The sequence below is a fragment of the Methylobacterium sp. C1 genome (genome assembly GCF_001854385.1).
GTDB classification, from domain to species: domain Bacteria; phylum Pseudomonadota; class Alphaproteobacteria; order Rhizobiales; family Beijerinckiaceae; genus Methylobacterium; species Methylobacterium radiotolerans.
This window is the reverse complement of the sequence record NZ_CP017640.1, coordinates 3,201,320-3,314,409: the sequence shown is the minus strand read 5'-3', so window position 1 is coordinate 3,314,409 and position 113,090 is coordinate 3,201,320. Positions and strand designations below refer to the sequence as shown.

At 71.3% G+C, this 113,090-nt stretch carries 102 protein-coding genes and 1 tRNA gene (1 of these 103 cut by a window edge); 58 read left to right on the top strand and 45 right to left on the bottom strand.

Translation table 11 applies throughout. The features are described from left to right. Window positions 1–51, top strand: the end of a protein-coding gene (locus BKE41_RS15430; RefSeq protein WP_083374364.1) for a 3-hydroxyacyl-CoA dehydrogenase. Its footprint begins 873 nt before the window's first position; 51 of the gene's 924 nt are visible here — the last part of the coding sequence; its start codon lies off the left edge, out of view; the stop codon is at window positions 49–51. 2 nt (window positions 52–53) lie between these two features. Next, window positions 54–983 (top strand): 3-keto-5-aminohexanoate cleavage protein, encoded by a 930-nt coding sequence (locus tag BKE41_RS15425; RefSeq protein WP_012319850.1) that lies wholly within the window; start codon window positions 54–56, stop codon window positions 981–983. Window positions 984–1,156: 173 nt separating this feature from the next. On the opposite strand, the gene BKE41_RS15420 is transcribed toward BKE41_RS15425, so the two are convergent. From BKE41_RS15420 to BKE41_RS15410, 3 genes are read right to left on the bottom strand one after another with little or no spacing between them, the layout of a single operon-like run. Further along, window positions 1,157–1,438, bottom strand: coding sequence for a DUF167 family protein (locus tag BKE41_RS15420; RefSeq protein ID WP_024829646.1), 282 nt, complete (start codon window positions 1,436–1,438; stop codon window positions 1,157–1,159). A 10-nt stretch (window positions 1,439–1,448) separates the two neighbouring features. Further along, on the bottom strand, window positions 1,449–2,816 hold the full coding sequence (locus BKE41_RS15415) for an FAD-binding oxidoreductase (protein ID WP_245295786.1): 1,368 nt from the start codon (window positions 2,814–2,816) through the stop codon (window positions 1,449–1,451). 37 nt (window positions 2,817–2,853) lie between these two features. Further along, on the bottom strand, window positions 2,854–4,047 hold the full coding sequence (locus tag BKE41_RS15410) for a fumarylacetoacetate hydrolase family protein (protein WP_070999773.1): 1,194 nt from the start codon (window positions 4,045–4,047) through the stop codon (window positions 2,854–2,856). 276 nt (window positions 4,048–4,323) lie between these two features. Here BKE41_RS15410 and ugpC point away from each other — a divergent pair, with 276 nt between their 5' ends. The 6 genes from ugpC (at window position 4,324) to BKE41_RS15380 (ending at window position 11,539) form a co-directional block, all read left to right on the top strand. Next, window positions 4,324–5,385: a sn-glycerol-3-phosphate ABC transporter ATP-binding protein UgpC gene (gene ugpC / locus BKE41_RS15405; RefSeq protein WP_029357517.1), complete on the top strand. Its 1,062-nt coding sequence runs from the start codon at window positions 4,324–4,326 to the stop codon at window positions 5,383–5,385. Between the two features lie 73 nt (window positions 5,386–5,458). Beyond that, window positions 5,459–6,769, top strand: coding sequence for an extracellular solute-binding protein (locus BKE41_RS15400; protein ID WP_053620930.1), 1,311 nt, complete (start codon window positions 5,459–5,461; stop codon window positions 6,767–6,769). Between the two features lie 23 nt (window positions 6,770–6,792). After that, on the top strand, window positions 6,793–7,749 hold the full coding sequence (locus tag BKE41_RS15395) for a sugar ABC transporter permease (protein WP_012319844.1): 957 nt from the start codon (window positions 6,793–6,795) through the stop codon (window positions 7,747–7,749). Between the two features lie 89 nt (window positions 7,750–7,838). Then, window positions 7,839–8,684, top strand: a complete 846-nt coding sequence (locus BKE41_RS15390; protein WP_245295976.1) for a carbohydrate ABC transporter permease — start codon at window positions 7,839–7,841, stop codon at window positions 8,682–8,684. Between the two features lie 200 nt (window positions 8,685–8,884). Then, window positions 8,885–10,513, top strand: a complete 1,629-nt coding sequence (locus BKE41_RS15385; RefSeq protein WP_070999770.1) for a dihydroxyacetone kinase subunit DhaK — start codon at window positions 8,885–8,887, stop codon at window positions 10,511–10,513. Between the two features lie 69 nt (window positions 10,514–10,582). Beyond that, window positions 10,583–11,539, top strand: coding sequence for a D-2-hydroxyacid dehydrogenase family protein (locus BKE41_RS15380; protein ID WP_024829650.1), 957 nt, complete (start codon window positions 10,583–10,585; stop codon window positions 11,537–11,539). Window positions 11,540–11,565: 26 nt separating this feature from the next. Here the strand turns inward: BKE41_RS15380 and BKE41_RS15375 are convergent, their stop codons facing one another. Genes BKE41_RS15375 through BKE41_RS15360 form a run of 4 tightly spaced genes read right to left on the bottom strand, consistent with a single transcriptional unit; the run spans window position 11,566 to window position 15,618 of the window. Next, window positions 11,566–12,675: an ABC transporter permease gene (locus BKE41_RS15375; RefSeq protein ID WP_083374363.1), complete on the bottom strand. Its 1,110-nt coding sequence runs from the start codon at window positions 12,673–12,675 to the stop codon at window positions 11,566–11,568. Further along, the gene (locus tag BKE41_RS15370) at window positions 12,672–13,595 is read right to left on the bottom strand and encodes an ABC transporter permease subunit (protein WP_043073947.1); all 924 of its coding nucleotides are present in this window, start codon (window positions 13,593–13,595) and stop codon (window positions 12,672–12,674) included. Before BKE41_RS15370 ends, BKE41_RS15375 begins: the two co-directional genes overlap by 4 nt. Further along, the gene (locus tag BKE41_RS15365) at window positions 13,592–15,178 is read right to left on the bottom strand and encodes a peptide ABC transporter substrate-binding protein (protein ID WP_070999768.1); all 1,587 of its coding nucleotides are present in this window, start codon (window positions 15,176–15,178) and stop codon (window positions 13,592–13,594) included. Before BKE41_RS15365 ends, BKE41_RS15370 begins: the two co-directional genes overlap by 4 nt. 2 nt (window positions 15,179–15,180) lie before the next feature. Beyond that, on the bottom strand, window positions 15,181–15,618 hold the full coding sequence (locus BKE41_RS15360) for a heme-binding protein (protein WP_012319837.1): 438 nt from the start codon (window positions 15,616–15,618) through the stop codon (window positions 15,181–15,183). Between the two features lie 175 nt (window positions 15,619–15,793). Between BKE41_RS15360 and BKE41_RS15355 the strand changes: the two genes are divergently transcribed. After that, a complete protein-coding gene (locus BKE41_RS15355; protein WP_012319836.1) occupies window positions 15,794–16,528 on the top strand; it encodes a RibD family protein in 735 nt (244 codons plus the stop codon). Here the strand turns inward: BKE41_RS15355 and BKE41_RS15350 are convergent. Both BKE41_RS15350 and BKE41_RS15345 read right to left on the bottom strand, forming a co-directional pair. Then, on the bottom strand, window positions 16,497–17,525 hold the full coding sequence (locus BKE41_RS15350; RefSeq protein WP_043073946.1) for an alpha/beta hydrolase: 1,029 nt from the start codon (window positions 17,523–17,525) through the stop codon (window positions 16,497–16,499). The genes BKE41_RS15355 and BKE41_RS15350 overlap by 32 nt on opposite strands. A gap of 80 nt (window positions 17,526–17,605) precedes the next feature. Continuing rightward, window positions 17,606–18,670, bottom strand: coding sequence for a WcbI family polysaccharide biosynthesis putative acetyltransferase (locus tag BKE41_RS15345; protein WP_012319834.1), 1,065 nt, complete (start codon window positions 18,668–18,670; stop codon window positions 17,606–17,608). Between the two features lie 721 nt (window positions 18,671–19,391). On the opposite strand from BKE41_RS15345, the gene BKE41_RS15340 reads away from it, so the two are divergent. Beyond that, window positions 19,392–20,057, top strand: coding sequence for a hypothetical protein (locus tag BKE41_RS15340; protein WP_043073944.1), 666 nt, complete (start codon window positions 19,392–19,394; stop codon window positions 20,055–20,057). 67 nt (window positions 20,058–20,124) lie between these two features. On the opposite strand, the gene BKE41_RS15335 is transcribed toward BKE41_RS15340, so the two are convergent. Beyond that, window positions 20,125–20,979 (bottom strand): LysR substrate-binding domain-containing protein, encoded by an 855-nt coding sequence (locus BKE41_RS15335; RefSeq protein ID WP_070999766.1) that lies wholly within the window; start codon window positions 20,977–20,979, stop codon window positions 20,125–20,127. A gap of 92 nt (window positions 20,980–21,071) precedes the next feature. Between BKE41_RS15335 and BKE41_RS15330 the strand changes: the two genes are divergently transcribed. Further along, complete coding sequence (locus tag BKE41_RS15330; protein WP_012319831.1) at window positions 21,072–22,376, top strand: aspartate aminotransferase family protein; 1,305 nt, start codon at window positions 21,072–21,074, stop codon at window positions 22,374–22,376. Window positions 22,377–22,445: 69 nt separating this feature from the next. Here BKE41_RS15330 and BKE41_RS15325 read toward each other — a convergent pair whose 3' ends face one another. Continuing rightward, window positions 22,446–24,311: an ABC-F family ATP-binding cassette domain-containing protein gene (locus BKE41_RS15325; RefSeq protein ID WP_059409185.1), complete on the bottom strand. Its 1,866-nt coding sequence runs from the start codon at window positions 24,309–24,311 to the stop codon at window positions 22,446–22,448. 269 nt (window positions 24,312–24,580) lie between these two features. On the opposite strand from BKE41_RS15325, the gene BKE41_RS15320 reads away from it, so the two are divergent. Next, the gene (locus BKE41_RS15320; protein WP_053620940.1) at window positions 24,581–25,645 is read left to right on the top strand and encodes an HD domain-containing phosphohydrolase; all 1,065 of its coding nucleotides are present in this window, start codon (window positions 24,581–24,583) and stop codon (window positions 25,643–25,645) included. Window positions 25,646–25,672: 27 nt separating this feature from the next. Here the strand turns inward: BKE41_RS15320 and BKE41_RS15315 are convergent, their stop codons facing one another. Beyond that, entirely contained in the window at window positions 25,673–26,575 is a 903-nt protein-coding gene (locus BKE41_RS15315) for a UDP-3-O-acyl N-acetylglycosamine deacetylase (RefSeq protein ID WP_070999764.1), read from the bottom strand. A 245-nt stretch (window positions 26,576–26,820) separates the two neighbouring features. Between BKE41_RS15315 and BKE41_RS15310 the strand changes: the two genes are divergently transcribed. From BKE41_RS15310 to BKE41_RS15295, 4 genes are read left to right on the top strand one after another with little or no spacing between them, the layout of a single operon-like run. Then, entirely contained in the window at window positions 26,821–27,507 is a 687-nt protein-coding gene (locus BKE41_RS15310; RefSeq protein ID WP_012319827.1) for a Crp/Fnr family transcriptional regulator, read from the top strand. Between the two features lie 4 nt (window positions 27,508–27,511). Continuing rightward, a complete protein-coding gene (locus BKE41_RS15305; RefSeq protein ID WP_179240028.1) occupies window positions 27,512–28,573 on the top strand; it encodes an ABC transporter ATP-binding protein in 1,062 nt (353 codons plus the stop codon). After that, window positions 28,570–29,541 (top strand): ABC transporter permease subunit, encoded by a 972-nt coding sequence (locus BKE41_RS15300; RefSeq protein WP_059409182.1) that lies wholly within the window; start codon window positions 28,570–28,572, stop codon window positions 29,539–29,541. The genes BKE41_RS15305 and BKE41_RS15300 overlap by 4 nt, the downstream gene beginning before the upstream one ends. Continuing rightward, the gene (locus BKE41_RS15295) at window positions 29,538–30,311 is read left to right on the top strand and encodes an ABC transporter permease subunit (protein ID WP_029357495.1); all 774 of its coding nucleotides are present in this window, start codon (window positions 29,538–29,540) and stop codon (window positions 30,309–30,311) included. Before BKE41_RS15300 ends, BKE41_RS15295 begins: the two co-directional genes overlap by 4 nt. Before the next feature lie 6 nt (window positions 30,312–30,317). Here BKE41_RS15295 and BKE41_RS15290 read toward each other — a convergent pair whose 3' ends face one another. Both BKE41_RS15290 and BKE41_RS15285 read right to left on the bottom strand, forming a co-directional pair. Further along, entirely contained in the window at window positions 30,318–31,778 is a 1,461-nt protein-coding gene (locus tag BKE41_RS15290) for a sodium:solute symporter (protein ID WP_070999761.1), read from the bottom strand. Next, the gene (locus BKE41_RS15285; protein ID WP_012319822.1) at window positions 31,775–31,978 is read right to left on the bottom strand and encodes a DUF3311 domain-containing protein; all 204 of its coding nucleotides are present in this window, start codon (window positions 31,976–31,978) and stop codon (window positions 31,775–31,777) included. Before BKE41_RS15285 ends, BKE41_RS15290 begins: the two co-directional genes overlap by 4 nt. A gap of 197 nt (window positions 31,979–32,175) precedes the next feature. Here BKE41_RS15285 and BKE41_RS15280 point away from each other — a divergent pair, with 197 nt between their 5' ends. Then, window positions 32,176–32,406: a hypothetical protein gene (locus BKE41_RS15280; RefSeq protein ID WP_070999759.1), complete on the top strand. Its 231-nt coding sequence runs from the start codon at window positions 32,176–32,178 to the stop codon at window positions 32,404–32,406. A 50-nt stretch (window positions 32,407–32,456) separates the two neighbouring features. On the opposite strand, the gene ureG is transcribed toward BKE41_RS15280, so the two are convergent. From ureG to BKE41_RS15250, 6 genes are all read right to left on the bottom strand, one after another. Then, window positions 32,457–33,074, bottom strand: a complete 618-nt coding sequence (ureG, locus tag BKE41_RS15275) for an urease accessory protein UreG (RefSeq protein ID WP_070999757.1) — start codon at window positions 33,072–33,074, stop codon at window positions 32,457–32,459. A 9-nt stretch (window positions 33,075–33,083) separates the two neighbouring features. Continuing rightward, entirely contained in the window at window positions 33,084–33,794 is a 711-nt protein-coding gene (locus BKE41_RS15270; RefSeq protein WP_234740626.1) for an urease accessory UreF family protein, read from the bottom strand. Next, a complete protein-coding gene (locus tag BKE41_RS15265) occupies window positions 33,760–34,254 on the bottom strand; it encodes an urease accessory protein UreE (RefSeq protein ID WP_070999755.1) in 495 nt (164 codons plus the stop codon). Before BKE41_RS15265 ends, BKE41_RS15270 begins: the two co-directional genes overlap by 35 nt. Window positions 34,255–34,266: 12 nt before the next feature. Further along, complete coding sequence (ureC, locus tag BKE41_RS15260; protein WP_070999754.1) at window positions 34,267–35,994, bottom strand: urease subunit alpha; 1,728 nt, start codon at window positions 35,992–35,994, stop codon at window positions 34,267–34,269. Between the two features lie 2 nt (window positions 35,995–35,996). Continuing rightward, entirely contained in the window at window positions 35,997–36,617 is a 621-nt protein-coding gene (locus BKE41_RS15255) for an urease subunit gamma (protein WP_042673510.1), read from the bottom strand. A gap of 148 nt (window positions 36,618–36,765) precedes the next feature. Then, the gene (locus BKE41_RS15250; RefSeq protein ID WP_070999753.1) at window positions 36,766–37,779 is read right to left on the bottom strand and encodes a LysR family transcriptional regulator; all 1,014 of its coding nucleotides are present in this window, start codon (window positions 37,777–37,779) and stop codon (window positions 36,766–36,768) included. A 97-nt stretch (window positions 37,780–37,876) separates the two neighbouring features. Here BKE41_RS15250 and BKE41_RS32605 point away from each other — a divergent pair, with 97 nt between their 5' ends. The 3 genes from BKE41_RS32605 to BKE41_RS15235 are packed head-to-tail and all read left to right on the top strand — an operon-like array spanning window position 37,877 to window position 39,949. After that, window positions 37,877–39,130 (top strand): GNAT family N-acetyltransferase, encoded by a 1,254-nt coding sequence (locus BKE41_RS32605; RefSeq protein WP_012319814.1) that lies wholly within the window; start codon window positions 37,877–37,879, stop codon window positions 39,128–39,130. Further along, entirely contained in the window at window positions 39,127–39,741 is a 615-nt protein-coding gene (locus tag BKE41_RS15240) for a cysteine hydrolase (protein ID WP_024829671.1), read from the top strand. The genes BKE41_RS32605 and BKE41_RS15240 overlap by 4 nt, the downstream gene beginning before the upstream one ends. Next, complete coding sequence (locus tag BKE41_RS15235) at window positions 39,734–39,949, top strand: hypothetical protein (RefSeq protein ID WP_012319812.1); 216 nt, start codon at window positions 39,734–39,736, stop codon at window positions 39,947–39,949. The genes BKE41_RS15240 and BKE41_RS15235 overlap by 8 nt, the downstream gene beginning before the upstream one ends. Here the strand turns inward: BKE41_RS15235 and BKE41_RS15230 are convergent, their stop codons facing one another. The 3 genes from BKE41_RS15230 to BKE41_RS15225 all read right to left on the bottom strand — a co-directional run bounded on the left by BKE41_RS15230 (window position 39,950) and on the right by BKE41_RS15225 (window position 40,807). After that, entirely contained in the window at window positions 39,950–40,129 is a 180-nt protein-coding gene (locus BKE41_RS15230; RefSeq protein ID WP_012319811.1) for a hypothetical protein, read from the bottom strand. 232 nt (window positions 40,130–40,361) lie between these two features. Continuing rightward, a complete protein-coding gene (locus BKE41_RS31220) occupies window positions 40,362–40,514 on the bottom strand; it encodes a hypothetical protein (protein WP_159392758.1) in 153 nt (50 codons plus the stop codon). A gap of 65 nt (window positions 40,515–40,579) precedes the next feature. Then, window positions 40,580–40,807, bottom strand: coding sequence for a hypothetical protein (locus tag BKE41_RS15225; RefSeq protein ID WP_029357482.1), 228 nt, complete (start codon window positions 40,805–40,807; stop codon window positions 40,580–40,582). Between the two features lie 254 nt (window positions 40,808–41,061). Between BKE41_RS15225 and BKE41_RS15220 the strand changes: the two genes are divergently transcribed. The 6 genes from BKE41_RS15220 (at window position 41,062) to BKE41_RS15195 (ending at window position 49,611) form a co-directional block, all read left to right on the top strand. After that, entirely contained in the window at window positions 41,062–42,315 is a 1,254-nt protein-coding gene (locus tag BKE41_RS15220) for an efflux RND transporter periplasmic adaptor subunit (protein ID WP_070999751.1), read from the top strand. Window positions 42,316–42,364: 49 nt separating this feature from the next. Beyond that, the gene (locus BKE41_RS15215; RefSeq protein WP_070999749.1) at window positions 42,365–45,529 is read left to right on the top strand and encodes an efflux RND transporter permease subunit; all 3,165 of its coding nucleotides are present in this window, start codon (window positions 42,365–42,367) and stop codon (window positions 45,527–45,529) included. Between the two features lie 158 nt (window positions 45,530–45,687). After that, the gene (locus tag BKE41_RS15210; RefSeq protein WP_070999747.1) at window positions 45,688–46,824 is read left to right on the top strand and encodes a CaiB/BaiF CoA-transferase family protein; all 1,137 of its coding nucleotides are present in this window, start codon (window positions 45,688–45,690) and stop codon (window positions 46,822–46,824) included. A 43-nt stretch (window positions 46,825–46,867) separates the two neighbouring features. Then, the gene (locus tag BKE41_RS15205; protein ID WP_070999745.1) at window positions 46,868–47,617 is read left to right on the top strand and encodes an SDR family oxidoreductase; all 750 of its coding nucleotides are present in this window, start codon (window positions 46,868–46,870) and stop codon (window positions 47,615–47,617) included. A gap of 10 nt (window positions 47,618–47,627) precedes the next feature. Continuing rightward, entirely contained in the window at window positions 47,628–48,776 is a 1,149-nt protein-coding gene (locus BKE41_RS15200) for an acyl-CoA dehydrogenase family protein (protein ID WP_012319805.1), read from the top strand. Window position 48,777: 1 nt separating this feature from the next. Continuing rightward, the gene (locus BKE41_RS15195) at window positions 48,778–49,611 is read left to right on the top strand and encodes a MaoC family dehydratase N-terminal domain-containing protein (protein WP_070999742.1); all 834 of its coding nucleotides are present in this window, start codon (window positions 48,778–48,780) and stop codon (window positions 49,609–49,611) included. A 154-nt stretch (window positions 49,612–49,765) separates the two neighbouring features. Here the strand turns inward: BKE41_RS15195 and BKE41_RS15190 are convergent, their stop codons facing one another. Both BKE41_RS15190 and ade read right to left on the bottom strand, forming a co-directional pair. Next, window positions 49,766–50,191, bottom strand: a complete 426-nt coding sequence (locus BKE41_RS15190; protein ID WP_070999740.1) for an organic hydroperoxide resistance protein — start codon at window positions 50,189–50,191, stop codon at window positions 49,766–49,768. 86 nt (window positions 50,192–50,277) lie between these two features. Then, window positions 50,278–51,999 (bottom strand): adenine deaminase, encoded by a 1,722-nt coding sequence (gene ade, locus BKE41_RS15185; protein WP_070999738.1) that lies wholly within the window; start codon window positions 51,997–51,999, stop codon window positions 50,278–50,280. A gap of 127 nt (window positions 52,000–52,126) precedes the next feature. On the opposite strand from ade, the gene ilvD reads away from it, so the two are divergent. Further along, entirely contained in the window at window positions 52,127–53,956 is a 1,830-nt protein-coding gene (gene ilvD, locus BKE41_RS15180) for a dihydroxy-acid dehydratase (RefSeq protein ID WP_012319801.1), read from the top strand. Here the strand turns inward: ilvD and BKE41_RS15175 are convergent, their stop codons facing one another. From BKE41_RS15175 to BKE41_RS15165, 3 genes are all read right to left on the bottom strand, one after another. Next, window positions 53,957–54,649, bottom strand: a complete 693-nt coding sequence (locus tag BKE41_RS15175; RefSeq protein ID WP_012319800.1) for a GDSL-type esterase/lipase family protein — start codon at window positions 54,647–54,649, stop codon at window positions 53,957–53,959. A gap of 3 nt (window positions 54,650–54,652) precedes the next feature. Next, entirely contained in the window at window positions 54,653–55,675 is a 1,023-nt protein-coding gene (locus BKE41_RS15170) for a lipase (protein WP_012319799.1), read from the bottom strand. Between the two features lie 77 nt (window positions 55,676–55,752). Then, the gene (locus BKE41_RS15165) at window positions 55,753–56,724 is read right to left on the bottom strand and encodes a GDP-L-fucose synthase (RefSeq protein ID WP_041372342.1); all 972 of its coding nucleotides are present in this window, start codon (window positions 56,722–56,724) and stop codon (window positions 55,753–55,755) included. 320 nt (window positions 56,725–57,044) lie between these two features. On the opposite strand from BKE41_RS15165, the gene BKE41_RS15160 reads away from it, so the two are divergent. The 4 genes from BKE41_RS15160 to BKE41_RS15145 all read left to right on the top strand — a co-directional run bounded on the left by BKE41_RS15160 (window position 57,045) and on the right by BKE41_RS15145 (window position 61,461). Further along, window positions 57,045–58,529 (top strand): hypothetical protein, encoded by a 1,485-nt coding sequence (locus tag BKE41_RS15160; RefSeq protein WP_244633119.1) that lies wholly within the window; start codon window positions 57,045–57,047, stop codon window positions 58,527–58,529. 74 nt (window positions 58,530–58,603) lie between these two features. Then, on the top strand, window positions 58,604–60,127 hold the full coding sequence (locus BKE41_RS15155) for a phytoene desaturase (RefSeq protein WP_070999735.1): 1,524 nt from the start codon (window positions 58,604–58,606) through the stop codon (window positions 60,125–60,127). After that, window positions 60,108–61,178 (top strand): phytoene/squalene synthase family protein, encoded by a 1,071-nt coding sequence (locus tag BKE41_RS15150; protein ID WP_053622167.1) that lies wholly within the window; start codon window positions 60,108–60,110, stop codon window positions 61,176–61,178. The genes BKE41_RS15155 and BKE41_RS15150 overlap by 20 nt, the downstream gene beginning before the upstream one ends. A gap of 22 nt (window positions 61,179–61,200) precedes the next feature. Beyond that, window positions 61,201–61,461, top strand: a complete 261-nt coding sequence (locus BKE41_RS15145; RefSeq protein ID WP_070999733.1) for a hypothetical protein — start codon at window positions 61,201–61,203, stop codon at window positions 61,459–61,461. 145 nt (window positions 61,462–61,606) lie between these two features. Here BKE41_RS15145 and BKE41_RS15140 read toward each other — a convergent pair whose 3' ends face one another. Continuing rightward, a complete protein-coding gene (locus BKE41_RS15140) occupies window positions 61,607–62,479 on the bottom strand; it encodes a PhzF family phenazine biosynthesis isomerase (protein ID WP_070999731.1) in 873 nt (290 codons plus the stop codon). A gap of 10 nt (window positions 62,480–62,489) precedes the next feature. Then, a complete protein-coding gene (gene hemC, locus BKE41_RS15135) occupies window positions 62,490–63,413 on the bottom strand; it encodes a hydroxymethylbilane synthase (protein ID WP_053622164.1) in 924 nt (307 codons plus the stop codon). Between the two features lie 184 nt (window positions 63,414–63,597). On the opposite strand from hemC, the gene BKE41_RS15130 reads away from it, so the two are divergent. The 3 genes from BKE41_RS15130 to BKE41_RS15120 all read left to right on the top strand — a co-directional run bounded on the left by BKE41_RS15130 (window position 63,598) and on the right by BKE41_RS15120 (window position 65,801). Beyond that, a complete protein-coding gene (locus BKE41_RS15130; RefSeq protein ID WP_024829683.1) occupies window positions 63,598–64,518 on the top strand; it encodes a metallophosphoesterase in 921 nt (306 codons plus the stop codon). A 189-nt stretch (window positions 64,519–64,707) separates the two neighbouring features. Continuing rightward, window positions 64,708–65,262 (top strand): TerB family tellurite resistance protein, encoded by a 555-nt coding sequence (locus BKE41_RS15125; protein ID WP_024829684.1) that lies wholly within the window; start codon window positions 64,708–64,710, stop codon window positions 65,260–65,262. A gap of 77 nt (window positions 65,263–65,339) precedes the next feature. Further along, a complete protein-coding gene (locus tag BKE41_RS15120; RefSeq protein ID WP_024829685.1) occupies window positions 65,340–65,801 on the top strand; it encodes a hypothetical protein in 462 nt (153 codons plus the stop codon). A 36-nt stretch (window positions 65,802–65,837) separates the two neighbouring features. Here the strand turns inward: BKE41_RS15120 and BKE41_RS15115 are convergent, their stop codons facing one another. Next, window positions 65,838–67,370 (bottom strand): acyl-CoA carboxylase subunit beta, encoded by a 1,533-nt coding sequence (locus BKE41_RS15115; RefSeq protein ID WP_012319788.1) that lies wholly within the window; start codon window positions 67,368–67,370, stop codon window positions 65,838–65,840. A 157-nt stretch (window positions 67,371–67,527) separates the two neighbouring features. Beyond that, a tRNA-Val gene (locus BKE41_RS15110) sits at window positions 67,528–67,602 on the bottom strand. A 258-nt stretch (window positions 67,603–67,860) separates the two neighbouring features. Here BKE41_RS15110 and BKE41_RS15105 point away from each other — a divergent pair. Together BKE41_RS15105 and BKE41_RS15100 are read left to right on the top strand one after the other, a co-directional pair. Beyond that, entirely contained in the window at window positions 67,861–68,202 is a 342-nt protein-coding gene (locus BKE41_RS15105; protein ID WP_245295785.1) for a SelT/SelW/SelH family protein, read from the top strand. 55 nt (window positions 68,203–68,257) lie between these two features. After that, window positions 68,258–70,474 carry an HWE histidine kinase domain-containing protein gene (locus tag BKE41_RS15100; RefSeq protein ID WP_012319786.1) on the top strand — a complete coding sequence of 739 codons (2,217 nt, stop codon included), beginning with the start codon at window positions 68,258–68,260 and terminating at the stop codon, window positions 70,472–70,474. Window positions 70,475–70,498: 24 nt separating this feature from the next. Here the strand turns inward: BKE41_RS15100 and BKE41_RS15095 are convergent, their stop codons facing one another. From BKE41_RS15095 to BKE41_RS15060, 8 genes are read right to left on the bottom strand one after another with little or no spacing between them, the layout of a single operon-like run. Then, window positions 70,499–71,647, bottom strand: a complete 1,149-nt coding sequence (locus BKE41_RS15095; RefSeq protein WP_024829687.1) for an ABC transporter permease — start codon at window positions 71,645–71,647, stop codon at window positions 70,499–70,501. Between the two features lie 11 nt (window positions 71,648–71,658). Continuing rightward, window positions 71,659–72,675, bottom strand: a complete 1,017-nt coding sequence (locus tag BKE41_RS15090; protein ID WP_012319784.1) for an ABC transporter permease — start codon at window positions 72,673–72,675, stop codon at window positions 71,659–71,661. Beyond that, entirely contained in the window at window positions 72,672–74,639 is a 1,968-nt protein-coding gene (locus BKE41_RS15085) for an ABC transporter substrate-binding protein (RefSeq protein WP_070999729.1), read from the bottom strand. Before BKE41_RS15085 ends, BKE41_RS15090 begins: the two co-directional genes overlap by 4 nt. Continuing rightward, window positions 74,636–75,502, bottom strand: a complete 867-nt coding sequence (locus BKE41_RS15080) for a hypothetical protein (protein WP_070999728.1) — start codon at window positions 75,500–75,502, stop codon at window positions 74,636–74,638. The genes BKE41_RS15085 and BKE41_RS15080 overlap by 4 nt, the downstream gene beginning before the upstream one ends. Beyond that, window positions 75,502–77,343 carry an ABC transporter ATP-binding protein gene (locus BKE41_RS15075; protein ID WP_070999727.1) on the bottom strand — a complete coding sequence of 614 codons (1,842 nt, stop codon included), beginning with the start codon at window positions 77,341–77,343 and terminating at the stop codon, window positions 75,502–75,504. The genes BKE41_RS15080 and BKE41_RS15075 overlap by 1 nt, the downstream gene beginning before the upstream one ends. Further along, a complete protein-coding gene (locus tag BKE41_RS15070; RefSeq protein WP_070999725.1) occupies window positions 77,340–79,292 on the bottom strand; it encodes a glycosyltransferase in 1,953 nt (650 codons plus the stop codon). Before BKE41_RS15070 ends, BKE41_RS15075 begins: the two co-directional genes overlap by 4 nt. Continuing rightward, window positions 79,280–80,557 (bottom strand): glycosyltransferase family 4 protein, encoded by a 1,278-nt coding sequence (locus tag BKE41_RS15065; RefSeq protein ID WP_070999723.1) that lies wholly within the window; start codon window positions 80,555–80,557, stop codon window positions 79,280–79,282. Before BKE41_RS15065 ends, BKE41_RS15070 begins: the two co-directional genes overlap by 13 nt. Beyond that, window positions 80,554–81,804: a glycosyltransferase gene (locus BKE41_RS15060; RefSeq protein WP_012319778.1), complete on the bottom strand. Its 1,251-nt coding sequence runs from the start codon at window positions 81,802–81,804 to the stop codon at window positions 80,554–80,556. The genes BKE41_RS15065 and BKE41_RS15060 overlap by 4 nt, the downstream gene beginning before the upstream one ends. A gap of 147 nt (window positions 81,805–81,951) precedes the next feature. Between BKE41_RS15060 and BKE41_RS15055 the strand changes: the two genes are divergently transcribed. Then, the gene (locus BKE41_RS15055; protein WP_070999721.1) at window positions 81,952–83,286 is read left to right on the top strand and encodes a glycosyltransferase family 87 protein; all 1,335 of its coding nucleotides are present in this window, start codon (window positions 81,952–81,954) and stop codon (window positions 83,284–83,286) included. Here the strand turns inward: BKE41_RS15055 and BKE41_RS15050 are convergent. After that, window positions 83,246–84,106 (bottom strand): carotenoid 1,2-hydratase, encoded by an 861-nt coding sequence (locus BKE41_RS15050; RefSeq protein WP_029357447.1) that lies wholly within the window; start codon window positions 84,104–84,106, stop codon window positions 83,246–83,248. The two genes, BKE41_RS15055 and BKE41_RS15050, sit on opposite strands and share 41 nt — an antisense overlap. Then, window positions 84,103–85,638 carry a 1-hydroxycarotenoid 3,4-desaturase CrtD gene (gene crtD, locus BKE41_RS15045; RefSeq protein ID WP_070999716.1) on the bottom strand — a complete coding sequence of 512 codons (1,536 nt, stop codon included), beginning with the start codon at window positions 85,636–85,638 and terminating at the stop codon, window positions 84,103–84,105. Before crtD ends, BKE41_RS15050 begins: the two co-directional genes overlap by 4 nt. A gap of 107 nt (window positions 85,639–85,745) precedes the next feature. Here crtD and BKE41_RS15040 point away from each other — a divergent pair, with 107 nt between their 5' ends. From BKE41_RS15040 to BKE41_RS14975, 15 genes are all read left to right on the top strand, one after another. Further along, the gene (locus BKE41_RS15040; RefSeq protein ID WP_012319774.1) at window positions 85,746–86,615 is read left to right on the top strand and encodes a polyprenyl synthetase family protein; all 870 of its coding nucleotides are present in this window, start codon (window positions 85,746–85,748) and stop codon (window positions 86,613–86,615) included. A 29-nt stretch (window positions 86,616–86,644) separates the two neighbouring features. Beyond that, window positions 86,645–87,772 carry a methyltransferase gene (locus tag BKE41_RS15035; protein WP_083374362.1) on the top strand — a complete coding sequence of 376 codons (1,128 nt, stop codon included), beginning with the start codon at window positions 86,645–86,647 and terminating at the stop codon, window positions 87,770–87,772. 94 nt (window positions 87,773–87,866) lie between these two features. Beyond that, window positions 87,867–88,805, top strand: a complete 939-nt coding sequence (bchC, locus tag BKE41_RS15030; RefSeq protein WP_070999714.1) for a chlorophyll synthesis pathway protein BchC — start codon at window positions 87,867–87,869, stop codon at window positions 88,803–88,805. Further along, window positions 88,802–89,806 (top strand): chlorophyllide a reductase iron protein subunit X, encoded by a 1,005-nt coding sequence (locus BKE41_RS15025; protein ID WP_024829698.1) that lies wholly within the window; start codon window positions 88,802–88,804, stop codon window positions 89,804–89,806. Before bchC ends, BKE41_RS15025 begins: the two co-directional genes overlap by 4 nt. A 5-nt stretch (window positions 89,807–89,811) precedes the next feature. Continuing rightward, a complete protein-coding gene (gene bchY / locus BKE41_RS15020; protein ID WP_012319770.1) occupies window positions 89,812–91,341 on the top strand; it encodes a chlorophyllide a reductase subunit Y in 1,530 nt (509 codons plus the stop codon). After that, on the top strand, window positions 91,341–92,807 hold the full coding sequence (gene bchZ, locus BKE41_RS15015; protein ID WP_024829699.1) for a chlorophyllide a reductase subunit Z: 1,467 nt from the start codon (window positions 91,341–91,343) through the stop codon (window positions 92,805–92,807). Before bchY ends, bchZ begins: the two co-directional genes overlap by 1 nt. Window positions 92,808–92,842: 35 nt before the next feature. Then, window positions 92,843–93,064, top strand: coding sequence for a hypothetical protein (locus BKE41_RS15010; protein ID WP_012319768.1), 222 nt, complete (start codon window positions 92,843–92,845; stop codon window positions 93,062–93,064). Window positions 93,065–93,191: 127 nt separating this feature from the next. Beyond that, window positions 93,192–93,428, top strand: a complete 237-nt coding sequence (gene pufB / locus BKE41_RS15005; RefSeq protein WP_012319767.1) for a light-harvesting antenna LH1, beta subunit — start codon at window positions 93,192–93,194, stop codon at window positions 93,426–93,428. Window positions 93,429–93,438: 10 nt separating this feature from the next. Further along, entirely contained in the window at window positions 93,439–93,630 is a 192-nt protein-coding gene (gene pufA / locus BKE41_RS15000) for a light-harvesting antenna LH1, alpha subunit (protein ID WP_012319766.1), read from the top strand. An 80-nt stretch (window positions 93,631–93,710) separates the two neighbouring features. Then, on the top strand, window positions 93,711–94,535 hold the full coding sequence (gene pufL / locus BKE41_RS14995) for a photosynthetic reaction center subunit L (RefSeq protein WP_012319765.1): 825 nt from the start codon (window positions 93,711–93,713) through the stop codon (window positions 94,533–94,535). 80 nt (window positions 94,536–94,615) lie between these two features. After that, window positions 94,616–95,596, top strand: a complete 981-nt coding sequence (gene pufM / locus BKE41_RS14990; protein WP_012319764.1) for a photosynthetic reaction center subunit M — start codon at window positions 94,616–94,618, stop codon at window positions 95,594–95,596. A 10-nt stretch (window positions 95,597–95,606) separates the two neighbouring features. After that, window positions 95,607–96,710 carry a photosynthetic reaction center cytochrome PufC gene (gene pufC, locus BKE41_RS14985; RefSeq protein ID WP_043073917.1) on the top strand — a complete coding sequence of 368 codons (1,104 nt, stop codon included), beginning with the start codon at window positions 95,607–95,609 and terminating at the stop codon, window positions 96,708–96,710. A gap of 110 nt (window positions 96,711–96,820) precedes the next feature. Beyond that, window positions 96,821–96,964, top strand: coding sequence for a DUF3096 domain-containing protein (locus tag BKE41_RS30335; RefSeq protein ID WP_012319762.1), 144 nt, complete (start codon window positions 96,821–96,823; stop codon window positions 96,962–96,964). 165 nt (window positions 96,965–97,129) lie between these two features. Continuing rightward, on the top strand, window positions 97,130–99,820 hold the full coding sequence (gene ppdK / locus BKE41_RS14980; RefSeq protein ID WP_070999711.1) for a pyruvate, phosphate dikinase: 2,691 nt from the start codon (window positions 97,130–97,132) through the stop codon (window positions 99,818–99,820). Window positions 99,821–100,009: 189 nt separating this feature from the next. Beyond that, window positions 100,010–100,261: a hypothetical protein gene (locus BKE41_RS14975; RefSeq protein WP_012319760.1), complete on the top strand. Its 252-nt coding sequence runs from the start codon at window positions 100,010–100,012 to the stop codon at window positions 100,259–100,261. Window positions 100,262–100,351: 90 nt separating this feature from the next. On the opposite strand, the gene BKE41_RS14970 is transcribed toward BKE41_RS14975, so the two are convergent. The 3 genes from BKE41_RS14970 to BKE41_RS14960 all read right to left on the bottom strand — a co-directional run bounded on the left by BKE41_RS14970 (window position 100,352) and on the right by BKE41_RS14960 (window position 105,749). Further along, window positions 100,352–101,851: a DUF882 domain-containing protein gene (locus tag BKE41_RS14970; protein ID WP_070999709.1), complete on the bottom strand. Its 1,500-nt coding sequence runs from the start codon at window positions 101,849–101,851 to the stop codon at window positions 100,352–100,354. 142 nt (window positions 101,852–101,993) lie between these two features. Beyond that, window positions 101,994–104,018 (bottom strand): L,D-transpeptidase family protein, encoded by a 2,025-nt coding sequence (locus BKE41_RS14965; RefSeq protein WP_058606810.1) that lies wholly within the window; start codon window positions 104,016–104,018, stop codon window positions 101,994–101,996. Between the two features lie 246 nt (window positions 104,019–104,264). After that, complete coding sequence (locus tag BKE41_RS14960) at window positions 104,265–105,749, bottom strand: sigma-54 dependent transcriptional regulator (protein ID WP_012319757.1); 1,485 nt, start codon at window positions 105,747–105,749, stop codon at window positions 104,265–104,267. Window positions 105,750–105,998: 249 nt separating this feature from the next. Here BKE41_RS14960 and BKE41_RS14955 point away from each other — a divergent pair, with 249 nt between their 5' ends. From BKE41_RS14955 to BKE41_RS14930, 6 genes are all read left to right on the top strand, one after another. Next, on the top strand, window positions 105,999–107,870 hold the full coding sequence (locus BKE41_RS14955; RefSeq protein ID WP_012319756.1) for a M3 family oligoendopeptidase: 1,872 nt from the start codon (window positions 105,999–106,001) through the stop codon (window positions 107,868–107,870). Window positions 107,871–107,979: 109 nt separating this feature from the next. Beyond that, complete coding sequence (locus BKE41_RS14950) at window positions 107,980–109,341, top strand: AarF/ABC1/UbiB kinase family protein (protein WP_070999707.1); 1,362 nt, start codon at window positions 107,980–107,982, stop codon at window positions 109,339–109,341. A gap of 122 nt (window positions 109,342–109,463) precedes the next feature. Further along, complete coding sequence (locus tag BKE41_RS14945; RefSeq protein ID WP_012319754.1) at window positions 109,464–109,757, top strand: aa3-type cytochrome c oxidase subunit IV; 294 nt, start codon at window positions 109,464–109,466, stop codon at window positions 109,755–109,757. A gap of 206 nt (window positions 109,758–109,963) precedes the next feature. Then, the gene (locus tag BKE41_RS14940; RefSeq protein ID WP_070999705.1) at window positions 109,964–111,193 is read left to right on the top strand and encodes a Re/Si-specific NAD(P)(+) transhydrogenase subunit alpha; all 1,230 of its coding nucleotides are present in this window, start codon (window positions 109,964–109,966) and stop codon (window positions 111,191–111,193) included. A gap of 24 nt (window positions 111,194–111,217) precedes the next feature. Then, on the top strand, window positions 111,218–111,673 hold the full coding sequence (locus tag BKE41_RS14935) for a proton-translocating transhydrogenase family protein (protein WP_012319752.1): 456 nt from the start codon (window positions 111,218–111,220) through the stop codon (window positions 111,671–111,673). Between the two features lie 4 nt (window positions 111,674–111,677). Continuing rightward, window positions 111,678–113,075, top strand: a complete 1,398-nt coding sequence (locus BKE41_RS14930) for an NAD(P)(+) transhydrogenase (Re/Si-specific) subunit beta (protein WP_012319751.1) — start codon at window positions 111,678–111,680, stop codon at window positions 113,073–113,075. Window positions 113,076–113,090 lie beyond the last annotated feature (15 nt).

The window sequence follows — 113,090 nt, the reverse complement described above, 5'->3', positions numbered from 1 at the left end:
GATTCGCGGCTGGCGGCGCTCCGCGCCCACAAGGCTTCACGGAAGGACTGAGCATGGCCTCACAGCGGAAAGTCATCATCACCTGCGCGGTGACGGGCGCGATCCACACGCCGAGCATGTCGCCGCACCTGCCGGTGACGCCCGAGGAGATCGCCGACGCCGCCATCGGCGCCGCCGAGGCGGGCGCGGCCATCGTGCACCTGCACGCCCGCAACCCGGAGAACGGCCAGCCCGATCAGACACCGGAGGCCTTCGCCAAGTTCCTGCCCGTGATCAAGCAGCGCTCGAACTGCGTGGTGAACATCACCACGGGCGGCGCGCCGACCATGTCGATCGAGGAGCGGGTGCGCCCGGCCGCGACCTTCCAGCCGGAGGTCGCTTCGCTGAACCTCGGCTCGATGAATTTCGGCCTGTTCGGCATGCTCGACCGGTTCAAGGACCTGAAGCACCAGTGGGAGCGGGACTATCTCGGCAACAAGGACATCATCTTCCGCAACACCTTCGGCCAGATCGAGCACATCCTGACGACCTGCGGCCCCAACGGGACGAAGTTCGAGTTCGAGTGTTACGACACGGCGCATCTCTACAATCTGAAATACTTCTTCGACCGCGGTCTCGTGCAGGCGCCGCTGTTCATCCAGACGGTGTTCGGCCTCCAGGGCGGCATCGGCGCGCATCCGGACGACGTCATGCACATGAAGCGCACCGCCGACCGTCTCTTCGGTGACCAGTACCGCTGGTCGGTGCTCGGGGCGGGCCGCAACCAGATGAACATCGCCGCCATGGCGGCCGCGATGGGCGGCAACGTCCGCGTCGGACTGGAGGACAGCCTCTGGGACGGTCCGGGCAAGCTCGCCGAGACCAACGCCGCGCAGGTCCGGCGCGTGCGCGCGATCATCGAGGGGCTGGGCCTCGCGGTCGCCTCGCCCGACGAGGCGCGGGAGATCCTGGCGCTGAAGGGCGGCGACAAGGTCGCGTTCTGACCGATCAGTCGATGGATGATGCGTCCTGGAAGGTGGGACGCATCGTCCAGGACCAGCTGACGTTCAGGCTCTTCCGTCCTTGCGAGCGCAGCGAAGCAATCCAGTGTAGCGCGCCATCTGAGGCCTGGGCGCTTCTAGATTGCTTCGCTGCCTCGCAAAGACGTCGAGAAGCCTCAGGGAGACCCGAACACGCGGTCCAGATCCGCCTGCGCGACGCCGTCGATCTCCAGGATCTTCAGCCGGCTCTGATCGCCGGTGACGATGCGGACCGAGCCGCGACTGACCTTCAGCGCCTTGGCGATCAGCGCGACCAGCGCCCCGTTGGCCGCGCCCTCGACCGGCGGTGCGGCGACGCGGGCCTTCAGGTAGGGCTGCCCCTTCTCGTCGCGGGCCCAGCCCTCCGCGGCGTCGCGCCCCCCGCGCGGCGTGAGGCGCACCGCCAGGCGGATCGCCACGGCGGAGCCCTCAGAAGATCTTGCCCGGATTCAGCAGGTTGTCCGGATCGAGCGCCCGCTTCACGAGCCGCATGACGGCGATCTCCTCGGGCGAGCGCGACAGCTTCAGCTTGGCCCGCTTCTCGAGCCCGATCCCGTGCTCCGCCGAGACGGAGCCGTTCAGCTCCGCCAGCGGCTCGTAGATCGCCGCGTCGATCGCCGCGTTGCCGGCGGCGTCGAGGCGGGTGGTGTTCCAGTGCAGGTTGTTGTCGCCGATATGGCCGTAGACGACCGCCCGGCAGCCCGGGATCGCCGCGAGCCGGTCGAGCGCGCCGCGGACGTAGCCGTCCATCCGCGCGAGCGGCACGCTCACGTCGAAGGCCCGGTCGATCCCGTCGGCGTTCAGGTGCTCGACGCGGTCGCGGATCCGCCACATGCCGCGGCGCTGCTCCTCCGAGGCGGCGACCACGGCGTCGAGGATCGTGCCGTCGCCCATCAGACCTTCCAGCAGGCCCAGGAACCGGTCCGATTCCTCGGGGACGCACTCGACCTCGATGATCGCGTAGAACGGGTAGTCCGGACCGAGCGGCGGGGTCGCGCGCCCGGGCGCGGTCATCAGCCGGTAGAAGTCGGGCCACAGGCCCTCGAACGAGGAGACACGCCCCTGGAAGGCGCTCTGCGCCGCCCGCAGCACCCGCGCGCCGTCGTCGACTCCGGGGCACGCGATCAGCGCCGTCGCGTAGCCGGCGGGCTCCGGCCGCAGGCGGATGACCGCCCGCGTGACGATGCCCAGCGTGCCCTCGGTGCCGAGGAAGAGCTGCTTGAGGTCGAGCCCGGTGTTGTTCTTGATGAGCGGCCGCATCGACGACACCACCGTGCCGTCGGCGAGCACCGCCTCCAGGCCGAGCACCATCTCGCGCATCATGCCGTAGCGCAGCACCCGCAGGCCGCCGGCGTTGGTGGAGATCGCGCCGCCGACCGTGGCCGAGCCGCGGGCCCCGAGATCGAGGGGGAAGAACAGGCCCGCCGCGGACGCGGCGTCCTGCACGCTCTCGAGGGTGGCGCCGGTGCCGACCACCACCGTCATGCCGAGCGGATCCACCGGCTCGATGCCGGTCATGCGCTCGGTCGACAGGGTGATCTCGTCGGGCTGGCAGAGCGTGCCGTCGACGAGGCCGGTGGCGCCGCCGCGCGGGACCACGGCGACGCCGGCCGCGCGGCAGGTGGCCATGACGGCGCTGGTCTCCTCCGTGCTGCGCGGGCGCACCAGCGCCAGGGCGGCGCACGGCTCGGTCGGGCGCGTCCAGTTGGCCGAGCGCCCGCGCAGCTCCGCGTCGGTGACGAGACCGGACGGTCCGACGATCGCGGCGAGGCGGTCGAGGAAGGCGGTGTCGGTCATCGGCATGCTCTCAGGGCTCGGTCCGGTCGCCGCTCTGTCACAGAATCCCGCGCGCGGCGAGATTCCGCATCAGCGCGCGGGCGCCGAAGGTCCAGGGTTCGCAGGCGTCGCACGGGCGCATGCGGTTGACGAGGCTGCCGAGCTCCGGGCTCGCCACCACGACGCGGTCGCCGTCGGCGTGGGTGAAGCCGAGCCCCGGGCCGTGCCGATCCTGGATCGGCGCGAACATGGTGCCGAGGAGGAGGAGGGCGCCGTCGGGATAATTGTGCGTCCGCCCCATCAGCGCCTCCGCCAGTTCCTCCGGATCGCGGCTGATCTCGGAGAGCGGCGAGGTGCCCTCCAGCCGGAAGCCGTCCGTGCCGGTGACCTCGAGGGTCACGGTGGTGCGGCGGACGTGGTCGAGACCGAAGGTCCCGTCGAACAGGCGCAGGAACGGCCCCAGGGCGCAGGAGGCGTTGTTGTCCTTGGCCTTCCCGAGGAGCAGCGCCGACCGCCCCTCGAAGTCGCGCAGGTTCACGTCGTTGGCCAGCGTCGCGCCGACGATCCGCTGGTCGGAGGCGACCGCCAGCGCCACCTCGGGCTCGGGGTTGTTCCAGTGCGAGTCCGGGTGCAGGCCCGCGTCCGCGCCGCAGCCGACGGCCGAGAGCGGCTGCGCCTTGGTGAAGATCTCGGCGTCCGGGCCGATGCCGACTTCCAGGTACTGGCTCCAGGCGCCCTGCGCGACCAGCACCTCCTTGAGGGCCATGGCCTCGGGCGAGCCGGGCTTGAGTCGGCGCAGGTCGCGGCCGACCAGGCGCTCGACCTCGGCGCGGATCGCCGCCGCGGCAGCGAGATCGCCGCGGGCGCGCTCCTCGATCACTCGCTCCAGCATCGAGGTGGCGAAGGTCACGCCCGCCGCCTTCAGGGCCTGCAGGTCGACCGGCGCCAAGAGCCACGGCCGGCTGGTGTCGCGCGCGTCGGGCGGCGTGTTGGCCAGGGTCGCGTCGAGGCTGCCGAGGTCCTCGCCCTCGGCGCCGCGCAGGGCGGCGGCGGGATCCGGGGCCTCGCACAGGTCGCTGACCGTCGGGAAGGCGGCGGTGACGTCGAGGATTCGGGCCGCGCCGTCCGCGTCGGCGCGGATCGCCACGACGCTCGGACCGGCCACGTCCGGCCGCCACACCCGGCCCACGAGGGCGCCCCGGCATCCGTCGGCGGGCAGGATCTCCCGCGCGGTCAGGCCCGATAACGACATGTGCTCACGTCCCCTGGATGTCCGCCCGCGCGACGGCCGCGTGACGGGCCCGGTGCCGGCTCCGCGGCCGGCGCGCGATCCCATAGCATTCCGGGTGGCCCGTCATCCCGCCGTATGTTTCACCGGGCCCCGCTCGTCACGGGCGCCGGGCGGGTCCGCCTGACAGATCCAAGATTATCTGTAGCTTTGCCCGGGCGCCCGCTTGCTTTCCCCCGGCCGCTCCTTTGTACTGCCGACTTAGAGCCGCCGATAGAGTGGCCTTGACCGGGAGGAAGCATGGCCTCGGTGGGAATCCGCGAGGTTCGCAAGGCTTTCGGATCGACGAATGTCCTGCACGGCGTGTCCGTGGATATCCGGGACGGTGAATTCGTGATCCTGGTCGGCCCGTCCGGATGCGGGAAATCAACGCTCCTGCGGATGATCGCCGGGCTCGAGAATATCTCCGGCGGCGAGATCCGCATCGGCGAGCGCGTGGTGAACGATGTGCCGCCCAAGGAGCGGGACATCGCCATGGTGTTCCAGAACTACGCCCTCTACCCGCATCTCACGGTTCGCGAGAACATGGCGTTCTCGATGCGGATCCGGAAGGCGCCCGCCTCCGAGATCGACCTCCGGGTCAACAAGGCCGCGCAGATTCTCGGGCTCACCCACCTGCTGGACCGCTACCCGCGCCAGCTCTCCGGCGGCCAGCGCCAGCGCGTCGCCATGGGCCGGGCGATCGTGCGCGACCCGCAGGTTTTCCTGTTCGACGAGCCGCTCTCCAACCTCGACGCCAAGCTGCGCGTGGCGATGCGCACCGAGATCAAGGAGCTGCACCAGCGCCTGAAGACCACGACCATCTACGTCACCCACGACCAGATCGAGGCCATGACCATGGCCGACCGGATCGTCGTGATGCACGACGGGGTCGTGGAGCAGATCGGGCCGCCCCTCGAACTCTACGACCGGCCCGACAACCTGTTCGTCGCGGGTTTCATCGGCTCGCCGGCCATGAACTTCGTGCCCGGCCGGGTCCGGGCGAACGGGCGCCTCACCTTCAGCACCGAGACCGGCCTGTCGATCCCGCTCGCCGACGCGCCTGCCGGCGTCGACGGGCGGCCGCTCATCCTCGGCGTCCGCCCCGAGCATTTCGACCTCGCGCCCGACGGGATCGCCGCGGAGGTCGTCGTCGTGGAGCCGACCGGCTCCGAGACCATGCTGGCGGTGCGGGCCGGAGGCCAGGATCTCACCTGCGTGCTGCGGGAGCGCGTGCGCGAGCGGCCGGGCGAGACCGTCTCCCTGCGGCCGAACCGCGTGCACTTCTTCGACGCCGAGACCGGCCGTCGCCTGCCGAGCTGACCCGCGTCGGATCCGGCGCGGGATCGGGGCGCGCGGCGCCCTCAGAAACAGGATCACCGAGGGAGAAGAAACGATGTCCGTTCTCGATCGCCGGTCCCTCCTCGCGGGCGCCGCCGCGGCCGGCCTCGCCGCCGGCGGCGACCTCCTCGGCTTCGCCAGGGCCTGGGCGCAGACCGCGGAATGGAAGCCCGAGCCGGGAGCGAGCCTGTCGCTCCTGCGCTGGAAGCGCTTCGTTCCGGCCGAGGACGAGGCCTTCATGAAGCTGGTCGACGCCTTCACCAAGGCGACGGGCGTCAAGGTCACGGTGAGCAACGAGTCCTTCGACGACATCCAGCCCAAGGCGTCGGTCGCCGCCAATACCGGGCAGGGGCCCGACATGGTCTGGGGCCTGTTCTCGTTCCCGGCGCTCTTCCCCGACAAGTGCCTGCCGCTCGAGGACGTGGCCGAGTCCCTGGCCAAGAAGTACGGCCCCTGGTTCCCGTCCGCGGAGGCCTACGGCAAGGTCAAGGGCAAGTGGATCGCGATCCCCGTGGCGTTCAACGGCGGCTACCCGAACTACCGCATCTCGGCGATGAAGAAGGCCGGGTTCGACAAGTTCCCCACCGACACCGCGGGCTTCCTCGAGCTCTGTCGCGGCCTGAAGAAGAACAACACGCCGGCCGGCTTCGCCCTCGGCCACGCCACCGGCGACGGCAACACGTGGTGCCACTGGGCGCTCTGGTCCCACGGCGGCAATCTCGTCGACGCCAACGAGAAGATCGTCATCAACTCGCCCGAGACCGCCAAGGCGCTCGAGTACGTCAAGTCCCTGTACGAGACCTTCGTGCCCGGCACGGTGTCGTGGAACGACTCGTCGAACAACAAGGCCTTCCTGGCCGGCGACCTCTACCTGACCAACAACGGCATCTCGATCTACGCGGCGGCCAAGAAGGACAACCCGAAGCTCGCCGAGGACATGGACCACGCGGTCTGGCCGATCGGACCCGTCGGCAAGCCCACCGAGTTCCAGCTCGCCTTCCCGATCCTGGCCTTCAAGTACTCGAAGGCGCCGAACGCCTGTAAGGCCTTCATCGCCTTCATGATGGAGGCGGCGAACTACAATCCCTGGCTGGAGGCGGCGCAGGGCTACCTCTGCGAGCCCCTGTCGAACTACCCGAAGAACCCGATCTGGACGAGCGACCCGAAGAACGCGGTCTTCGCCGAGGCGGGCCGGCGCTCCCTGGCGGCGGGCGGCCTCGCGCCGGTGAGCGAGCGCATCGCCGCGGTGCTCGCCGACTTCGTCATCGTCGACATGTTCGCCAGCCACTGCACCGGCCGCGAGGACGTGAAGGGCGCCATCAAGAACGCCGAGCGCGCCGCCACCCGCATCTTCCGGAACACCTGACCCCACCCGCCGGAGGCGAGACCATGGCGCACACGGCCCTGACGCAGCCCGCCCCGGCCGCAATCCCGACCCGATCGGCCTGGCAGCGCGTGCGCGCGAGCCGGGGCTGGGCGGGGTTCTGGTTCATGCTGCCGACGGCGCTGATCCTCGGCCTGTTCCTGGCCTACCCGCTCCTGAAGGGCATCTGGCTGTCCTTCACCAACGCGCGGATCGGCCGCGAGGGCGTCTTCGTCGGTCTCGAGAACTACGAGTGGCTCTGGGACGACGACGTCTTCTGGCTCTCGGTGTTCAACACCTGCCTCTACACGGCGGTGGCGTCCGTGGTGAAGTTCGGGGTCGGTCTCTACCTCGCGCTGCTGCTCAACAAGAACATGCCGTTCAAGTCGATCATCCGGTCGATCGTGCTGATCCCGTTCGTGGTGCCCACCGTGCTGTCGGCCATCGCGTTCTGGTGGATCTTCGACAGCCAGTTCTCGATCATCTCCTGGTCGCTGCGCCATCTCGGGGTGATCGACGGCAACATCGACTTCCTCGGCGAGCCGGCCATGGCGCGCGCCTGCGTGATCTTCGCCAACATCTGGCGGGGCGTGCCGTTCATCGCCATCACGCTGCTCGCCGGTCTCCAGACGGTCTCGCCCTCGCTCTACGAGGCCGCGACGCTCGACGGCGCCTCGAACTGGCAGATCTTCTCGCGGATCACCCTGCCGCTCCTGACCCCGATCATCGCCGTGGTCATGACCTTCTCGGTGCTGTTCACCTTCACCGACTTCCAGTTGATCTGGGCGATGACGCGCGGCGGTCCGGTGAACGCCACCCACCTGATGGCGACCCTCTCGTACCAGCGCGGCATCCTCTCGGGGACGCTCGGCGAGGGCGCGGCCATCGCCACCGCCATGGTGCCGTTCCTGCTCGCGGCCATCGGCATCTCGTGGTTCGGCCTGCAGCGAAGGGCTTGGCAGTCCGGGGAGTCCGACCGATGAGCGCGCCCGCACCGCCGGCCCACGCCGACCCGCACCTCGCCCCCGTCCTCACGGCCCAACCCGCCGGGCTCACCGACAACTCGGAGGGGATGGCCTATCTCGAGCGCCTGCCGCGGCGGCTCGTGACGACCTACCTGCCGCTCCTCATCATCCTCGCCGTGCTGCTGTTCCCGTTCTACTGGATGGCGCTCACCGCCATCAAACCGGACGAGCAGCTGATCGATATGGAGCGGTTCAACCCGTTCTGGGTCGTGGACCCGACGCTCAAGCACATCAACAAGCTCCTCTTCGAGACGCAGTATCCGCGCTGGCTCTGGAACACGATGTACGTGTCGGTGGCGGCGACCGTGCTGTCGCTGTTCGCGAGCGTGCTCGCCGCCTACGCGTGCGTCCGCGTGCGCTACCGGGGCGCCGGCTGGGTCGGGGCGGCGATCTTCCTCGCCTACCTTGTGCCGCCCTCCATCCTGTTCATCCCGCTCGCCACGATCATCCAGGCCTACGGCCTGTTCGACTCGCCGATCGCCCTGATCCTCGCCTATCCGACGATCCTGATCCCGTTCTCGACCTGGCTCCTGATGGGCTACTTCAAGACCATCCCCTACGAGCTCGAGGAATGCGCGCTGATGGACGGCGCCAGCCGGTGGCAGATCCTCACCAAGATCATCCTGCCGCTCGCCTTCCCGGGGCTGATCTCGGCGGGGATCTTCTCGCTGACCCTGTGCTGGAACGAGTTCATCTACGCGCTGACCTTCCTGTCCTCGACGCAGAACAAGACGGTGCCCATCGCCGTGGTGAGCGAGTTCGTGGACGGCGACGTCTACAAGTGGGGCTCGCTGATGGCCGGCGCGCTGCTCGGCTCGCTGCCGCTGTTGATCCTCTACTCGTTCTTCGTCGAGTACTACGTGTCCGCGCTCACCGGCGCCGTGAAGGAGTGAGGGGACGCGTCAGACCATCGTTCTAGCGAGCGCGGCGAAGCGAGCCAGGGCAGCGGGACGTCGGTCGGCGTGGCGCTGCCCGGATCGCTTCGCTCTGCTCGCGGGGACGGAGACCGTTGCCAGCAGGGCTCGACAGCGCGGACAATGCGCGCGGATCCGCCGGCGCAGAATCGCGGGCCGGCCCCATCGAAGGTCACGCCATGGCCCATTTCATCGACGCCCGCTCCACCCTGGTCAACGATGCGGTCGACGGCCTCGTCGCGGCCAGCGGCGGACGCCTGGCGCGGCTCGACGGCGACCCGGGCATCCGCGTCGTTCTCCGCGCCGCTCCGGATTCCGGGAAGGTCGCGGTCGTCTCCGGCGGCGGCTCCGGTCACGAGCCGGCCCATGCCGGCTTCGTCGGGCCGGGCCTGCTGAGCGCCGCCGTCTGCGGCGACGTCTTCGCCTCGCCGAGCGTCGACGCGGTCCTGGCCGGGATCCTCGCGGTGACGGGACCGGCCGGGTGCCTGCTCGTCATCAAGAACTACGCGGGCGACCGGTTGAACTTCGGCCTCGCCGCCGAGCGCGCCCGGGCGCTGGGCCACAAGGTCGAGACCGTGATCGTGTCGGACGACATCGCCCTCCCGGACGCCAAGCAGCCCCGCGGCGTCGCCGGGACGCTGTTCGTGCACAAGGTGGCGGGTCACGCCGCGGAGGCCGGAGAACCGCTCGAGACCGTGGCGGCGCTCGCCCGCCGGGCCGCCGGGGCGGCGAAGTCGCTCGGCATCGCGGTCTCGACCTGCACGATCCCCGGCTCGGCGCGCAGCGAGCGGCTGGCGGAGGGGCAGGCCGAACTCGGCCTCGGTATCCACGGCGAGCCCGGCGCGGAGCGCATCGCCCTGCCCAAGGCCAGCGAGCTCGCCCGCATGATGGCCGAGCGTCTCGCGCGGTCCGTCCCGGGCGCGGACGGGCTGGCGCTGCTCGTGAACAATCTCGGCTCCGCCTCCGCCCTGGAGATGCAGATCCTCACCCGGGCGGTGCTCGCGACCGATCTGGGCCAGCGCGTCCGCCTGCTGCTCGGGCCCGCCCCGCTGATGACGGCGCTCGACATGCACGGCGCCTCGCTGTCGGTCCTGCCGCTCGACGACGCGCTGGAGCGCGCCCTGTCGGAGCCCGTCCCGGTCCCGGCCTGGCCCGCGGCGGTCCGGGTCGAGCCGCCGATCCTGCGGCCGGTGCCCGCGGGGCTCGCGGGCGAGGCCTTCGCGCCGTCGCACGACGCCGTCACCGCTGCCCGGATCCGGGTCGTCGCCGAGGCCCTGATCCGGGCCGAGGGTTCTCTGAACAGCCTCGATGCCAAGGTCGGCGACGGCGACGCCGGCACGACCTTCGCGGGCGCGGCCCGCGCCGTCCAGGCCGATCTCGACCGCCTGCCGCAGGCCGAGCCCGCGGCCCTGTGCCGGGCGCTCGCCGAGCGGATTGGGCGCGCGGTCGGCGGATCGAGCGGCGTGCTCGGATCGATCTTCTTCGCCGCGACGGCCTCGGCCCTCGCCGACGGCGCCGCGTGGCCCGAGGCTCTCGGGCAGGGGGTGGCGCGCGTCCAGGGCTACGGCGGCGCTAAGGCCGGCGACCGCACCCTGCTCGACGCCCTGATCCCAGCCGTGGAGGCGCTGAAGAACGGCGATCTGGCCGCCGCCGCGGCGGCCGCCCGGGCCGGTGCCGAGGCCACGGCCGGGATGGAGCGCGCCGGCGCGGGCCGCTCGAGCTACCTGGCGGCCGGGGACCTCGCCGGTGTCCAGGATCCCGGCGCCGCCGGCGTGGCGGCAGCGTTCGCGGCTCTGGCCGGCGCATAGGAACAGGGCGCCGCGCGTCGTCGCACGGCGACCGTTGACGCACCTTCCACCGAGGCCTAACCCCCTCTCATGCGCACCTGCCTGATCCTCGACGATTACCAGCAGGCGGCTCTCGCGCTCGCGGACTGGACGCGCCTCTCCGACCGCGTCGCCGTCTCCGCGATCGCCCAGCACATCGCGAATCCCGACGATCTCGTGGCGCGGATCGCGCAGGCCGAGATCCTCGTGATCATGCGGGAGCGGACGCCGTTCCCGGCGGCGCTGCTGGAGCGGCTGCCCCGGCTCGAGCTGCTCGTGACCAGCGGCATGCGCAACCTCGCCATCGACCTCGCGGCGGCCAGGGCGCGCAACGTCGTCGTCTGCGGCACGGATTCGAGCCCGACGCCGCCGACGGAGCTGACCTGGGCGCTGATCCTCGGACTGGCCCGTCACGTGGCGCCGGAGAGCCTGACCCTGCGGGCAGGCGGCCCCTGGCAGAGCACGATCGGCACCGACCTCGCGGGTGCGACCCTCGGCGTCCTCGGCCTCGGGAAGATCGGGACTCGGGTGGCCGAGATCGGGCGCGCCTTCGGCATGCGGGTGATCGCCTGGAGCCCGAATCTCGACGACGCCCGCGCCGCCGCCGCCGGGGTGGAGCGGGCGGCCTCGAAGGAGGCCCTGCTGGAGGCGAGCGACGTCGTCACGATCCACCTCGTGCTGGGCGACCGGACGCGCGGCCTGCTCGGCGCGGCCGAGCTGCGCCGCATGCGCCGCGACGCCTTTCTCGTGAACACCTCGCGCGCGCCGATCGTCGATCAGGCCGCGCTGCTCCAGGCCCTGGAGGAAGGCTGGATCGCGGGAGCCGGCCTCGACGTGTTCGAGACCGAGCCCCTTCCGGCCGACAGCCCGTTCCGGCGCCTGCCCAACGTGCTGGCCCTGCCGCATCTCGGCTACGTGTCGCGCAGCAACTACCGGACGTTCTTCACCCAGGCGGTGGAGGACATTGAGGCCTGGCTCGCCGGTGCCCCGATCCGGCGCCTGGGCTGAGTCCGGATACGCCGCCCGACGCGGCCTCAGTCCCCGCGGGGTTCCAGCGCGTCCGCGAGGCCGTCGCCGATCAGGTTGAGCGCCACCAGGGTCGCGATCAGGAAGGCGGCCGGGGCCGCGAGCAGGTGCGGCGCCGCCTCGATGGAGCGGGCGCCCTCGGCGATCAGGACGCCCCAGCTGGTCTGCGGCTCCTGCACGCCGAGCCCGAGGAACGACAGGAAGCTCTCCAGCAGGATCACCTGCGGCACCAGCAGCGTGGCGGTCACCACCACCGGGCCGAGGGTGTTGGGCACGATGTGCCGGAGGATGATGCGCGGTGTCCCGAGCCCGAGCGCCCGCGCGGCGCGGACGAAGTCGCGCTCGCGCAGCGACAGGGTCACGGCGCGCACCACCCGGGCCATGTCGAGCCATTCCACCGCGGCGATCGCCACCAGCATGAGCAGCAGGCTCGGGCGGAAGAACACCAGCAGCAGGATCACGAAGAACACGAAGGGGAGGGCGTAGAGCACGTCGACGGCGCGCATCATCGCGGCGTCGACGGCGCCCCCGACGAAGCCCGCCGTCGCGCCGCAGGCGACACCGATGAGCAGGGCGACGAGGCTGGCCGCGAGCCCGATCGCCAGCGAGATCCGTCCGGCGACGAGGCAGCGGGTCAGCAGGTCGCGGCCCTGGATGTCGGTGCCGAGGGGGAAGTGGAGGCGCCGGATCGGCACCGCTACGACGAGGCCGCGCCCGCCGTCCCGGTCCTCCAGGACGGCGGGCGTCCCGAACAGCGCCGAGCGCGGCAGGTAGACGAGGCTGCGGCGGTCGACGCCCGCGTCGGACCCCAGGGTGAGCCGCATCGTGTCGCCGTCGCGCTCGACCGCGTCGAGCCGCGCGCGCATGCGGAAGGCCAGGCGCTCGAGCGCCGGCCGGAGACGCGCGGCGTCGGGCTGCGCGGTGAGGCCGGCCGGGAGCTGGCGCAGGTCCGGATAGGCGCGCTCGGGATCGTGGCCGGTGAGGCCCGGGCCGATCAGGCAGGCGAGGGCGATCAGGACCAGCAGGGTGAGCGCCGCCACGGCGGTGCGCTCCCGCGCGAACCGGAGGACGGCGCGCCGGGCCGGACCCGGCGCCGCCACGGTCGCGGTCGCGGTCACGCCGCCACCCGGAGGCGCGGGTCGAGCCACGCGCAGGCGAGGTCGGCGGCGAGGTTGAGCAGGATCACCAGCCCGGCGACGAGCAGGACCGTGCCCATGACCAGCGTGTAGTCGCGGTTGAGCGCGCCCTCCACGAAGTACCGCCCGATGCCCGGCAGCCCGAAGATCGTCTCCACCACCACCGAGCCGGTGAGCAGGGCCGCCGCGAGCGGCCCGAGATAGGCCACCACCGGCAGCAGCGCCCCCCGCAGGGCGTGCCGGGCGACGCGGGCCGGCGGCAGGCCGAGGCTGCGCATGGTGCGGACCGGCTGCGTCCGCAGGGCCTCGGCCAGCGAGGTCCGGGTGAGCCGGGCCAGGGCACCGACCTGCGGCAGGGCCAGGGTCACCACCGGCAGGATCAGATGGCTCGGCGCGCCGTCGTTCCAGCCGCCGAGCGGCAGCCAGCGCAGGGTCAGCCCGAAGGCGATCTGGAGCAGCGGCGCGACGACGAAGCTCGGCAGCGAGAGGGTCAGGGCGGCCCCGACGCCGAGCAGCCGGTCGACGAACCCGCCGCGCCGGAGCGCCCCCGCGATCCCGAGCCCGACGCCGAGCGCGGTGGCCAGCGCGAGGGCGAGGACGCCGAGCGTCGCGGAGACGGGCAGGCCCCGGGCGATCAGGCCGAGGACGGTCTGGTCGCGGAACGAGAAGGAGGGTCCCAGATCGCCCTGCGCCAGCGCCGCGAGGTAGCTGCCGAACTGCGCGATCAGCGGCCGGTCGAGGCCGTAGACCCGGCGCAGGTTCTCCAGGGCGGCGGGCGCCAGCGGCCGCTCCAGGTCGAACGGCCCGCCCGGGGCGAGCCGCATCAGGAAGAAGCTGACGGTCACCACGGCGAGCAGCGTCGGCACGGCCTGGAGGAGGCGGCGCAGGATGAAGCGGATCACGCGTCGAGCCTCATGAAGCGGGTCGGCGCGGCGTTGCGCAGGTTCGGGTGATAGCCGTGCAGCCGCGGCGCGATCAGCGCCTTCGAGCGGTAGTGCATCAGCGGGATCCAGGGCAGCTCGCGCAGCGCGATCGCCTCCGCGTCGTAGAGCAGGCCGGCCCGGCGGGCGAGGTCGCGCTCAGTGGCGGCTCGCGCCATCAGGGCGTCGTAGGCGGGGTCCGACCAGTGGCCGGCATTCATGCCGTCGTTCCCGCTCTGGAGCAGGAACAGGAAGTTCTGCGGATCGGAATAGTCGGCGATCCAGCTGTAGCGGGCGACGTCGAAATCGCCGCCGTCGCGCAGGTAGGCGAAATGCGTCTTCGCGTCCGTGTAGACGAAGCGGGTCACGATCCCGAGGTCGCGCCACATCTCGCCGATCGCCACCGCGATGGTGCGGTTGTTGTCGCTGATGTTGAACCGGTATTCCACGGTGAGCGGCCGGTCGGGCCCGAACCCCGCCTCCGCGAGCAGCCGGCGCGCCTCCGCCTCGTGATCGATCGGCAGGCCGAGGCGGCCCTCGGTCTCGGGGGGCGTCCGATAATTGTCGAGGCCGGGCGGGCACAGGGAGTAGGCCGGGCTCATCGTGCCGCCGTTGAGCCCGTCGGCGAGGTACTCGCGGTCGATGACGAGCGACAGCGCCCGGCGGACGCGCCGGTCCGAGAACGGCGCTTTGCGCGTGTTCACAACCAGCGCCGCGAGCCCCAGCGAGGGGCCGAGCACCACCTGCGGCCCGAAGCGGCGGCGCAGGTCGGCGATCTGGTCGACGGGCAGGTCGGAGAGCGAGTCGATCTCGCCGGCGGCGTAGCGGCGCACCGCGGCGGCGATGTCGGGCGTCGGCAGGAAGGCGACGCGCGGAATCGCGAGGCTCGCGGCGTCCGGATGGTGCGGGTTGGCCTCCAGCGTGATCGCGCCGCCCGGCACGCGGTCGGCGAGCCGGTAGGGTCCGTTGGTCACGAGGTTTCCCGGCCGGGTGAAGCTGTCGCCGTAGCGCTCGACCGAGGCGCGGTGGACCGGCAGCGCGGTCTGGTGGGTCAGGAGCTCCAGGATGTAGGGCGTCGGCTGTTCCAGCGTGATCGCGAGCCGGAGCGGCCCCTCGGCGGCGACGCCGAGGGCGTCGGCCGGGGCCGCGCCGCGGTTCACGGCGGCGGCGTTGCGGATCGGGAACAGGATCTCGGCGTACTTCGCCGCCGTCGTCGGGTCGAGCATCCGGCGGAACGCGTAGACGAAATCGTCGGCGGTGACCGGCTCGCCGTTCGACCAGCGACCGTCGGGGCGCAGGTCGAAACGCAGGCTCACCCCGTCCTCGGAGACGGACCAGGCGCGCGCCGCGCCCGGGATGATCGTGCCCCGGTTGTCGTAGGTGAGCAGTCCGTCGCAGAGGTCGCGCAGGATGTGCGCCTCCGCGACCGTGGACGAGCGGTGCGGGTCCAGCGTCTCGGGATCGGCGTCGTTGCCGCGCCGGTAGAGCGCGTCGGCCGCGCGGGCGGGCCGCACGGCCGCGAGGGCGATCGCGCCGGCCAGCCAGTCGCGCCGCCGCGGGCGCACGGTCAGGCGCCGGTATCCGGCCTGAGGCCGGCCGCCTCGATCCCGGCCACCGCGCAGATCTCGTCGTTGTCCGAGGTGTCGCCGGAGATGCCGACCGCGCCGAGGAGACGTCCCTCGCCGGAGCGGATCAGCACGCCCCCCGGCACCGGCACGAGGGCGTCGGGACCGGCGAGGTGGGTGACGGCGGCGACGAAGTAGGGCTGCTGCTCCGCCCGCGCGTGGATCGCCCTCGAGCCGAGGCCCAGCGCCAGGGCGCCGTTGGCCTTGCCGCTCGCGATCTCGGCCCGGCGCAGGGACGTGCCGTCCTCGACCGCGACCGCCTTGAGCGCGCCGCGGGCATCGTAGACGACGACGGCCAAGGGCTTGAGGTTGCGGTTCCGCGCCTCCCGCAGGGCGGTGTCGACGACGGTGCGGGCGGCCTCGAGGGTCAGGTCGATCATCGGATTCCAGCGCGGACGCCGCTCCCGGCGGCTTACTCATCCTTACGGACCGGGGACCGCCGGGTCCACCGACGCGAAGCGCTGCGGCGTTCGATCCGCTGGGCGCGGCCGGCGCGCCGCCTAGTTTCGGCGTGGCCCGCGCGGGAGGCCCCGGCGCGCCGAGCGAGGAGCGCCCATGGAATCGGCCGAACGCCCCTACGTGATCTGTCACATGACCTCGTCGGTCGACGGCCGGATCAAGGTGCGACGCTGGAAGACGCTGGACGCCGACAGCCATTACGAGCGCGTCCACGGCGAGTTGAAGGGCGATGCCTGGATGTGCGGGCGCGTCACCATGCAGGGCTACGCCGACAGCGCCGATCCGCTGCCGGAGCCGGTCGCGGACGACGGCGTGCCGGTCCCGCGGGAGGACCACGTCGCCCGCCGCGACGCGCCCGGCTACGCCGTGGCCCTCGACGCGCGGGGTCGCCTGGATTGGGGCGCGCGCGACGCGATCGAGGGGGACCACGTCGTGGTGGTGCTCACCGAGTCCGTGCCGGATTCGCACCTGCGCGCGCTGCGGGCGGGCGGCCAGTCCTACCTGTTCGCGGGCGACCGGGCGGTCGACTTCCCCCTGGCGGCCGCGAAGCTGCGCGCCCTGTTCGGGATCGAGCGGCTCCTCGTCGAGGGCGGCGGCCACATCAACGGGTCGATGCTGAAGGCCGGGCTCATCGACGAGCTGAGCCTGCTCCTCGTGCCCGCGGTCGATGGCCTGAGCGGGACGCCGGCGGTGTTCGACATCGGCGGCGAGGAGGCGGACACGATGGGCAGCCGCCGCAAGCTCGACCTGACGGCCTGCGAGCGCCTGTCCGACGGCGTCGTGTGGCTCCGCTACCGGATCACGCCGGTCGAGCCGCCGGCAGGCGAATGATGCTCGCCAGGAACGCGTCGTAGCCGGCCGCGACCGCCTCCGGCCGCTCGAAATGCGGGAAGGCGCCGGTCGGCAGGGTGTCGACGCGCCAGTTGGGCCGGTCGGCGACCCGGGGCACCAGCCGGTAGTCGACGAAGTCGCCGCGCTCCCCGTGCACCATCCAGACCGGGAGGCGCAGGCGCTCGTAGAGGCGCGTCGCGTCGGTGGGAAACAGGTGGCCGGCGATGAAGCAGAAGGGCGCGTGCTCGGCGCCGGGCTGGTGGGCCGACGCGTAATCGTAGGCCAGCAGCCCCTCGTTGATGTCGGACGAGCCGAAGGTCTTCGCCAGGAAGAACCGCATGCTCGGCCGCGTCACCAGGGCATCGAAGAGCGGCCGCCCCAGGGGAGGGCGGTCGAGGACGCGGCGCAGCCAGTCGCGGCCGCGATGGCCGTCCGGCGGCCCGTCCCCGGAGAGCCGGGCGTCGAACCCCGTCGGGCTGATCAGCGCGAGGCTGCGATAGGCGTCGGACCGCTCCAGGCTCGCCCGCGCCAGGAACGAGCACGAGAGCGACAGGGCCAGGGCGTCGATCGCCCAGCCGCCGTGGCGGCTCCGGATCTCGTCGACCGCCGCGTGGATCGCCTCCACCATCAGGCGCGGCGTGTAGCGCCGGCGCGAGCGCTCCGAGAAGCCGAAACCCGGGAGATCCAGGGCGTAGACCGGCCGCGTGCCGCGGTAGCGCAGGTACAGCGGCCGGACCTCGTAGGCGTTGGCTGCCGCGTTGATCGAGTGGATCAGCAGGAGCGGGACGCCCTCGGCCTCCGCGGACCAGTACAGCGAGAGCGCGCCGGCGCGCCGGGTCCGGAGCCGCTCGTGCCGGCCCGGCAGCGCGGGCGGCAGAGGCATGCGCCGGTTCACCGCGAGCGCGCTCCAGCCGACCAGGGCCGCCGCCGAGCCGACGAGCGTCAGGGCCGCCGCGGTCGCGGTACGACCCGCGCGATGGCGGGACACGGAACTCATCGGGACACCTCGACGTCCATCCCGCGGCGGCGGGCCGTGCGCGACAACGCCGGGAACGTGGGGAAGTGCCCGGACGGTCGCTACGAGGCGTGGCCGGCGAGACTGCCGGCATTCACCGCCGGGGCGCGGCTTGCCGGCCGCGCCGGCGCCTCGCCCCGGCCCGCGGCCTCGCGCAGGAAGTCCACCGTGGGCTGATCGTTGAGCCAGCCCTGGACGCGCTGCGAGATCAGGAGCTTCCGCTCGCGCCGGTCGTAGTTCGCGTAGGAGGCGGCGACGAACTCGGCCCGGCTCATCGTGCGCGCGGGGCCGGACCGGCGCGTCTCCGCCTTGAAGAACAGGGCGCTGCCGGGCACGCCGTAATGCTGGGCGATCTCCGGATAGACCGGCCAGCTGCCCTGGCCGCCGAGATCGTCGGGGAGGAACGCGTCGAGGTCGCATTCCTCGAAGGGCACGCCGGCACGGGTCAGCAGACCCCGGGCGAGGTCGGCCACGACGTAGAGCTTCGTGTGGTTGATCGAGTGCATGAAGCAGCCCCGGCGCGCCCAGCGCGTGAGGTGCGTGTCGAGATCGTACCCGGCCTGGACGCCGAGCCCGCGCAGGTACGCGACCGACTCGTCCCAGAGGTTGAAGTATCCCAGGCGCTCGAAGACCGGTTCGGAGAACAGCCGCAGCGCCTGCGCCTGCGAGAAGCCCGACAGGTAGGCGAACAGCGTGATCGCCGAGTGCGAGTGCCCCATCGGCCCCGAGATCAGGCCGTTGAGGGTGACGGAATCCTGCACGCCGACGTGGACCAAGTCGGGATGGTAGGCGCTGAACACGATGGTCGGGATCAGGCGGACCTTCGGATGCGTCCGCAGGGTGTCGATCGTGCCGCCGCCCTTGAACTTGGGCAGGTAGATGCTGGTGAAAACGTGGTCGTACCCGTCCGCATGCGCCATCAGGTCGGCGAGCCGCGGGAACCGGCGTGAGGCCGTGAACGCCGAGACGAAATCGACCTGCGCGTGCGGCAGCAGGTAGCGCATCGTCTTGGCGATGGATCCGGCCTGACAGACGCCGATCACGAGGATGCGCGGCGAGCCTGTCCGCTTCTTCCCGAACTGCGCGAGCCGGTGCCGCGCGCGCCAGAGGCTATCGACGGTCAACATCCGGCCTCTCTCGCATGTCCGCGGGCCGCGGGCAAACACCGCACCCATGCGCATCCCGCAGGGCGGGACCGCCGGTCCGGCCCCCCCGCGACAGGCGTGCCCTCTGAGCCAGCGTCGGGGCGGGTCGGGAGACCCGCGTAGTCGAGCGGACGCCGTGGCAGCCCCCGCCACCTGTGGATCGCCCGCACTTTCAGTGTCGCGGTCCGAGAGTCACGAATACCCGATACGCGCCTCTGTCTTTCTCTAGCGGAGCGAAGCAACGCATCGATCGACCCGAGCTTATTTTCGAATTCGTCACCAAATCGGGTGCGGGGAATCGGAACCGTGCGAGGATTCAACTTACGCATCGTTGACAGACTCAAGTCCTTGCCCACAAATCCGATTCAACGAGGCATGAAGCTCGCGGATGGGGCGCTCGCGGTCATGAGGACCGGCGGGCCCTCGATGACCGAGGTGGTCCCTCTCTCGTCGTTACCCCGCGTAAGCGGCCGCTCCGGCAGGCGCGGCGTACTCCGATGGCCCGGCCCGCACGGCCGGCCTCGGGCAGAGCTGACTTCACGGCGCTGCCGCAGAACGCTCGGGGTCGCGGCGCTCCGCATCGCCATGACCGTCGTCAATGCCCGCGCCACGTGGCCGTCGGCGGCCGGTAGACGCCGGAGCGACGACGCTGCGCGGATCGGAGGCCGGGTTCCGCGTCGGAGGAAAAGCTGGAGACTGCGCGATGGATTACGTACCTCCGATGGCCGCGATCACGGCTGGCGCCCAGAAGGCGCTCCCCGCCGAGGCGGCCGCGCTCGCGCCGGCGCACGACGTGAAGCCCGTCGCGGCGCCGGATCCGCGGTCGATCTACACGCTCACGCCGGAGGCGGCCGGCGCCGTCTTCGCCCTGGTCGAGAACCGCATCCAGGTGATCGACGCTGCGCTCGACGTGACCGACCGGCGAGGCACGCAGGTCGCCGCCGCGGCGATGGCGGCGGCCACGGCGACGACGCCGGTCGTGTCGCCGGAGACGACGAAGACGATCGCCGCGGCCAATCGCAACTGGAGCGAGGATGTCCGGCTGGATCACAGCCCGTCCCGGCTCGTCGGGACCGACACGGTCGTGGCGTACGACAGCCCGCGGGTGACGGCGGCCTGGAGCGTGGCCTTCCCGGAACTGGCCGGCAGGAAGCTCCGAGCCGCGCACTTGCCGGGTCCGAGCCTCCGCTCCGTCGTGCACGAGGCCGAGGCACGCCTGGACGACACCGGGAGCGACATCTACCTCCTCTGCAACAGCGCGCATTTCGAGACGATCCGCCAAGCCCATCCGCGGACGCACATCAACTGGATCAACGTCGACAACGACGAGATCGTCGTGGTCTGGCAGAAGCCGTCCGAGGAGGGCTAGGGCCGCGCTCGCCACCGGTCCCGGTCCGCGGAGCCCGGACCGACGGGTGCCCTGTGCGGTCGCCCGATCAGAGCGTCGGCAGGATCGCGCGCAGGTGGGCGGCGAAGGCGCGAGTCAGCGGCGCCGCATGCGCGGCGTCCAGGCGGATCGTCAGGCCGATCCGCGGCAGCGCGGGCAGGCTGCTGCCGCGGGTCAGGATGCGCAAGTCGGGCGGGACCGCGGCGCGGGTGAGCACCGCCACAGCCTGGGCAGAGCGCGCCACCGCCAGCAGCCCGGACAGGCTGCCGCTCGCGTAGGCGATCCGGTACGCGCGCCCGGCCTGGTCGAGGGCGGCCCGGGCCGCCCGGTGGTCCAGGGTGTCGGGGTCGCCGAGCGCGAGCGGCAGCGGGTCGGGCCAAGGCGCCGCGGCGCCGCGCGGCGCGACCCAGACGAGGTCCTCGCGCCGCAGGATCTCCCGCCCGGCCGTCAGGGGGACGGAGACGAGCGCCAGATCGAGCCCGCCGCGGCCCAGGCGATCCTCCAGACGGGGCGTCGCGGCACAGACCACCTCGATCGCGGCGTCGGGGTGAAGGCGCGCGAAGCCGCGCAACAGGGCTGGAAGGAAGGCCTGCGCGTAATCGTCCGGGCAGCCGAACCGCAAGGTGCCGTTGAGGCGCCCGCCGGACAGCTCGGCCACCGCGTCGTCGTGCGAGGCGAGGATCCGGCGCGCGTGGACGAGGAGGCGCTCGCCCTGGACGGTGAGCACCACACCGCGCCCGGTCCGCCGCAGCAGCGGCTGCGCGACCAGATCCTCCAGCCGCTTCATCTGCATGCTCAGGGCGGCCTGACTGCGCCCGACCCGCTCCGCGGCCCGGCTCAGCGCACCCGTCTCCGCCACCGTGGCGAAGCTGCGCAGGAGGTCGATGTCGAGGCTCTGGGCCATCAGGATCGCTGAACCCTGGGTTCAGAACTATAAGCTTCTCTGGGGTCTTCGGTCGTCCTAGCATGGGCCGGCCTGCCACGGGACCCGGATCGATGACGACGCGGAACGACGACCCCGATTTCTGGACGCGCGCCCGCCGGCACCTGGTGCGCTACGGCGGCACCTTCGCGCCGGTGATCATCGAGCGGGCCGAGGGGAGCTTCGTCTACGACGCGGACGGCCGGGAGATCCTGGACTTCACCTCCGGCCAGATGAGCGCGATCCTGGGGCACGGGCATCCCGAGATCGCCGCCGTCGTCTCGGACCACGTCGGCCGCCTGGATCACCTGTTCAGCGGCATGCTGAGCCGGCCGGTGGTGGACCTCGCGACGGAGCTGGCCGGCCTCGCCCCCGGCGGGCTGGAGCGGACGCTTCTCCTGACCACCGGCGCCGAGGCCAACGAGGCCGCCCTGCGCATGGCCAAGCTCGCCACCGGCGGCTGGGAGATCGTGAGCTTCGCGCAGTCCTGGCACGGCATGACGGCGGGCGCCGCCTCGGCGACCTACAGCGCCGGCCGCAAGGGCTACGGCCCGGCCCCCGTCGGCTCCTTCGCGATTCCCGCACCGAACGCCTACCGCCCCACCTTCGCGCGGGACGGGGCCGCCGACTGGCAGACCGAGCTCGACTACGCCTTCGCGCTGGTGGATCGGCAGTCGACCGGCAACCTCGCGGCCTTCCTGGCCGAGCCGATCCTCAGTTCCGGCGGCATCCTCGAACTTCCGCCCGGCTACCTCGCGGCCCTCAAGCGCAAGTGCACCGAGCGGGGCATGCTGCTGATCCTCGACGAGGCCCAGACGGGTATCGGCCGCACCGGCCTGATGTTCGCCTGCGAGCGCGACGGGGTGGTGCCCGACATCCTGACCCTGTCGAAGACCCTAGGCGCCGGCCTGCCGCTCGCGGCGGTCCTGACCACGCCGGAGATCGAGGATCTCTGTCACGCCCGCGGCTTCCTGTTCTACACGACGCACGTCTCCGACCCGCTTCCCGCCGCGGTGGGGCTCAAGGTGCTGGAGATCGTCCGGCGCGACGGCCTGGTCGGCCGGGCCGAGGCGGCCGGCGCGCGGCTCGCGGCGCGGCTGCGGGCGCTGCAGCAGCGCTTCGCCTGCATCGGCGACGTGCGCGGGCGCGGGCTCCTTCAGGGCATGGAGATCGTGGCCGACCGGGACACGAAGGTGCCGGCGCCGGAGCTGGGCGACGCGATCACGCGGCGCTGCCTCGAACTCGGGCTGAGCATGAACATCGTGCAGCTGCCCGGCATGGGCGGCGTGTTCCGCATCGCCCCGCCGCTGACCGCCACCGACGCGGAGATCGACCTCGGCGTCGACATCCTCGAGCGGGCGATCGAAGGTGCGGTCTGAGGCGGCCGCCGCGCCGGTCGCCCGCGCCGGCCGGCCCGCGCGCTCGGCCGAGTCGCGCGGGCCGCCGCGTCACGCCGCCTCGATCTCGGTGCTGACCGTCAACCACTCCTCCTCGGCGGCGGCGAGCGCAGTCGCGGCGTCCGACCGCATCTTGGCGATCTCGCCGGCCTTGGCGGCGTTTTCCCGGAACGCGGACCCGTCCTCCAGGGCCGCGTCGATCTTCTGGATCGCCGCGGTCAGCTTGGCCATCCGCGCCTCGATGGCCTCCAGCCGCTTGCGCAGGGGCGCCAGGGCCGCGCGGCGCTCGACGCCGGCGCGGCGCGCCTCGGCCTTCTGGCCGCCGGACGGCTCGGCCTCGCGCTCTGCCTCGCGTTCGGGCCCCGACAGGACGAAGCGCCGGTAATCGTCCATGTCCCCGTCGAAGGTCTTCACCGTGCCGTCCGCGACCAGCCAGAGCCGGTCGGCGCAGGCCTCGACCAGGAACCGGTCGTGCGAGACGAGGATGACGGCGCCCTCGTAGTCGTTGATCGCCTCCACGAGGGCCTGCCGGCTCTCGATGTCGAGGTGGTTGGTCGGCTCGTCGAGAATCAGGAGGTGCGGGCCGTGGAAGGCCGCGAGCCCCATCAGCAGCCGCGCCTTCTCGCCGCCCGACAGCTTCTCGACCGGCGTGTCGGCCTTGTTGGCGCCGAAGCCGAGCCGCGCCGTGGCGCTGCGCACCTTCGCCTCCGGCACGTCGGGCATCAGGGTCCGGACATGCGCGTAGGCGCTCTCGGCGGGGCGCAGCTCGTCGAGCTGGTGCTGGGCGAAGTAGGCGACCTCCATCTTGGAGGAGCGCTTCACCTCGCCGGCGACCGGCCCGAGCCGGCCGCCGATCAGCTTGCAGAAGGTCGACTTGCCGTTGCCGTTGGCGCCCAGCAGCGCGACCCGGTCGTCTGGCGCGAGGCTTAGGTCGAGGCCGGTGAGGACGATCCGGTCGCCGTAGCCGGCCTTGACCCGCTCCATGGCGACGATCGGCGGCGACAGCGGCTTCTCGGGGCTCGGCAGGTGAATCACCGGCACGTCGTCCTCGAGCAGAGCCGCGATCGGCTCCATCTTGGCGAGCCGCTTCATCCGCGACTGGGCCTGCCGCGCCTTGGTGGCCTTGGCCTTGAAGCGGTCGATGAAGCTCTGCAGATGCGCGCGCTCGGCATCCTGCTTGGCCTTCGCCTTGGCCTGGAGAACGCGCTTCTCCGAGAGCTGCTTGGCGAAGCTGGTGTAGCCGCCGCGGTAGATCGTCAGCTTGCCGCGGTCGAGGTGCAGGATGTGGTCGACGCTTGTGTCGAGCAGGTCGCGGTCGTGGCTGATGATGATCGCGGTGCGCGGGTAGCGCTCCAGGTAATCGTACAGCCAGAGCGTGCCCTCGATGTCGAGGTAGTTGGTCGGCTCGTCGAGGAGCAGCAGGTCCGGCTCCGAGAACAGCACGGCGGCGAGCGCCACGCGCATCCGCCAGCCGCCGGAGAAGTCCGAGCAGGGTCGCGCCTGGGCGGCCGCGTCGAAGCCCAGCCCGTGCAGGATCGCGGCGGCCCGGGCCGGCGCCGAGTGGGCGCCGATATCCACGAGCCGCGTCTCGATCTCGGCCCGGCGCAGCCCGTCCGCGTGCTCGGCCTCCGCCATCAGGCGGGCGCGCTCCGTGTCGGCGGCCAGCACGACGGCGTGCAGCGTCTCCGGTCCGGCCGGCGCCTCCTGGGCGACGGCGCCGATCCGCATGCCCTTGGGCAGCGCCACCGACTTCGCGTCGACCGGGAGGTCGCCGAGAATGGCCTTGAACAGGGTGGTCTTGCCGGCCCCGTTGCGCCCGACGAGCCCGACCCGGGCGCCTTCCGGGATCGTGAAGCTCGCGGAATCGAGAATCAGACGGTCGCCGATGCGATAGGTGAGGTCGTTGACGCGCAGCATGCCGGCGTTCTGGCGGTCCGGACGCCGCGAGGCAAGGGCGGCCTCCGCGCCGACCGGTCCCCCCCCCCGCGTTGATCCAGCCCCTCCTGCACGACGGCCATGAGAAGTAGCGAACACCAGCTTCGGCAGTCGGAATTTTAACGGAATGCCGTCAAATCTCCCCTGAGTGCTGTGCATATAGCCGGCGATATTATGGTGTCCGGTCCTATAGCGTCCGCACACCGGTGGGTGAAGCGCCCGGGCGGGGGGCGCGCCGCAGGGGGGAGATCTTGGGCCAGACCCTGATCCTGACCGACGACGTCGAGCGCGGCGAGCGGCTCGCGCGCAATCTCGGCGGCGGCACGTCCGTGGTGCTGCACGACCTCTACGGCGACGCCGTCCCGCCGCGGGGCGCGTCGCTGATCATCAGCGACGTCAGCGCGCTGACCTCCGAATCCGTACGGCGGCTGCGCCAAGCGCTGTCCACCGCGCGCGGGCCCGACATCCCGTTCCTCGCCCTGATCCACGGCAATCTCGGTCGCGGCGAGATCCAGGCCACCGCCCTCGGCGCGACCCGCGCGATGCCGGCCTCCGCGGCGAGCGCCATGCTGCTGAACGCGGTCGCGGCGCTGACCAACGCCGCGCCGAGCCCGCCGCGGACCGGCAACTGGCGGCAGAACGTCAACGACGCCCGCTCGGCCTTCGTCAGCCTGTTCCGCGCCGATCAGGTCCCGCCGGCCGCGATGGTCGAGAACGGTGCCGACTTGGTGAACCAAGCGATCCGCGAGGCCAAGGTGCGCGACTGGCTCAAGGTCGTCGCGAGTTTCGACGACGTCACGCATCGCCACTGCCTGAGCGTCGCCGGCATCGCCGCCGAGTTCGCCCGCGTCCTGGGGCTCAACGAGGCCGATTCCCGATACCTCGTCAAAGGCGCGCTGCTGCACGACATCGGCAAGGCCAAGATCCCGCTCGCGATCCTGAACAAGCCCGCGCCGCTGACGCCGGCGGAGCGCGTCGAGATGGATCGTCACCCGGCGCTGGGACACGAGATGCTGCTCACGGGCGATTACGACGCGCTGACCCTGTCGGTGGTCCGCTCGCACCACGAGTATCTCGACGGGTCGGGCTATCCGGACGGATTGCGCGGGGCGCAGATCCCGGACCTCGTCCGGCTGATCACCATCTGCGACATCTTCGCGGCGCTGATCGAGGCGCGCCCCTACAAGGCGCCGAAAGCCCCGGGCGACGCCTACGCCATCCTCGGGTCCATGAAGGCGAAGCTGGACGCGGATCTGGTCCGCGCCTTCGGCGCCGTCGCGGTCGCCTGCGAGACGCCCCGCCGCGCCTCGGCCTGAGACCGCGGCCAACCGGCGGACCGTCGCTCAGACGAGTTCCCAGGCCCCGCCGTCCCGCATCAGGGCGGCGACGAGGGCGTGGTTGAGCTCGTGGCCCGTGTGGAAGGCGCAGATCCGGCCCTCGATCGGGTGGCCGGCCAGCGCCAGGTCGCCGACGAGGTCGAGGACGCGATGGCGGACCGGCTCGCCGGGGACCCGCATGCCGCCGAGCACGTGCCCCCGTACGAGGAGCGCCGCCGAGCGGGGCGAGACGCCCTGCAGGAAGTCGTTGCGCGTCATGTAGCCGTAGGCGCGGCCCGCCATGGCGCGCATGTAGCGGCCGAAGCTGCGCGCCGGCGCGATCTCGCGCTCGAACGTGTCCGATGTGATCGCACCCGACCAGTCGATCGATCCGAAATGCGCCAGCGCGACGTGGCCGGTGATATGCAGGCCCCGGCCCGGCTCGATCTGGAGGCGGCGCCGCCCGTTCTCGACCGCCACCGTGCGCAGCAGCCGCATCACCCGGCAGGGCAGGCCCTGCTCGCGCCGACCGGCGGCCCGGATCGCCTCGCACCAGGGCGTCGCGCTCCCGTCGAAGATCGGCAACTCGTCCGCGTCGATCTCGGCCAGCACGTTGTCGATCCGCAGCGCGCTGAGCGAGGCCATGAGATGCTCGATCGTGCGCACCAGGACGCCGTCGCGCCGCAGCGCCGTGGAGAGCGGCTGCGATTCGCGGTAGTGCCAGTGGGCGGGAACGTCGACGGCCCGACCGTCCTTCAGGTGGCGGCGAAAGACGATGCCGTGGCCGGCCGGTGCGGGGCTGACGCGGACCGTGGCGTGACGCCCGGAATGGAGGCTGCGGCCCGACCGCTCGAAGGGGAACGCGAGCGTCGCCTGCTGGCGGGGACCGGCGGAGGATGTCGAGCGCGGGAAGGGAACGTCTTGATGCATCGGGACTGCCCGCCTCGGCGGGCCAGGAATTTAGCCCTCATACCTGATCCACGCTAATAAACTCCTGTTCATCGGCGCGCGGCTTGACCGCCCCGCCCGCGACCGTCACGATTGGCGCTGCCCGATCGATCCAGCACCGCCCCGGCGGGGCGCGGCTTCACTGTGCGGGCTGCTCCCGTCCCCAGATCTGCTGGCCGGCCCCCGTCAGGGCAGGGACGGAGGCCGGAGTTGAGGGAACACGATCGATGGCGCGGTTGGGGACAATACCTTTCTTCAAGGATCCCGGCATCGAGCTCAGCCCCTACGAGCCCCGCTGCCACTGGCGCCGCTTCGACGAGAACGAGGTCCTCGTCGACTTCGACGACATCTCCACCGACGTGTACTTCATCGCTTCCGGCGAGGTCCGCATCCTGAACCGGACCCAGTCCGGCAAGGAGGTCATCCTGGGTGAGATGCGCGGCGGGGCCTTCTTCGGCGAGCTCGCCGCCATCGACGGGATCGGCCGCTCGGCCAACGTCACGGCGCTGACGCGCGGCGAGGTCTGCGTGGTCCCGGCCCCGGTCTTCCGGCAGATCGTGTTCGCCTCCGAGGCGATCGCCGACCGGCTGTTCCGGCTCCTGGCCAAGCGCGTGCGCGAGCTGAACACGCGGCTCATGGAGCACGCCCTGCTCGACCTCAAGCACCGGCTCTACGCCGAGCTGCTGCGCCTGTCCGTGCCCCGAACCGGCACGGCGGGCGAGCGAGTCGTCTCGCCGCCGCCCTACCACCACGTCCTCGCCGCGCGGATCGGTTGCCGCCGCGAGCAGGTGACCCGGGAATTCACCGCGATGGCGGCGGAGGGTTTGGTCGACCGCACGCGCGGCGCCCTGGTCCTGCGCCGGCCGGACCTCCTCGAAGCGCGCGTGGCCGAGGCGCTGCGCGAGGATTCCTGATCCGTTGTCCGACAGGCCGGCGCCGCGCCTGCGGCTCGAGGAGCTGACCAAGCGCTTCGGCACCCATCGCGCGGTGGACGCCGTGTCCCTCGACCTCGAGGCGGGGGAGTTCTTCTGCCTGCTCGGCCCGTCGGGCTGCGGCAAGAGCACCCTCCTGCGCATGATCGCGGGCTTCGAGAGCCCGACCTCGGGGCGGATCCTGCTGGGCGAGCAGGATCTCACCGCGCTGCCGCCCCATCGGCGGCCGGTGAACATGATGTTCCAGTCCTACGCCCTGTTCCCGCACATGAGCGTGGCCGGCAATATCGGCTACGGCCTGAAGGGCCTGGGCCGCGCGGCCCTGGCCGAGCGGGTGTCGGAGCTGCTCAAGCTCGTGCGCCTGGACGGGTTCGGCGAGCGTCGCCCGGAGACCCTCTCGGGCGGCCAGCGGCAGCGGGTCGCCCTGGCCCGGGCGCTCGCCCGGGAGCCGAAGCTGCTGCTGCTCGACGAGCCGCTCGGCGCGCTCGACCGCGGCCTGCGCGAGGAGACGCAGGGTGAGCTGCGCGCCGTGCAGCGCCGCCTCGGCACCGCGTTCGTCGTCGTCACGCACGATCCCGAGGAGGCGATGATGCTCGCCGACCGGATCGGCGTCATGGAGGCGGGCCGCCTGATCCAGGTCGGGCCGCCGGCCGACCTCTACCGCCGCCCGGCGAGCCGCTTCGTGGCCGGCCTGCTCGGCGACGTGAACCTCATCCCCGGCCGGCTCGGGCCGGCGGCGGGCCCCGACGCGATCCGCACGGTCGAGACCGCGCACGGCCCGGTCCGGGGCTTCGCGGAGGCCGCGCTCGCGGAGGGCGCCGCCGTCGTGGTGGCGGTGCGGCCCGAGGACGTGGCATTGGGCGCGGAGGGGCTGCCGGTGGTCGTCACCGACGCCGTGTTCCTGGGCGACCGGGTTCGCCGAACGCTGCGCCTGCCGGACGGCGCCACCCTGCGGGCGAGCGGGCGGCCCGCGGAGGCCGGCGCGGCGCCGGGCTCGGACGCGCGCGCCGGTTTCGCGGCCGACGTCGCGGTGATCCTTCCGGCATGAGGACCGGTGTGCCGGACGAGGACCCCGCGGCGGGGCAACCGGGGGTCGGGTCCGCGCGCGGCCGGACCCGCGGCCGGCTGTTCGACCGGCTGGTCCGCCTCCCGCCCTTCCTGTGGCTGGCGGCGTTCTTCCTGCTGCCCTTCGCCATCACGCTCAAGATCAGCCTGTCGGAACCCGCCACCGCGATCCCGCCCTACCTGCCGCTCCTCGACTGGCGCGGCGGGCTCGACGGCTGGTCGGCCTTCCTCGAAGCCCTGAACTTCGACAATTACCTGACGCTCGCCGCCGATCCCCTCTACCGCGACGCCGCCCTCGGCTCCCTGACCTACGCGGGCGTGGCCAGCCTGATCCTCGTCGGGCTGGGGACGCCTCTGGCCTACGCCCTGGCGCGGGCGCCGTCCCGCTGGCAGCCGCTCCTCGTGGCGCTGGTGATCGTGCCGTTCTGGACGAGCTTCCTGATCCGGGTCTACGCCTGGATCGCGATCCTCAAGCCCGAGGGGCTGCTCAATCTCGCGCTGCGCCGCCTCGGCCTGATCGACGCGCCGCTGACCATCCTCAACACCGACGCGGCGGTGATCGTCGGCCTCGTCTACGCCTACCTGCCCTTCATGGTGCTGCCGCTCTACGCGGTGATGAACCGCCTCGATCCGACCCTGCGCGAGGCCGCGGCGGATCTCGGCTCTTCGCCGAGCCGGGTGTTCTGGACCGTGACCGTGCCGCTCAGCCTGCCGGGGATCGCGGCCGGCGCGGGGCTCTGCTTCATCCCGATGGTCGGCGAGTTCGTGATCCCCGACCTGCTCGGCGGGTCTGAGACGCTGATGCTCGGTCGGGTGCTCTGGACCGAGTTCTTCTCGAACCGCGACTGGCCGCTGGCATCGGCGGTCGCCGTGCTGATCCTCGCCATCGTCATCGGACCGGTGGTGCTGTTCCGGGACAGCCTGCGCGCGGGCGAGGGCGAGGCGCCGTGACCTGGGTGACCCGCACCGCCCTGGCGGCCGGCCTGGGTTTCCTCTACGGGCCGATCGCGGTGCTGATCGTGTACTCGTTCAACGCCTCGCCGATGGTGACGGTCTGGGGCGGGTTCTCGACCCGCTGGTACGGCGCCCTGCTCGCCGACGCGCCGCTCCTGTCCGCCGCCTGGGTCTCCCTGAAGGTCGCGGTCCTCGCGAGCCTGCTCGCCACGATCCTCGGCACGCTGGCCGCCCTCGCCCTGGAGCGGCAGGGCCGCTTCCGCGGGCGCGCCCTGTTCACCGGTCTCGTCTTCGGGCCGATCGTGATGCCGGAGGTGATGATCGGCCTGTCGCTCCTGCTGATGTTCATCGGGATCGGGCTGGACCGCGGCCTCGCGACGATTGTCATCGCCCACACGACCTTCTGCACCGGGTTCGTGGCGGTGGTGGTCGGCGCGCGCCTGCGCGGCCTCGACCGGTCCCTCGAGGAGGCCGCGGCCGATCTCGGCGCGGCGCCGGGGCGCGTGCTCATGACCGTGACGCTGCCGCTGCTGGCGCCCGCCCTGGCGGCCGGCGCGCTCCTCGCCTTCACCCTGTCGCTCGACGACCTGGTGATCGCGAGCTTCGTCTCCGGCCCGGGCTCGACCACCCTGCCGATGCGGCTCTACAGCCAGGTCCGGCTCGGCGTGAATCCGGAGATCAACGCGGCCTCGACCCTGCTCGTCGGTCTGGTGAGCGTCGCGGTGCTGCTGGCCTCCTGGCTCACCGGTCGCCGGCGACAGGGCTGAGCGGCGTCACTCCGCGGCCTGCGCCGCCGTCGCGCCCGCGCGCACCGCCTGCGCCACGACGAACGTCACGATGACGTTCACCACCAGCGCCACGATGCCGACATTGACGTCTTGGAGCGGCCCCAGGACCGGCAGCTTCGCCAGGCTGAACCCGGAGAGGACGGTCGCCGCCACCGTCGCCACGCCCGCGACGATCCCGGCGATCGCGGCGCGGCGGTCGAGGGGGTTGCGGCGCATCAGGCTGGTGATGAAGCACGGGAAGAGCTGCGTCACGAAGTTGTAGCCCATGAGCAGGAGCTGCACGATCGTGTCGCCGCCCGACAGGGTGAAGCCGACGCAGACCAGCGCCAGCACCGGCACGAGGATCTTGCACAGCCGCGCGGTGGCGGCGTCGTCCATGCCGGGACGCAGCGGCCGGACGAGGTTGTTCGCCACCAGCGTGACGCCGGCGATCAGGATCATCGAGCCCGGCACGAGGGCGGTGAGCACGCCCGTGGCGCCGATCAGCCCGATGACCCACGGCGGGAAGGTGGCGAGGGAGAGCTTGAACAGCGACAGGTCGACGTCGGGACCCGTGAGGCCCGGCACCTGCATCACGGCGGTGAAGCCGATCACGAACACGAACAGGTTGATCAGCTGATAGATCGGCAGGATCACCGCGTTGCGCCGGAACGCGCCCGGCTCGCGCGCCGTGTAGAGCGACGCGAAGGTGTGCGGCCACATGTAGCCGCCGAGCGCGGTGAGCAGGACCGTGGTGGTGAACCACGTCGGGCTCTGGCCGCGGTCGGGCAGGGCCAGGAAGCCGGGCTTGGCGGCCTCGATCGCCGTGAACAGGCCCTCGTAGCCGCCGTAGTAGTGCACCGGAAGGTAGATCCCGAGGAACACCACCACGAACAGGATGCTGGTGTCCTTGATCACCGCCGTCCAGGCGGAGCCGTGCACGCCCGACACGACCACGTAGGCGGTCAGCGCGGCCGCGCCGATCCAGACCGCGGTGGTCGACGAGATCGCGCCGTAGGACGCCGTCGAGACGATGATCCCGAGGCCCTTGAACTGCAGCACGAGGTAGGGGACGAGGGCGACGATCCCCACGAGCGCCACCAGCATGCCGAGCGCGCGGCTGCCGTACTTGCGCGCGAAGAAGTCGGGCTGCGTGTAGAGGTTGTGCTGCTTGGCGTAGCGCCAGACCGGGGGCAGCAGCCAGTACGAGGTGACGTAGGCGAGCGTCAGGTAGCAGAGGATGTAGTAGGCGGGGCCGCCCTTCCCGTAGGCGATGCCCGAGCCGCCGAGGAACGTGAAGGTCGTGTAGATCTCCCCGGCCATCAGCAGGAAGACCAGGGCGGTGCCGAAGCCGCGGCCGCCGACGGTCCACTGCTCCAGCCCCATCTCGCGGCCCAGCCGCGCGTAGAGGCCGAGGGCGATCGCCAGCGCGAAGCCGGCGGCCACGATGACGAGCGCGACGCTCATCGGGGATCCTCCGGCGCGCGGTTCTGAGGGTCGGTCAGGTAGATCAGCCCCATCACGGCCGAGGTTCCGATCACGCAGAACACCAGCCAGGCGAGGAGCAGCGGCAAGCCGAACACGAAGGGCTCGACCCGGTTCAGGAAGAACGGGCCGACCAGGATGCCGAGGAAGGGCAGGGCGGCCAGCCACCGCAGATTTCGCATGCCTGATACCGTTCAGAAGGCCCCGATATCGCGGGGTGAATCAGTCACGAACCGCTGTCAACGCTGCGAACGCCCGACGGCGCTCATCCCGATCACGTCTGCGTGCTGTGCGCGCGCGCACGCGGCCGCGCTCCCGGCGCGCATATCCTCGTGAGGCGTCGCGCCGTCCGACACGGCGGACGCCGAGGGACTTCACGATGACCCGTTCTCTGACCATCGCGGCGCTGGCCGCGCTCCTCGCCGTTCCGGCAGCCCAGGCGGAAGCCCGCGCGCGACACGCGACCGCCAAGGCGCAGCCGAGCGCCGCGATCAAGTCGCGCCAGAACGTCATGAACGATTTCAACGCGCGGATGAGCCGCCTCGACGCGCTCATGGGCGTCCCGAGCACGTCGTCGGTTCGCGCACGCTCGGCCGAGGCTGGACGCTAGGAAGGCCGAAGGAAGCTCCACGAGCCGGTCGTGCCGGCCGGCTCGTCGGCTCAGCGGCCCAGGCCGCCCGCCTCCTCGACGAAGCGCGCCACCGCGTCCGCGCCCGTCCCCTCGCGCAGGGACGCGAAGACGTAGGGCCGGGTGCCGCGCATCCGCTGCGTGTCGGATTCCATCACCGAGAGGTCGGCACCGACGAGCGGCGCGAGGTCGGTCTTGTTGACGATCAGCAGATCGGACCGGGTGATGCCCGGACCGCCCTTGCGGGGGATCTTCTCGCCCCCGGCCACGTCGATGACGTAGAGCGTGATGTCGGCGAGTTCCGGCGAGAACGTCGCCGCGAGGTTGTCGCCGCCGGACTCGATCAGCACGAGGTCGAGCTTCGGGAAGCGCCGGCTCATCTCGGCCACGGCGGCGAGATTGATCGAGGCATCCTCGCGGATCGCGGTGTGCGGACACCCGCCGGTCTCGACGCCGAGGATGCGCTCCTCCGGCAGGGCGCCCGCGACGGTCAGGATCCGGGCGTCCTCCTTCGTGTAGATGTCGTTGGTGATGGCGCAGATCTCGTAGCGGTCGCGGAAGCGCTTGCAGAGCTGCTCCATCAGGGCGGTCTTGCCGGAACCGACAGGTCCGCCGATGCCGACGCGGAGGGGGCCGTTCGAGGAGGTCATGCTGGGGGCTCAGGATCGGAAGATGCGGGAATACTGGGTCTCGTGGCGGAAGGAGCCGAGGTCCAGGCGGAAGGTGGCGGCACCGAGGGCGTCGAGATCGGACGCGGCGGCCGCCTCGGCGAGCCCGGCGAGGCGCGGGGCGAGGGCGGCGACGACCCGCGTGCCGGCGGCCTGCCCCACGGGCGCCGCCCGGAGAGCGGCGGAGACGAGATTCTGGAGGAAGGCGAGGCCGTAGGCGGCGAGCACGGGCTCCGGCGCCATGCCGTGCGCACCCGCGGCGAGGCCGACCGCGACCGGATAGGCGACCGGCCCCGGCAGTTCCTCCGCCAGGGCGGCGAGGGCGTCGCAGGGCCACGCGCCCCGCGTCGCGTCGAGGAAGCTCCGGCCCTGCTGGCTCGTCTCCAAGTGCAGCTCGCGCGACGGCGCCAGGGCGAGCGCGAGATCGTTGACGGCGACCAGCGCGGCGCCGTCCGAGGTCCGCGCCGCCGCGTGGGCCTGGGCTGCCAGGATCAGGTCGTTGCGCAGGGCGCCGCGCTCGCAGACGTCGCGGAGCCACGCCGTCAGGCTCGCCTCGTCGCGGACATCGCCCGCTTCGACCGCCCATTCCAGCCCGTGCGAGTAGGCGTAGGCGCCGACCGGGTAGCCGGGCGACAGCCACGCCATCAGGCGCAGCGCCTCCAGGGCCTCAGCCGGCGGCATGGTCGTGATGGTGGCCGCCATGCGGGTGCGCGTGGTCGTGCCCGTGCCCGCCGGAATAGGCGCCGCCCTCCGGCCGGAACGGGCGTTCCACCGGCTCGGCGGTGCCGCCGAGGCCCCGGACCATCTCGGCGAGGACGTGGTCTTGCGCGATCCAGACCGCGTCCGACCCGATCTCGGCGGCGATGTGCCGGTTGCCGATGTGCCAGATCAGGCGCTTGAGGGCGTGATCGCTGGGGGCCCGGATCTCGAGCAGGCGCTCCGGTGCGGCCTCGACCCAGACGAGGCGGCCGTCCTGCAGGACCAGGGCATCGCCGTCCTCCAGCACGGCCGGCTCCGGCAGATCCAGCAGGAATCCCAGCCCCCCGGCGCCGCGCATGGCGACGCGGCGGCGGTGGCGGTCGCCGTGATCGAGGACGACGCGGTCAACGATCTCGCCGCCCGACAGGGCGTCGCGGCGGACAATGCGGGTGGCGCGGATCATGGATGGCCGCGCTCAGAACAGGAAGTAGCGCTGCGCCATCGGCAGGACCTCGGCCGGCTCGCAGACCAGCAGCTCGCCGTCGGCGCGCACGTCGTAGGTCTCCGGATCGACCTCGATGACCGGCGTCGCGTCATTCAGCACCATGCTCTTCTTCGAGATGCCGCCGCGGACGTTCTCCACCGCGACCAGTTCCTTCTGCACGCCCAGCCGCTCCCGAAGGCCGTCCTCCACCGCCGCCCGGGAGACGAAGGTGAGGGCGGTGGCGAAGGGCGCCCGTCCGTAGGCGCCGAACATCGGCCGGTAATGCACCGGCTGCGGCGTCGGGATCGAGGCGTTCGGGTCGCCCATGGGCGCGGCCGCGATGCTGCCGCCCTTCAGCACGAGGTCGGGCTTCACGCCGAAGAAGGCCGGCGTCCACAGCACGAGGTCGGCGAGCTTGCCGGGCTCCACCGAGCCGATGTGCCGGGAGATGCCGTGCGCGATCGCCGGGTTGATCGTGTACTTGGCGACGTAGCGGCGCGCCCGCAGGTTGTCGGTGCCGGACGTGTCTCCGGGCAGGGCGCCCCGCTGGCGCTTCATCTTGTCGGCCGTCTGCCACGTGCGGATGATGACCTCGCCGACGCGGCCCATGGCTTGGCTGTCGGAGGACATCATCGAGAGCGCGCCGATATCGTGCAGGATGTCCTCGGCCGCGATGGTCTCGCGCCGGATCCGGCTCTCCGCGAAGGCGAGGTCCTCGGGGATCGACGGGTCGAGGTGGTGGCATACCATGAGCATGTCGAGATGCTCGTCGATCGTGTTCCACGTGTAGGGCCGCGTCGGGTTCGTGGACGACGGCAGCACGTTCGGCAGCCCGGCCACCTTGATGATGTCCGGCGCGTGGCCGCCGCCCGCGCCCTCGGTGTGGAAGGCGTGAATGGTCCGGCCCTTGAAGGCCGCGATCGTGTCCTCGACGAAGCCCGACTCGTTGAGCGTGTCGGTGTGGATCATGACCTGGATGTCGTGGGCGTCCGCCACCGACAGGCAGGTGTCGATCGCCGCGGGCGTGGTGCCCCAGTCCTCGTGCAGCTTCAGCGCGCAGGCGCCCGCCCGGACCATCTCGACGAGGCTCTCCGGCCGGGACGCGTTGCCCTTGCCGGCGAAGGCGAGGTTCATCGGGAACGCGTCCGCCGCCTCGATCATCCGGGCGATGTGCCAGGGGCCCGGCGTGCAGGTGGTGGCGAAGGTGCCGTGCGCCGGCCCCGTGCCGCCGCCGAGCATCGTGGTGATGCCCGAGCAGAGCGCCTCCTCGATCTGCTGCGGGCAGATGAAGTGGATGTGGCTGTCGAAGCCGCCCGCCGTCAGGATCTTGCCCTCGCCGGCGATGACCTCGGTGCCCGGCCCGACCACGATGTCGACCCCGGGCTGCACGTCCGGGTTGCCGGCCTTGCCGAGCCGGAAGATCCGGCCGCGCACGATGCCGACATCGCACTTCACGATGCCCCAGTGGTCGAGGACCACCGCGTTGGTGATCACCGTGTCGACGGCGCCGTCGGCGTTCGTGGCCTGGCTCTGGCCCATGCCGTCGCGGATGACCTTGCCGCCTCCGAACTTCACCTCCTCGCCGTAGGTGGTGAAGTCGCGCTCGACCGTGATCTCAAGGCCGGTATCGGCGAGGCGGACGCGGTCGCCGACCGTCGGGCCGAACATGTCGGCGTAGGCCGAACGCGGCAGGCTGGCGGGCTTGGGCGTGTTGGCCATGGTCAGAGCTTGCCCATCACGTCGCCGCGGAACCCGTAGACGGTGCGCCCGCCGGAGAGCGGCACCAGCGCCACCTCCCGCGTCGATCCCGGCTCGAACCGCACGGCGGTGCCGGGCGCGATGTCGAGGCGCTTGCCGCGGGCCTGCTCGCGCGGGAATACGAGGCCCGGATTGACCTCGAAGAAGTGATAGTGCGATCCGACCTGGATCGGCCGGTCGCCGACGTTGGCGACCTCGATCACGGTCCGCTCGGCGCCGGGGTTGAACACGATCTCGCCCGGCAGCGTCGTCACCGCGCCGGGAATGTCGGAAGAGGCCGCGCCGCGGATCGGATGGTGCACGGTGACGAGCTTCGTGCCGTCCGGGAAGGTCGCCTCGACCTGGATGTCGTGGATCATCTCGGGCACGCCCTCCATGACCTGATCGGCGGTCAGCACGGTGGCGCCGGCCTGCATCAGGTCGGCCACGGTGCGGCCGTCCCGCGCGCCCTCGACCACGAAGTCGGTGATCAGCGCCACCGATTCCGGATGGTTGAGCTTCACGCCGCGGGCGAGGCGATTCCGCGCCACCTGCGCCGCCATGGCGATGAGCAACTTGTCCTTCTCTCGGGGCGTCAGCAGCACGGGCAACCTCGTCGTCGCGGCGGCCGGAGCAAGGATCATGCGCGCGGCGCGGTCAAGGGCGGGCTTCGGCCGTTGCAGGACCCGGACCACCGACGGTCGGCGCCCGCGCGCGGAGGCGCGCCGGGATCACGGCGCAGTCACGGCGCAGTCACGGCGCCATGGCGATGAAGCCGGCGAATAGGTCCGACAGGGCCTCGCCCTTCACGGCACCCGGCAGATCGCGGGGGTGGATGAACTCGTCGCGGAACCAGGGATAGCGCTTCGGATCGAAGGAGGCCCGCAGCCAGTCGATCGTCCGCCGCACGCGGGTGATCCGCTCGGCGTCCGGGTGATAGGTCAGCCAGATGTCGATGCTGAATCGGCCGAGATTGTCCACCGGGACGACCTGGGCGCCGATCGCGCTGGCATAGGTCGGCAGCAGGCCGATTCCGGCCCCCTTGGCGATGGCCCAGTAATACGCGCTGCTGACGTTGACCCTCAGCGTGATCGGGACCTTCGCGGGGAAGCCCGGGACCGACCGCACGTAGTCCTCGAGGGCGACGGTCTGGCCGCCGTCCTGCACCACGATCCGGTGACGCTCGAGATCCTCCGGGCGCGCCGGGAGCCCGTAGGTCTCCTCGTAGCTCCGCGCGGCGTACGGCACCATGTGGATCCGGCCGATCTTGACGATGCGCAGGTCCGGGCTGGTCGGCCGCGTCAGCTGGATGGCGACGTCGGCCTCCAGCCTGAGGACGTCGGCGGATTCCATCGCGCAGCGCAGGTCGACGGTCAGGCGCGGGTTGGCGCGCTGGAACTCGACGAGGCGCGGCGCGAGCCAGAAGGCCCCCAGCCCCTCCGTCACGGCGATCCGCACCTCGCCGGTCTCGGCGAAGGGCGCGCCCTCGCCGGTGCGCACGAGGCTGAAGGCGGCCGCCTCCATGCGGCCGGCGGCCTCGAGGATCGCGTGGCCCTCGGCGGTGAGGCGGATGCCGTCGACGTGGCGGGTCAGCAACGGCGCGCCGATCAGCGCCTCGAGATCGTCGATCCGGCGCCGCACCGAGTTCACCGACAGGCCGAGCTTCGTGGCCGCCGAGCGGAAGCTGCCGGACCGCTGGAGCGCCAGGAAGACCCGGATGCTCTGCCAGTCGGGCATCGGATCCCGGCTCGCCTCCGCCTGTTCCATCGACGGAACACCCCTGTTTCAAATTTTGCACATACAGCCAGAGCGCTAGATGCGAAGTGCTTAACCGTCAATCCGTACCCGAATGACAGGTCATCCGATGACGGTACACATTGCTCGCGCGCAGTTCGTCGCCAAGGACGCCGATCAACTCGGTACAGCGCTAGTCTCTCCCGAGCCGCGGCACGCGCTGAATGCGCTCGAGGTCGGCCGAATTGCCCGGCACCTCGTCATCTTCACGCCGACCCCGGACGATCTGGCGCGGCTGATCGCGGCGGCGCGCGCGGATCTACCCGATCTCGCGCCCCTGCGCACCGTTCAGCGGGTGATGTCGATCAATCCCGACAGCGTCCTGGCGATCGCCCAGCGCCACCGGTTCGACGCCGCGGATCCGCGGGGCGAGGGGTTCGTGGCCTGCCTGATGCTGAACGCCGACGGCATGGCGGCGCTCAAGGCCGGGACGCTCGACGCGTCCGATCCGCCCGCCGCGATGCTGGCCGGCCAGCACGAACGTCCGGCCGGGATCTACGTCTGGGCCGTCTACGCGCGGCGGCGCCTCTCCGGCGGAGTCGGCCTCGTCTTCGATCGTCTGTCGAGCCCGACCTACCGGGGCGTGGACTTCTACGCCCGCGCGGCCACACCCGAGGGGGCCGATCTCCTGTCGGCCCTCGGCTTCGCGGCACGGACCTCCGCCGGCGGGACCCTGTACCATTTCGCCCGCGGTCCGAAGGCGGAGCCGGCGCCCCCGTACGACAGTCACCGGCCGGGCGCGACCGGCATCAGCGTCGCGGTCGCGCGGAACATGGAGGACCTGTCCCGGGTGATCGCCCTGCGCGCCGCCGTCTACATGGCGGAGCAGGCCTGCCCGTACGAGGAGGAGTTCGACGGCAACGACCTCTCGGCGACGCACCTGATCGGCTATGTCGGCGACGAGCCGGCGGGCTGCCTGCGCATCCGGTTCTTCGCCGATTTCGCCAAGATCGAGCGCCTCGCGGTCCGGGCCGAGTTCCGCAACACGCGCCTGTCCTTCGCGCTGGTCCGCGCCGGGATCGAGCTCGCCCGGGTGAAGGGCTACCGCCGGCTCTACGGCCACGCCCAGAAACGCCTCGTCGGCTTCTGGAGCCGCTTCGGCTTCCGGGTCTTCGAGGGCGCGCAGGAGCTGGTCTTCTCGGATTTCGACTACGTCGAGATGCTGATGGAGGCGGAGCCGCACCCGCAGGCCATCGCGCTCGGCGCCGACCCCTACGTCATCATCCGGCCGGAGGGCCGCTGGCACCGGGCGGGCGCCCTCGACCGTTCGCGCAGCCGCGCCGTGACCCGCCCCTCCGTCGACCGCGCGGTCGCGGCGCGATGAACAGGCCGATCAACCCGGCGCTGTATCGCCGGCCGCGCAGCGTCCCGGTCCTGGTGCTGGTGGACATGCAGCAGGAATACGAGGTCGCCGGGCGCCCGCTCGCCCTGGCGGGGATCGAGCCCGCCCTCTCGAACTGCCGCCGCGCGCTCGCGCATGCCCGCGCGAGCGGCATGCAGGTGGTCTATGTCCGCTGGGTCGGCGCGCCGCTGTTCCAGGCGGGCAGCCGCTTCGTGCGCTGGATCGAGGGCTTCGAGCCCCACGGCTGCGACATGATCTTCGACCGGGATCGCCCGTCCTGCTACGCCAGCCCCGCCTTCGCGGACGCGATGGAGCGCGGCTCCCCGCCGCTGGTCATCGCGGGCTTCGCCGGCGAGTCGTCCTGCCTCGCGACCGCGATCGACGGCTTCCACCGCGGACAGGACGTGACCTTCCTGTCCGATGCCTCCGCCAGCCACGACCTCGACGGCATCTCCGCCGACGAGATCCACCGGTCGGTGAGCGCGGTGATGCGGGTGTTCGGCGACGTCACGGACACGCAGTCCTGGATCGCGGCCTCCGCGCCGTTCAAGCCCCTGCCCACAGCGTCGAGCCCCACGCACGCCAATGACTGACCGAAGCCAGAACGACGGGATTCCGGACGGGGGCCGGGGCGGCGACGAGGATGTGGACCTGCGTCTCGGCCGCCACGTGATCGAGCTGCTGCAGGCGGCGCGGGACGCCGGCGAGCCGACGCTGATCGCGCAGGCCGAGGCCATGGCGATGGCGGTCGGGTTCGTGCTGGCGAGCCGGTTGCCGGGCGCAGAGCCGGAGACCGCGTGATCAGTCGGCCGCGTCCTCGCCGCCGATGAGGCGCATGGCCCGCAGGCGCGCGGTCCGCTCGTCGCGCGCGCCCCTGTCGGCGTCGAGGGCACGCCACAAGGCGAGGAGGTCGCTCGCGTGTGTCGTATCGATGGTTTCGTCGGCGTCGTGCGCCATCTCGGCGTGATCGAAGGCGTCCATGTTCAAAGTCCCGCGCCTTGAGATGCGGTGCGCTAACAGGACATCCGCGCGATCGTCCAGCCCGAAAGATAGGCAGATCTTGTACAAGCCGGCGCGATCGTCACGCCCGGCACGATTCACTGCCGGCAAACTGATCCTCGGGCCGGCGCGAGGCGCGGCACGGATCCTCGACCGTGTCCGCGTCACAGGAGCGGCGCGTCGAATGCCCAAGACCCCACGGCAGGGCGGCATTTCAATCGAGGATCAGCCCTTGGGCGAAGTCGAAATCTGACAATTCAACAGTCGAGCGGCGCTCTTCTCCCGATTCGAACTGTTTGGAAAGAGCCCGATCCCGCGCAAGCCCGGTGATACCCTCAGAAACATCTCGGACACCGAACTGTGCCAATCCCGATCGGCAGAGGCCTGCGCCGGCTGCCGGGTCGGCTCTCCCGCGAGCCGAGACCGGCCGCGTCAGGCCCGGGATTGCGTCAGCGCGGCGATGATGGATTCGACCACCTCGATCTGCCCCTGTACGGCGACCAGCCGCGGCCCGGCCTCCGCGCCGTCGCCCAGCACGAAGGTGCCCTTCTGCCGGCGCGTGTCGCGCAGCTTGCGCACCGACGCGACGATGATCTGCCGCTCCTCGATCAGCGCGTCGCGCAGCTCGTTCAGGCCGTCCAGTTCCAGTGTCGGGGTCATGCGGCGTCCCGGTCCTACATCCCCGACGCGACCGCGGCGGGCACTCCGCGCCTCAGCGCCGGGCGCGAATCATCCGGACAGGGCGTCCGGCGGAGCGACGCGGCGCTCGGTCCGCGGCGGTAGCACGGTTTCCACTCACGGAACATTGCGGCGATCCGGGACGTGCCGCGATGTCTGGAGCGCGCATTGTATGCTATTGAATGCAAAATTATCCCGGCAGGCGAAGCGCGGGATCATCGGGCGGACAGCGGCGCATGCTGAGTGAGGACGTGCACGACCGCGGCGGGTCCCGCGCGGACCGGACGGTCGCGGACCGGGGCCTCGGCGACGCGGATCGCGCCGGGACCGGACCGGCGAAGAAGCGCTCCGGCGCGGCCGGCCTGATCCTGCTGCTGCTCGCCGTCGCAGGCGGCGGCGCCTACGGCTACACGCGCCTGAACCAGCCCGCGGTGAAGACCGGGACGGCCGCCCCGCTGCCGGTACCCGTCACCCTCGGCACGGTGGAGCAGGGACCGTTCGCCCTCGTGTCGAACGGCCTCGGCACCGTCCAGGCGTACAACACGGTCCAGGTGCGCACGCGCGTCGACGGCGAGATCCACCAGGTGGCGTTCCGCGAGGGTCAGACCGTCCACAAGGGCGACGTGCTGGTGCAGATCGATCCGCGGCCCTACCAGGCGGCGCTCGATCAGGCGAAGGCCAAGAAGGAGCAGGACACGGCCAATCTCGGCAACGCGAAGGCGGACCTCGTCCGCTACACCGGGCTCGGCGCCTACGCCTCCCGGCAGCAGACCGAGACGCAGACAGCCCTGGTCGCCCAGCTCACCGCGCAGGTGGCGTCCGACCAGGCCGCCATCGACAACGCCACCACGCAGCTCGGCTACGCCACGATCCGCGCGCCGATCGACGGCGTCACGGGGTTCCGGCAGGTCGATATCGGCAACATCGTCAACGCGGCCGGACAGACCCCGATCGTGACGATCACGCAGGTCGAGCCGATCTTCGTGGTGTTCACGGCCCCGGAGGACCAGCTGCCCGCGATCACCGCGGCCCTGAAGGCCGGCGACGTGCCGGTGGAGGCGTGGACCTCGGACGGGCTGACCAAGCTCGCGGACGGCAAGCTCGCCCTGTTCAACAACCAAGTCGACACCGCCACCGGCACGATCCGCCTCAAGGCCGTCTTCGAGAACAGGACTCACGCGCTGTGGCCGGGCCTGTCGGTCTCGACCAAGATGCGGATCGGCACCGTCGCGGTCGCCACGACGGTGCCGGACAACGCGATCCAGCACGGGCCCGACGGCCTGTTCGCCTTCGTGGTGGACGATGCCAGCCGGGCGCACCAGCGCGCGCTGAAGGCGGGCCGCTCGGATTCGGGACGGACGCGCGTTCTCAGCGGCGACCTCCGGCCCGGCGAGCGGGTGATCGTCGCCGGCCAGTACAAGGTGCAGGACGGCAGCCTCGTGGCCGACCCGCACGCGGCCCACACCGCGCAGGCGGAGGCGGTCCAGTGACGCGCGCGGCACGCCTCACGGCGGGCGCGTCCCAGCGCGGGGCGCGGCCATGAAGGGCGGCATCTCGGCGCCGTTCATCCGGTTCCCGGTGGCGACCACGCTGATCATGGTCGGCATCCTGTTCCTCGGGATCGTGGCCTACCCGCTGCTGGGCGTCGCGCCGCTGCCGCAGGTGGATTTCCCGACGATCCAGGTGACCGCGCAGCTGCCCGGGGCCAGCCCGGAGACGATGGCCTCGTCGGTGGCGCAGCCCCTGGAGCGGCAGTTCTCGCAGATCCCGGGCGTGTCGCAGATGACCTCGACGAGCTCCCTCGGGATCTCGACGGTCACGGTCCAGTTCGACCTCAACCGCAACATCGACGGCGCGGCGAGCGACATCCAGGCGGCGATCAACGCCGCCAGCGGCCAGCTCCCGAAGAACCTCCCGACCCCGCCGACCTACCGCAAGGTCAACCCGGCCGATTCGCCGATCCTGCTGCTCTCGGCCACCTCCGACAGCATGCCGCTGATCGACGTCGACGACGCGGTCGACGTCCAGCTCGCCCAGCGGATCAGCCAGATCTCGGGCGTCGCCCAGGTCTTCATCGGCGGCCAGCAGAAGCCCGCCGTGCGGATCCAGATCGACCCGGCCAAGCTCGTCGCCAAGGGGCTGTCGCTGGAGGACGTGCGCGCGCAGCTCACCCTCACCACCGTCAACAACCCGAAGGGCAGCATCGACGGCGGCAGCCACAGCTACACCATCTACGCCAACGACCAGCTCACCGCGGCGCAGAACTGGAACGACGTGATCGTGGCCTATCGCGACGGCGCGCCGCTGCGCGTGCGCGACATCGGCCGGGCCGTCGCCGGTCCCGAGGACACCAAGCAGGCCGGCTGGACCAACGGCAAGCGCGGCATCTTCCTGGTCGTGTTCAAGCAGCCCGGCGCCAACGTGATCGACACGGTGGACAGCATCAAGGCCCAGCTGCCGCGCCTGACCGCCACCCTCCCGGCCGCCATCAAGGTCGGCATCCTGAGCGACCGCACGCAGACGATTCGCGCCTCGGTCGAGGACGTGCAGTTCACCCTGCTGCTGACCATCGTGCTGGTCGTCGGGGTGATCTTCGTCTTCCTGCGCAGCTTCTGGGCGACCGTGATCCCGAGCGTGACTGTGCCGCTCGCGCTGCTCGGCGCCTGCGCGCTGATGTGGATGGCGGGCTACACCCTCGACAACCTCTCGCTGATGGCCCTGACCATCTCGGTGGGCTTCGTGGTCGACGACGCCATCGTCGTGCTGGAGAACATCAGCCGCTACGTCGAGGAGGGGATGCGGCCCATGGAGGCCGCGTTCAAGGGCGCGGGCGAGATCGGCTTCACCATCGTGTCGATCTCGGTGTCGCTGATCGCCGTGCTGATCCCGCTCCTGCTGATGGGGGGCATCATCGGCCGGCTGTTCCGCGAGTTCGCCGTGGTGCTGTCGATGACCATCGCGGTCTCGGCCTTCGTGTCCCTGACTCTGACCCCGATGATGGCCTCGCGGTTGCTGAAGGCCCACGATGCCGAGCGTCACGGCCGCCTCTACCGGATGAGCGAGGCCGCCTTCGACTGGCTGCTCGCGGTCTACGCCGACGCCCTCGACGTCGCCCTGCGCTTCCGCCGCGTCACGCTGCTGGTCTTCTTCGCCACCCTGGCGCTGACCGGCTACCTGTTCGTGGCGATCCCGAAGGGCTTCTTCCCGCAGCAGGACACCGGTTTCATGATCGGCGTCACCGAGGCGGGCCAGGACATCTCCTTCTCGGCGATGAAGGCGCTGCAGGAGAAGGTCGGCGCGATCGTCCAGGCCGATCCGGCGGTGGCCACGGTCGGCATGTCGCTCGGCGGCAACGGCCAGGCGCTCAATTCCGGGCGCATGTACATCACGCTCAAGCCGCGCGAGGAGCGCGACGTCAACGCCTTCCAGGTGATCGGCCGTCTGCGCCCGAAGCTGGAGCGCGTCGAGGGCATCCGGACCTTCATCCAGGCGACGCAGGACGTGCGCACCGGCGGCCGCACCTCGCGGACGCAGTTCGAGTACACCCTCCAGGACCCGGACCTCGCCGAGCTGAACACCTGGGCGCCGCGCATCCTCGACAAGATGAAGACGCTGCCGGAGCTGCGCGACGTCGCCACCGACCAGCAGACCCGGGGCACGACGCTGACGCTGTCGATCGACCGCGACGCCGCCTCGCGCTACGGCATCACGCCCCAGCTCATCGATGACACGCTCTACGACGCGTTCGGCCAGCGCCAGATCGCGCAGTACTTCACGCAGCTGAACAGCTACCACGTGGTGCTGGAGGTGCTGCCGGCGCTCCAGGGCAGCGTCGAGAGCCTGGACAAGATCTACATCAAGGCGCCGATCGGCGGCGGGCAGGTGCCGCTCGCGGCCTTCGCCCACTGGTCGACGGACCCGGTGGCGCCCCTGGCGGTGAACCACCAGGGCCAGTTCCCGGCGGTGACGATCAGCTTCAACCTCGCCCCCGACGTCGCCCTGGGGCAGGCCACGGAGGCGATCGGCCGGGCGATGCGGGAGCTGCAGGTGCCGCCGACCGTGGTGAGCGGCTTCCAGGGCACCGCCCAGGCCTTCCAGCAGTCGCTCTCGACGGTGCCGCTGCTGATCCTGGCGGCCCTGTTCGTCGTCTACCTGATCCTCGGCATCCTCTACGAGAGCTTCATCCACCCGCTCACGATCCTCTCGACCCTGCCGTCGGCCGGCGTCGGCGCCCTGGCGGTGCTGATGTGGGCGGGGTTCGATTTCAGCCTGATCGCGCTCATCGGCATCATCCTCCTGATCGGCATCGTGAAGAAGAACGGCATCATGCTAGTCGACTTCGCGATCGTGGCCGAGCGCGAGGAGGGTCTCTCGCCCGAGGTCGCGATCCGGAAGGCGGCGCTGCTGCGCTTCCGGCCGATCCTGATGACCACGATGGCGGCCCTGCTCGGCGGCATCCCGCTGATGGTCGCCACCGGGACCGGCTCGGAGATCCGGCAGCCGCTCGGCTTCGCCATGGTCGGCGGCCTCGCGGTCAGCCAGGTGCTGACGCTGTTCACCACGCCGGTGATCTACATCTACCTGGACCGGCTGGCGCACCGCTTCTCGTTCCGCGACAAGCCGCGGGCGGTGGACGCGGCGCTCGAGGACCCCGAGCCGGTGGAGGAGGTTCGTGGGCCGCCGGCGCTGCGCGCGGCGGAGTGAGGCCGACCGCCGCCTCCGGGCGCTGAGCGTCGCGGGACAGGCGCCGCGAAGCCGACGGCCGGGCGGCCCTGTCACCGCAACACGCTTGGCGGGGGAGCTCGCCGTTCCAGTTCATTCGCTGCCGGCCCTATGAGACCGCGCGACGCCGAAGGATCCGGATGAGCCAGAACCTGCCGCTGCGAGGGCTCACCGTGCTCGCCCTGGAGCAGGCGGTCGCCGCGCCCTACTGCACCTCGCGGCTCGCCGATGCCGGGGCCCGGGTCATCAAGATCGAGCGGCCGGAGGGTGATTTCGCCCGCGGCTACGACTCGGCGGTCAACGGGCTGGCGAGCTACTTCGTCTGGCTCAACCGCGGCAAGGAGAGCCTCGTCGCCGACATCAAGGATCCGGCCGATGCCCGCCTGCTGCACGCGATCCTCGCGCAGGCCGACGTGTTCGTGCAGAATCTCGCCCCCGGCGCGGCCGCCCGGGCGGGCTTCGGCACGGCGGAGCTGCGGGCGCGCTATCCGCGGCTGATCACCGTCGACATCTCCGGTTACGGCACCGGCAACGCCTACAGCGACATGAAGGCCTACGACCTGCTGGTCCAGGCCGAGAGCGGGCTCGCCGGGATCACCGGACATCCGGCCGGACCCGGGCGCGTCGGCGTCTCCGTCTGCGACGTCGCCTGCGGGATGGACGCCCACGCCGCCGTTCTCGAGGCGCTGATCGCCCGCGGGATCACCGGACAGGGCTGCGCCCTGGAGGTCAGCCTGTTCAGCGGCGCCGCCGACTGGATGAACGTGCCGCTGCTCTACTTCGAGGGGACGGGGCAGGTCCCGCGGCGGGTCGGCCTCGCGCATCCCTCGATCTGCCCCTACGGCGCCTTCCCCACGGCCGACGGCAGCCTGGTGCTGATCTCGATCCAGAACGAGCGCGAGTGGGCGAGTTTCTGCGCCGGCGTCCTCGGGGAGCCCGACCTCGCCCGGGCCGAGGGCTTCGCGTCCAACAATGCCCGGGTGGCCAACCGCGCCGCGGTCGACCTGCGCGTCGGCGCCGAGCTGGTGCGGCTCAGCCGCGACGCGGCCGCCGCCCGGCTGAAGGCGGCGGGCACCGCCTACGGCTTCGTCAACACGCTGGCGGATCTCGCCGCGCACCCGGCGCTGATCCGCGCGGAGGTCCGGACGCCTTCGGGGCCGGCCCGGATCGTGGCGCCGCCGGTGCTGATCGACGGCGAGGTCCGCGCCCTCGGCCCGGTTCCGGCGATCGACGAGCACGGGGCGCGGATCCGGGAGGAATTCGGTCGCCGCGACTGAGGACTGCGATACGACGGCAGAACATGAACGGCGGGAGGAGACGATGAGACTGGACGGCAAGATCGCGCTCGTGACGGGGGCTGGCAGCGGCTTCGGTGCCGGGATCGCCCAGCGCTTCGCCGCGGAGGGCGCCAAGGTCGCCTGCGTCGACATCGACGGCGCGGCGGCCGAGCGTGTCGCCGCGGCACTCGGCGACAATGCCATCGCGATCGCCGCCGATGTCGGCTTGGCCGCCGACGTCGCCGCCAGCGTCGCCGAGACGCGGCAGCGCTTCGGCGTGCCGAACGTTCTCGTCAACAACGCCGGCACCACCCATCGCAACAAGCCGCTGATGGAGGTGACCGAGGAGGACTTCGACCGGGTCTTCCGGGTCAACGTGAAGTCGATCTTCCACTACGTCCGGGAAGTCGCCCCGCTGATGCGCGACGCCGGCGGCGGCGCGATCCTGAATGTCAGCTCGACGGCGGCGCTGCGGCCGCGCCCGGGGCTGACGTGGTACAACGCCTCCAAGGGGGCGGCGAGCCTCGCCTCGAAATCCCTCGCCCTGGAACTGGCGCCCTGGAAGATCCGGGTGAACGCCCTCTGCCCGGTCATGGGCGCCACGGGGCTCCTCGAGCACTTCATGGGCGTCCTCGACACGCCCGAGAATCGCGACCGCTTCATCGCCACGATCCCGCTCGGGCGCCTGTCGGAGGCGAGCGACATCGCGGCGGCGGCCCTGTTCCTCGCCTCCGACGAGGCGGCGTTCATCACCGGCGTCGATCTGCCGGTCGACGGCGGTCGCACGGCCTGAGGAGTTCCCGATGGAATCCTATACCGAGATCCGCGAGGCGGTCGCCAAGCTCTGCGCCGGCTTCCCGGGACCGTACTGGCGGGCCCTCGACCGTGAGATGGCCTACCCGACCGCGTTCGTGAACGCGCTGACCGAGAGCGGCTACCTGTCGGTGCTGATCCCCGAGGCGTACGGCGGCTCCGGCCTGCCGCTCTCGGCCGCCGCCGCGATCCTCGAGGAGGTGCAGCGGGCGGGTTGCAACGGCGGCGCCTGCCACGCTCAGATGTACACGATGGGGACGCTGCTTCGGCACGGCTCGGAGGCGCAGAAGGCCGAGTACCTGCCGGCCATCGCGGAGGGCCGCCTGCGGCTCCAGGCCTTCGGCGTGACCGAGCCGACCTCCGGCACCGACACCGGCAGCCTGAAGACGACGGCGCGCCTGGAGGGCGACCACTACGTCGTCAACGGCCAGAAGATCTGGACCAGCCGCGCCGAGCACTCGGACCTGATGCTGCTCCTCGCCCGCACCACGCCGAAGGCCGAGGGCATGAAGCGCACGGACGGGCTGTCGGTGCTCCTCGTCGACATGCGCGCGGCGAAGGGCAACGGCCTCACGATCCGGCCGATCCGCACCATGATGAACCACGCCACCACCGAGGTCTTCTTCGACAATCTCCGGGTGCCGGCGCAGAACCTCATCGGCGAGGAGGGCAGGGGCTTCCGCTACATCCTGTCCGGCATGAATGCCGAGCGGATCCTGATCGCCGCCGAGTGCGTCGGCGACGCCAAGTGGTTCATCGACAGGGCCCGCGCCTATGCCGGAGAGCGGTCCGTGTTCGGCCGGCCGATCGGCGCCAACCAGGGTGTGCAGTTCCCGATCGCGAAGGCCTACGCGAACATGCGCGCGGCCGAACTCATGGTCCGCGAGGCGCTGACCCTCTACGAGGGCGGCGCCAATCCCGGGGCCGAGGCTAACATGGCCAAGATGCTCGCCGCCGACGCCTCCTTCGAGGCGGCCAACGCCTGCATCCAGACCCATGGCGGCTTCGGATTCGCCGAGGAGTACGACGTGGAGCGCAAGTTCCGCGAGACGCGCCTCTATCAGGTCGCCCCGATCTCCACGAACCTGATCCTCGCCTACCTGTCCGAGCACGTCCTCGGCCTGCCGCGGTCGTACTGAGATGACCGATCTCACTGCCTGGATCGGCCGGACGCGAGAGGCGTCCGACCTCGTCACCCCGCGCCTCCTCGCGGAGTTCCGCGCGACCTTCGCGCCTCACCTGGCGCCGGTCTCCGACGGGATCGCGCCACCGGCGCTGCACTGGTGCCTCGCGCCCGAGACGCCACCGGCCGATGCCCTCGGTCCGGACGGCCACGCCGCCAAGGGCGGCTTCCTGCCGCCCGTGCCGCTGCCCCGGCGGATGTGGGCGGGGGGCGAGATCGAGACGGGCTCGGGCCTGCGCGCGGGGGACGCGGTGACGCGCACCGAGACCGTGCGGGACGTCGCCTTCAAGAGCGGTCGGAGCGGGAGCCTGTGCTTCGTCACCGTCGACCACACGGTGGCGACAGGACGGGGCGTCGCGATCCGCGAGCGGCAGGACATCGTCTACCGCGAGGCGGCGGGTGCGCAGACCGGAACAAGTGCTGCGCCCGAGCGCGACGATCCCGAAGCATACGCGGCGATCTGGGACGTATCGGCGACGCCGACGCTGCTGTTCCGCTACTCGGCGATGACTTTCAACGGCCACCGCTTCCACTACGATCAGCCCTACGCGACGCGGGTGGAGGGCTACGCCGACCTCGTCGTTCACGGCCCGATGCAGGCCACGCTGCTGATGAACCTCGCCGCGACGCTCCTGGGACACGGGCCGCGGAAATTCGTGTATCGCGGGGTGTCGCCGATGACCGCCAACCAAATCTTCCGGGTCTGCGGGCGAGTCTGCGGGACGGTGTTCGAGGGCGTGACGCTCGACGCGGCGGGCCATGTCTGCATGCGGGCCCGGGGCGACGCGTGAGAGGCCGGACCGCTCGGTCCGCGCCTGGGATCAGCCGGGGATCAGTGCCGTCGGCGCGCCGCGCGTGGCCGGCGGCGTCGCATCGGCCCGCGGATGCGTCGACGGGCCGAGTGGGGCGCGGGCCGCGCGGACGCGCGGCCCGCGCCGAGCGGGCTCAGGCCAGCTTCAGACCGACGTTGACGTTGCCGCGGGTCGCGTTGGAGTACGGGCAGACCAGGTGAGCGGCGTCGACGAGCTTCTGCGCGTCGGCGCGGTCGAGGCCCGGCAGGCTGATCGTCAGGTCGGCGGTGATGCCGAAGCCGCCCTCGGAGCGCGGGCCGATGCCGACTTCTGCGGTGACGCTGGTGTCGGCCGGGACCTTCAGCTGCAGCGACGGCGCGACGGCCTTCATGGCGCCCAGGAAGCAGGCCGAGTAGCCGGACGCGAAGAGCTGCTCCGGATTCGCGCCCGGACCGCCCGCGCCGCCGAGCTCCTTCGGGGTCGAGAGCTTGACCTCGAAGCTGCCGTCGGCCGTCCGAGCGGCGCCGTCGCGGCCGCCGGTGGCAGTGGCGGAGGTGCGGTACTTCACGTCTACGGGCATGGGACTCTCCGGTTTGGGGGATGCCGCCGGCATGTAGGTGCCGACTCGCTTCCGCACAGCCCAGTTAGATTGCGCGCAATCTAATTTCAAGGGTCGATCAGCGCGAAGCGGTCGACATCCACGAGACCCCGGTCGGTGATCTTGAGGTGAGGAATGACGGGCAGGGGCAGGAACGCGACCTGCAGGAAGGGCTCGGGGAGGACGACATCGAGGCTTCGCGCCGCGTCGCGCAGGGTTACGAGGGATCGCCGGATGGTTTCGAACGGCATCAGGCTCATCAGGCCGGCCACCGGCAGCGCGATCTCGGCCAGCACGCGGCCGCCCTCGACCACCACGAAGCCGCCCTCGATCTCTCCGAGCCGGTTCACCGCCACGGCCATGTCGGCATCGTCCGCCCCGACCACCGTGATGTTGTGGCTGTCGTGCCCGACCGACGAGGCGATGGCCCCGCGCCGGAGGCCGAATCCTTTGACGAACGCGACGCCGATGCCGCGCCCGCCCGGTGCCGTGCGGCCGTGGCGCTCGACGACGGCGACCTTGATGACGTCCTGACCCAGGTCGATCCGGCGCTCGCCGCCGGAATAGGGCAAGGTGAGGTCGTGGCGCAGAGTGATGATCTTGCCGGGCACCACCCCGATCACCGGCGTCGACGGACCGGAGCCCGGCGCGGCAAAGTCCGCCGCCGTCACGCGCCGCGCCCGCACGCTCCGGCGACCGATTGGCTCGACCGGCGCGCGCGCGTCGAAGAGCGCTGCGTCGACCGGGCGCCCCGCGCTGAGCACCCGCGACACCGCGCAGGCGGCGAGATCGTCGAGGACCACGAGATCGGCGCGCTGGCCGGGCGCGACGAGGCCCCGGTCGTGCAGCCCGAAGGCGCGGGCCGCCGACCAGGACGCCGCGCGGTAGGCGGCCAGCGGCGGCACGCCGAGGGCGATGGCCGTGCGGACGACGAAGTCGAGATGGCCCTCCTCGGCGATGTCGAGGGGATTCCGGTCATCGGTGCAGAAGGCCAGGAACGGCGCCGTCCGCTCGGTCAGGATCGGCGCGAGGGCGTGCAGGTCCTTGCAGACCGAGCCCTCCCGGATCAGCACGGTCATGCCCTTCGAGAGCTTCTCGCGGGCCTCCTCGGGCGAGGTTGCCTCGTGCTCGGTGCGGATGCCGGCGGCGATGTAGCCGTTGAGCCCGAGGCCGCGCAGGAGCGGCGCGTGCCCGTCGATGTGCCGCCCTTGGAAGGCGGCGAGCTTGTCCAGCACGCCCGGATCCGCCGCCAGCACGCCCGGGAAGTTCATGAACTCGGCGAGGCCGATCACCCTCGGATGGGCCGCGAAGGGGGCGAGATCCTGCGCCTCGATCCGGGCGCCGGAGGTCTCCAGATGGTCGGTGGCGGGGACGCAGGAGGAGAGCTGCACGCGCAGGTCCATCGCCAGGGTCTCGGCGGATCTCAGGAACCACGTGAAGGCGTCGGTGCCGAGCACGTTGGCCATCTCGTGCGGGTCGCAGATCCCGGTGGTGACGCCGTGCGGCAGGACGCACCGCTCATATTCCTGCGGCGGCATCAGCGACGATTCGACGTGGAAATGGGTGTCGATGAAGCCCGGCACCACGACCTTGCCGGACACGTCGATCTCCCGGGCGCCGCGGTACTGCCCGAAGGTCCCGACGATCCGGTCGCCGCAGATCGCGATGTCGGAGGCGACGAGGTCGCCCGTGACGAGGTCGAGGAAGCGGCCGCCCTTCAGGACGAGGTCGGCGTCGACGCGGCCCTGACCCTGCGCGATGGCCCGCCGGAGGAAATCCACCTGTGTCATCGCGAGTCGCCCCTCCGCCCTGCCATCCGCCAGAAGCATGCCACGGGTGCCAGCCCCTCCGCGACGCTTGCGGATGCGCGGGCGCGGGCGCAGAAGCCGCTCACCTTTGAACTGGTCGAAGCTCTCGATGCCCGCCTATCGCTCACGCACCACCACCCACGGCCGCAACATGGCCGGCGCCCGCGGCCTCTGGCGCGCCACCGGCATGAAGGACTCGGACTTCGGCAAGCCGATCATCGCCGTGGTGAACTCCTTCACGCAGTTCGTGCCGGGCCACGTCCACCTCAAGGATCTCGGCCAGCTCGTCGCGCGGGAGATCGAGGCGGCCGGCGGCGTCGCCAAGGAGTTCAACACCATCGCGGTCGATGACGGCATCGCGATGGGCCACGACGGGATGCTGTACTCGCTGCCGTCCCGCGAATTGATCGCCGATTCCGTCGAGTACATGGTCAACGCGCACTGCGCCGACGCGATGGTGTGCATCTCGAACTGCGACAAGATCACCCCCGGCATGCTGATGGCGACTTTGCGCCTCAACATCCCGACCGTGTTCGTCTCCGGCGGCCCGATGGAGGCCGGCAAGGTCCAGCTGCCGGGCATCGCCAAGAAGGTCGACCTCGTCGACGCGATGATCGCCGCCGCCGACGACCGGATCTCCGACGAGGACGTCGCCGTCATCGAGCGCTCCGCCTGCCCGACCTGCGGCTCCTGCTCGGGCATGTTCACGGCGAACTCGATGAACTGCCTCACCGAGGCCCTCGGGCTGGCGCTGCCGGGCAACGGCTCGGTGCTCGCCACCCACGCCGACCGCAAGCGCCTCTTCGTCGAGGCCGGCCACCTGATCGTCGATCTGGCCCGCCGCCACTACGAGCAGGACGACGCCGGCGTGCTGCCGCGCGCGGTCGCGAGCTTCCGGGCGTTCGAGAACGCCATGACCCTCGACATCGCCATGGGCGGGTCGACCAACACGGTGCTGCACCTGCTGGCCGCCGCCCACGAGGGCGAGGTGCCCTTCACCATGGCGGACATCGACCGGCTGTCGCGGCGTGTGCCGGTGCTGTGCAAGGTCGCCCCGGCAGTGGCCAACGTCCACATGGAGGACGTGCATCGCGCCGGCGGGATCATGGGCATCCTGGGCGAGCTCGACCGGGCCGGCCTGATCGACACCAGCGTCGGCAACGTCTCGGCCGGGACGCTCGGCGCCGCGCTCGCCCGCTGGGACGTGCGCGGCGAACCGGCCGCCTCGGTGAAGACCTTCTACCAAGCGGCGCCGGGCGGCGTGCCGACCCAGGTGGCGTTCAGTCAGGAATCCCGGTTCGACGCGCTCGATCTCGACCGCGAGGGCGGCGTCATCCGCGACGCGGCACACGCCTATTCGCAGGATGGCGGCCTCGCCGTGCTCTACGGCAACCTCGCCGAGCAGGGCTGTATCGTGAAGACCGCGGGCGTCGACGCCTCGATTCTGACCTTCACGGGCACCGCCCGCGTGTTCGAGAGCCAGGACGCGGCCGTCGACGGCATCCTCAACGGCAAGGTGACGGCGGGCGAGGTCGTGCTGATCCGCTACGAGGGTCCCCGCGGCGGTCCCGGCATGCAGGAGATGCTCTACCCGACGAGCTACCTGAAATCGAAGGGGCTCGGGAAGGCCTGCGCCCTCGTCACCGACGGGCGGTTCTCCGGCGGGTCGTCGGGCCTCTCCATCGGGCACGTCTCGCCGGAGGCCGCCGAGGGCGGCCTGATCGGCCTCGTGCGCGACGGCGACCGGATCGCCATCGACATCCCGAACCGGCGAATCCAGCTCGAGGTCGACCAGGCAGAACTGGATCAGCGGCGCAGCGCCCAGGAGGCTGCGGGCTGGCAGCCGGCGAAGCCGCGCAAGCGCAAGGTCAGCGCGGCGCTGCGCGCCTACGCTCTGCTCACGACGAGCGCGGCGCACGGCGCGGTTCGCCGGGTCTGATCAGCGGAGTTCGAGAACCAGGGCGGTGATGGCGGCCAGCAGCGCCGCCGCTGCCACCGCGAGGCCGGTGAGGCGCGCGCGAAGGGACCCTGTCGTCTCGGCGGGCGGTTCTCTCGCGGGCAGGACGGGCCCGGCATCCGGGATCCGCCCCAGGGCTCGGAGCATCAGCGGCTCGATCGCCGCGTAGCCCGCCGGGCTCAGGTGAAGCCCGTCCGTCCCGTAGTCGGGCCGGAGCCCACCGGTCTCCGTCGCCAGCACGGCGTGATAGTCGATGAACGTCGCGCCATGCTCGTGGGCATGGTCGCGGAGCCACGCGTTGACCGCCGCGATCATGGCGGGTGCGTCCCGCACCTCCGGGTTCCACGGGATCCCGTCCACCGGCGTCAGCGAGCCGATCCAGGCCTTCACGCCCAGGGCGCGGGCCTCGTCGAGCATGCCGGCGAGCGTCCGGCAGATCTCCTCGACCGGGACGAAGACGCCCTCGTTGCGGCCGATATCGTTGACACCGCACAGGAGATGCACGCCCCAGGCTTCGGTCTCCGCGAGGTCGCGGGCGAACCGCATGGTGATCCAGCGCGCCGTCTGGCCGGAGCCACCGCGGGGGATGAGGTCGTAAGCCTCGAAGGTGCCGGCTCGATGGAAGCCCCAGAGCTCCGTGATCGAGTCCCCGACGAAGACGATCGGTCCGGCCATGGCTCAGGCAGGCGTCGCCATGCCGATTGTCTCGATCACCTCCGCCTGGAGGCGGTCCGCCATCATCTGGCGCCCCTCCGAGGTCACGTGGACGATGTCGGTGAACAGGGGACGGGTCTCGGCCTCGAACAGCCGGCTCAGATCCCGCGCCGCGAAGACCCGATCGGCGGCGTCCAGTCGCCCGAGGACGCTCTCGAAGCGCTCGTACTGGCGGTCGAGATAGGCGAGGAACGCGCCGGACGCGACGCCGGCCTCCGCGGCCGCGTGCGTCTCCTTGCGGACGACCGTCGGCTGCAGGAGAAACCGCACGGGTGCGCCGATCCCCGGCGCGAGCCGCGCGAGGCGCTTCAGCGCCAGCTCGAACTGCCGCACCACCTCCCATTCCCAGATATCGGACTGCCAGTTCGTCAGCGCGCGCAGGTTCTCGAGGCGGTTGAAGATCATCGCCTGCAGGCCGTCATACGACAGGGCCTCCGCGTCGTCGGCGGACTTCCTCGGATCGAAGAAGTAATCGTACAGGCTCTCGTTCGCGAAGTGATTGTATGGGATGCCTGCCCGCGGATCGAAGCTCCAGGGCTGGAAGATGTCGGTCGCGCCGCCGACGATCAGGATGACGTCGGGGTGCAGGTCCATCAGCCGCGTCGTGATCAGGGCGATCATCTGGTTCAGGCAGGCCGAGACCGCGCCGAAATTGTACACCCGCGCGCCCGGCCCGTGCGCCTGCTTCAGCCCGGTCTCCAGCCGCCCGGGCACGGTGTCGGCGAAGACCTGGCCGTCGATCAGGGTGCTGTCGCCGACCACGAAGACCCGCAGCGTCTCGGAGGGCGGCCGCGCGTCCGCGTGCGCGTCGTTGCGGTACCCGAGGGCGTCGTAGCGCCATCCCTGACCGGACGCCTCCGTCAGCGGCTTGCCGGCGAAATGCGCGTAGGGTGCGGGAAACCGGCTGTTGGCGTCGAAGTTCTGGAAGCTCTGCAGGAACTTCCGCCGTCGCGCGTCCGCGCTGTCGTCGGGCGGCCGGTGGGCCATGGTCCGTCTCCTCCCCGGGCGGGGACCCGGTGGCTGTGCGATCATCGGTGAATTGAGCGGCGGGGCGGAGGGCCCGCTCAGCTCCGCAGGGTCGCGTGGTTCTCCAGGAACCAGCCGTAGGTCTGGCGCAGGCCGTCCTCGAGGGCGATCTCCGGTCGCCAGCCCATCGCCCGCAGCCGCGACACGTCCATCAGCTTGCGCGGCGTGCCGTCCGGCTTGGTCGCGTCGAACGCCAGCTCGCCCGCGTAGCCGATCACCCGCGCGAGCGCCTCGGCGAGCTGACGGATGGTGCAATCCTCGCCGGTCCCGACGTTGATGTGCGACAGGTCGGGGCGGGTGTTCGCGGCGTAGACCGCGTCGTCCATCTCCATCACGTAGACGCTCGCCCGCGCCATGTCGTCGACGTGCAGGAACTCGCGCATGGCGCGGCCGGTGCCCCAGACCGTGACCTTCGCCAGACCCTCCTGCTTCGCCTCGTGGAAGCGGCGCATCAGCGCCGGCAGCACGTGGGCGTTCTCGGGATGGAAGTTGTCGTTCGGCCCGTAGAGGTTGGTCGGCATGACGCTGCGATAGCGGCGCCCGTACTGGCGGTTGTAGCTCTCGCACATCTTGATCCCCGCGATCTTGGCGATCGCGTAGGGCTCGTTGGTCGGCTCGAGCAGCCCGGTCAGCAGGGCGTCCTCGCGCATCGGCTGCGGGGCGAGCTTCGGGTAGATGCAGGACGAGCCGAGGAACAGCAGCCGGTCGACATCGTGCGTGTGCGCGGCGTCGATCAGGTTCGACTGGATCAGCAGGTTCTCGTGGATGAACTCGGCCGGGTAGGTGTTGTTGGCGTGGATGCCGCCGACGCGGGCGGCGGCGAGGTAGACCTGATCGATGCGGTTCTCGGCGAAGAAGCGCCGGACCGCCGCCTGATCCAGGAGGTCGAGGGTCCGGCGGTCGGCCGTGAGGATCCGCTCGTGACCGAGCTCACGCAGGCGACGCACGATCGCCGAGCCCACCATCCCCCGATGGCCCGCCACGAAAATGGTCTGACCTCGACCGTCCATCACGCAACCGTTCCCTGCCGAAAGCTCGGAATTCCAAGCCCCTATAGCCCCTTTGCGGCGCGATATCGCCGCGCAAACACGCGTTTTCTGAGGCGGGCCGCGGCGCCCGCGCGGGCGCTCGCGGACAGCGTCACTGTACGCGAAACGACGGATCCAAATACAACCGAAAGTTAGCGTTAATCATTCTACCAGAAGCTGCATCTCGTACCTGCTCACCGACCAGCGGATGGCAGGGCCGGTTCGGAAACGCCCCCGGCCGCGCAGCAATGGAGTTCCAGATGCGTCCCTTGACCGTCGTCCCGGCTGTGCCGCGGACTGCGATGCTCTCTGCCATCCGTCCGGGCGCCGCCCGCGCGATCCCGATCGCAACCGGCCTCCTCCTCTGCACCGCCCTGGCGACGCCCGCCCGGGCACAGCTCCTCCGCGGCACGCTCGATACAACCACGAATGGCATCCTCGGCACCGGGCTGACCATCGGCACGAGCAGCCCCGGTAGCGGGGTCCTCGGGACTGGCCTCAATGTCGGGACCACGACCGGCGGCAGTGTTCTCGGCACCGGCGTGACGGTGGGCACCACCGCTCCCGGAAGCGGAGTACTCGGAACGGGGCTCAACGTCGGGACCACCGGCGGGGGCGTGCTCGGGACCGGCGTGCTCGTCGGCACGACCGGTCCGGGAGATGGGCTGCTCGGCACCGGGCTCACTCTGGGAACCGCGGGCGGGACCGGGACCGGAGGCTGCGGCACCTGCGGCGGCGGTGGTGCGACTCCCGGAGGCGGTGGTGGGACTGGCGGAGGCGGAACCGGTGGTGGGGGAACCGGAGGCGGCTCCAATCAGGGCATCTACATCATCACCGGCAACGTGACGCAGTCCCAAGGTCAGACTGTCATCAACGAGCTGAGGCTCTCGCAGCTCACCAGCGTCACGGGCGTCGCCGCCAACAACACCAGCAACCAGGCCGCGCCGATCGCCGTCGGCAGCGACGCGCTGGCCGTGGGCTACGGCTCGAGCGCGGCCGGGACCGCCTCGACCGCCGTCGGCACGGGCGCCAGCGCGGCCAACACCGGCAGCGTCGCCCTCGGCTACGCGGCGAGCGCCCAGGGGCTCGGCGGAACGGCGATCGGCACGGCGTCCGCGGCGTCCGGGGCCGGGAGCACCGCCCTGGGCTTCGTCGCCGGCGCGACCGGAACCGGCTCGACCGCCGTCGGTGCGGCCGCCTCGGCGGCCGGCAACAACAGCGTGGCGCTCGGCAACGGGGCGGCCGCCAATCAGGCCAACACGATCGCCATCGGCGCCAACGTGAAGACGACCCAGGCCAATCAAGTGGCGATCGGCAATTCCGCCAACACCTACAGGCTGGCCGGCATTGCCTCGCAGGCGAGCGCCGCTGCGCAGAGCGGAGCGACGGCCTTCGTGACCACGGACGCGAACGGCAACCTCGCGGCCTCGGCCTACGGACCCTCGACGATCGCCGGCCTCGGCAACCGGATCGACTCGGTGCAGGCGCAGGTCAACAACCTGGAAGCCAAGACCGACTCGGTCCAGCGCTACGCGATCCAGACCCGCAAGGAGGCCCGGCAGGGCGTCGCCATGGCGATCGCGATGGCGACCGCACCCATGCCGTCGGCGCCCGGCAAGACGACATGGGCCACCAACGGCGCGACCTACCGGGGCGAATGGGCCGGTGGCCTCGCGGTGGCGCACCGGTTGCCGACCTGCTGCGTCCCGATCGCCGTGACCGCGGGCGTGGCCTACGGCGGCGACAACGCTGTCGGCGTTCGCGCCGGTCTCGCGGGCGAGTTCTGAACGGTCTGCGCAGAGATAGGTCGCGCACGTTTCCGGCCTTGCGCGCCGGGAAAGGACCGCGATAGTGTCAACCGATGCTGACACTCGCGGTCGACCACCGGGTTGCGCAAGAGATCGATCGGCGCCCGCACGCCGTCATGGTCGGCTCGGGCTTCGGCGGTCTCGCCGCGGCGGTCCGGCTGGGCGCCCGCGGCTACCGCGTGACCGTGCTCGAGCGCCTCGTGCAGCCGGGGGGACGCGCCCGCGTCCACCGGCAGGACGGCTTCACCTTCGACGCCGGTCCGACCATCGTCACCGCGCCGCAGCTGTTCGAGGAACTCTGGCAGCTCGCCGGTCGCAGGCTCGCCGACGACGTGACGCTAGTGCCGATGGATCCGTTCTACCGGATCCGCTTCGCCGACGGGACGTCCTTCGCCTACAGCGGCGACGTGGACCGGATGCGCGCCGAGGTGGCACGCTTCGCGCCCGACGATGTTGCGGGCTACGAGCGCTTCATGGCACACAGCCGCGCCGTGTGCCGGATCGGGTTCGAGCAGCTCGGTCACGTGCCCTTCGGCAGCGTCGGCGCGATGCTGAAGATCGCGCCGGACCTGCTGCGCCTCTCGGGCCACCGCTCGGTGCACGACGTGGTGGCGCGTTTCATCCGCGACGAGCGGCTGCGGACGGTGTTCAGCTTCCATCCGCTCCTGATCGGGGGAAACCCGTTCCGGGCCAGCGCCATCTACTGCCTGATCGCCGACCTCGAGCGGCGCTGGGGCGTCCACTTCGCGATGGGCGGAACCGGCCAGCTGGTCGACGGTCTGGTGCGGCTGATCCGGTCGCAGGGCGGTCGCCTGCGCCTCGGCGTCGAGGTCGCGCGCATCCGGGTGGAGGAGGGGGCGGCGACGGGCGTGGACCTGACGAGCGGCGAGACGATCGCCGCCGACGTCGTGGTGTCCAACGCCGACTCGGCCGTGACGCACGCGCGTCTGCTGCCGGAGGCGCAGCGATGGAGCCCGGGGCGGTTCCAGCGCGCCCGCTCGTCGATGGGGCTGTTCGTCTGGTACTTCGGCACCGCGCGGCGCTACCCGGAGGTGGATCACCACACGATCCTGCTCGGGCCGCGATACCGCGGCCTGCTCGCGGACATCTTCGATCGCAAGGTGCTGGCCGAGGATGCGAGCCTGTACCTGCACCGGCCGACCGCGACCGATCCGAGCCTCGCCCCGCCGGGATGCGACGCCTTCTACGTGCTGGCCCCGGTTCCCAACCTCGCCGGCGGCCAGGATTGGCAGACCCTCGCCGAACCGTATCGGCGCCGGATCGCCGCGATGCTGGAGGCGAGCGTGATGCCCGGCCTGTCGGAGGCCATCGTGACCTCGAAGGTGACGACGCCGCTGGATTTCCAGGACGACTTCCTGAGCTACCGCGGATCGGGCTTCGGCCTGGAGCCGGTGCTGACGCAATCGGCCTGGTTCCGTCCGCACAACCGGTCGAGCGCGGTCCGCAATCTCTACCTCGTTGGGGCCGGCACGCATCCGGGTGCGGGCCTCCCCGGAGTGCTCTCCTCCGCCCGCATCCTCGACAGCGTGGTCCCCGATGCCCGCGTTACCGCCTGAATTCGCCGCCGCAGCCGACCGGACCGCCTGCCGGATGGCGATCCGGGCCGGCTCGAAGAGCTTCTTCGCGGCCGGCCGATTGCTGCCGGCGGATATGCGCGAGGCGGCCTACGGCCTCTACGCCTTCTGCCGGCTGTCGGACGACCTCGTCGACGATGCGGCGAGCCCGGCCGAGAGGCGCAGCGCCGTGGCGCGGCTCGAGAGCAGGATCGGCCAAGCCTATGCCGGCCGCCCCGCCGACGCCCCGGCTGACCGCGCCTTCGCGGAGATCGTCACGGCCCACGCGATCCCGGAGGCGCTTCCGCGCGCGCTGATCGAAGGCTTCGCGTGGGATGCCGAGGGCCGGCGCTACGCCGATATCGGGGCGCTCCACGCTTACGCCGCCCGGGTGGCGGGCTCTGTCGGGGCGATGATGGCCCTGATCATGGGTACCCGCGATCCCGACGCGCTCGCCCGCGCCTGCGATCTGGGCGCAGCGATGCAGCTCACCAACATCGCGCGCGACGTCGGCGAGGACGCGCGGATGGGCCGCCTCTACCTGCCGCTGGACTGGATGCGGGAGGCCGGACTCGATCCGGACGCCTTCCTCGCCGATCCGCGGCCGAGCCCGGCGCTGGCCGGAACCGTGGCCCGTCTTCTCGCCGAGGCGGACAACCTCTACGCCCGCGCGGAGGCCGGGATCGCGGTGCTGCCCCGCGGCTGCCGGCCCTCGATCCGGGCGGCGGGGCTGATCTATGCCGAGATCGGCAAGGTCGTGGCGGCGCAAGGCTACGATTCGGTTCGCCACCGCGCCCGCGTCACGACGGGGCGGAAGCTCGCGCTGATCGCCCGCGCGCTCCGCACGCCCGCGGACGCGGCCGGCCTCGGCGCGCCGCCGCTTCCCGAAACGGCGTTCCTGATCGAGGCGGTAACGGCCCAGCCGTTCCTGCCGATGCGCGGGCGACCGCCGCTGCGGCCCTGGTACGACGTCAGCGGCCGGGTCGTGCACGTCCTCGACCTGATCGAGCGGATGCGCGAGCGCGAGGCGTTCGGCCGCTCCGCATCGTCCTGATCGGCGCGGCGGAGGCTCCCGGGTGAGCGACCGAGCGTTCGCCGCCCACGATATCGGCCTCGTCTTCGCCCCCGCACTGGGCGTCGGGGTCCGGCAGCAAATCGCGGTCCGCTCCAGCATCCGCCGCGATCTGGACGGCGAAGCGGATCGAATCGACCGCGACGGACGCCGGCCCCTCCAAGGTGTGACGGCTCGGCGCAAACCTCCCCGCGATCCGGCCGCGCTCATCCACCGCGATCTCGCCCTTTCCGGCCGGATACCGCGCCAGGCACAGGCGGATTAGGCCTTCCACGAGGCCCAGGGCGCCTCGACGTTGATGATGTCGCGCCGGCTCACGTCCGGCGGCGTCGCCGCCTCGCGGACGTCGATGATGTGCTACGTCGTCGAGCCCTCCGACCTTCCGTAGACGGGCGCGGGTCGTCCCCGTCCTAGTGGCCGGACCTGTCGAGAGCGACGTCGCCCTCCAGCAGACACCCGACCGGGCGCCCGTTCGCGAAGCCGAGCCGCACCCGGATCTCGGACAGGCGGCCCATGACCCGGCCCTGCAGGATCCGGATCGGACGGTCGTCCGGCTCGATGAGGCCGTCCTGCAGCAGCCCGAAGGCCAGGGCCGCGGCGGCGATGCCCGTGGCGGCATCCTCGGGATAGCCGGACGCGCGGGGGAATTGCCGCGCCTCGAACAGCCGGGTCGGCCCGTCGAGCACGGCGTAGGGATACAGCCCGGTCGAGCCGATCCGCGCGCAGGCGGCCTCGACGGCGTCGCTCGCGGGCGCCAGGGCGTTGAGTGCGGCCGCATCGCGCATCGGCACGAGCGTCTTGACCCGCGAGGTCACGGCGTTGTGGACCGGCCGCGCGGCGAGGGCATCGCGCCCGGACCCGAGCGCCGCCTGGACGTCGGCGCTCTGCTCGTCCGTCAGCGGCCGCACGCGGCCGACCGGCTGCGTGATCGCGACGCTCCAGACATCCGCGCCGCGCGAGCTCACGAACCCCGTCACGGAGCCGCTGCCGGTCGCGATCCGGACCGACGCTTCCGGAATCCGCCCCTCGCGAGCGAGCACCCACAGGACGCCGATGGTGGCGTGGGCACACATCTCCATCTCGTGGTTCGGCACGAAGAAGCGCAGGCGCAGATCATGGGCGGCATCCTCCGCCGGCAGCGCGAAGCCCGATTCGTGGCCGTAGCGCCGCGCGACGTCGCGCATGACGGACGCGTCGAGGTCCCGCGCGTCGGTCACGACGGGGCAGGGATTGCCGCCCGCGCCCGCGTGCGTGAAGACGTCGACCAGGGTCACGGGCGGCATCGGCCGGATCTCACTGGAGGTGGCGGGTGTAGGTGTCGCCGGCCGCCGCCTTGAGCGCGGCCCCCGCCTCGCGGCCGATGCGCTCTGCCTCCGCGACGAGCCCCTGCCGGGACGCGGCCCAGTGGCGGCTGCCGTCGGGCAGGAACAGAAGCCCGTCGATCCGCAGGCTATCCCCGTCGATCTGCGCGAGGGCCGCGATGGGGGTCCGGCAGGACCCGTCGAGTTCCGCGAGCAGCGCCCGCTCGGCCGAGACCGCGACGGTGGTCCGCTCGCACGCGATCGGCGCCAGGAGGTCGCGGATCACCGCGTCGTCCGCGCGACACTCGATCCCCAGGGCACCCTGCGCCACGGCCGGCAGCATCTCCTCGACCGAGAGGACGCTGCGCGCCATGCTTTCCAGGCCGAGACGCTGCAGGCCCGCCAGGGCGAGGAGCGTCGCGTCGCACTCGCTGGCCTCGAGCTTGCGCATCCGCGTGTTGGCGTTGCCCCGCAGCGGCACGACTCGGAGATCGGGCCGCCGCATCAGCACCTGCGCGCCGCGGCGGAGCGACGAGGTCCCGACCCGCGCGCCCGGCGCCAGCCCCGCCAGACCGTCGGCGTGCGGCGACAGGAACGCGTCCCGCGGGTCGTCGCGCTCGAGGATGCAGGCGATGGTGAGGCCGTCGGGGAGCCAGGTCTCCACGTCCTTCATGGAATGCACGGCGACGTCGACCTCGCCGGCGAACAGGGCCTGCTCCAACTCCTTGGTGAACAGGCCCTTGCCGCCGATCTCGGACAGGGGCCGGTCCAGGATCTTGTCGGCCACGGTGGTCACGACCACCAGCTCGGTCTCCAAGCCCGGATTGGCCGCCACGATCCGGTCACGCACCATCCCGGTCTGCGCGAGCGCCATCGGAGAGCCGCGGGTGCCGATGCGCAGGGGGCGGTTCAACATCTGGTTCCGGATCACTTCGCTGGACGGGACACCGCCTTATAGACCGAGCGCGGCGGCAGGCCACATTCCGTCAACCGGTTTCGGGCCAGGGTCCCGCGGCCGTTCAGTCGGTCCCGCCCCGCTTTCGCCGGACTGCGCGCCTAGCGGGACACGGCGGGTTATCGAGTCAACAGGTCGTATCGCGATGCTGATCATGCCGAGCCGACGGCAGTTCCTGGGCGGGCTCGGCGTGGGGGCCGGCCTGACCGCCGCGACGGGCGTCTACGCCTTCGACGTCGAGCCGCTGCACCGGCTGGTGGTGACGTCCTACGCGCCGACCCTGCCGCGCTGGGATCCGGCGCTGCGCCTGCGGGTGGCGGTGCTGGCGGATTTTCACATCTGCGAGCCGTACATGCCGTTCGACCGGGTGGCGGAGATCGTCGCGGCCACCAACGCCCTCGAGCCGGATCTGGTCCTGCTGCTCGGCGACTACCCGGCCGGGCGAATCGCGTGGCGCAAGCTGCCGCTCGATCAGTTCGCCCGGATGATGACCGAGCTCAAGGCGCCCCTCGGCACGCACGCGATCCTCGGCAACCACGATTGGTGGGACGACCACGCGGTCCAGCGGGCCGGCCGGGGCGTGCCGGCGGTCCGGCGCCTGCTGGAGGCGCAGGGCATTCCGGTGCTGGAGAATCAGGCCGTGCGCCTCGTGAAGGACGGGCGGCCGTTCTGGCTGGCCGGGCTCGGCGACCAGCAGCCGTTCTTGAACGCTTGGAGCACCTTCAGCCTCGCGGACCTGCCGCGAACCTTGCAGGCGGTCACGGACTCGGCGCCCGTGATCCTGATGGCCCACGAGCCCGACATCTTCGTCTCGGTGCCCGACCGCGTGTCGCTGACCCTCGCCGGCCACACTCACGGCGGCCAGGTCCGCCTGTTCGGCCACGCGCCCGCCATCCGCAAGGTGCGCGGGCACGACTATTCCTACGGCCACGTCGTCCAGGACGGCCGCCACATGATCGTCTCGGGCGGCTTCGGGATGAGCCGCATCCCCGTCCGGATGGGCGTTCCGCCGGAGATCGTTCTCCTCGAACTCGGCAAGGCGGACACGTCCGCGGCGGCCAGCTGAGCGGCGGGCGCAACGAACTTCACTGTTGACCCATGTATCAGTGAAGTACACCTCGGTCGCGCGCAATAAATTCTTTTCCTGTGTCCACGTATCCGCGATGCATTCCGGTAATCGTCAGGCATTGACGCTGGTTTGACACGCCGAGATGCCCGTGAGACCGTCCCGCGTCGATTCGATCTGGGGACGCCCATGCCGATTTTGCTCGGCCTCATCGGGATCATCGTTGCGGGACTGTTCTGGATCTTGCGGACGCACGGGACCGTGAAGGGCCTGCAGGAGGTCAACCGGGACACGAAGGGCCTCCAGCGCCGCGCTGTCTCGACCTTCGAGAACCTCGTGGGGACGCCGTTGCAGCGCGTCCGCGATCCGCGCCTGGCGGCGGTCATCCTGATGATCCAGCTGGTCCGAACGGGCAGCCCCCTGACCGCCAGCGAGAAGACACGGATCCTCGAATACATGGAGACGCCGCTGGCGGTGGATCGGATCTCCGCGACCTTCGAGCGGGCCTGGGGCTATACGCAGGCGCGGCTACCGTTCTCGCAGGTCGCCGACACCCTGGCGCCGCTGCTGCGCGACGCGCTGACGCCGGCCGAGCGGGGCGAGCTGATCGCGATGCTGACCCAGGTGGCCGGCGCGCATTCCCCGCCCAGCGAGTTGCAGCGCGAGGGCATCGCCCGCCTCAAGCGGCGCCTCCTCGTCGGAGAGGGACCCGTCCTGGTCCAGAGGCGGGGCGAATCCGCCTGATCCGGATCGGAGCGGGGCCAGGCGCGCCGGAACGCCGCGCCGCTCGCCTTTCCGGATCGCCGCGCTACCTCGCGGGCATGCGCGCGCTCCTGCCTCTCATCGTCTTCACCGCCCTCTCGGCCGGCGCCGGCGCCGCTCGGGCACAATCCTGCGACGCGCTGGTCGACAAGGTCACGGCCGAGACGGAGGCCAAGACGGCCGAGCGCCGGAGCGATTATGCCAGCTTCACCGCCGGTCCGGACATGACCCTGACGCTGGCCTGTGGCGGGCCGGACCTGTCCTCGGTGGGCGCGCAGTTTCGCGGCGCCAACCCGCCGGACCGCTACTACGACCTGTTCGGGCACGCCGGGCACGCGGTGACCGGCATCGACGCCGCCGTGATCACCGAGGCCGCGCATCGTGCCCAGGCGACGGCCACGAAGCTCCGGCACAGCAACGTCGACCTCGGCGGTGCCCGGGTCACCTGTTCGGCGATGGTCTCGCCCGACAAGGGTCCGCTGACGCTGTGCGCGGTGATCGAGAACAGCAACCGGAGCTGAGGCCGGCGGCCACAGCCGCCGGCCCGGGCACCCGCCTCAGAGCGGGATGTTGTCGTGCTTCTTCCAGGGCTGCTCCATCTTCTTGGTGCGGAGCATGCCGAGGGCCTTGGCGATCCGGCGACGGGTCGAGTGCGGCATGATCACCTCGTCGATATAGCCGCGCTCGGCCGCGACGAAGGGTGAGAGGAACCGGTCCTCGTACTCGCCGGTGCGCGCCGCGATCTTCTCCGGATCACCGATCTCGCTCCGGAAGATGATCTCGACCGCGCCCTTCGCGCCCATCACGGCGATCTGCGCCGTCGGCCACGCGTAGTTCACGTCCGCGCCGACGTGCTTCGACGCCATGACGTCGTAGGCGCCGCCGAAGGCCTTGCGGGTGATGATGGTGACCAGCGGCACCGTCGCCTGCGAGTAGGCGAAGAGCAGCTTGGCGCCGTGCTTGATCAGGCCGCCGTACTCCTGCGCCGTGCCCGGCAGGAAGCCCGGCACGTCCACGAAGGTGACGATCGGGATGCCGAAGGCGTCGCAGTAGCGCACGAAGCGCGCGGCCTTCCGCGAGGCGTCCGAATCGAGCACGCCCGCGAGCACCAGCGGCTGGTTGGCCACGAAGCCGACCGTGCGGCCCTCGATCCGGCCGAACCCGGTGATGATGTTGCGCGCGTAGGCGGACTGGATCTCGAAAAAGTCACCCTCGTCCACGACGCGGCGGATCAGCTCGCCCATGTCGTAGGGCTTGTTCGGGTTGTCCGGGATCAGCGTGTCGAGGGACGCGTCGATCCGGCTGACGTCGTCGAAGCTCTCCAGCTCCGGCACGCCGTCGATGTTGTTGGCCGGCAGGAAGTCGAGGAGGCGACGGATCTGCAGGATCGCCTCGACGTCGTTCTCGAAGGAACCGTCCGCGATCGACGACTTGGTCGTGTGAACCTTGGCACCGCCGAGTTCCTCGGCGGTCACGACCTCGTTGGTGACGGTCTTCACCACGTCGGGGCCGGTCACGAACATGTAGCTCGTGTCGCGGACCATGAAGATGAAGTCGGTCATGGCCGGCGAGTAGACGTCGCCGCCCGCGCACGGCCCCATGATCACCGAGATCTGCGGGATGACGCCCGAGGCCATGACGTTGCGGCGGAACACCTCGCCGTAGCCGCCGAGCGCCGCGACGCCTTCCTGGATGCGCGCGCCGCCGGCATCGAAGATGCCGATGATCGGGGCGCGCATCTTCAGCGCCATGTCCTGCACCTTCACGATCTTCTGGGCATGCGCCTCCGAGAGGGAGCCGCCGAACACCGTGAAGTCCTTCGAGAAGAGGAAGACCGTGCGGCCGTTGATCGTGCCCCAGCCGGTGACGACGCCGTCACCCGGGATCTTCTGCTTCTCCATGCCGAAATCGGTGGAGCGATGCTGCACGAACATGTCGAACTCTTCGAACGACCCGTGGTCGAGGAGGAGTTCGATCCGCTCGCGCGCCGTCAGCTTGCCGCGCTTGTGCTGCGCCTCGACGCGCTTCTCTCCGCCGCCGAGCCGGGCCTGCGCCCGACGCTCTTCGAGCTTGTCGAGGATATCCTTCATGGCTGTTCCCGCCCTTCCCCTGCCCGTGGCCTGCGACCCGGATCGGGCCGGGTCCAAGCTTATGCGTTCACCGATCGAGCGCCCTTAGCACGCGGTTTTCGGGTGGCAAACCGACGCGGGGCGCGGCGGGATCAGACCTTCGGGGGATGGGGGATAATGGTGGACGGTGCAGGGATCGAACCTGCGACCTTTCCCGTGTGAAGGGAACGCACTACCGCTGTGCTAACCGTCCGTACCGGCGAGTCGCCTGAGCGCACGCCATCGTCGCTCGCCCTCGGGGGCGCCGCGACCCGGTGGCGGGCCTTCTAGTGCGCGGCAGGCCGCGCCGTCAAGCGCGGCCGGCGATGTTTGGCGACAACCGGACGAGCGCCCGGAAGGCCTGTCAGAACCCGGTTCGCCCGGGCGCGGCGCAGCCGAAGCCGGCCTGGGGCTCGCCATCGTGTGCGCGGGCGAGGTTGACAAGGCCGCCGTGCCGGTGCGCTCTGCGGGCATGCACGATGGCCCAGCGGGCGCGGAGCCCGGCAGCGACGTGACGGCGGAGGGCGCGGCGGGGCCGGGCCGGCCGCGCGTCGCGATCATTTACTGCACGCAGTGCAACTGGCTGCTGCGCGCGGCCTGGATGGCGCAGGAACTCCTCTCGACCTTCCGGGACGACCTCGGCGAGGTCGCCCTGGTGCCGGCCACCGGCGGCACCTTCCGCATCGAGCTGGGCGCGGCCCTCCTGTGGGAACGGGTGCGCGACGGCGGCTTTCCGGACGTGAAGGCGCTGAAGCAGCGGGTGCGCGACCACCTCGACCCGGCGCGCGATCTCGGTCATATCGACCGGTCATGAGGCGAGGGAACGGCGACGAGCCCGCGGGGCGCGGCGGGCCGGGGACGGACCCCGCTTGAGTCCGGACCATCATGCCGAGGGCGCGGGCGTCCCCGCGGTGATCCCCGCGCGCCGTTCCTGGCTGTCGCGGCGGCTGCACCGCTTCGGGCGCAACGGCTTCTCGACCCAGGTCTACCTGATCGCGCTGGTGATCGCGCTGATCGGTCCCGGCCTGCTGTTCACCAGCATCCTGCTGATGCGCTACGCCTCCGCGGAACGGGCGCGGTTCGAGCAGGACGCCCGCGAGAACGTGCGCGGCATCGGCCTGTCTCTGGACCGCGACACCGCCGGCCTCGTGTCGGTGCTGCAGACGCTGGCGACCTCGCCGCGGATCCGGCAGGGCGAGTTCGAGGCGTTCGACGCCCAGGCGCGCCTCGTCCGCGAATCGATCGACCTGGACGTGCTCCTGCGCCGGCCGAACGGTCAGGAGGTGGTCAACACCGGCGTGCCGCGCGGCGCGCCGATGCCGATCGTCACGCTTCCCTTCGACCAGGATCTGGCCCGCGGCACGCAGCGCGCCATGGTGAGTGGCTACGTGCCCGGACCGATGCCGGGCGAGGCCACCTACGCGGTCGGCGTGCCGGTGATGGTCGACGGCGAGGTCGGGTACATCCTGAGCTTCACCGTGCCCCTGTCCCGCCTGCAGGGCATCCTGTCCCGCGAGGTCGTCCCGGGCTGGACGACGGGGATCAGCGACCGGTCCGGCATCGTCCTGGCGCGCCTGCCGGATCCCGAGGCGGTGGTCGGCAAGCAGCGCCTCGCCAGCCTCCGCCAGGTGCAGTCGTCGACGCCCGGCGTCTGGGAGGGCCAGGACCGCCAGCACAAGCCGGTGGTGGTGATCGAGGCGCGCTCGCGGCTCACCGGCTGGATGGTCGCGACCAGCATCCCGCAGGCCCTCGTCGACGCGCGGGTGCGGCGCTGGATCTGGGCCTTCGCGGGGTTCGGCCTGCTGGTGCTCGCCACCTCGTCGCTCCTGGCGGTGAACCTCTGGTCGCGGGTCTCGCGCCCCCTCCGGTTGTTGGCGGCGTCCGGGCCGGCCCTGGCCCGGGGCGAGGCGATCCCGCGCGTGTCGTCGCCGGTGCACGAGATCCAGCGGCTCGGGGTCGTGCTGTCGGAGGCGTCGCTGCGGCTGCGCACGCGGGAGGAGGAGCGCGACCGGGCGCTGGCCGAGACCAAGCGCGGCCTGAGCGCCCTCAGCGAGAGCGAGGCGCGCTTCAGGCACATGGCCGATTCGGCCCCGGCCCTGATCTGGATGACCGACGAGACCGGCGCAGTCAGCTTCGCCAACCTCCATTTCGAGCACCTGTTCGGGCTGCCGGCCGCGCAGTTCAACGATGACGGCTGGCACCAGATCGTGCATCCCGACGACCTGGAGAACTTCCGGACGGCCTTCACCGAGGCGTTCGAGGCCCGGATCCCGTTCCGCACCGAGGCGCGGGTGATCGACCGGACGGGCGCGGTGCGCTGGCTCCAGTGCGAGGGCGTGCCGCGGCTCGACGACGCCCAGAACTTCCTGGGCTACACCGGCTGCAACATCGACATCACCGACACGAAGAACGCCGAGGAGCACCTGCTGCTCCTGATCCACGAGCTGAACCACCGGGTGAAGAACACCCTCGCGACGGTGCAGTCGATCGCGGCCCAGTCCCTGCGCGGGCTGGAGGGCGCGGAGGCCGACGCGGCGCGCGCCGCCTTCGAGGCGCGCCTCCTCGCCCTGGCGCGGGTGCACGACGTCCTCACCCGGGAGAGCTGGGAGGGTGCGGAACTCTCCGCCGTCGTGGCGGACGCGATCCGGCCGCTGGAGGCCGGCGACGGCCGGACCTCGCGGTTCCAGGTCTCGGGACCGGCCCTGCGTCTGCCGCCGCGGCTGGCGCTGTCCATCGCCATGGCCCTGCACGAGCTCGGCACGAACGCCGTCAAGTACGGCGCGCTCTCGACTGAGGGCGGCACGGTCGAGATCTCCTGGACGGTGCGGCGCCTGGAGGAGATGCAGCTCTCGCTCCGCTGGTCCGAACGCGGCGGCCCGCCGGTCAAGAAGCCGACACGGACCGGATTCGGCTCGCGCCTGATCGAGCGCAGCTTGGCGCGCGAGCTCGCCGGCGAGGTCGTGCTGAGCTACGAGCCGACCGGCGTGGTCTGCACCATCGACGCCCCCGTGCCGCCGCCGGGCCTCTTGGAGCGCAAGGGCGTCGCCGCCCCGACGCGGATCGCGCCGCTGCCGCTCGCCGGGTAGGCCGGCCCAGCGCGGCGCCTCCCGTCAGTGATACGGATCCGCCGCGTCGCGCAGACCGTCACCCATGAAGTTGAACGCGAGCACGGTCACCAGCACGGGCAGGACCGGCAGGAGCAGCCAGGGATAGAGCTGCACCGCCGCGAGATTCTGCGCCTCGTTGAGCAGCACGCCCCAGCTGGTCACCGGCGGTCTGAGGCCCAGGCCCAGGAATGACAGGGCTGTCTCGCCGAGGATCATGGTCGGGATCGACAGGGTCGCCGAGGCGATCAGGTGACTCATGAAGTTGGGGATCAGGTGCCGGCCGATCACACGGGTGGGCGAGGCGCCCATCAACTCGGCGGCCTGGACGAAATCCTCCTCGCGCAGGGCCAGGAGCTTGCCGCGCACCGCCCGCGCCAGCCCTGGCCAGTCGAGCAGGCCGAGGATCACCGTGATACCGAAGAAGATCAGCAGCGGGCTCCAGTTCGGCGGCAGCGCCGCCGAGAGGGCGAGCCAGAGCGGCAGCTCCGGCAGGGAGCGCACCACCTCGATCAGCCGCTGCACCCCGGCATCGACGATACCGCCGAAATAGCCCGCGATGCCGCCGAAGAAGAGCCCCAGCGCGAATGAGATGGCGACGCCCACGAGGCCGATGGTGAGCGAGATCCGCGCCCCGTAGATCATGCGCGAGAACAGGTCACGCCCGAGCTTGTCGGTGCCGAGGAGGAACAGCGTGCCGTTCTCCGGCGGGCAGACGAGATGTAGATCGGTGTGGACGAGCCCGAGCCAGTCGTAGCCGTCGCCCCGGCAGAGGAAGCGCAATGGCTGCGGGGCGGACGCGTCCACCTTGTAGTCCCGGCGGAACGTGTCGAGGTCCAGGTGGGCCCGGTAGGGGTAGACGAACGGCCCGACGAAGCGGCCCTCGTGGAACAGGTGGACGCCCTGCGGCGGCGCGTAGAGGAAATCGCCGTTGCGGCGGGCCTGCCCGTAGGGCGCCAGCTGCTCGACGAACGGTACCGTGGCGTAGAGCGCGAGCAGGATCAGGGCCGAGGCCACGGCGAGGCGGTGGCGCAGGAACTTCCGGAGGATGAGCCGCCACGCGGAGGCCGTGGCGACCGTGCTCTCGGCCCGGGCCTCGGGCTCGAAGGGTGCCGGATCGACGAAATGTCCGGATGCGGGAAGCGCGTCGGTCATCGCGGGGCGGGTCATCGCAGGCCCATGCGGATGCGCGGATCGAGCCAGACCAGGATCAGGTCCGAGATCAGCATGCCGACGAGGGTCAGGGCCGCGACGAACATCAGGATGAACCCGGCCATGAACTGGTCCTGGCTGCGCAGGGCCTCGAGGAGCAGCGGCCCGACGGTCGGCAGGCTGAGCACCAGGGAGACCAGCACCGAACCCGAGACGAGGTGCGGCAGCAGGTTGCCGATATCCGCCACGAACGGGTTCAGCGACATCCGGAACGGGTATTTCAGCAGCGCCTGCAGGGGCGGCAGACCCTTGGCGCGGGCGGTGACGGTGTAGGGCTTGGCCAGTTCGTCGAGCAGGTTAGCGCGCATGCGCCGGATCATGGCCGCGGTCCCGCCGAGGCCGATCACCAGCGTCGGCACGATCAGGTGCGCCATGAGCGAGCGGAGCTTCTCCCAGGTCCAGGGCTGGTTGGTGAGGGCCGAATCGTAGAGCCCCCCGATCGACAGCCCGAACCACCGGTTGGCGTAGAACAGCAGGATCAGGGCGAGCAGGAAGCCCGGCACCGCGAGGCCGACATAGCCGAGCAGGGTGACGACGGCGTCGCCGAACGTGTTGCGGTGCGTCGCGGAGTAGATTGCCGCCGGGATCGCTACGAGGTGGACGAACACCACCGCCGTCAGGTTGATCAGCAGGGTGAGCCACAGGGCGTCGCCGACGACGTCCGCCACCGGCTTGTCGTACTCGAACGACCAGCCCCAGTCGCCCTGAAGCAGCCCCGAGAACCCGACCGACCCGGGCAGCACGCCGATCCACATCAGGTATTGCTGCCAGACCGGCCGGTCGAGCCCGTACTGCTTGATGAGCAGCTCGGCCTTCGCCACGGAACTGGCGTCGCCGGTGGCCCGCAGCTCCATGATCCGGTTGGTCAGGTAGTCACCGGGCGGCAGCTTGATGATCACGAAGACGAGGGCCGAGATGACCAGCAGCGTCACCGCCATGGTGACGACGCGGCGAAGGATCTGGGCGATCACTGGGCCTCCGCGCGCTTGTCGGCGCCAGACTCGGCGCCCTTGTCCCAGAACAGCTCGTCGAGGCGCTGCACGCCGATCATCGCGGTGGGCTCCCAGGAATAGAGGGCGCGCTTCGGGAGGTTGATCAGGCGATCGGCGCCGACCACCGGCTGGAGCGCGCCCGCCACCGTGCCGATCACCCACGTGTTGCGCGCGTGGTTCATCAGCATCTCGCGCCAGATCGCGGCCTGCCGGCCGGCATCGTCGGTGTGGCGCCACTCCCGATCGAGCTCGATGAGGCGTTGGACTTCCGGGACGTCGCAGGGCTCGCCGCTCTTGCCGCGGCTCTCGACGTTCATGCTCCACAACGGCCAGGAATAGTGCTCCGGCTGGGCCGGGCTCAGCTCGGTCGGCGGCATGATCGCGGTCGGGACGGCCAGATCGAGGCCCTGGGCGGCCACCATGACGGTGACACCCGCGATGGAGCGCCGGTGCAGGTTCGTGCGCTCCTGCGGCTTGGTGATCAGGCGGATGCCGACCTCGCGCCAGAATTCCGTGATGAGGAGCAGCGCGTCGAGCACCATCTCGGCTTCGCCGTCGCTCTCCACCACCAGCTCCAGCGCGCGCCCGCCGGGCAGCAGCCGGGTGCCGGACCCGTCGCGGGCCGTCAGCCCGATCTCGTCCAGCAGCTTGGCGGCCCGGGCCGGGTCGTAGGACGCGTGGAGGGTCCGCATCTCGGGCTCGAACAGCGCGCTCTCCGGCACGATCGTGTCGTTGCCCTCGGTACCCAGGCCGAACAGGAGCGTGTTGTTCAGGGTGCGCCGATCGATGGCGAGCGACAGGGCGTGCCGGTAACGCACGTCGCGGTTGAGCTGCCGCCACGCCGGATCCGTCGTGGTGAGGTTGGGGTAGAGCGCGATCTCCGAGCCGCGGGCCACGGGCCACAGGTTGGTGCGATAGCGATGCGCCGCCTCACCCTCCTTGAGACTCGGGATATCGGGCATCATCAGGCCGCGGAACATCAGGTCCGCCTCGCCTGCGTTGGTCTTGGCGACCAGGAGGCCCTGGGAGGCCACGTCCATCACGATCGTGTCGACGTAGGGCAGCTGCGTACCAGCCGTGTCGACCCGGTGGTAGCTGCGGTTGCGCTCGAACCGGAACCGGGTGGCCGGCGAGCGGGTCCGCGGCACCCAGCCCTGCAGGGTTGGGCAGTCCGGGTTGTTCAGCTCGTAATTGTCGTCGAGACGATTGTGCAGGGCCGCCCAGCTGCGGAGCTTGAGCGCCTTGGCCTTCGCGTCGGCCGCATCCTTCCCGATGTAGCGGGCGTGATACGGCTTGAGGTAGTGCGACGGCCGGTAGATCAGCGGGTCGCGCGGCGCCGCCAGGGCCGGCAGGAACATCGGGTTCGGCCGATCCCAACTGTAGCGGACGGTGACCGGATCGAGGAACTCGACCGTCGGCAGCTTGCCGTCCACGCGGAAGAAGGCCGGCGGCCCGTCGGGGCTCAGCGCCTTCTCGTTGGCGACATCCTCCCAGTAGTAGCGGAAATCCTCCGTGGTGAACGGGTGCCCGTCCGACCAGCGGTGGCCCTGGCGAAGCGTGAAGGTGAAGCGGCCGCCCTCGACATCGACGCGCTCCAGCACGTCGGGCCGCAGGTTGAGATCGGCATCGTAGCCGATGAGGCGGGTGTAGCCGTAGACCGACAGGTAGCGGACGTCCCGTGCCTTGGCGATCAGGGTCCGGATCGTGCCGCCGGCGCTGCCGAGGCGGCGTCCGTGGGCGGCGAGGTCGGCCACGTAAGGGGTGGCCGGCAGCCCGGGCGCGTCGGCCGGCGGGGTGTCGGCGAAGGCCCGCGACGGCGCACGCGCCCAGATCGCCGCGGCGCCGAGCCCGGCGAGGAGGGCGCGGCGGGACACGGTACCGTCCCCTTCGTTCCGGTGCGGGAGAGCGGACGGGACGACGTCCCCCGGGCCCCAGGTCGTCATGGGCTGCCCCGCAACGTCACGGAGGTGAGCCGGGCGGGCGAGTAGCCGGTCGCCCTGTGCAGGTCGTCGAACGCGTGGGACCGGGCGATCAGCCCGGCGGCCTGCCGCACCAGGACGTCGTCGGCCGGCTGCTCGAAGTGGCGGCCGTTCCGCGTCCAGCGGATCGGCTCCGGGCTCCGCTCGGGCCCGGTGATCATCGCGATGGTCGGATGCGCGGGGCCACCATGGGCGTGGATCCGGTGCCCGGCCGCGTCGTCGTCGAAGAGCAGTCGGGTCAGCCCGCGGGCCTGCGCCTCGACGACCCGCCGGCCCTGCGCGACGTGGTCGTCGAAGAACGCCACCGTCCGCGCCGGGTCGAGCACAGCCCAGTCGGCGGTCGACCAGTCGGCGGTGCTGTAGCGCGCCTGCCGGTCGCGGTACTGGAGGCCCGACAGGTCCGGATCGTGGCAGAAGATCCGCGCCCGCGGGCGGGCCTGCCGGATCACCCAGGTGGTGAGGCCTCGGAAGACGCCCGATTCGATCACGAAGTCGGGCCGCAGCGCGCGCATGGCGACGTAGAGCTGCAGCGCACCGTTGAAGCCGCTACCGCCGCGCCGCTGCCGGACGGGGGCTGTCGGAATCAGATCCCAGAAGGCCCGGACCTGCCCGAGCACGTCGCCGTCGGGGACGAGGCCGGCGGCGGCGAGATCGCGTTCCAGGATGGCGGCTGCCGATTCGAGCAGGGTCGCCACCTCGCGCGGCGAGGTCGGCCGGTGACACCAGTCGGGGGCGGCCGGGACGAGGTCGTAGCCCAGGCGGTCGAAGAAGGGCGACAGCACCTTGCGGCGCAGGCGCTCCAGCATCACGGGCGGCCGGGCCTGCATCACGCGGCCTCCGCCCTGGGGGCGGCGCCGAAGCGCACCCGGTGGCCGGTCTCGACCGCGCGCATCGCGCCGGCCTCGTCGGGAGCCAGGCGGAAGGGCTCCTCCCAGCGGGTCGGGTCGTTGCGGTCGGCGGCGACGGCCGCGAAATCCAGGGGATGGTCCAGGCTCGGATCGGGCACGGCGGCGAGCAGCGCCCGCGTGTAGGGATGGACGGGCCGGCGGAACAGGGCCGCGCGCGGCGCCTCCTCGACGATGCGGCCCCGGCACATCACGCTGATGGTGTCCGCCATGTAGTCGATCACTGCCAGATTGTGGGAAACGATGAGGTAGGAGAGGCCCAGGGCGGCCTGGAGGTCCTTGAGCAGGTTCAGGATCTGCGCCTGGACCGAGACGTCGAGGGCCGAGACCGGCTCGTCAAGCACCAGCAGCCGCGGCTTCGGGGCCAGCGCCCGGGCGATGCCGATGCGCTGCCGCTGCCCGCCCGAGAAGGCGTGCGGGTAGCGGCCGAGACCGCTCGGCTCCAGGCCGACCATGGCCATCAGGGCGCGGCAGCGCTCCCGCCGCTCCGCCGCCGGGACCCCGTGGATCTCCATCGGCTCCGACAGGATCTGCCGGACGGTCATGCGCGGGTCGAGGGACGCGTAGGGGTCCTGAAACACGAACTGGACCGTGCGGCGGTACGCGAAGAGGGCGTCGCCGTTCAGAGCGTGGACGTCCCGCGGGCCGCTGCCGTCGTCGAACAGGATCCGCCCGGAATCGGGCCGGAGCGCCCGCATGATCATCTTCGAGACCGTGGTCTTACCCGACCCGGACTCGCCGACGAGCCCCAGCGTCTGGCCCGCCGCGAGGCTCAAGGACACGTCGGACACGGCGTGGACGATCCGCGGCTTCTGCCACAGCCGACCGGCGCGCAGCGTGAAGTTCTTGCTCACCCCCTCTACCTGCAGGATCGGCCCGGCCAGCGGCGCGGGCGTCTGGCCGGGCGGGATCTCGGCCTTGGCCGGGCGGATCGGCGTCAGCCGCTCGCCGGGCGCCATATCGAATCGCGGCACGGCGTGGAGGAGCGCGCGGAGATAGGCGTGGCCCGGCGCGCGCATCACCGTGTCGCGCGGGCCCGCCTCCACCAGGCGGCCGCGGTAGAGGACGGCCACGTCGTGGGCGATGTTGGCGACCACGCCGAGATCGTGGGTGATCAGCAGGATCGCCATCCCGGTCTCGTCCTGGAGCCGGGCCAGCAGGGCGAGGATCTGGGCCTGCGTGGTGACGTCGAGGGCGGTGGTCGGCTCGTCGGCGACCAGGAGCGCGGGTTTCAGGATCAGCGCCATGGCGATCATGGCGCGCTGGCGCAGGCCGCCGGACAGCTCGAACGGGTAGGTCCGCAGGGCGCGATGCGGGTCGGGGAAGCCGACCCGGGCGAGAGCCTCCTCGGTCCGGGCATCGGCCTCCTTGCGGTCCGCCCCGGTATGGATCCGCAGCGCCTCGCCGATCTGGTCGCCCACCGTGTGGAGGGGTGACAGGCAGGTCATCGGCTCCTGGAAGATCATCGCGATGCGCTGGCCGCGTATCGCCCGCATCGTCTCGCCCTCGGACGGGAGTCGCGCGATGTCGGTCTCGGTCTCGCCGTCCCGGAACAGGATCCGGCCGCGGGTGATGGCGGCGGCGGGCGGCAGGATCCGCAGGATCGCCTGCGCGGTCACCGACTTGCCCGAGCCGGACTCGCCGACCAGCGCGAGGGTCCGGCCGCGGTGGACGTCGAGGGACAGGCCGTGCAGGGCCTCGAATTGACCGCTCTCCGTGCGGAACGCGACCGCGAGGTCGCGGATGGACAATAGCGGGCTCAACCCGTCCTCGCGATCTGTGAGACCTGAGACTTAGATACCGCCGGCCCCATGTCCATCGCGGCCGCGCCGAAGTGTCCCCGAAGATCCAAGACCTGTATCGCCGGATGCCGCAGGAGCTTGTCCACCAGCGCGCCGACGAAGTCCCAGACGGCCTCATCGTGGATGCGGTGGTGGGTGAGAAGGCCGAGCGGCCGCTCCGGCGCGCCGGCGATGTCGGCGGCGAGGCCGCGCAGCAGGCAGTCGGGATCGATCAGGCCCCGGGTACCACGCCAGTCGATCGGGTCGAGGGTGGCGTCGAGGCGGAGCAGCCCCGGGATCGGCGGACCCGGCACGGCCGAGAGGCCGCGATAGCCGAGATCCGGGAGGGCGGCGGCGAGGTCGGGCGCGACGCGGTTCCACGGCGGCACGAAAACCGGCAGCAGCGACGCCTCCGGCAGCCGCTGCCGGGCGATTTGCAGGCCGGCAGCGGCGTCGGCCATCAGGGCCTCGAGGGGCCGGTGCGCGCCGAACTCCGCCCGCTTCTCGCCCGGCGGGGCATGATTGCGATGGGCGCGGCCGTGGACGGCGACCGAGACGCCGGCAGCCGTTTCGAGCCGCCGCGAGAGGGAGGACTCGATCTTGGTCGGAATCGCGGCGAGGAGCAGCGGGACGCCGTGCCCTGCGGCGAGAGCGACGAGCCGGTCGAGTCGCGGACCGCCCGCGACCGCGTCGTCGTCGCGCCAGAACAGCCGAACGCGCTGGCCCCGCGCCGCGACGGCATCGAGGGCGCTGTGGACGGCGTCGAAGGCCGGATCCGCTGCCGGGAGGCGGCCGCGCCGCCCGCGCTCGCCCGCGTGCAGGGCCTCGGCCAGCGCGACCGTACGCGCGGCGCCGTCCAGATCGATCCTGTGGTCCCCGGGCGCAGGGAGGGCACTTTGCGACGCGATGGCCCGCACCAGGCTCTCGGGCGTCAGCGCCGATTCGGGCAGCACCCGGGCGAGTCGCCGGGCGGCGAGGCGCTCGGCACGCAGGCGCTGCTCGGTCTCGCCGCCGGCCTCGAAGGGTACCAGGACGGCAGGTGTCCGGGTAACGAGGAGATCGACGGCCGTGTTGTAGCCGCACTGGCTGACCGAGACGGCGGCGCCGGACAGGAGGGCGCGATAGTCGGGTCGGGCGCGACCGAGGATGCCGGGCTCCAGACCGTGGCCGATCTGGGACAGCGCCGCCTCGGGCACGCCGTGGCCGGCCAGGATCCGCCAGCCGAGATCCGGCCGCTGCCGGGCCGCATCGGCGGCCGCACGCAGCAGGACGAACCCCGCCGGCCCGGATCCGGCGGCGACCAGCACGCCGGAGCGGTGCGAGGCCGGCGCTGGAGCGGTCCCCTCATCCACGTATCCGGTGTAGCGGACCTTCGCGGCGGTCGCCGCGTCGAGGGGCCACGAGGCCTCGAGCGGGATGAGCGCCGGATCGCCGTGGACCAGCACGGCGTCGTAGAGGTCCGCAACCCGCGCGTGCGACTCGGCGATGCGCTGCGGCTTGGTCGAGGCCACGAGGACGTCGCGCACGGAGGCGAGGACGAGCGGGCGCCGCCGCAGGGCGCGAGCCGCGTCCACCAATGCCATGAACTCGGGCGCCAGGGCGCGCCGGCCGAACGGGAACAGCTCGGTGACGACCGCGTCCGGCCCGAAGGCTGCCAGAGCCTCGATCATCAGGCTGCGGCGGCGCTCGAGCAGTGCCGGCCCGGCCGGGTGTCCGTCGGGGTCCAGCAGCGTCGAGAAATCCGTGCCGGCGATCCGGAGCGGCGGCAGCTGCACGAGGCGCAGGCCGTCGGAGCGGACCATCGGTGCCGGGACGCCGCCCGAGACCAGCATCGTCTCGTGGCCGGCCGCCGCGAAGGCGCGGGCGATGGCGGCCGAACGGGTGAGGTGCCCCGCGCCGAGCAGATGCGTGACCGCGATCAGGACGCGCACGCGGTCAGCTCCGGTTCGTGAGCGGCCGCGTCCTGCGGCAGACCCGCGGAGGCGCGCAGCCGGCCGGCGATCAGCGCGATCGCCGCTTCCGCGGAGAAGTCCTGCACGAGCCGGGCCAAGGCCGCCGCGCCGAGCCGCTGGCGGTAGCCAGGATCGCCCGCGAGACGGGTGAGAGCGTCGGCGAGCGCCGCCGGCTCGCCGGGCGGGACCAGGACGCCGTGGACCCCGTCGGTGATGAACTCCGGCGTGCCGGCGAAGGCGGTCGCCAGGATCGGGAGCGCCTGACTCGCGGCCTCCATCAGCACGTTCGGCAGGCCGTCTCGGTCGCCGCCAGGCGCGGGCTTCGTCGGCAGGACGAAGAGGTCGGCCGCGCGCATGGCCTCGATCACCGCGGGCTGCGCCAGCGCGCCGCGGAAACGGACCCGCTCCGCGAGGCCGCCGGCAGCGATCCGGGCCTCCAGGGCGTCGCGGAGGTCGCCGCCGCCGATCAGGTCGAGCCGCCAGTGCAGGTGCGCGGGCAGGGCGGCGAGAGCGTCGATGAGGTCGTCGTGCCCCTTCTTGGCGACCATGCGACCGACGCAGAGGAGCCGGAGGGCGCGGTCCGGATCCGTCCCGTCGCGCAACTCGCGCGGCGGCGGTGCCGGAAAGCGAGTCAGGTCGAGCCCGTGATAGGCGAGCTGCGTCCGGCCCGGCGCGAGGGCCTGCAGGCGGGCGAGCCCGTCGCGGGTGCAGGTCACGCCCCATTCGGCGTCGCGCAGCTTCTCGGTCAGCTCCCAGTCGGGCGTCGTCCAGATGTCCTTGGCGTGCGCCGAGAAGCTCCACCGGCGCCCGGTCAGGAGCGCGGCGTAGCGGGCAACGCTGGCGGGCGTGTGGAGGAAGTGCACGTGGATATGGGCGACCTCGGCCGGCAATTCCCGGGCGAGGACCAGTGCCTGCCCGAGGCGCCGCAGCCGCGACGCCGTCGGGTCGCGCCGGAGATCGCGGGCGAACAGCGCCAGCAGCGCGGGCAGGTTCGGCCGGCGGAGTGCCGCGCCCAGCCCGCGAAGCACCCGCAGCGGCGCGTCGCGCAGGTATTCGGGCAGGTAGGCAGCGCCGGCGCGGATCTGCGCGTGCATCGGGTGGCGCGCCCGGTCGGTCGGGCGCCGGAGCGACCAGATCTCGAGGGCCAGGCCGGACCGTTCCAGCGCCAGCAACTCCTGGGCGATGAAGGTCTCGGAGAGCCGCGGGTAGCCCTTCAGCACCACGGCGACCCGCTTGGCGCTCACGAATAGGCCTGCAGGCACGGGCGGGCTGCGGCGTCCGCGCCGCCGCGCGCGGTGAGCGCCCTGACGCGGCGCGCGACCGCGTCGAGGCCGTCGAGCAGACCCGGCACCAGCACCCGCGACGGCGGGTCCTGTCCCGGCAAGTCGCGGAGTGCCGTCGCCATGCGCGCCGGCGCCCGGCCTTCCGCCTCCATCAGCACCCGCGCGAGGCCGAGCCGCTCGGCCGCGAGCGCCCGGATCGCCTGCTCCCGCCGCGGCTCGGTCCGGGGCACGAGGACCGCCCGGCGGTCAAAGGACAGGATCTCGCAGAAGGTGTTGTAGCCCCCCATAGCGACCACGCCGGTGGCCTTGCGCATCAGGAACTCGATCTCGCTGTCGAAGGTGATGGCCGCGATCCGGTCGCCGAGGCGGCGGATGCGCGCCGCGAACCCGTCCCGGGTCCCGGCATCGAGGAAGGGACCGAAGGCGATGAGCGCGGGGAGGGGAATCGCGGGATCGGCCTCGTAGGCGGCGATCACCCAGTCGATCAGGGCTGCCCCGTCGCCGCCACCGCCCGGCGTCACCAGGATGAAGGGGCCGTCGGCCACCGGCGGCTCCTCGCGGCCAGCGCGGCGTTCCGGGAGCTCCCGGCGAAGATAGCCGGTGTAGATCAGGCGCGCGTCGATGCGGGCGGCCATGTCGGGCTCCATCGGCAGCGCCGCCAGGGGCTCGTGGATGCGGCTCAGCCCGTAGACCCAGATCTCGTCGTAGAATCGCGCCATCGTCTCGGCCGCACCCTTGCGCTCCCATTCGGGGACGAGGCGGTCGGCGTCGTCGAGGACGTCGCGCAGGCCCAGGACGAGGCGGATGTCGCGTTCGGCGGCCTGCTCCAGCACAGGCAGCAGCTCGCCGTGGAAGCCGGCCGGTTCCTTGTCGACGATGATCAGGTCGGGCCGAAAGGCGGCGCAGGCCTGGGCGATGATCGCGGAGCGCTGCTCGACGGTGCGCGCCAGCGGGGTCGCGCCGTCCAGGCTGGCATAGCCGCCGTCGGCGAACTTGGTCACCGGCGGCAGCCGGACCGTGCGAACGCCCGGCGCGAAGGCGAAGCGGTCGACCACCGGCGAGCCCGAGACGATCATCGCCCGGGCGCTGCGGTTGCTCGCCACGATCGCGTTGGCGATCGCCCGCGAGCGGCGCAGATGCCCGAGCCCGAAGGTATCGTGGCTGTAGATCAGGACGCGCGGGGCCGATGACGGCTCGTCCAGTCGCATCGATGTGATCGCCCCGGTTGACGGCGCGAGGATCGCAGCCGCCGCCCTCTTGCACAAGCCGGGCCGGGCCGCAAACACCCCTGTTAACGGGCCCGGAACCGCGCGCGCCTAGGCTGTCGCGGAATCCGGTCGCGGAAATCCTCCGTCATGCCTGCGCCCATCGAGACCCGCGCGCCGGGCCCACCGACCGCACGCGCCGCCGCGCTCTGGTCAGATCTCGCCGATCTCCTGAGCAGCGACGCCCGTCTGTCCGCGTTCGCCAGGCGGGCGGCCTGGGTGCTGGTCCCGTTCGGCCTCGCCATGGTCCTTCTGGTCTACGGCACCGGCCCGGAGCCGCAACGCAACTGGTACGGCGACCCGCTCGGCAACGATTTCGTCCAGGTCTGGGTGGCGGGCCGTTCGGCACTGGTAGGTCGTGGAGCTGAGCCCTACGACCTGCCGGTGCATCTGGCGAACCTGAAGGCGGCCTGCGGTCAGGAATGTCGGTTCGCCTGGCACTATCCGCCGGTGTTCCTCCTGCCGGCGGCCGCGATGGCGCTGCTGGACTTGCGGCCGGCCTACCTGCTCTGGACCGCGCTCTCCCTCGCCCTGTTCGCCCTCGCGATGCGGGTAGCGGCCGGCCGGCGGGACGCGGCCGTCGTCGCGCTCGCGCACCCGCTGGTGCTCTGCAACCTCGCCTACGGCCAGAACGGCCTGTTCACCGCGTCGCTGCTCACCCTCGGCGCGGTCCTCGCCGATCGCCGCCCGTGGCTGGCCGGGCTCTGCTTCGGCCTGCTGGCCTACAAGCCGCACTTCGCGGCGCTGGCCCCCATGCTCCTGCTGGTGACGGGGCGGCGAGACTGCTTGGCCGCCTGCGTTTCGACGGTGCTGGCCCTCTGCCTCGCGTCCCTCGCGCTGTTCGGGACGGCGCCCTGGATCGGCTTCTTCGGAACGCTGGGGGATACGAACCGGATCATCCTGCAGAACGCGGCGGCGGGCCTCGACCTCAATGCCAGCGCGTTCGGAGCGGTGCGCCTGCTCGGCGGGCCGATGGCCGTCGCCTGGACGGCGCAGGGCATCGTCGCCGCGTTGGCGCTCGGCCTCGCCTGCCGCGCCTGGTGCCGGCCCACCGACCCGACGCTCCGGGCGGCCGCGCTCGTCGTCTCCGCGCCGCTGCTGTCGCCCTACCTCCCGGTCTACGACCTGGCGCCCCTCGTGCCGGCCGCGCTCCTGCTGGCGCTCGCCGCGCACCGGGCCGGCGGCTTGCGGCCGCACGAGCGGGCCCTCCTGTGCGCTGTGCCGCTCTTCGCGGTCGTCCGAGAGGCGGCGGGGCTGACCGGATTCCCGCTCGGCCTTGTGCTGAGCCTCGCGACGTTCGCCTGCGTCGCCGGACGCGTCCGGCCGTGGAGCGCCGCCCCGGGCCGGCAGCCATCCGGGACCGGCGGCCTCGACGTCCGCACTCTCACCGCGCCAGCGGCCGCGGGATCCGGAACGGCAGCATGAGCCGCACCATCGGGTTTCGGAACCGGTCGAGCGACAGGCTCTCGTGCATGGCCCGCACCGGCTCGCCGCAGAGCGTCGAGGCGAGCAGCGAGCGGGCGTAGAACGGCGTGTCCTCGTAGGTCGCGAGCACCCGCGATCGGCCGCCGTCGCTGCGGGTCTCCCGCGGCATCCGCCAGAAGCGCGTCGCCGGAAGCGTCGCGCCGGGCGGAGGCCGGATCTCGCGGCGGCTGCCGTCGGCGGAGAACCTGAGCGATAGGTTCTGACCGCCGCCGTCGCGGTGATGCACGTCGTACAGGATCGCCGCGCCGTCCGGCAGATCGGCCCGGCACCATGTCCATCGCGCGAACGCGGCCTCCAGGGGCTCGTCGCCGTCGTTGGTGTCGAAGTAGCCGCTGCCGCTCCAGCGGAGGTCCGGCTGGTCGAAGTCGACCTCGACCCGCGAGGACGGCGACATCGGCCACCAGCGGTGGCGGCCAGCCCGGTCGAGATGGAACGGGCCCCCCGTGAACCCGCGCGGCTCGAGGCGCACCGTGCCGCGGATCCTGCGGGGCAGGGGAGCTCCGCGCTCGTCGATCCGCACCGTCAGCGCGGTGCCGTCCCAGTGCATGGCACTGGGTCCGACGGCGATGTGGTCGGCGCTGCGCGACAGGCTGGCGGCGCGGCGCTCGGTCATGGCGAAGCGGCCGCGGTCGCCGTAGAGCACCACGTTCATGGCGCAGTGGGCGAAGGGGTCCTTCTCGGCGCTCCAGGCGTAGTAGGGCGAGAACACGCTGCCGATGAAGGCGATGATCGTGAGGCCCTGGCGGCCGTCGTCGCTCACCGCATCGACGTACCACCACGCGTAGCCGCCCCGCGCGACCGCGCCATCGAATCGCGGTCGTCCAGGATCGCTGCCGCTGCCAGCCGCCCCGACTGCGCCGCCATCGGCACGCCCGGACCCGGATGGATCGAGCCCCCCGCGAGGTACAGGCCCGGCAGCGCCGTCCGCGCGCCCGCGCGCTTGAAAGTCGTCGCCCAGCCCTGCGCCGCCCGTCCGTAGAGGGCCCCGCCCGTCCCGGGGAAGAGGGCGTCGAAGTCCCGCGGCGTCGTCGTGACCGCCGACCACGTGAAGTCCAGGGTGAGCCCGCAGGCCTCCAGCCGGCGGAACAGGTTCCTCTCGCATCTCTCGGTCTCCGGCGGCGTGAGCGGTCGCTCCCGGCCGTCCGCCGGAGCGTTGACGAGCAGGAGCAGACGTTCCGGCCCCTGGGGCGCGGCACCCGCCGCGTCCCGGTCCTGGGCACAGACGTAAACGGTGGGGTCGTCGGGCAGGCGACGGGCGCGCAGGAGCGTGTCGAACTCGGCCCGGTAGTCGCGCGAGAAGAAGACCGTGTGGTGCGCCAGAGGGAAACCCGCGGACTCCGCCTCCGCGCAGATCGTGACGGCGGAGAGGGAGCGCTCGCCGGGCGCGAGCCGCTCGCCGGCCGCGGCGGCCTCGGGCCCGAGCAGGCCCGCACCCAGGGCCGCGCAGTCCGCGTTGCAGACGACGTGGTCGGCGGCCACCGTCGCGCCGTCCGTCAGGCGCACGCCAGTGACCCGGCCGCCGACCGTGAGGATCCGCGCGACCTCCGCGCCGTAGCGGAAGGTCGCGCCCCGCTCGACGGCCAGATCGGCCACCGCCCGCGCGAGGCCGCTGAGTCCCCCCGCGACGGTCCAGACGCCGGCCTGCTCGACATGGGCGACGAGCATCAGCGTCGCCGGCGCGGTGAAGGGCGAGGCGCCGCAATAGGTGGCGTAGCGGCCGAACAGCTGGCGCAGCCGCGGGTCGCGGAAATACGCGCCCAGCGCCGACCAGAGGGTCGCGAAGGGCTGGATCCGCCAGAGATCGCCGAGGCCCGACAGCCCGACCCGCTGCGCGAGGCCGGCGGGCCCAGTCCGGCCTTCGCGGATGAACGGACCCTCGAGGGTGCGGTAGACCTCGGCCGACCGGGCACAGAAGCGCCGGTAGCCCTCCGCCTCGCGCGGTCCCGCGAGGGCCGCGATCGCGTCCGCCGTCGCGTCGATATCGGCGAAGAGGTCCAAACGCTCGTCCCGGCTCCACGCGTGGCGGGCGAGGAGCCGCGCCGGTGCCAGGGCGACGCGGTCGCCGAGCTCGGCGCCGCACTCGGCGAACAGCTCGTCGAAGACCCAGCGCATCGTGAACACGGTCGGACCGGCCTCGACGGCGCGATCTCCGACCGGGACGGCGCGCATCTTCCCGCCGGGATGCGGCGCGCGCTCGAGAACCGTCGTGTCGATACCGGCATGGGCGAGCCGCAGGGCGGCGGCGAGGCCACCGATCCCGGCACCGATCACGACGACGCGCTCCTGCGCCACGGCCGCTCCGAACTCCCCCGACCACGGGATTGATCTCGCCTCGCCGAAGTGTCAATAAGAAATGACACCTGTCGCTGACAACCGCATACAACACGGGAGGCAACGCGATGGAGTCCGGTCAGCGGATCGAGATGGCGCTCGATCGCGCCGTTGCGCACGCGGAGGCGCCCGGCGCGCCGCCCCTTCTGGCGGAGGCTCTCCGCTACGCGGTGTTTCCCGGCGGCCACCGGATCCGACCGCGCCTGTGCCTCTCGGTGGCCCGCGCCTGCGGCGACGACGACCCGGCAGGATCCGTCGCGGCCGCCGCCGCCATCGAGTTCCTGCACTGCGCTTCCCTGGTCCACGACGACCTGCCGTGCTTCGACGACGCGCCGATGCGGCGGCAGAAGCCCTCCGTCCACGTCGCCTTCGGCGAGCCGATCGCCGTCCTGACCGGCGACGCCCTCATCGTCCTCGCCTTCGAGACCCTGGCGCGATCCGTCGGGCGGCATCCGGCGCGCCTCGGCCGCCTCGTCGGGCTTCTCGGCCGCGCCGCCGGGTCGCCGTCGGGCATCGCGGCCGGGCAGGCCTGGGAATCGGAGGCGCATATCAGCCTGAGCGACTACCAGCAGGCGAAGACCGGCGCGCTGTTCGCCGCCGCCACCGTGGCAGGCGCTGCCGCGGCGGGGGCTGAGCCGGAGCCCTGGCGTCGCCTCGGCGAGTGCCTGGGAGAGGCCTATCAGGTCGCCGACGACCTGCGCGACGTCGCCTGCCGGCAGGAGGAGATCGGCAAGCCCGCCGGGCGCGACGCGACGCTGGGCCGCCCCAACGCCGCAGCCCTCCTGGGCACCGGCGGGGCGATGGAGCGCCTGTCCCGGCTGACACGCGAGGCGGTCGCGGCGATCCCGGCCTGTCCGGGCGCGGCCGCGCTCACCGCCGAGATCGAGGCGCAGGCGCGGCTGTTCCTGCCCGCGAGCCTGCGGGCGGTGGTGGCCTGAGCGCCGGATCGCTCCCCGGAGCCGGCACGGTGCCGCCTGCCCCGTCCGCCTGGGCGGACAGGTGGCTCGCGTGGCGCAATCGCCTGGTCGCGAGCCCCCGCTTCCAGCGCTGGGCGGCGGGTTTTCCGCTGACGCGCCGCGTCGCACAGCGCAACACGCGCGCGCTGTTCGACCTCTGCGCCGGCTTCGTCTACGCGCAGGTTCTGACCGCCTGCATCCGCCTCAACCTGTTCGCGATCCTGGCCGAGGGCCCCCTGACCGTCGACGCGCTGGCGCGGCGGCTCGACCTTCCGCCGGACGCAGCGCGACGCCTGCTGCGCGCCGCCGAGTCCCTCGGGCTGCTGCGCGCCCTGTCGGGCGACCGTTTCGGGCTGGCCGACCTGGGAGCCGCGCTCGTCGGCAATCCCGGCATCGCCGCCATGATCGAGCATCACGCGCTGCTCTACGCCGACCTCGCGGATCCGGTCGCCCTGCTGCGCGGACAGGCTCAGCCGACCCGCCTCGCGGGCTACTGGCCCTATGCGGCGGGGGCGGCGGGCGACGCGCACGCGGTGGCCCCCTACAGCAGTCTGATGGGCGCCTCGCAGGCGCTGATCGCCGATGACGTGCTCGACGCCTGCGACCTGTCGCGCGTCCGGCACCTCATGGATGTCGGCGGGGGCGAGGGCGCCTTCCTGCGGGCGGTTGCGGCGCGGCACGCGACACCCCGCCTGACCCTGTTCGACCTGCCGGCCGTCGCCGACCGCGCCGCCGCGCGCCTCGGGCAATCCGACCTCCGCGAGAGGATTGCCTGCCGCGGCGGCGACTTCCACGACGGACTGCCCGCGGGCGCCGACACGATCTCGCTGGTGCGGATCGTCCACGATCACGACGACGCGCCGGCCCAGGCGCTGCTGGGCGCGGCCTACGCGGCGCTGCCGCCGGGCGGCACGCTGCTCATCGCGGAGCCGATGGCCGGGACGCCGGGCGCGGAGCCGGTCGGCGACGCCTATTTCGGTTTCTATCTCCTGGCGATGGGCTCCGGCCGACCGCGCCGGGCCGAGGAACTGCGCGCGATGCTCGCGGCCGCAGGATTCACCGCCACACGCGAACATCCGACACGACGCCCTCTCCTCGCGCGGGTGCTGAGAGCCCGAAAAACGGGCGCTCAAAAGTAAGTGTGACTTGACGCTGACTTGTGTCTATCTAGGATGACACAGAGCGGCTTCGTACCGGAGAGAGTCGCGACGCAAAGGGTGGACAGTTCCAGCCATGGACGCTCTGGCCGTCATTCTGGAAAACCCGGAGCACCTCTCGGTTCAGCGCCTGGCCCTGACGCCGCCCGGCGATGCGGACGCGGTCGTGGCAGTGGCGTGGAGCGGGATCAGCACCGGCACCGAGCGCCTGCTCTGGTCGGGGCGGATGCCGCCCTTTCCGGGCATGGGCTACCCGCTGGTGCCGGGATACGAATCGGTCGGCACCGTCGTGGAGGCGGACTCGGGCGCCTCGGTCCGTGTCGGCCAGACCGTCTACGTCCCGGGGGCCCGCTGCTTCGGCGCTGTCCGCGGCCTGTTCGGTGGCGCGGCGTCCCATCTGGTCGCGCCGGCCGCGCGCCTCGTGCCGGTGGACGGGGCCCTGGGTGAGCGGGCCTGCCTCCTGGCGCTGGCAGCGACCGCCCATCGCGCCCTCGGGCGCCTCGTTCCCGGCGCGACGCCGCTCATCGTCGGGCACGGGGTGCTCGGCCGGCTGCTCGCCCGGCTGACGCTGGCGGCGGGCGCCGCGCCCACCGTCTGGGAAACCGACCCCGTCCGCGCGTTGGGCGACCACGGCTACGCCGTCGTTGCGCCCGACGCGGATCCGCGCCGCGACTACGCGACGATCACGGATGTCAGCGGGAACGCCGCCGGCCTCGATGACCTGATCGCCCGCCTGGCACCGGGAGGCGAGATCGTCCTCGCCGGTTTCTACGAGGCGCCCCTCAGCTTCGCCTTCCCGCCCGCCTTCATGCGCGAGGCCCGGATCCGGATCTCCGCGGAGTTCCGGCCCGAGGACACGGCCGCGGTGACGCGGCTGATCGACGACGGTCGGCTCTCGCTCGACGGGCTGATCACCCACCGTGCCCCGGCGGCACAGGCCCAGGACGCCTACCGCACCGCGTTCGCGGATCCGGGCTGCCTGAAGATGATCCTCGACTGGAGGGACGCCGCGTGAACGTTCAGCTCAACAAGGCCGCCCTGTCCCAAGCGACCCAGCTCCGCGCCGAGGCCGCGATCGAGCCCGACGCGGTCGCCACCGCGCCGGCGAAGAAAGAGACGCAGATCATCGCGATCTACGGCAAGGGAGGCATCGGCAAGTCGTTCACGCTCGCCAATCTGAGCTACATGATGGCCCAGCAGGGCAAGAAGGTCCTGCTGATCGGCTGCGATCCGAAGAGCGACACCACGTCCCTCCTCTTCGGCGGCAAGGCCTGCCCGACCATCATCGAGACCTCGACCAGGAAGAAGCTCGCGGGCGAGTCGGTCGCGATCGGCGACGTCTGCTTCAAGCGCGACGGCGTCTACGCCATGGAGCTCGGCGGCCCCGAGGTCGGGCGCGGCTGCGGCGGGCGCGGCATCATCCACGGCTTCGAGCTGCTCGAGAAGCTCGGCTTCCACGAATGGGGCTTCGACTTCGTCCTGCTGGACTTCCTGGGCGACGTGGTCTGCGGCGGCTTCGGCCTGCCGATCGCGCGCGACATGTGCCAGAAGGTCATCGTCGTCGGCTCGAACGACCTGCAGTCGCTCTACGTCGCCAACAACGTCTGCTCGGCGGTTGAGTATTTCCGCAAGCTCGGCGGCAATGTCGGCGTCGGCGGCCTCGTGATCAACAAGGACGACGGCACCGGCGAGGCCCAGGCCTTCGCGGAGGCCGCCGGCATCCCGGTCCTGGCCTCGATCCCGGCCGACGACGACATCCGCCGCAAGAGCGCGAATTACGAGATCATCGGCAAGCCGGAGGGGCGCTGGGGCACCCTGTTCGCGGAGCTCGCCGCGAACGTCGCCGAGGCCGCGCCGCATCGCCCGACGCCGCTCACGCAGGACGGGCTGCTCGGCCTGTTCTCCAGCGAGACCACCGGCCGCGACGTGGTCCTGGTCCCCGCGACCCACGAGGACATGTGCGGGGTCGCCCAGGTGTCCAAGCCGTCCCTCGAAGTCGTCTACGACGAGGTCTGACGCGCATGGCCGTCTCCCTCGACATCGCCGATCTCCGCGCCCGCCAGGCGCCGGCCAACGTCGACTTGGCCGCCGCGCAGAGCGACGGCCTGGGCTGCCACGCCGGCAAGGACGCGATGGTGGCGGCCGCCGAGGCCGCCGGCATGTCGGAGACCCTGGCGCAGCTCCGCAGCGACTATCCGCAGGGACCGCACGACCAGCCGCAGAGCATGTGCCCGGCCTTCGGCTCGCTGCGCGTCGGACTGCGCATGCGGCGCACGGCGACGATCCTGTCGGGCTCGGCCTGCTGCGTGTACGGCCTGACCTTCACGTCGCACTTCTACGGCGCGCGGCGCAGCGTCGGCTACGTGCCGTTCAACTCCGAGACGCTCGTCACCGGCAAGCTGTTCGAGGACATCCGCGAGGCGGTCCACGCCACCGCGAAGCCGGAGGAGTACGACGCCGTCGTCGTCATCAACCTCTGCGTCCCGACCGCGTCCGGCGTGCCGTTGCGCCTGCTGCCGAAGGAGATCGACGGCGTCCGGGTGATCGGCATCGACGTGCCGGGCTTCGGCGTGCCGACCCACGCCGAGGCCAAGGACGTCCTGGCCGGCGCGATGCTGAAGGTCGCGCGCTCGGAAGCCGAGCAGGGCCCCGTTGCGGCGCCGCGCGGTGGCCGTTCCGAGCGCCCCAGCGTGGCGCTCCTCGGCGAGGTCTTCCCGGCCGATCCGGTGGTGATCGGATCGCTCCTGGAGCCGCTGGGGCTGTCTGCCGGCCCGGTGGTGCCGACCCGCGAGTGGCGCGAACTCTACGCGGCCCTCGACTGCGCCGCGGTGGCGGCGATCCACCCGTTCTACACGGCCTCGATCCGCGAGTTCGAGGCGGCGGGCCGCCCGATCGTCGGCTCGGCCCCTGTCGGCGTTGACGGCACCGCCGACTGGCTGGACCGGATCGGCGAGGCCTGCGGGGTCGCGCGGGCAACCGTCGAGGCGGCCAAGAACACGATCCTGCCCGGCATCCGCGGGGCGCTCGGCGCGATGCCGATCAGGGGTCGGATCACGCTCTCGGGCTACGAGGGGTCGGAGCTGCTCGTGGCGCGCCTCCTCGTCGAGAGCGGCGCCGAGGTTCCCTACGTCGGCACGGCCTGCCCGCGCACGCCCTGGTCAGAGGCGGATCGCGACTGGCTGGAGGCCCGCGGCACGCAGGTGCATTACCGCGCCTCGCTGGAGGACGATCTCTACGCCTTCGAGTCGCTGAAGCCCGATCTCGCCATCGGCACGACGCCGGTGGTGCAGCGGGCCAAGGAGCGCGGCACCCCGGCGCTCTACTTCACCAACCTGATCTCGGCGCGCCCGCTGATGGGTGCGGCCGGCGCGGGCTCGCTCGCCACGGTGATCAACGCGGCGCTGGGCAACAGGGCGCGGTTCGACGCCATGCGCGACTTCTTCGAAGGCGTCGGCACCGGACACGCCGCCGGCGTCTGGCAAGAGGTGCCGCAGAAGCGCCAGGGACCGAAGATCGAGGGCCCCAAGACGCCGATCGGGGAGATGGCCTGATGCTGATCCTCGATCACGACCGGGCCGGTGGCTACTGGGGCGCGGTCTACGTCTTCACGGCGATCAAGGGCCTGCAGGTCGTCATCGACGGCCCCGTGGGCTGCGAGAACCTGCCGGTCACCTCGGTGCTGCACTACACTGACGCGCTGCCGCCGCACGAATTGCCGATCGTCGTCACCGGTCTCGCCGAGGAGGAGCTCGGCCGCCACGGCACCGAGGGCGCGATGAAGCGCGCCCACGCGACCCTCGATCCGGGCCAGCCCAGCGTGGTGGTCACCGGCTCCATCGCCGAGATGATTGGCGGCGGCGTGACGCCGGAGGGCACGGGCCTCCAGCGCTTCCTGCCGCGCACCATCGACGAGGACCAGTGGCAGGCCGCCGACCGGGCGATGCGCTGGCTCTGGCAGGAATACGGCGCCAAGAGATTCGCCAAGAAGGGCATCCCGGCCCGGCCCGAGAAGAAGCCCGGCGAGAAGCCGCGGGTGAACTTGATCGGCCCGGCCTACGGCACGTTCAACATGCCCTCGGACCTCGCCGAGATCCGCCGACTGGTCGAGGGGATCGGCGCCGAGGTGAACTTGACTTTCCCCCTCGGCGCGCACCTCGCCGACGTGCCGAAGCTCGTCAACGCCGACGCCAACATCTGCCTGTACCGGGAGTTCGGCCGGCTGCTCTGCGAGGATCTTGGGCGGCCCTACCTGCAGGCGCCGATCGGCATCCTCTCGACGACCAAGTTCCTGCGCTCGCTCGGCGAGATCCTGGGCCTCGATCCCGAGCCGTTCATCGAGCGGGAGCGGCACACGACCATCAAGCCGGTCTGGGATCTCTGGCGCTCGGTGACCCAGGACTTCTTCGGCACCGCGAGCTTCGGCATCGTCGCCACCGAGACCTACGCGCGCGGCGTTCGCCACTTCCTCGAAGACGAGATGGGCCTGCCCTGCCACTTCGCCTTCGGGCGCTCGGCCGGGCTGAAGCCCGACAACGCCGCGGTCCGCGCCGCCGTCGCGGCCAGGCCGCCCCTGGTGCTGTTCGGTTCGTTCAACGAGCGGATGTACCTCGCCGAGACCGGGGCCCGGGCGGCCTACGTCCCGGCCTCCTTCCCCGGCGCGATCATCCGGCGGCACACCGGCACGCCGTTCATGGGCTACGCCGGGGCGACCTACCTGGTTCAGGAGGTCTGCAACGCCCTGTTCGACACCCTCTTCCACATCCTGCCGCTCGCCCGCGACATGGACAAGGTCGAGGCGACTCCGACCCGGCGCCACGCCGAGCTGCCGTGGGACGAGGCCGCCCGGCAGGCGCTCGACGCCCTGGTCGAGGCCCAGCCGGTGCTCGCCCGCATCTCCGCCGCCAAGCGCCTGCGCGACGCCGCCGAGCGGGCCGCCCGCGACACCGAGGCCGCCGCCGTGGCGCCCACCCACGTGGCGCGCGCCCGGGCCGCCCTCGTCGCGGGAGCCCCCGCATGAGCCGCCTTTCTGTTTCACCCAGAGGAGACCTGACGATGCGAACGATGGTCCCGACCGGCCGCCAGCACCAGGAGGCGGTCCAGTTCCGACTGATCCTGGCGGCGACCTACCCGTTCTTCCTCGCCGCCGCGGCGCTGAACCGGTTCCGGCCGAGCCGCGAGACGGCCCGCCCGGGCCTGACGCCGGCGCGCCGCTCGGTCTTCGGCGAGGCCCGCGCCATGGCGGTTCAGGCGATCCCCTTCGCCTTCATGGGCTGACACGCCCCTGAGCGAGACGCTTCCGTCCGGTCACGCGGGGGAAGTCGGGCCGTGATCGCCGAGAGGCATCGCGGCTGAACCCGTCGCGTCTCGCCAGAGGCGCGGCCAACACACGGAGGTCTGAACGATGGCGAGTGGACCCGTCACAACAGAGAGACCGAGCAGCCTGTCCGGGCTGACGGAACCGGAAGCCAAGGAGTTCCACGCGATCTTCCTGACGAGCTTCCTCATCTTCACGGCGATCGCCGTGGTCGCCCACATCCTCGTCTGGCTGTGGCGTCCGTGGCTCCCCGGACCGCAGGGCTACGCCTCTCTCGAGGGCGTCCGCGACGCGGCCCACGCCCTCGTCACGATGATCGGCTGAGGAGGATCGGATGCACAAGGTTTGGTTGCTCTTCGATCCGCGGCGCACGCTGGTGGCTCTGTTCACCTTCCTCTTCATCCTGGCGCTGCTGATCCACTTCATCCTGCTCTCGACCGACCGGTTCAACTGGCTGGACGGCCCGAGAAACAACAAGGCGGCGGAGAATACCATCACGCTCGCCCTGCCGCAGATGCCGGCCTGACCGCCGGTCCGGACCGCGGCGCGCGAGGGCCGCGGTCACCCTTCCTTCCTCTTCTCCGGCCTGACTGAGGAGCAGCCGCCATGGCGATGCTGAGCTTCGAGCGCAAATACAGGGTCCGCGGCGGCACCTTGCTCGGCGGCGACCTGTTCGACTTCTGGGTCGGGCCGTTCTTCGTCGGTTTCTTCGGCGTGGTCGGGATGTTCTTCACGGTACTGGGCACCGCGCTCGTCATCTACGGCGCGGCGATCGGACCGACCTGGAACGTCTGGCAGATCAACATCGCGCCGCCCGACATCAGCTACGGCCTGCGGCTGGCGCCGCTCAAGGAGGGCGGTCTCTGGCAGATCATCACCATGTGCGCGCTGGGCTCGTTCGTGTGCTGGGCGCTGCGCGAGGTCGAGATCTGTCGCAAGCTCGGCATCGGCTACCACGTGCCCGTGGCCTTCGGGATGGCGATCTTCGCCTACTTCACCCTCGTGGTGATCCGGCCGCTGCTGATGGGCGCCTGGGGCTACGGCTTCCCGTACGGCATCCTCAGTCACCTCGATTGGGTGTCCAACACCGGCTACCAGTATCTCCACTTCCACTACAACCCGGCCCACATGCTGGCCGTGACGTTCTTCTTCACGACGACTTTGGCCCTGGCGATGCACGGCGGCCTGATCCTGTCGGCGACCAATCCGAAGAAGGGCGAGACCGTCAAGACGCCCGAGCACGAGGACACGTTCTTCCGCGACACGATCGGCTACTCGATCGGCACGCTCGGCGTTCACCGCCTCGGCCTGTTCCTGGCCCTGTCGGCGGGATTCTGGAGCGCGGTCTGCATCGTCATCAGCGGGCCGTTCTGGACGCAGGGCTGGCCGCAATGGTGGGGCTGGTGGCTCAACCTGCCGGTGTGGCGATGATTGATCGCACGGGATCGGAACGAGGGGACTAACGCGGGTCGCCGCCGCTCGGTGCGCGGCACTCCGGGGGAGGGCAGGCCATGGCCTATTACCAGAACATCTTCACGCAGGTTCAGGTGCGCCCGCTGGTACCGGAGCACGGCGTCCCGGTGGCGGTCGACGACCGCGTCGGCAAGCCGTTCAACAGCTACCTGTTCGGGCTCATCGGCAACAGCCAGGTCGGACCGATCTACATCGGCTATATCGCGGCGCTGTCGATCACCTGCGGCCTGATCGCCTTCGAGATCATCGGGCTCAACATGTGGGCGTCGGTGAACTGGGATCCGGTCCAGTTCGTCCGGCAGCTGCCGTGGCTGGCCCTGGAGCCGCCCCTGCCGAAATACGGGCTGAAGGTGCTCCCGCCCCTCAACGAGGGCGGCTGGTGGCTCATCGCCGGCTTCTTTCTGACGGCCTCGATCCTGCTCTGGTGGGTTCACCTCTACCGGCGGGCGCGGGCACTCGGGCTGGGCACCCACGTGCCGTGGGCCTTCGCGTCGGCCATCTGGCTCTATCTCGTCCTCGGCTTCATCCGGCCGCTCCTGATGGGTTCGTGGTCGGAAGCCGTGCCCTTCGGCATCTTCCCGCACCTCGACTGGACCGCGGCCTTCTCGCTCCGCTACGGGAACCTGTTCTACAACCCGTTCCACATGCTCTCGATCACGTTCCTCTACGGATCGACGCTGCTGTTCGCCATGCATGGGGGCACGATCCTGGCCTGCTCGCGCTACGGCGCGGAGCGCGAGATCGACCAGATCGTCGACCGCGGCACGGCCACCGAGCGCGCCGCCCTGTTCTGGCGCTGGACCATGGGCTTCAACGCCACGATGGAGTCGATCCACCGCTGGGCGTGGTGGTTCGCCGTGCTGACGACGCTGACCGGCGGCATCGGCATCCTGCTCACCGGGACCGTGGTCGACAACTGGTACCTCTGGGCCGTCAAGCACGGCGTCGCGCCCTCCTACCCGCAGGTCTACGGCCCGATCGTGGATCCCGCCCATCTCGCACCCGGCATGAAGCCGTGAGGAGGCCGTCATGAAGACGATTCTGGCGGTCGCCGGCGGGGCGCTGGCCCTCTTCCTCACCATCGCGATGTTCGGCGGCGCCGGCTGGACCCATCCGCCGATGGCGAACAAGCAGACCGGCTTCCGCGGGACGGGGATGGACCTGATCCGCACAAGAGCCGGCAACGAGGCGCTGTCGGACGCCAACAGGGCGCCCGCGCCGGCCGATCCGGCCGAGGCGGGCGGCGACAAGGCCTCGGCCGTCTATCAGAACGTCCAAGTTCTAGGCGATCTCTCGGCCGAGCAGTTCAACCGTCTGATGGTGTCGATCACCGAGTGGGTCGCGCCGCAGCAGGGCTGCACCTACTGCCACAGCACCGAGAACATGGCGTCCGACGAACTCTACCAGAAGCGCGTCGCCCGCCGCATGATCCAGATGACGCAGTACATCAACGCCACGTGGAAGGAGAATCACGTCCATCAGGCGGGGGTGACCTGCTACACCTGCCACCGCGGCAACCCGGTGCCGGCCAATATCTGGTTCGACCACCCGGTTCAGGGGGCGGGGCGCTTCATCCCGCGCAACAACAGCCAGAACCTGGCCTCCGCGGAAGTCGGCAACACCTCGCTGCCGTACGACGTCTATCAGGCCTTCTACCAGCACAAGGAGACGTCGGAGGACGCGGTCCGGGTCAACGCGACCACGGCGCTGCCCGAGACGAAGGGCAAGCCGATCCAGGACGCGGAGAAGACCTTCGCGATCATGATCAGCATGTCGCAGTCGCTCGGGGTGAACTGCACCTTCTGCCACAACACCCGCTCGGTCGCGCAGTGGGACACCAGCACGCCCAACCGCGTCCATGCCTGGTACGGCATCCGCATGGTGCGTGACCTCAACCAGGACTACATGGAGCCGCTGACCTCGACATTCCCGCGCAACCGGCTCGGGATCCTGGGCGACGCGCCGAAGATCAACTGCGCCACTTGCCACAACGGCGCCAACAAGCCGCTCAACGGCGCCAACGTGATCGAACCCTATCCGGAGCTGTCGCGCCCGACGATCGCCGTGAGCCTGCCGACCGGCGAGGCCAAGGACCCGATCCCCGGGACCGAGACCCCGACGCCGAAGCCCTGATCGGGCCCGGAGCGGCCGGACCGACCGGCCGCTCCGCTCAAGCTACAGGGAACCTCCGTGAGGTAGGGGCGTCGATACCGGCGGCCAAGCTCGGCCCTGCGGAGGCGCCCGTGACCATCACCATCTCGAACCTCCAGCCGCTGATCGCGATCCTGGCCGGGATCCTGATCCTCGTGATGCCGCGGCTGCTCAACTACATCGTCGCGATCTACCTGATCGTCGTCGGCGTGATCGGGCTCGGAATCCTGCATTGAGGGGTTGCGCCCGCACCGTGGGGTCGCGGGCCTGACAGACCGTCGAACCCGTCAGCCACGCACGCACAGGGCCATCGCGCGTTCATCTTGCGTTGCGTTGCGGGATGGTCCAACCCCGCCCATCAGCTCGGCCGGCGCCGGGCACCAGATACGGACGGGATCGACATGGCGACCGGCAGCGCGAAGTGGGTCTATGCCTTCGGCGACGGCAAGGCGGAGGGCAAGTCGCAGATGCGCGACTTACTCGGCGGCAAGGGCGCCAATCTGGCCGAGATGTCCAACCTGGGCCTGCCCGTCCCGCCCGGCTTCACCATCACCACCGAGGTCTGCACCTACTTCTACGATCACGGCAAGGCCTACCCGCCGGAGCTGAAGGACCAGGTCTCGGCCGCGCTCGCGCAGGTCGGCGCGCTCACCGGCCGCAAGTTCGGCGACTCGACCAATCCGCTGCTCGTCTCGGTCCGCTCGGGCGCCCGGGCCTCGATGCCCGGCATGATGGACACGGTGCTCAATCTCGGCCTCAACGACGAGACCGTCCTGGCCCTCGCCAAGGAGGCCGACGACGAGCGCTTCGCCTACGATTCCTATCGCCGCTTCATCACCATGTACTCCAACGTCGTCCTCGGCGTTGAGCACCACGCCTTCGAGGAGGCGCTGGAGCAGTACAAGGAAGGCAAGGGCTTCGACCTCGACACCGAGCTCGGCGCCGGCGACTGGAAGACCCTAATCCAGACCTACAAGAAGATCGTGCGCGACGAGCACGGCTCCGACTTCCCGCAGGGGTCGGACGACCAGCTCTGGGGCGCGATCGGCGCCGTGTTCAATTCCTGGATGATTCCCCGCGCGAAGAAGTACCGGGAGCTAAACAACATCCCGGAGAGCTGGGGCACGGCCGTCAACGTGCAGGCCATGGTGTTCGGCAACATGGGCGACACCTCGGCCACCGGCGTCGCCTTCACCCGCAATCCCTCCACCGGCGAGAAGGCGCTGTACGGCGAGTTCCTGATCAACGCGCAGGGCGAGGACGTGGTGGCGGGCATCCGCACGCCGCAGAACATCACCGAGAAGGCGCGGGAAGAGGCCGGAAGCGACAAGCCTTCGATGGAGAAGGCCATGCCCGAGAGCTTCGCGGAGCTGACCCGGATCTACGGGATCCTGGAGTCGCATTACCGTGACATGCAGGACATGGAGTTCACCATCGAGAAGGGGAAGCTCTGGATGCTCCAGACCCGCAACGGCAAGCGCACGGCCAAGGCCGCCCTGCGCATCGCCGTCGATCTGGCGGGCGAGGGGCTGATCTCCCGCGAGGAGGCGATCGGCCGCGTCGAGCCCGGCGCCCTCGATCAGCTCCTGCACCCGACGATCGACCCGAAGGCCGAGCGCAAGGTCATCGCCTCCGGCCTGCCGGCCTCGCCCGGCGCGGCGACCGGCGAGATCGTGTTCAACTCCGAGGACGCGGAGGCGCACCGCAAGGCCGAGCGCAAGTGCATCCTGGTGCGGATCGAGACCTCGCCCGAGGACATCCACGGCATGCACGCCGCCGAGGGCATCCTCACCACCCGCGGCGGCATGACCAGCCACGCGGCCGTCGTCGCGCGCGGCATGGGCAAGCCCTGCGTCTCCGGCGTCGGCTCGATCCGGATCGACTACAAGGCGCAGACCCTCACGGTCGGAGGCACGACGCTGAAGGCCGGCGACAAGATCACCATCGACGGCTCCACCGGTCAGGTGATCCAGGGTGAGGTGAAGATGCTGGAGCCCGAGCTCTCCGGCGATTTCGCCACGCTGATGGAGTGGGCGGACGCGTTCCGGGCCATGAAGGTCCGGGCGAACGCCGACACCCCGACCGATGCGCGCACCGCCCGCAACTTCGGCGCCGAGGGCATCGGCCTCTGCCGCACGGAGCACATGTTCTTCGAGGGCGACCGCATCATCGCGGTGCGCGAGATGATCCTGGCGGACGACGCCGAGGGCCGCCGCGCGGCGCTGGCGAAGATCCTGCCCTACCAGCGCCAGGACTTCCTGGAGCTGTTCACGATCATGTCCGGCCTGCCGGTCACGATCCGCCTGCTCGACCCGCCGCTCCACGAGTTCCTGCCGCACACCGACGCCGAGGTCGCCGAAGTCGTGAAGGCGACGGGCGTCTCCGAGGAGAAGATCCGGCATCGGATGCGCGAGCTCTCCGAGCATAACCCGATGCTCGGCTTCCGCGGCTGCCGCCTGGCGATCGCCTTCCCGGAGATCGCCGAGATGCAGGCCCGAGCCATCTTCGAGGCCGCCGTCCAGGCTGCCGCGGACACCGGCCAGGCAGTGACGCCCGAAGTCATGGTGCCGCTGGTCTTCACCCGCGCCGAGTTCGACATCGTGAAGGCCCGCATCGACGCCATGGCGAGGGCCGTGTCCGAGGAGAAGGGCGCGACCCTCGACTACCAAGTCGGCACGATGATCGAGCTGCCGCGCGCCGCCCTTAAGGCCGGCGAGATCGCCGAGACCGCGGAGTTCTTCTCCTTCGGCACCAACGACCTGACGCAGACGGCGCTCGGCATCTCCCGCGACGACGCCGCCACCTTCCTGGGGCCCTACACCCAGAAGGGCATCCTGCCGGCCGATCCGTTCATCACGATCGATCAGGAGGGCGTGGGCGAGCTGGTGCGCATCGGCGTGGAGCGCGGCCGCAAGACGCGTCCGGAGATCAAGCTCGGCATCTGCGGCGAGCACGGCGGCGACCCCGCCTCGGTGGGCTTCTGCCAGGAGGTCGGGCTCGATTACGTGTCCTGCTCGCCCTATCGGGTGCCGATCGCCCGGCTCGCGGCCGCCCAGGCAGCGCTGGGCAAGGTCGCCGGCAAGGAAGGCTGAGGCCGGTCCGGGGGGCGCCGAGCGCGTCCCCCTTTCGGCTATCAACCGTCCGGACGAGGATCAGTGGAAAAACTCGCCTTTCGGTCGAACTCGCCTCCTCGTGAGGCGTTCTTCGGTTGAATGGGTACACCCGATGTGCGCCTTATCGGCCCGCGTCGGGTTCAGCATCGCCCGTCAGAGTCGGCCGCCATGTCTCACAGCCCATCGCCGCTGTGCCTCGCCGAGACCGGAGCGGTCGCGTCCGTCCCCAGCGTCGCCGTTCGCGCCTACCTCGCCCTCGTCGCCGGTCTCGGCGGTCTCGTCACGGCAGTGATGCTGATGATGTCCGTCGCGGCCAATAGCGGCAACGAGGCGGAGCGCATCTCGGCGACGCAGGAGGACAGCTACGCGACCACGCTCGTCGGCGCGCTGGCGGTCAACCTCTCCAAGCCCCTGCGCTGAGCTCGCCGGTCACTCCGTGCGACCCACGGGACACGGCCGATTCGCAGCTTCGCAGCTTCGACGGCGGGTGCTCTGAACGCGCCGCGCGGTTCACCGCGCCCCTGAGACAGGGCGCGCGGCAGAGCCGGTGAAACGGCTGGGCAGATCGTCGCCCGGGCTGCGGGGACTGAACCGCGTCGTGACCCGGTCGGGCGCCGCGCCGACCACCGCATCGGGCGCGGTGCCGCGCAGCCGCGTGGTGGCCACGTGCACGGGAACAGCCCGGCTCGCCGGGGCCGCGCCCGGACCGGCCGAGACGGAATCGAACAGGGCCCGCAGCTGTGCCTTCGCGTCCGCGTCCGGCGCCACGAGAGCGCGCGCGCGCGCCGAGAGCGGTGCCGCCGGCTTGTCGAGGGCGCGGATCTCGCCCGCGGGCGCGAGGTTGGCCATCCCGCGCTCCAGCGCCGCGAACTGCACCGGACGCGGCGGCGGCAGCGGCATGGTCAGGCTCGCCGCGACGGCGGCCATATCGGTGGGGCGCCGCGGTGGGAGCGGTGCCGTGACGGCGGTCACCGTATCGTCGACGGCAACCGGCTGACTGGCGGTCAGGAGCGACTTGGCGTCGGCGGGCTTGGACTCGACACCCTTCGCCTGCGCGCGCTCCGCCAGCGAGCCGCGCAGGGCGTCGTCGGCCGCTGGCGCCGCGTAGGCGAGGGCCGCGCGCGCGCCCACCGGATCCTGCGGATCGGCGCTCGCCACGGCGACGACGGGCGCGCGCCGCGCTCGCTTCGCCGTCTCCACCGGGGCCGGCATCGGCGCGGGCTCCGGCGCGGACCGTCCGCCGCCGAACAGGCTGGCCAGGAAGCCGAACAGGCCGGGCCCGTCCTCCTCCTCGCCGCTGGCCATCTGCGTCGTGAGGCCCGCCACGGTGCCGCCACGGGCCAGGATCTCGGCCTTGGCCTCCTCGTAGCGGGGGAAGGGGCGGTTGTCGCTCGGGAGCAGCACGGTCTTGCCGTCCGGGAACAGCCGGGCGAGCTGATCGTGGGTCATGCGCGGCCACATGCGCACTGACCCCACGTCGAGGTGTACGAAGGGCGTTCCGGCATGGGGATACCAGCCGACGCCGCCGCGCTGCATCCGGAGACCGACCTCGCGGATCCGGTCGATCGACACGTCCGGCAGGAAGAAGTCCATCGCCTTGCCGAGCATGTGCTGGCTGTACTCGGCCACCATCTTGGACCGGCGGCGCAGCATCGCGTTGGTGCCCGGCGACCGGTAGGCCGACACGACGTGGATCGGCTGGGTCGCACCGACCTGGCGATAGGCCTCCCAGACCGTATCGAACAGCCGCGGGTCCATCTTGGTCGGCTCGTTGACCCGCCAGTCGCGGAGGAGCCAGTTCAGTTGCTCGAGGGCCGCGCGGTCGTACCGGCCATCGCGCTTGAACGTGATGGTCGCGCTCTCTTGCGTGTGCGTGTGATAGATCGTCAGGGAGCGCGTGTCGCCGTTGGCGACCGCGTCCTCGGTCTCGGCCGTCCCGGCGATCAGTCCGAGCACCAGGCCGGATAGGGCGAGGGTGAGATGGCGAAGGGCGCGCGGGAGACTGGGCACGACGGTCCTGATCCTCTCCCGACAGCCTGACCCGACGCCTGTTGAACCGGGTTCGCGACCGAAACGGCTAAGGCTCGACCGTGGCGAAAACGTGCCCGGCTGTGCGGCCTCGCACGCGAAAGTTGCTGGTGGAGCCGGTGGACTACCACCACCCGCGCGGCGCCGCCTGCTGCGGCGCGGGCGTCCAGAGACCCGGCTCGCCGTATTCCGGCGCGCTGTCGGCCCGGGCGGCGCGGCGCAGGGGGCGGCGCGGCGCGTCCGCCTCCTCGTAGCGTCCGGTCGGCCACGCGTCAGCACCCGCGAGCGGGCGCTCGGGGGCGCGGCGATGGACCGTCCGGGTCGCGGGCGGCTTGGGAGCGCGCTCGGCCTTGCGCCGCGGCGGCTCGTCCGGCAGCCGGGCGATCGCAGGCCCGCCACCGCCCGGCAGCCCGAGGGCCGCGCGCATCGGCGCGTCGTAGCCGTAGAGGTCCGGCAGGGTGCGGTAGGTGCCACCGTCGTCCACGAAGGCGGTGAAGTAGGCGAGGTGGACCGGCAGCTTCTCCGGCAGCCGGATCGTGCGCTCACCCTTGCCGATCAGCTTCTTCAACCGGTCCTCGGACCAGTTCGGCAGCACCACGTCGGCGAGGCGGAACGGATCGTCGACGCGCACGCAGCCGTGGCTGAAATCGCGCTTCGAGGCGGAGAACAGCGAGCGGTTCGGCGTGTCGTGCAGGTAGACCGCGTGCTGGTTCGGGAACATGAACTTGATGAAGCCGAGGGCGTTGCGCTCCCCCGGGGGCTGGCGCAGCGAGATGTGCCCGCCGCGACGGACGACCTCGTAGCCGCCCCAGGTCTTGCCGCCGTAGCCGGCGAGCTTCGGCGCCATCGTCTTCAGGATCGAGGGCGGAACGTACCAGGACGGGTTGACGACCGCGTACTCCATCATCCCGGAGAACAGCGGCGTGCGCGATTCCGGCTTGCCGACGATGACCCGCGCCTCGTCGCGCATGACGCCGCCCCGGTAAGCGCGCAGGCGATATTCCGGCACGTTGACCAAGATGTAATCCGAGCCGAGGTCGCCCGGCAGCCAGCGCCAACGCTCCATGTTGACGATGAGCTCGGCCTCTCCGCCCGTCGGGCGCGCCGTGCGGCCGGCATCGGCGAGGGCCAGGACCGTCTGGACGTTCAGGGTGCCGTTGCCCGGCAGCCCGCGGCCGCGCTGGAACTTCGCCACCGCGTCGGCCACGCCCGAATCGTACTCCTCCGGTTCGCCGGGACCCTTGTCCAGGGTCGCGGCCGGACGGTTCTCGAGGTTGAAATGCGCCCGCAGCAGCGGGACGCGGGCATCGCGCATGCCGACGCGGAGAACCGGCCCGGCCGGGAGGCGCAGCGGCTTGACGGCGGTCGGCGCCGGTCCGCGCAGGGCGGCGAGCCGCGCCTTCAGCGCCAGGTAACCCGGGGTTGCGGGATTGTAGGCCTGCAGCGCCTCGCCGGCCTTCGCGCCGGCCTCGTCGAGCTTCGCCAGGACGTCGTTCCCGGCGGGAAGATCGAGGTGCGGGGTGATCAGCCGCGAGATGGAGGCCAGGTTGATCCGGCCGCCGCGGGCATCCCGGGCATAGAGCACCGCCGCCGCGGACAGGCGCAGGTCGGCGTCGGCGACCGCCTTCTCGTCGGGCTTATCGGCGAGGGTCGGGACCGTGTAGGCGCGAGGTTCGAGACCGTCCTCGGCGGCGGCCGCCAGCCGCGCCGAGACCGCCTTCGCGGCGTCGGTCCAGGCTCCGCCGGAGATCCAGAGCGGCTTGAAGCTGCGGGCCTCGTAGAAGCTCCGGATCGCGTCGCGCTCCTTGCCGGTGAGACGCAGCAGAAGGGGGGCGGGATCCGCGAATCGTGCGAAGACCGCCGCGCCGAGCGGGTCCGTCGGGGCGACCGGAACCGCGGCGGCGGGGGCCGGGGCCGGCTCGGCCGCCGGCGCCTCCGGCTTGTAGTCGGGCAGGGCCGTCGTGGCGGGCGCCCCCGGATCCGCCTGCGCGGGCGCGGCCGGCGCAGGCGAGGCAACGGCCGGGGCTGCGGGGACATCGGCGGTCGGCTGGTCCAGTGCGGCCGTCGCGGCACGGGGGGAGCCGGCCGGGGCCAGCGTGCCGCCGAGGAGGGCGGCCAGCGCGATGAGGCTGGAGCGCGGGACGCGCATCGTAATCTCCCGGGGTGCGGCGGCAGGACCGCACGCTCAGATTGTGATTATCCGCGCAAGCGTGGCTTTCAGCAACCGCAGTTATCGCGAATAGAAGGCTGGTCCTGCAGATGAATGTGTCATTTCTGATACCGCTCAGCTTACGATCCGCTCAATGATCTGCCGGCCAGGTGCAGCAGGGCCGAGAATTTCACTGACCGTTGCCGAAACGAATGCGCGCGGTGCGCTAGCGCACGCCGCGCACGATCAGGCCGCATCCTCGGTTTTAGCGTCGTCCTCCAGGCCCAGATCCTTGAGCTTGCGGTAGAGCGTGGACCGGCCGATGCCGAGGCGGCGCGAGACCTCCGACATCCGCTGCCGGTAGAACTGGAGCGCGAAGCGGATGATCTCCGCTTCGAGGACGTCCATCGGCTTCATCTCGCCGGTCTCCTCGGCGACGAGCGACATGGCGTGCGGATCGCGGACCTCGACGCGGACGATCTCGCGCACCGGCTCGGGGGCGTAGGCCGGCATCTGCGGCTGGACCGGCGCCGCCGGGATCCGGACGTCGAAGCCTTCGACCTGCGCGGCGATCTGCGGGAATTCGGAGACAGTCAGTTCGTCGCCGTCTGCCAGCACCACGGCGCGGAACAGGGCATTCTCCAGCTGCCGGACGTTGCCCGGCCAGGGATAGCGCGTGAGCAGGGCCATCGCCTCCGGGCTGATCGCCCGCACGCGCTTGCCTTCCTCGGCCGAGAACCGCGCGCAGAACGAGCGGACGAGATCCGGGATGTCCTCGCGGCGCGCCCGCAAGGGGGGCAGCGTCATCGGGAAGACGTTGAGGCGGTAATAGAGGTCCTCGCGGAACTTGCCCTGCTTCACGAGGTCGAGCAGCGACCGGTTCGTCGCCGAGACGAGCCGGATGTCCACCCGCACCGAGCGCTTGCCGCCGACGGGATCGACCTCGCCCTCCTGGAGGGCGCGCAGCAGCTTGACCTGCGCGTCGAGGGGCAACTCGCCGATCTCGTCGAGGAACAGCGTCCCGCCCGAGGCCTCGACGAACTTGCCGGCGTGCTTCTCGGTAGCGCCGGTGAACGCCCCCTTCTCGTGGCCGAACAGGGTGGATTCCACCAGGTTCTCCGGGATCGCCCCGCAATTGACCGTCACGAACGGCTTGCCGCGCCGGTCGCCCGAGCCCTGGATCGCCCGGGCCAGGACCTCCTTGCCGACGCCGGACTCGCCCTCGATCAGCACCGGGATGTTCGACTTCGCGGCCCGCTCGGCGAGGCGGATCACCCGCTCCATGTCGGGGCTCTTCGAGGTGAGATCCTTGAAGGTGAGCGCCCCGGAGGCGCGGCGGCGCATGCGGCGCACCTCCTCCTCGAGCGTGTCGACCCGCAGGGCGTTCTTGATCGAGACCTGGAGCCGCTCCGCGCCCGCGGGCTTGACCACGAAATCCACCGCGCCGGCCCGCATCGCGCTGACCACCGTGTCGATGGACCCGTTAGAGGTCTGGACGATGACCGGCGTGGCGAGGCCGCTCTTGCGCATCTCGGCCAGGACACCCAGCCCGTCGAGCCCCGGCATGACGAGGTCGAGGAGCACGACATCCGCCCCCTCGGATCTCAGAAGGCTCAGCGCGTCCGCGCCCGTCTCGGCGATCCGCGCCTCGAAGCCGAAACGGCGCACGGCCGCCTCGGCCAGGCGCCGCTGGACCGGATCGTCATCCACGATGAGCACGGTGGCGGACATAGCGGCTCCCTGAACGGCGCACGAAGGCCGGACACGCGACGCGGGTTCGACCCGCTCGCGGCCTCCGATTCGGCGACTGTTTCGTTTCGAGCCGCAGGGTGACCGACACTCGTAAAGTGCCGCTTAACGACGTTCGCGGCGCGTCGTCACCGATCGCGCGCCGGTCCGACGGACCGCCCGCGTTGAACGCGTGGCGGCACGCTCGATATCAGGGTACGGGGCCGGAGCCCTTGGAGAGGATTGCACACCATGATGCCGAGCCACACCGCCTCGCCGGTGACTGTCCGCCTGCCGGAGGGCGTGAGTGCCGCGCGCGCCGCCGCGAAGGCTGCCGACCTCGGCCATCTTCCGGAATGGGACCTCACGGATCTCTATTCCGGCCTCGATGATCCGAACTTCTCCGGCGACATGACTCGCGCCGAGGAGGAGTGCCGCCGCTTCTCCGAGACCTATGCCGGCCGGATCGCCGAGCTCGCCGCCGGGCCGGACGCGTCCGCGCGTCTGGCCGAGGCGGTGCGGACCTACGAGGGCATCGAGGACCTGCTCGGCAAGCTCATGTCGTTCGCGGGGCTCGTGTATTCCGGCGACACCACCGACGAGGCGCGGGCCAAGTTCTACGGCGACACCCGCGAGCGGCTGACCGGCGCCTCGGCGGATCTCCTCTTCTTCGCCCTGGAGCTGAACCGCGTCGACGACGCCGCGATGAACGCCGCGATGGCCGGAGGGCCGCTCGCGCACTACGCCCCGTGGATCGAGGACCTGCGGCGCGAGAAGCCGCACCAGCTCGATGACCGCACCGAGAAGCTGTTTCTCGAGAAGTCGGTCACGTCGAACGCCGCCTGGGACCGGCTGTTCAACGAGACGATCGCCTCGCTGCGCTTCACCGTGCAGGGCGAGGAGATGCCGCTGGAGCCGACGCTCAACAAGCTTCAGGATCCGGACGGCGCGGTCCGCAAGGAGGCGGCCGGCGCGATCAGCGCGGTGCTGCGCGGCCAGCTGCGGGTCTTCACGCTCATCACCAACACGCTGGCGAAGGACAAAGAGATCAGCGACCGCTGGCGCGGGTTCAAGGACGTGGCCGACGCGCGCCACCTGTCGAATCGGGTCGAGCCCGAGGTGGTGGAAGCACTCGTCGACGCGGTGCGGGCGGCCTATCCCCGGCTGTCCCACCGCTACTACACGCTCAAAGCGAAGTGGTTCGGGCAGGAGGCGCTGCCCTACTGGGACCGCAACGCGCCGCTGCCGCGCGTCGAGCAGCGCACGATCCCGTGGACGGAGGCCCGCGACACGGTGCTGTCCGCCTACGACGCGTTCTCGCCGAAGATGGCGGGGATCGCGCGGCGCTTCTTCGACGAGCGCTGGATCGACGCGCCGACCCGTCCGGGCAAGGCGCCGGGCGCCTTCGCGCATCCGACCGTGCCCTCCGTCCACCCCTACGTGCTGGTCAACTACCAGGGCAAGCCGCGGGACGTGATGACGCTGGCGCACGAGCTCGGGCACGGCGTCCACCAGGTGCTCGCCGGGCCGAACGGCGCCCTGATGGCGCCGACGCCCCTGACCCTCGCCGAGACGGCGAGCGTGTTCGGCGAGATGCTGACCTTCCGTCGGCTCCTCGCCGCGACCACCGACACGACCCAGCGCCGTGCCATGCTCGCCGCCAAGGTCGAGGACATGATCAACACGGTGGTGCGCCAGATCGCGTTCTACTCGTTCGAGCGGAAGGTCCATCTCGCCCGCGCCAAGGGCGAGCTGACCACCGACCAGATCAACGCGCTGTGGCTGTCCGTCCAGGCGGAATCGCTCGGTCCGGCGATCACGCTGGATTCAGGCTACGAGCCGTTCTGGGCCTACATCCCGCATTTCATCCACTCCCCGTTCTACGTCTACGCCTACGCGTTCGGCGACTGCCTGGTGAACTCGCTCTACGGCGTCTACGCCCGGGCGGAGGAGGGCTTCGTGGACCGCTACTTCGCGCTGCTCTCGGCCGGCGGCTCGAAGCCCTACGGCGAGCTGCTCGCGCCCTTCGGCCTCGACGCCAAGGATCCGGGCTTCTGGCAGATCGGTCTCGGGATGATCGAGAGCATGATCGTCGAGCTGGAGAGCATGGAAGGTCGGGCCTGAGCGGGGCGCCGAGGGCTCGGCCGATGCCCGCGGCGCAGGGACCCACGCCCCTGGTTCGCGGCCGGGGGCGGCTTATCTGCGGATCATCGTCAGACGAGCAGATCGAGTGATGGCCGAGACCGACCGCGAAGCCAACCGCTTCTCCGCCCGCGCCGGGCGCTACGCCAGCGTGGGCGCCAATGTCGGCGGTGTCGCCGCCCGGATGGCCATGGCGCGGCTGTTCGGAAAGGAGGGCACCACCAACGCCGCCGCCCTGGCGCAGGCGCTGGGCGGCCTGAAGGGGCCGATCATGAAGGTGGCCCAATTGCTGGCCACCGTCCCGGACCTGCTCCCGCCGGAATATGCCACCGAGCTGCAGAAGCTCCAGGCCGACGCGCCGCCGATGGGCGCGGCCTTCGTCCGACGCCGGATGCAGTCGGAACTCGGCGCCGGCTGGCAGGCGCGATTCGGGAGCTTCGACCTCAAGCCCGCGGCCGCGGCCTCGCTGGGGCAGGTCCACCGCGCGACCACCGAGGACGGCGAGCGGCTCGCCTGCAAGCTGCAATATCCGGACATGCAATCGGCCGTGGAGGCCGACCTCAAGCAGCTGGAGGTCGCGTTCGCGCTGCACCGCCGGATGAACACGTGGCTCGATACGCGCGAGATCGCGAAGGAGATCGGCGCCCGGGTGCGCGAGGAACTCGACTACGAGCGCGAGGCCAAGCACGCGGCGCTCTACGGGGCCGTGCTGAAGGACATCGCCGCGGTGCGCGTGCCGCGCGTCTTCCCTGAGCTCTCGACGAAGCGCCTGCTCACGCTCGGCTGGCTCGACGGAGACAAGATCCTGGGCTTCGCCGACGAGCCCGTCGAAGTGCGTAACCGGATCGCTCAGGCGATGTTCAAGGCGTGGTGGCACCCGTTCAGCCGGGCGGCGGTGATCCACGGCGACCCGCATCTCGGCAATTACACGGTCTTCTCTGACGCCGGAGAGGCCGCCGGGATCAACCTGCTGGATTACGGCTGCGTCCGGATCTTCCATCCGCGATTCGTCGGCGGCGTCGTGGACCTCTATCGCGGCCTGCTGGAGAACGACGACGCCCGCATCGTCCACGCCTACGAGGTCTGGGGTTTCAAGGATCTCAACAAGGAGAAGATCGAGATCCTGAACATCTGGGCCCGCTTCATCTACGGGCCGCTGCTCGAGGACCGCACCCGCACCGTCGCGGACGGGGTGAAGCCAGGGGAGTACGGTCGGCGGCAGGCCTTCCAGGTCCATCAGGCCCTGAAGGAGCGGGGACCGGTGACGGTGCCGCAGGAATTCGTCTTCATGGATCGTGCCGCCGTGGGTCTGGGCGCCGTGTTCCTCCACCTCAGGTCGGAACTCAACTACCACCGGTTGTTCGAAGCCGAGATCGAGCATTTCTCGCTGGACGAACTCACGAAGCGTCAGGGTCGGGTGCTCGCCGAGGCGGACCTGCCGAAACCGGCCTGAGTCGGCGCGAAGATCCACCGAGAGAGCGATCAACTTGCGTGCGTCCGATTGCGGCAGGTAAACGCTTGAGCTACATCCGACCGCGACCGCAAGAAGTCGCGTCTTAGGGAAACGAGCGCACGATGGCCGAGAGTGACACGGTGGCCGGGCACACCTACAGCCCGGCGATGGACGCGAAGACTCACGAGCAGACCTATCGCGGGTTCGTCCGGTTCGTCGAAATCGCCACCGGCGTCGTGATCTGCTGGGTGCTGGCCCTCGCCATCGGCGGGATCCGCGAAGCTTGGCTGCTGGCCATCGTCGGCGTGATCGCTTCGGGAGCCGCGGGCGCGGTGGGCGCTCTCGCACCGGCCGTCGGGTGGAAGGCCCCGCTGGTCGTCGGGATTCTGCTGGTCCTGTACCTGTTCTTCGCCTGAAATGTTCGAGGGCGGTGGCGTTAAGCGCCGCCGCGGATGACGAGCCCGCTCGCGATCGCCGGGCGGGTCGCTGACGCATTGTTGGCAATTAAATTGAGCGCAAGTTACATTCCGGCCGCTTCCAACGCGGTATCGTAGGTCCGCCTCTCGAAAAGCGTCGCCGGTTCGCGCATTCGAAGGCCGAGCTTTTCCAGGGGAACCCTCGCATGCGCATTTCTGTGCTGTCCGAGACGGACTCCGCGGAGCCGCGCGTCGCCGCGGTTCCTGAGACCGTCAAGAAGTTCAAATCTCTCGGTGCTGACGTCGTGGTGCAGTCCGGAGCGGGCCAGAGGGCCGGCATTCTGGATTCCGAGTACGAGGCCGCCGGCGCCGGCATAGCGGGGAGCGCCGCCGATGCCGCCAGGGATGCCGACCTCGTGCTGAAGGTCCGGCGCCCGAGCGCCGAAGAGCTGCCGCAGTTGAAGCGTGGCGCCACCGTGATCGCGATCATGGACCCCTACGGCAACGAGGAAGCCTTGAGGGCGATGGCCGAGGCCGGCGTCGACGGCTTCGCCATGGAGCTGATGCCCCGCATCACCCGCGCGCAGGTGATGGACGTCCTGTCCTCGCAGGCGAATCTCGCCGGTTACCGCGCGGTCGTCGACGGCGCCGCCGAGTACGGCCGGGCGATGCCGATGATGATGACCGCCGCCGGCACGGTGCCGGCCGCCCGCGTGTTCGTCATGGGCGTCGGCGTGGCCGGCCTCCAGGCCATCGCGACCGCCCGACGCCTCGGCGCGGTCGTCACCGCCACCGATGTCCGGCCCGCCACCAAGGAGCAGGTCGAATCGCTGGGCGCCAAGTTCGTCGCCGTCGAGGACGACGAGTTCAAGCAGGCCGAGACCGCCGGCGGTTACGCCAAGGAGATGTCGGCCGAGTATCAGAAGAAGCAGGCAGAGCTGGTCAAGGGCCACATTGCCAAGCAGGATATCGTCATCACCACCGCGCTGATCCCCGGCCGGCCGGCGCCGAAGCTGGTCTCCGAGGAGATGGTGGCGTCGATGAAGCCGGGTTCGGTGCTGGTCGACCTCGCGGTGGAGCGCGGCGGCAACGTCGCCGGCGCCAAGGCCGGCGAGGTCGTCACGAACGACCGCGGCGTGAAGATCGTCGGCCACGTCAATGTGCCGGGGCGGCTCGCCGCCACGTCGTCGAGCCTCTACGCCCGCAACCTCTACGCCTTCGTCGAGACCCTGATCGACAAGGAGTCGAAGGCGCTGGCCATCAACTGGGACGACGAGCTGGTGAAGGCCACGAACCTCACCCGCGACGGCGCGGTCGTGCACGCGTCCTTCCAGCCCAAGACCGATGGCGCAGCCTCGGAAGCCGCCTCCGTGGGGCTGGCCAAGTCGGAGGCCAACAAGGCGTCCGGCACGGCCGCCCCGGCGGGCGCGCAGTGAAGCCCGGCCGAGAGGAGTAGCAGAATGGCAAACGTCATCGTCCCTCCCGATCAGGCCGCCGATCAGGCCCGCGTGCTGGCCGACGCCGCGCGCGCGGCGGCCGCGGTGGCGCGCAACGCCGCCGACCAGGCGCAGATCATCGCCGACGGCATGGGCCACGGGCTGAGCGCCGCCACGGGCGGCGCGGTCGATCCCACGGTGTTCCGGCTCGCGATCTTCGTGCTGGCGATCTTCGTCGGATACTACGTGGTCTGGTCGGTGACCCCGGCCCTGCACACCCCGCTCATGTCGGTCACCAACGCGATCTCGTCGGTGATCATCGTGGGCGCGATCCTGGCGGTCGGCGTTCCGCTGATCGAGAAGGGCACCGGGCTGGCCCGGTTCTTCGGCTTCATCGGCATCGTGCTCGCCAGCGTGAACATCTTCGGCGGCTTCCTCGTCACGCAACGCATGCTCGGCATGTACAAGAAGAAGGGCTGAGCCGGTGTCAGAGAACGTCTCCTCCCTTCTCTATATCGTCGCCGGCGTCCTGTTCATCATGGCGCTGCGGGGGCTCTCGCACCCCACAACCTCCCGGCAGGGCAACCTGTACGGCATGGTCGGAATGGGGCTCGCGATCCTGACGACGCTCGTCGGCCACCCGCCGGCGGGTGCCGGCGCCTGGATCCTCGTGCTGCTGGGCCTCGGCATCGGCGGCGGCGCGGGCGCGGTGATCGCCAAGCGCGTGCCGATGACCGCGATGCCGCAGCTCGTAGCGGCGTTCCACTCGCTGGTCGGCCTCGCGGCCGTCTTCGTGGCGGCGGGCGCACTCTACGCGCCGCAGGCCTTCGGCATCATCGAGAACGGCCACTTCCACAAGCAGTCGCTCTTCGAGATGGGTCTCGGCGTCGCCATCGGCGCCATCACCTTCACCGGCTCGGTGATCGCGTTCGCCAAGCTCGACGGTCGCATGTCCGGCAAGCCGATCATGCTGCCCCAGCGCCACCTGATCAACGCGCTGCTGGCCGCCGGCCTCGTGCTGCTGATCGCCCTGTTCATCGGCACCGAGTCGAAGGCGATCTTCTGGCTGATCGTCATCGCCTCGCTCGTGCTGGGCGGGCTCATCATCATCCCGATCGGCGGCGCCGACATGCCGGTGGTCGTGTCGATGCTCAACTCCTACTCGGGCTGGGCGGCGGCGGGCATCGGCTTCACCCTGGGCAACCTCGCGCTGATCATCACCGGCTCGCTGGTCGGATCCTCGGGCGCGATCCTGTCGTACATCATGTGCCACGCGATGAACCGGTCGTTCATCTCGGTCATCCTCGGCGGCTTCGGCGGCGACACGGCCGCGGCCGGCACCGGTCAGGTCGAGACCCGGCCCGTGAAGCAGGGTTCGGCCGACGACGCGGCCTACATCATGAAGAACGCCGAGCGGGTCATCATCGTCCCGGGCTACGGCATGGCGGTCGCCCAGGCGCAGCATTCGCTGCGCGAGATGGCCGACATGCTGAAGAAGGAGGGCGTCGACGTGAAGTACGCCATCCATCCGGTGGCGGGCCGCATGCCGGGCCACATGAACGTGCTGCTGGCCGAGGCCAACGTGCCCTACGACGAGGTGTTCGAGCTGGAGGACATCAACGGCGAGTTCCCGCAGGCGGACGTCGCCTTCGTGATCGGCGCCAACGACGTGACGAACCCGGCTGCCAAGACCGACAAGGCCTCGCCGATCTACGGCATGCCGATCCTGGACGTGGAGAAGGCCAAGACCGTGCTGTTCATCAAGCGCGGCATGGGCTCCGGCTACGCGGGCGTCGAGAACGAGGTGTTCTTCCGCGACAACACCATGATGCTGTTCGGCGACGCCAAGAAGGTCGTCGACAACATCCTGAAGTCGCTCTGAGACTCAGGTCTCCGG

Excerpts from the sequence above, each read along its gene's own strand:
- BKE41_RS15165 (WP_041372342.1), bottom strand. The coding sequence starts at position 56,724 with ATGGACGGTCGAGGTCAGACCATTTTCGTGGCGGGCCATCGGGGGATG.
- BKE41_RS14955 (WP_012319756.1), top strand. The coding sequence starts at position 105,999 with ATGATGCCGAGCCACACCGCCTCGCCGGTGACTGTCCGCCTGCCGGAG.
- BKE41_RS15240 (WP_024829671.1), top strand. The coding sequence starts at position 39,127 with ATGAACAGGCCGATCAACCCGGCGCTGTATCGCCGGCCGCGCAGCGTC.
- BKE41_RS15140 (WP_070999731.1), bottom strand. The coding sequence starts at position 62,479 with ATGCCGCCCGTGACCCTGGTCGACGTCTTCACGCACGCGGGCGCGGGC.
- BKE41_RS14940 (WP_070999705.1), top strand. The coding sequence starts at position 109,964 with ATGCGCATTTCTGTGCTGTCCGAGACGGACTCCGCGGAGCCGCGCGTC.
- BKE41_RS15160 (WP_244633119.1), top strand. The coding sequence starts at position 57,045 with ATGCTCTCTGCCATCCGTCCGGGCGCCGCCCGCGCGATCCCGATCGCA.
- BKE41_RS15230 (WP_012319811.1), bottom strand. The coding sequence starts at position 40,129 with ATGGACGCCTTCGATCACGCCGAGATGGCGCACGACGCCGACGAAACC.
- BKE41_RS15060 (WP_012319778.1), bottom strand. The coding sequence starts at position 81,804 with ATGCGACTGGACGAGCCGTCATCGGCCCCGCGCGTCCTGATCTACAGC.
- bchC (WP_070999714.1), top strand. The coding sequence starts at position 87,867 with ATGGACGCTCTGGCCGTCATTCTGGAAAACCCGGAGCACCTCTCGGTT.
- ppdK (WP_070999711.1), top strand. The coding sequence starts at position 97,130 with ATGGCGACCGGCAGCGCGAAGTGGGTCTATGCCTTCGGCGACGGCAAG.
- BKE41_RS15345 (WP_012319834.1), bottom strand. The coding sequence starts at position 18,670 with ATGTTGACCGTCGATAGCCTCTGGCGCGCGCGGCACCGGCTCGCGCAG.
- ureC (WP_070999754.1), bottom strand. The coding sequence starts at position 35,994 with ATGGCCAACACGCCCAAGCCCGCCAGCCTGCCGCGTTCGGCCTACGCC.
- bchZ (WP_024829699.1), top strand. The coding sequence starts at position 91,341 with ATGCTGATCCTCGATCACGACCGGGCCGGTGGCTACTGGGGCGCGGTC.
- BKE41_RS15150 (WP_053622167.1), top strand. The coding sequence starts at position 60,108 with ATGCCCGCGTTACCGCCTGAATTCGCCGCCGCAGCCGACCGGACCGCC.
- BKE41_RS15415 (WP_245295786.1), bottom strand. The coding sequence starts at position 2,816 with ATGACCGACACCGCCTTCCTCGACCGCCTCGCCGCGATCGTCGGACCG.
- BKE41_RS15195 (WP_070999742.1), top strand. The coding sequence starts at position 48,778 with ATGACCGATCTCACTGCCTGGATCGGCCGGACGCGAGAGGCGTCCGAC.
- hemC (WP_053622164.1), bottom strand. The coding sequence starts at position 63,413 with ATGTTGAACCGCCCCCTGCGCATCGGCACCCGCGGCTCTCCGATGGCG.
- pufM (WP_012319764.1), top strand. The coding sequence starts at position 94,616 with ATGGCCTATTACCAGAACATCTTCACGCAGGTTCAGGTGCGCCCGCTG.
- BKE41_RS15225 (WP_029357482.1), bottom strand. The coding sequence starts at position 40,807 with ATGACCCCGACACTGGAACTGGACGGCCTGAACGAGCTGCGCGACGCG.
- BKE41_RS15340 (WP_043073944.1), top strand. The coding sequence starts at position 19,392 with ATGGATTACGTACCTCCGATGGCCGCGATCACGGCTGGCGCCCAGAAG.
- BKE41_RS15220 (WP_070999751.1), top strand. The coding sequence starts at position 41,062 with ATGCTGAGTGAGGACGTGCACGACCGCGGCGGGTCCCGCGCGGACCGG.
- BKE41_RS15390 (WP_245295976.1), top strand. The coding sequence starts at position 7,839 with ATGGCCTATCTCGAGCGCCTGCCGCGGCGGCTCGTGACGACCTACCTG.
- BKE41_RS15315 (WP_070999764.1), bottom strand. The coding sequence starts at position 26,575 with ATGCATCAAGACGTTCCCTTCCCGCGCTCGACATCCTCCGCCGGTCCC.
- BKE41_RS15105 (WP_245295785.1), top strand. The coding sequence starts at position 67,861 with ATGCACGATGGCCCAGCGGGCGCGGAGCCCGGCAGCGACGTGACGGCG.
- BKE41_RS15155 (WP_070999735.1), top strand. The coding sequence starts at position 58,604 with ATGCTGACACTCGCGGTCGACCACCGGGTTGCGCAAGAGATCGATCGG.
- pufA (WP_012319766.1), top strand. The coding sequence starts at position 93,439 with ATGCACAAGGTTTGGTTGCTCTTCGATCCGCGGCGCACGCTGGTGGCT.
- ureG (WP_070999757.1), bottom strand. The coding sequence starts at position 33,074 with ATGACCTCCTCGAACGGCCCCCTCCGCGTCGGCATCGGCGGACCTGTC.
- BKE41_RS15310 (WP_012319827.1), top strand. The coding sequence starts at position 26,821 with ATGGCGCGGTTGGGGACAATACCTTTCTTCAAGGATCCCGGCATCGAG.
- BKE41_RS14950 (WP_070999707.1), top strand. The coding sequence starts at position 107,980 with ATGGCCGAGACCGACCGCGAAGCCAACCGCTTCTCCGCCCGCGCCGGG.
- BKE41_RS15330 (WP_012319831.1), top strand. The coding sequence starts at position 21,072 with ATGACGACGCGGAACGACGACCCCGATTTCTGGACGCGCGCCCGCCGG.
- BKE41_RS14960 (WP_012319757.1), bottom strand. The coding sequence starts at position 105,749 with ATGTCCGCCACCGTGCTCATCGTGGATGACGATCCGGTCCAGCGGCGC.
- ugpC (WP_029357517.1), top strand. The coding sequence starts at position 4,324 with ATGGCCTCGGTGGGAATCCGCGAGGTTCGCAAGGCTTTCGGATCGACG.
- BKE41_RS14965 (WP_058606810.1), bottom strand. The coding sequence starts at position 104,018 with ATGCGCGTCCCGCGCTCCAGCCTCATCGCGCTGGCCGCCCTCCTCGGC.
- BKE41_RS15290 (WP_070999761.1), bottom strand. The coding sequence starts at position 31,778 with ATGAGCGTCGCGCTCGTCATCGTGGCCGCCGGCTTCGCGCTGGCGATC.
- BKE41_RS15400 (WP_053620930.1), top strand. The coding sequence starts at position 5,459 with ATGTCCGTTCTCGATCGCCGGTCCCTCCTCGCGGGCGCCGCCGCGGCC.
- BKE41_RS15360 (WP_012319837.1), bottom strand. The coding sequence starts at position 15,618 with ATGATCGACCTGACCCTCGAGGCCGCCCGCACCGTCGTCGACACCGCC.
- bchY (WP_012319770.1), top strand. The coding sequence starts at position 89,812 with ATGGCCGTCTCCCTCGACATCGCCGATCTCCGCGCCCGCCAGGCGCCG.
- BKE41_RS14935 (WP_012319752.1), top strand. The coding sequence starts at position 111,218 with ATGGCAAACGTCATCGTCCCTCCCGATCAGGCCGCCGATCAGGCCCGC.
- BKE41_RS15380 (WP_024829650.1), top strand. The coding sequence starts at position 10,583 with ATGCGCACCTGCCTGATCCTCGACGATTACCAGCAGGCGGCTCTCGCG.
- BKE41_RS15280 (WP_070999759.1), top strand. The coding sequence starts at position 32,176 with ATGACCCGTTCTCTGACCATCGCGGCGCTGGCCGCGCTCCTCGCCGTT.
- BKE41_RS15355 (WP_012319836.1), top strand. The coding sequence starts at position 15,794 with ATGGAATCGGCCGAACGCCCCTACGTGATCTGTCACATGACCTCGTCG.
- BKE41_RS15270 (WP_234740626.1), bottom strand. The coding sequence starts at position 33,794 with ATGGCGGCCACCATCACGACCATGCCGCCGGCTGAGGCCCTGGAGGCG.
- BKE41_RS15235 (WP_012319812.1), top strand. The coding sequence starts at position 39,734 with ATGACTGACCGAAGCCAGAACGACGGGATTCCGGACGGGGGCCGGGGC.
- BKE41_RS15120 (WP_024829685.1), top strand. The coding sequence starts at position 65,340 with ATGCGCGCGCTCCTGCCTCTCATCGTCTTCACCGCCCTCTCGGCCGGC.
- BKE41_RS15215 (WP_070999749.1), top strand. The coding sequence starts at position 42,365 with ATGAAGGGCGGCATCTCGGCGCCGTTCATCCGGTTCCCGGTGGCGACC.
- pufB (WP_012319767.1), top strand. The coding sequence starts at position 93,192 with ATGGCGAGTGGACCCGTCACAACAGAGAGACCGAGCAGCCTGTCCGGG.
- BKE41_RS15425 (WP_012319850.1), top strand. The coding sequence starts at position 54 with ATGGCCTCACAGCGGAAAGTCATCATCACCTGCGCGGTGACGGGCGCG.
- pufL (WP_012319765.1), top strand. The coding sequence starts at position 93,711 with ATGGCGATGCTGAGCTTCGAGCGCAAATACAGGGTCCGCGGCGGCACC.
- BKE41_RS15055 (WP_070999721.1), top strand. The coding sequence starts at position 81,952 with ATGCCTGCGCCCATCGAGACCCGCGCGCCGGGCCCACCGACCGCACGC.
- BKE41_RS15095 (WP_024829687.1), bottom strand. The coding sequence starts at position 71,647 with ATGACCGACGCGCTTCCCGCATCCGGACATTTCGTCGATCCGGCACCC.
- BKE41_RS15325 (WP_059409185.1), bottom strand. The coding sequence starts at position 24,311 with ATGCTGCGCGTCAACGACCTCACCTATCGCATCGGCGACCGTCTGATT.
- BKE41_RS14945 (WP_012319754.1), top strand. The coding sequence starts at position 109,464 with ATGGCCGAGAGTGACACGGTGGCCGGGCACACCTACAGCCCGGCGATG.
- BKE41_RS15115 (WP_012319788.1), bottom strand. The coding sequence starts at position 67,370 with ATGAAGGATATCCTCGACAAGCTCGAAGAGCGTCGGGCGCAGGCCCGG.
- BKE41_RS15205 (WP_070999745.1), top strand. The coding sequence starts at position 46,868 with ATGAGACTGGACGGCAAGATCGCGCTCGTGACGGGGGCTGGCAGCGGC.
- BKE41_RS15285 (WP_012319822.1), bottom strand. The coding sequence starts at position 31,978 with ATGCGAAATCTGCGGTGGCTGGCCGCCCTGCCCTTCCTCGGCATCCTG.
- BKE41_RS15385 (WP_070999770.1), top strand. The coding sequence starts at position 8,885 with ATGGCCCATTTCATCGACGCCCGCTCCACCCTGGTCAACGATGCGGTC.
- BKE41_RS15190 (WP_070999740.1), bottom strand. The coding sequence starts at position 50,191 with ATGCCCGTAGACGTGAAGTACCGCACCTCCGCCACTGCCACCGGCGGC.
- BKE41_RS32605 (WP_012319814.1), top strand. The coding sequence starts at position 37,877 with ATGACGGTACACATTGCTCGCGCGCAGTTCGTCGCCAAGGACGCCGAT.
- BKE41_RS15130 (WP_024829683.1), top strand. The coding sequence starts at position 63,598 with ATGCTGATCATGCCGAGCCGACGGCAGTTCCTGGGCGGGCTCGGCGTG.
- BKE41_RS15335 (WP_070999766.1), bottom strand. The coding sequence starts at position 20,979 with ATGGCCCAGAGCCTCGACATCGACCTCCTGCGCAGCTTCGCCACGGTG.
- ilvD (WP_012319801.1), top strand. The coding sequence starts at position 52,127 with ATGCCCGCCTATCGCTCACGCACCACCACCCACGGCCGCAACATGGCC.
- BKE41_RS15175 (WP_012319800.1), bottom strand. The coding sequence starts at position 54,649 with ATGGCCGGACCGATCGTCTTCGTCGGGGACTCGATCACGGAGCTCTGG.
- BKE41_RS15170 (WP_012319799.1), bottom strand. The coding sequence starts at position 55,675 with ATGGCCCACCGGCCGCCCGACGACAGCGCGGACGCGCGACGGCGGAAG.
- ade (WP_070999738.1), bottom strand. The coding sequence starts at position 51,999 with ATGACACAGGTGGATTTCCTCCGGCGGGCCATCGCGCAGGGTCAGGGC.
- BKE41_RS15250 (WP_070999753.1), bottom strand. The coding sequence starts at position 37,779 with ATGGAACAGGCGGAGGCGAGCCGGGATCCGATGCCCGACTGGCAGAGC.
- BKE41_RS15300 (WP_059409182.1), top strand. The coding sequence starts at position 28,570 with ATGAGGACCGGTGTGCCGGACGAGGACCCCGCGGCGGGGCAACCGGGG.
- BKE41_RS15350 (WP_043073946.1), bottom strand. The coding sequence starts at position 17,525 with ATGAGTTCCGTGTCCCGCCATCGCGCGGGTCGTACCGCGACCGCGGCG.
- BKE41_RS15265 (WP_070999755.1), bottom strand. The coding sequence starts at position 34,254 with ATGATCCGCGCCACCCGCATTGTCCGCCGCGACGCCCTGTCGGGCGGC.
- BKE41_RS15010 (WP_012319768.1), top strand. The coding sequence starts at position 92,843 with ATGCGAACGATGGTCCCGACCGGCCGCCAGCACCAGGAGGCGGTCCAG.
- BKE41_RS14975 (WP_012319760.1), top strand. The coding sequence starts at position 100,010 with ATGTCTCACAGCCCATCGCCGCTGTGCCTCGCCGAGACCGGAGCGGTC.
- pufC (WP_043073917.1), top strand. The coding sequence starts at position 95,607 with ATGAAGACGATTCTGGCGGTCGCCGGCGGGGCGCTGGCCCTCTTCCTC.
- BKE41_RS15085 (WP_070999729.1), bottom strand. The coding sequence starts at position 74,639 with ATGACGACCTGGGGCCCGGGGGACGTCGTCCCGTCCGCTCTCCCGCAC.
- BKE41_RS15040 (WP_012319774.1), top strand. The coding sequence starts at position 85,746 with ATGGAGTCCGGTCAGCGGATCGAGATGGCGCTCGATCGCGCCGTTGCG.
- BKE41_RS15125 (WP_024829684.1), top strand. The coding sequence starts at position 64,708 with ATGCCGATTTTGCTCGGCCTCATCGGGATCATCGTTGCGGGACTGTTC.
- BKE41_RS15080 (WP_070999728.1), bottom strand. The coding sequence starts at position 75,502 with ATGCAGGCCCGGCCGCCCGTGATGCTGGAGCGCCTGCGCCGCAAGGTG.
- BKE41_RS15200 (WP_012319805.1), top strand. The coding sequence starts at position 47,628 with ATGGAATCCTATACCGAGATCCGCGAGGCGGTCGCCAAGCTCTGCGCC.
- BKE41_RS15410 (WP_070999773.1), bottom strand. The coding sequence starts at position 4,047 with ATGTCGTTATCGGGCCTGACCGCGCGGGAGATCCTGCCCGCCGACGGA.
- BKE41_RS15395 (WP_012319844.1), top strand. The coding sequence starts at position 6,793 with ATGGCGCACACGGCCCTGACGCAGCCCGCCCCGGCCGCAATCCCGACC.
- BKE41_RS15210 (WP_070999747.1), top strand. The coding sequence starts at position 45,688 with ATGAGCCAGAACCTGCCGCTGCGAGGGCTCACCGTGCTCGCCCTGGAG.